This is a genomic window from Kitasatospora sp. NPDC048239 (assembly GCF_043202015.1).
Classification (GTDB): domain Bacteria; phylum Actinomycetota; class Actinomycetes; order Streptomycetales; family Streptomycetaceae; genus Kitasatospora.
The window spans coordinates 1-113117 of sequence record NZ_JBICZP010000008.1; the positions used below are offsets into that span (position 1 = coordinate 1).

Below are 113117 nucleotides of genomic sequence, written 5' to 3' on the forward strand. Positions count from 1 at the left end.
GATGGTACTGCAGGGGGGACCCTGTGGGAGAGTAGGACGCCGCCGAACAATCATTCCAAAGAAGCCCTGACCGGTCACCGGTCAGGGCTTCTTTGCGTTGTCCCCGGATTTGCCGGTTTACCGGTTTACAGCGCGAGCTTGAATCCGAAGTGCGACTGGACGAAACCGAGGCGCTCGTAGAAGCGGTGGGCGTCGGTGCGGGTCGCGTCGGAGGTGAGCTGGACGAGGTCGGCGCCGAGTTCGCGGGAGCGGTCGATCGCCCAGGTGATCAGCTCGCTGCCGAGGCCCGTACCGCGTTCGTCGGCGTGGATGCGGACGCCCTCGATGATGGTCCGGGTCGAGCCCTTCCGGGAGAGGCCGGGGACGACGGTCAGCTGGAGGGTGCCGATGGTCCGGCCGGCGCGTTCGGCGACGACCAGGTGCTGGTGCGGGTCGCCGTCGATGCGGGCGAAGGCGGTCAGGTACGGGGTGAGGTCGTCGGGGCTCTCGCGGGTGGCGCCCAGCGGGTCGTCGGCGAGCATGGCCACTATCGCGGACAGGTCGTCGGAGGTGGCGCGGCGGATCGTCAGGTCGTTCATGATCACAGCGTAAGCCGCGGCCCGCAGGGCCCCGAGACGGCCCTCGGCCCACCTTCCCCTTCCCCACCTGGCCCCACCTGCCCCGGAAGAGCGGGGGCGGCCGTCCAGCGGCCGTCCCCGCCCCTCTGACGGGGTGATCCGGCGTCACCCGCCCGACGTCGCGCTGGTGATGACGGCGAAGACCGCGCCGTGCGGGTCGATCAGCTGGGCGAGGCGGCCGACGCCGTGGACGTCCATCGCCGAGATCCGGGCGGTGGCGCCGAGCCGTTCGGCGGTGGCGAGGCTCGCGTCGACGTCGGACACCTCGAAGTAGGGGAGCCAGTGCGAGCCGGTGCCGGCGGCGGTCTGCTCGGGGCCGAGCTGCATGATGCCGCCCAGGGCGTCGGCGGTGCCGCCGCCGGCCGGGGTGAGCACGGTGTACATGAGGCCGTCGATCGGGACGTCCTGCTCCTGCCAGCCGAAGACCGACCGGTAGAACGCCTTCGCGGTCTCGGCGTCGACGCTGTAGCACTCGGCCCAGCAGAAGGTGCCCTGCTCCGTGACGGCGTCCAGGCCGACGGTGTCGTGCGGCTGCCAGACGGCGAACCCGGCCCCGGTGGGGTCGGTGTAGCCGCCCATCCGGCCGGCGCCGAGGACGTCGAACGGGCGGAACCGGACCCGGCCGCCGGCCTGCTCGACGAGCTCGGTGGTGCGGTCGGCGTCGACGGTGCAGAAGTAGACCGTCCAGGCGGGTGGGGCGCCCTCCTCGGCGGGCGGGCCGAGCGCCGCGACCGTCCGGCCCTCCTGCCGGAGGAAGCCGTAGCCGCCCGCCTCGGGGCCGGCGGAGACGAAGGTCCAGCCGAACAGGGCGGTGTAGAAGTCGGCGGAGGCCCGGATGTCCGGGCTGCCGAGGTCGAGCCAGTTGGGGGAGCCGGGGACGAAGGCGGTGGTGAGCATGTCGGCACTGCTCCTTGGGCGGGCCCGCCGGTGGCACGGGCGCAGGCGGTGCCCCCCTCTGCCACTCCCCAGGGTGGCACCGGGAGAGGGTCTGTCGCACCCGGGCGGTACGGTGCGTAGCGGATGGTGCACCCGTACCGGCAGAGGGGGCCCCGGTGGCCAGGCAGACACAGGACGGCCAGGCGAGCCCGCCGCGCCAGCTCGCCCAGGTGGAGGGCGTGCTGGAGCGGATCACGTACGCCAACGAGGAGACGGGCTACACCGTGGCCCGGGTGGACACCGGGCGTGGCGGGAACGACCTGCTGACGGTGGTGGGCGCGCTGCTGGGGGCGCAGCCGGGGGAGTCGCTGCGGCTGCACGGGCGGTGGGGGTCGCACCCGCAGTACGGCAAGCAGTTCGTGGTGGAGAACTACACGACGGTGCTGCCGGCCACCGTCCAGGGCATCCAGCGCTACCTCGGCTCGGGGTTGATCAAGGGCATCGGGCCGCGGTTCGCCGAGCGGATCGTGGAGCGGTTCGGGGTGGACACCCTGGAGGTGATCGAGACCGAGCCGGGGCGGCTGATCGAGGTGCCCGGGCTGGGGCCGAAGCGGACGAAGAAGATCGCGGCGGCCTGGGAGGAGCAGAAGTCCATCAAGGAGGTGATGGTCTTCCTGCAGGGGGTCGGGGTGTCGACCTCCCTGGCGGTGCGGATCTTCAAGCAGTACGGGGACGGCTCGATCGGGGTGGTGAAGAACGAGCCGTACCGGCTGGCCTCGGACGTGTGGGGCATCGGGTTCCTGACGGCCGACCGGATCGCGCAGGCGGTGGGCATTCCGCACGACAGCCCGGAGCGGGTGAAGGCGGGGCTGCAGTACGCGCTGTCGCAGAGCACCGATCAGGGGCACTGCTACCTGCCGGAGGAGCGGCTGATCGCGGACGGGGTGAAGCTGCTCCAGGTGGATGTCGGGCTGGTGATCGACTCCCTGGCGGAGCTGGTGGCGGCGGAGGGCGTGGTGCGGGAGTCGGTGCCGGGGGACGGCGGTGAGTCGATCACCGCGGTGTACCTGGTGCCGTTCCACCGGGCGGAGATCTCGCTCGCCAACCAGCTGCTGCGGCTGCTGCGGGCGGACTCGGACCGGATGCCGTGGTTCGCGGACGTGGACTGGCCGGCGGCGCTGGGCTGGCTGGCCAAGCGGACGGGAGCGGATCTGGCGCCGGAGCAGGAGCAGTCGGTGCGGCTGGCGCTGACCGAGAAGGTCGCGGTGCTGACGGGCGGTCCGGGCTGCGGCAAGTCGTTCACGGTGAAGTCGATCGTGACGCTGGCGCTGGCGAAGCGGGCGAAGGTGGTGCTGGCGGCGCCGACGGGCCGGGCGGCGAAGCGGCTCTCGGAGCTGACCGGGGTGGAGGCGTCGACGGTGCACCGGCTGCTGGAGCTGCGGCCCGGCGGTGACGCGGCCTACGACCGGGACCGTCCGCTGGACGCCGATCTGGTGGTGGTGGACGAGGCCTCGATGCTGGACCTGATCCTGGCGAACAAGCTGGTCAAGGCGGTGGCGCCGGGCGCGCACCTGCTGTTCGTGGGGGATGTGGACCAGCTGCCGTCGGTCGGCGCCGGCGAGGTGCTGCGGGATCTGCTGGCGCAGGGCGGCCCGATCCCGTCGGTCCGGTTGACCAGGATCTTCCGGCAGGCGCAGCAGTCGGGGGTGGTGACCAACGCGCACCGGATCAACGAGGGGCTGCCGCCGCTGACCGAGGGCCTGACGGACTTCTTCCTGTTCGTGGAGGACGACGCCGAGCGGGCGGCCGGGCTGACGGTGGACGTGGTGGCGCGGCGGATCCCGCAGCGGTTCGGCTTCGACGCGCGGCGGGAGGTGCAGGTGCTGGCGCCGATGCACCGGGGGCCGGCGGGGGCGGGCAACCTGAACACGCTGCTGCAGGCGGCGGTGACGCCGGCCCGGGAGGGGCTGGCGGAGCGCCGGTTCGGCGGCCGGACCTTCCGGGTGGGGGACAAGGTCACGCAGATCAGGAACAACTACGACAAGGGGCGGAACGGCGTCTTCAACGGCACCGTGGGAGTGGTGACGTCGCTCAGCGTGGACGACCAGCGCCTGACGGTGCTCACCGACGAGGACGAGGAGGTGCCGTACGACTTCGACGAGCTGGACGAGCTGGCGCACGCGTACGCGGTGACGATCCATCGCTCGCAGGGAAGCGAGTACCCCGTGGTGGTGATTCCGGTCACCACGTCCGCGTGGACGATGCTCCAGCGGAACCTGCTGTACACCGCTGTGACCAGGGCGCGGAAACTCGTTGTGCTGGTGGGGTCACGCAAGGCGATCGCTCAGGCCGTTCGGGCCGTCAGCGCAGGTCGGAGGCATGCTGCGCTGGACCATCGGCTGGCGGCTGGATGATTCTCCAACGGATGGTTGCCTCTAGTGTTCTCTTGACGTGAAGAGATTTACGGCAGAGCCTAGTGTGGTGCCGATCTTGTCCGGTTCGTACCGGCTGCGGCGGCAGGTTTTGTAGGGGCGGCTCCTTTCGGGCCACCCCGGGTGCGCGACTGTCCTCCAGATGGGGGATGGTAGAGACAGTCAGGGCACCTTGGAAGAGGATTCATTTCGTCGGTGAGGAAGACGTGAGCGACAACTCGGTAGTACTGCGGTACCAGGACGGCGAGTACGAGTACCCCGTCGTCGAGAGCACTGCGGGCAACGCCGGCTTCGACATCTCGAAGCTGCTCCCGCAGACCGGCCTGGTCACCCTGGACAACGGCTTCGGTAACACCGCCGCGTACAAGTCCGCGATCACCTTCGTGGACGGCGACAACGGCATCCTGCGGTACCGCGGCTACCCGATCGAGCAGCTCGCCGAGCAGGCCAGCTTCATCGAGACCGCGTACCTCCTGATCAACGGTGAGCTGCCGACGGCCGACCAGCTGGCGGAGTTCAACACCGAGATCACCCAGCACACCCTGCTGCACGAGGACGTCAAGCGCTTCTACCAGGGCTTCCCGCGCGATGCCCACCCGATGGCGATGCTGTCCTCGGTGGTCGGTGCGCTGTCCACCTTCTACCAGGACAGCCACAACCCGTTCGACGCCGCCCAGCGCCACCTGTCGACGGTGCGCCTGCTGGCGAAGCTGCCGACGATCGCGGCCTACGCGTACAAGAAGTCGGTCGGCCAGCCGTTCGTCTACCCGCGCAACGACCTGAGCTACGTGGAGAACTTCCTCCGGATGACCTTCGCGGTCCCGGCTCAGGACTACGAGATCAACCCGGTCATCGTCAACGCGCTGGACAAGCTGCTGATCCTGCACGCGGACCACGAGCAGAACTGCTCGACCTCCACGGTCCGCCTGGTGGGCTCCAGCCACGCCAACCAGTTCGCCTCCATCTCGGCCGGCATCTCGGCGCTCTGGGGCCCGCTGCACGGTGGCGCCAACCAGGCCGTGCTGGAGATGCTGGAGAGCATCCAGCAGGACGGCGGCGACGTCGACTCGTTCATTCGCAAGGTGAAGAACCGCGAGGACGGCGTCAAGCTGATGGGCTTCGGCCACCGCGTGTACAAGGCGTTCGACCCGCGCGCCGCGCAGGTCAAGCTCCTGGCGCACGAGGTGCTCGGCCAGCTCGGCAAGTCCGACGAGCTGCTCGACATCGCGCTGAAGCTGGAGGAGCACGCGCTCAACGACGACTTCTTCATCTCGCGCAAGCTGTACCCGAACGTGGACTTCTACACCGGCCTGATCTACCGCGCCATGGGCTTCCCGACCAGCATGTTCACCGTGCTGTTCGCCCTCGGCCGGCTGCCGGGCTGGATCGCCCACTGGCACGAGATGATCAACGACCCGACCAGCCGGATCGGCCGTCCGCGGCAGATCTACACGGGCACCGCGATCCGTGACTACGTCGCCCTCGGCGACCGCTGACACCTGCACTGAAAGGGCCCGGCCGCACTGTGCGGCCGGGCCCTTGCGCGTCCGCCCGCGCGGGTGGCGGGGCGGAGCGGAAACGTACGGCGCACGACTCCGGGGCGGTGCAGCCCGGGACGGCCGCTCAAAGCGTCCCTGGCCCGCCACACCCCGGCGCCGTGCGCGAAGGCCGCCGAGTGCAGGCGACCGACCCGGGGCCCGCCGGAGCCCCGTCGGCGGCAGTGGTGTCCCGCGGTGGCGTGAAGCCGTTCGCCACGCCGCCGCCCACCGATAAAAACTGCCGCACTACCAACCTAAGACGTATCAGGGTGCGAGAAGTTACGCCCGGGGGGTGTGAGCTGCCTCTCGCCACGCTCCGTGTCCGACCGGTATCGCACCCATACCACATCATCCACCGCGGGCTACGTCACCCTCCCCGCAGTCACGGCAACCGAGCGTGATAGGAATCGTGGCATTCCGGTACGGACCGTCCCGCACCCTCGCAGCGTGGCGGCGGAACTGGGGAGGGAGTGCGCAGATGACCAGGAACGTCGTTGTCACCGGCGGTGGCACGGGGATCGGGTACGAGGTGGCGCGGCGGTTCGCCGAGGCGGGCGAACGGGTCGTGATCGTCGGCCGCCGGCGGGCGGTGCTCGAGAAGGCCGCCGCCGACCTGGGGTCGAACGTCACCACGCTGGTCTGCGACCTCGCCGACCCGGACGCGGTCGAGGCGGCGCTCGCCGAACTGCCCGAGCGGATCGACGTGCTGGTGAACAACGCCGGCAGCCGGGAGACGGTGATCGGCGCCGGGCCGCACGCCCTGCTGGCCCGCTGGCGCGGGGACTTCGAGCGCAACGTGCTGACCGTGGTGCTGCTCACCGAGTCCATCCGCGACCGGCTCACCCCCGGCTCCGGCCGGGTGGTCACCATCAGCTCGATCGCCGCGCTGCGCGGCGCCGGCTCCTTCGGGGCCGCCAAGGCCTCGCTGCACGCCTGGAACCACTTCCTGGCGGCCCAGCTCGGCACCTCGGGCATCACCGCCAACATCGTCGCCCCGGGCACGGTGGCGGGCACCGAGTTCTTCGGGCCGCGGCTGGACGAGGCCGAGGTCTCCCGCCGGGCGGCGCGGACGCTGCTGGGGCGGGTCGGCGAGACCGGCGAGGTCGCGGCGGCGGTCTACTTCCTGGCCTCCGCCGAGGCCGGGTTCATCACCGGCGAGATCCTGCACTGCAACGGCGGCGAGCTGCTCGGCCGCTGAGCCGCCGCCTGAGCCGGCCCGGGCCGGCAACTGCTCAGCCGGCTCAGGCAGTGCCGAGGGGCCCGTACCGCGTGGCGCGGTGCGGGCCCCTCGGTGCAGGCGGGGACGGGCGGGCCCGGGCGGGTTCAGGCGGCCTGGAAGCGCCGCAGCCGGAGGCTGTTGGTGACCACGAAGACCGAGGAGAAGGCCATCGTGGCACCGGCGATCATCGGGTTGAGCAGCCCGGCCGCGGCGAGCGGGATCGCCGCGACGTTGTAGCCGAAGGCCCAGAACAGGTTGCCCCTGATGGTGGCCAGGGTGCGCCGGGAGAGCCGGATCGCGTCGGCGGCCGAGCGGAGGTCGCCGCGGACCAGGGTGAGGTCGCCGGCCTCGATGGCGGCGTCCGTCCCGGTGCCCATGGCGAGGCCCAGGTCGGCCTGGGCGAGGGCGGCGGCGTCGTTGACCCCGTCACCGACCATCGCGACGGACCGGCCCTCGGCCTGCAGCCGCTTGACGGTCTCGACCTTCCCCTCCGGCAGCACCTCGGCGATCACGTCCTGCGCGGCGATGCCGACCTCGGCCGCGACGGCCTCGGCGACGAGCCGGTTGTCGCCGGTCAGCAGGACCGGCCGCAGCCCCAGCGCCCGCAGTGCGGCGATGGCCTCGGCGCTGGTCGGCTTGACCGCGTCGGCGACCTCCAGGACGGCCCGCGCCCTGCCGTCCCAGCCGACCGCGACGGCGGTGCGCCCGGCGGCCTCGGCGGCGGCCTTGGCGGCCTTCAGCGGCTCGGGCAGCCGCTGGGACCAGTCGGCCAGCAGCGCCTCGCGCCCGGCGACCACGGCGTGGCCCTCGACGACGCCCTGCACGCCGAGGCCGGGGACGTTCTCGAAGCCCTCGACGGCGGGCAGTTCACCCGTCCGCTCGGCGGCGGCCGCGGCGATCGCGGCGGCGATCGGGTGCTCGGAGGCGTGCTCCAGGGCGCCGGCCAGCCGCAGTGCCTCGGTCTCGGTGACGCCCTCGGCGGTGTGGACGGCGGCGAGCGCCATCCGGCCGGTGGTGACGGTGCCGGTCTTGTCGAGGACGATGGTGTCCACCTTGCGGGTGGTCTCCAGTACCTCGGGGCCCTTGATCAGGATGCCCAGCTGGGCGCCGCGCCCGGTGCCGACCATCAGCGCGGTCGGGGTGGCCAGGCCGAGGGCGCACGGGCAGGCGATGATCAGGACGGCGACGGCGGCGGTGAACGCCTCGGTGGGGCTGCTGGAGACCAGCAGCCAGCCGACCAGGGTGCCCAGCGCGATCAGGATGACGACCGGGACGAAGACGGCGGAGATCCGGTCGGCGAGCCGCTGGGCGGCGGCCTTGCCGTTCTGGGCCTCCTCGACCATCCGGGCCATCCGGGCCAGCTGGGTGTCGGCGCCGATCCGGGTGGCCTCGACCACCAGGCGGCCGCCGGCGTTGACGGTGGCGCCGGTGACGGGGTCGCCGACCGCGACCTCGACGGGTACGGACTCGCCGGTCAGCATCGAGGCGTCCACCGCGGAGGCGCCCTCGACGACGACGCCGTCGGTGGCGATCTTCTCGCCGGGGCGGACCACGAAGCGGGTGCCGACGGCCAGCTGGGAGACCGGGATCCGGATCTCGCGGCCCTGCTGGAGGACGGCCACGTCCTTGGCGCCGAGGTCGAGCAGGGCGTGCAGGGCGGCGCCGGCCCGGCGCTTGGAGCGGGCCTCCAGGTAGCGGCCGAGCAGGATCAGGACGGTGACGGCGGCGGCGGTCTCCAGGTAGAGGGTCGAGGAGGCGTCGCTGTCGCCGATCGCGAGGGAGAACTCGTGCCGCATCCCGGGCATGCCCGCGTGGCCCCAGAACAGCGCCCAGAAGGACCAGCCGAAGGCGGCCAGGGTGCCCAGCGAGACCAGGGTGTCCATGGTCGCGGCACCGTGCTTGAGGTTGGTCCAGGCCGCCCGGTGGAAGGGCAGCCCGCCGTAGACGACGACCGGGCCGGTGAGGGCGAAGGCCAGCCACTGCCAGTTGTTGAACTGCAGTGAGGGGATCATCGACAGCATGACCACCGGGACGCTGAGGACGGCGGAGATCAGCAGCCGGTCGAGCAGCGGGTCGGCGACCGGCTCGGCGGGCTCGGAGGCCTCGGCGGAGGGGGCGGCGGCCGGCGGCGGGGGCAGCTCGGCGGTGTACCCGGTGTTCTCGACGGTGGCGATGAGGTCGGCGACGCTCACCCCGGACCCGAAGTCGACCCGGGCCTTCTCGGTGGCGAAGTTGACGGTGGCCTCGACGCCGTCCATCCGGTTGAGCTTCTTCTCGATCCGGGCCGCGCACGAGGCGCAGGTCATCCCGCCGATCGACAGTTCGACGCGGTCCCGCACGGCCGCCTGGGCGCCCTCGGCGCTCTGGCCGCCTATGCCGGCGGCCGCACCCGGGGCGGTGGCGCCCGGTGTGGAGGTGCTCATGCTGATCAGCTCCTTGATGAGAGCGTACGGCGGGGGCGCCGGGTCCGTCCGGTTCGGCCCCCGCGGTACGGCTGCGGGATCAGGCGGACCGGCCGACCAGCTCGAAGCCGGCCTCGTCGACGGCGGCGCGGATCTGCTCGTCGTCCAGCGGGGCGGCGGAGGAGACCCGGACGGTGCCGGCCTTGGCGTCGGCGGCCACCTCGGTCACGCCGGTCAGGGAGGAGAGCTCCTTGCTGACCGAGTTCTCGCAGTGGCCGCAGCTCATGCCGGTCACGGTGTAGGTGATGGTGCTGGACATCGGGGCCTCCGGGAAGTCTGCGGCCGCGGGCCTTTCGCGCCCGGGCTCTGATTCTGACAACACCATACCCCCAAGGGGTATTCCTGAGGGTGGTGAATGGTGTGGCGTGGATCGCATCGGGATGCGATCCGAGTGCAGAGCGTATGCGCCCGAACACGCTGCGCCCGAATCCGCGCCGCGCGGGGCGGGCGGATTCGGGCGCAGCGGGTCCGCGGCCCGGCGCGGCCGGGAGTGCGGGTGGGGGTACAGGTGGGGGGCCGGGCCGGGCCGGGCCGGTTCGGGTTAGGCGGGCGCCGACGGCTGCTGGGCCGGGATCGGGGCGGCCTTCTCGCCGCGGACCAGCAGTCGCAGCCAGAGCAGCCCGCCGAGCGAGACCGCGATCAGGCCGGCGGTGTCGTAGAGGGTGAAGAGGTGGACCTGCCGGTCGGTCGGGTCCGGCATGTAGCCGAGGTCGAACAGGGCGCGCTGCCAGTCCGTGGTGGTGGTCTTGGCGACCAGCCAGACGGCGATGCCGCTCATGCTGTCCCAGAGCGCGTGCAGCAGGGCGACGCCCAGGTAGGTGGCCAGGACGGGGAGGGTGAGGCGGAAGTGGCCGCCGCGCCGCTCGCGGAAGAGGACGCCGCCGAGGATCGCGGTCCACAGGATGTGGCCGACCGGGGCCAGCACGCCGCGCAGGATCTCCGTCTCGACCAGGGCCTTGAGTGAGAGCCCCTGGATGCTCAGCACCGCGTTGAACGCGTACCCGGCGCTCTCGAAGGCGGCGAAGCCCGCGCCCACCGTGGCGCCGAGCACCAGCCCGTAGCGCAGTCCGCTCACCCGCAGCCGCCGGCACACCATGATCAGGGCGGCCAGCTTGACCGCCTCCTCGATCAGGCCGACGCCCAGGTACATCCAGACCGAGGGGGAGAGCAGGTAGCTCTCCAGGACGGAGGCGCCCAGGACGCCGATGATGCCGCCGATGCCGAAGCAGGCGAGGATCCGGTCCGCGCCCAGGTCGGCGGCGTAGCGCTCGTAGGCCCAGACCACCATCGTGGCCGGGACGAGGAAGCTGCCGAGCAGCACGATCGTCGGGACGAGGTTGCTGTTGTCGGTGAGGAAGGTGACGGCGACGGTGGCGGCCCAGAGCAGCAGGCCGGTCAGGAAGACCCTGAGCCACTGGTTGGGGCGTGCCGTCGTGCGGGTCGGTGGATCGGCGAGGTGTGAGGTGTTGCGGTATCCGGACACCGGGCAGGGCCTCCCTTGCATAGCCACTTTGTTCGCACTGTATGACAAATGGGACATTCAGGTACTGAATGGCCCGTTGTGTTGGGCGGGTCGGCCCGGTGGGGGAAAGGCGCGGGCGGTGCCCCCGGAGGTGGGCGGGTGGGGTTCGCGGGCGTCCGTTATGTTCGATATGTGTCACCGAACCGCGGACCCCAGTCGCCTGCGGCCCCGCCGTACTCCGGGCTGCCCGAGGGCAAGCGGCGCGGCGCCCTGCTGGCCGCCGACCTGCAGGACGTGCCGTTCTGGCGGCGGGCCGCGCCCGCGGGGATCTCCATCATGGCGGTGGCGCTCGCGGACCTGATCTCCGGCAAGGACCGCTACCTGGCGCCGCTGATGATCGTCGTCCCGACCATCGCCGCGCTCACCCTCAAGCCGCTCGAACTGCTGCTGGTCTGCTCGTTCGGCCTCTTCGCGGTCTTCGGGCTCAGCCACTTCGACCAGGTCGACACCGTCAACGACGAGCGCTTCCTCTACGGTGCGATGCTCAGCTACCTGCTGCTGACGGTGTTCTCCGCCTGGGTGGCCAAGATCAGGATGCGCCGGGCGGCGGCCTTCGCGGCGGTCAGCTCGGTGGCCGAGGCTGCCCAGCGCGCACTGCTGCGGCTGCCCGGACCGGTGGTCGGGCCGCTGCACCTGGCGGTGCGCTACGTCTCCGCCGCCGACGCCTCACGCATCGGCGGGGACCTCTACTCGGTGCTGGAGACCCCGCACGGCACCCGGGTGGTGGTCGGGGACGTCCGGGGCAAGGGGCTCGGCGCGGTGCAGACCGCCGCCGTGGTGCTCGGTGCCTTCCGGGAGGCCGCGTACGACGAGGGCGGGCTGCGCGGGGTGGCCCGACGGGTCGAGGCCAGCGTCGAGCGGCACGCGCCGGACGGCGAGTTCACCACCGCGCTGTTCGCCGAGTTCCGCACCCCGGAGGTGATGGAGCTGCTGCAGTACGGGCACGTGCCGCCGATCCGGGTGGAGCCGGACGGGGGCGTGCACGTGCTGCACGCCCCCGACCCCTGGGTACCGCTCGGTCTGGGCCGGCTGGCCGTGGGCGAGCCCACCACCTGGGGCCAGCCGTTCGGCGACCAGGACGTGCTGGTGCTCTGCACGGACGGGGTGATCGAGGCCCGGCACCGGCGCAACGGCGAGTTCTACCCGCTGGCGGAGCGGGTCGGCCCGCTGGTCCGGGACGCGGCCCGCTCCTCGGCGGAGCTGGAGGCGGCGGTCGGCCGGGTCTACGCCGACCTGCTGGAGCACGCCGGCGGGGAGCTGGGGGACGACGCGCTGCTGCTGCTGATCACCCGGACCGACCGGCTCCAGGGTGCGCCCGGCCCGCGGTGACCTCCGCGAGGGCGCGGAAGAGCAGGGCGGTGGAGGTCGCGCCCGGGTCCTGGTGGCCGACGCTGCGCGGGCCCAGGTAGGAGGCGCGGCCCTTGCGGGCCTGGAGCGGCACGGTGTCCCGCGCGCCCTGCTCGGCCGCATCGGCGGCCGCGCCGCAGGCCCGCGGCAGGCCTTCACCGGCCGCCACCGCCTGCCGGTAGGCGGCCAGCGCCGGGGTGTACGCGTCCACGATGGTCTTGTCGCCGGGCTCGGCCCTACCGAGGGCGCGGACCGCCGCCAGGCCCGCCGCCAGCGCCTCGCCGAGCGCGGCCGGATCGGCGGCCGGGCCGTCCAGGGCGGCGCCGAGCGCGCGGAAGGCCTTGCCGTACAGCGGGCCGGACGCGCCGCCGACCTTGGAGATCAGCGTGGTGCCGGTCCTGCTCAGCAGCGCACCCGGGCCGGCCGGCTCCAGGCCGTCCAGGGCGGTCAGCACGGCGGAGAAGCCGCGCTGGAGGTTGCTGCCGTGGTCGCCGTCGCCGATCGCCGAGTCCAGCTCGGTCAGCTCGCCCTGCCGCTGCTCGACGGCGGCGGCGACGGCGCGGACCCAGGCCTCGGCCAGGGCGGTGTCGAAGTCCATGGGGCTCCCGTTCCTCCGGTGCTCAGGCCCGCTTGAGGGCGGGGGTGTCGACGGGGGCGTCCCACAGCTCCAGCAGCCGGGTGTCCGCCTTCGTCAGGGTGAGTGAGAAGCCCGCCATGTCCAGGCTGGTCACGTAGTTGCCGACCAGGCTGCGGGCGATGGTGATGCCGCGCCCGGACAACCGGGCGGCGACCTCGCCGAAGACGATGTACAGCTCCAGCAGCGGCGTCCCGCCGAGGCCGTTCAGCAGGGCGATCACCTCGTCGCCCGCGCCCAGGTGGTGGTCCGCGAGCACGGTGTCGACCACCTCGGCCGCCAGCTCCCGGGCCGGGCGGAGCTTCTCGCGGCGCCGGCCGGGCTCGCCGTGGATGCCGACGCCGACCTCGATCTCGTCCTCCGGCAGGTCGAAGCCGGGTTTGCCGGCCGCCGGGACGGTCGCCGCGGTCAGCGCGACGGCGAAGGAGCGGGAGGCCGCGTCGACCTGCTCGCCCACCTCGGCCACCTCGGCCAGCGGCGCGCCGCGCTCGGCCAGCGCGCCGGCGATCTTCTCCACCATGACGGTGGCGCCGGTGCCCCGGCGGCCCGCCGTCCAGGTGGAGTCCTCGACCGCGACGTCGTCGTCGACCAGCACCGTGCGGACCTCGATGCCTTCCTCGGCGGCGAGCTCGGCGGCCAGCTCGAAGTTCATCACGTCGCCGGTGTAGTTCTTCACCACGAAGACCACCCCGGCGCCGCTGTCCACGGCCTTGGCGGCGGCCAGCATCTGGTCCGGGACGGGCGAGGTGAAGACCTCGCCCGGGCAGGCCGCGTCCAGCATGCCGGGGCCGACGAAGCCGCCGTGCAGCGGCTCGTGGCCCGACCCGCCGCCCGAGATCAGGGCGACCTTGGCGGCCGCCGGACGGACGGCGCGGGTGATCACCCGGTTCGCCAGGTCGACCACCAACTCCGGGTGGGCGGCGGCGACTCCGGCCAGCGCGTCCTCCAGGACGCTCTCCGGGGTGTTGATCAGCTTCTTCAAAGCGCTTCGCTCCCTCGGCAGACGGTGCTGCCCCGACGCTACGCCAGACGGGGGTGGTGGGCACGGGTCGCGACACGCGGCGGGGCGGGCCGCCCGGATCACCCGGTCGGAGTAGGGCGGGCGTCGTAGGGTCGACGGCATGAGCGACTACGTGGGCATCGTCCTGGTCTCGCACAGCGCGCAGTTGGCCGCCGGACTTCGTGAGCTGCTGCGGGAACTCGCCTCGGACGCGGTGCGGGTGGTGGTGGCGGCCGGGACGGAGGACGGCGGGCTCGGCACCAGCTACGACCTGATTGCCCGGGCCGTCGCGGAGGCGGACGGCGGTGCGGGCGTGGTGGTGCTGCCGGACCTCGGCAGCTCGGTGCTCACCGCCGTCACCGTGCTGGAGGACGCGCCGCGCCCCGGTGCGGTGCTGGTGGACGCGCCGTTCGTGGAGGGCGCCGTCGCGGCGGCCGTCACCGCCTCCGCCGGGGCGTCGCTGACGGAGGTGGTCGCGGCGGCCGAGGAGGCGCGGGCCTTCCGCAAGGTGTGACGGGCGCCGGCGGCTACTTGGCGTCGGCGTAGCAGTCGACCACCGCCGTGCTCAGCGGGAACCGCACCGGGGTGTCCCCGAACACCAGCAGCCGGGCCTCCTCGGCCGCCTCGGCGACGGCGGCGGCCACCTCGTCGGCCAGGTTCGCCGGGGTGTGCACCACCACCTCGTCGTGCTGGAAGAACACCAGGTGCGGCCGCTCGGCCGGGCCGGGTGCCGGAAGCGCGGACAGCCGTCGGCGCAGCGCGGCGAGCAGCGCCAGCGCCCAGTCGGCCGCACTGGCCTGGATGACGAAGTTGCGGGTGAAGCGGCCCCGGGCGCGGGCCGAACGGCCGCCCGCGTCCCCGGCGTTCTCCGGTGCCTCGGTGAGGTCGAGCCAGTCGGCGGAGGGCGGCGGGCAGGCCCGGCCCAGCCGGGAGACCACCACGCCGCCGTCCTCACCCGTGCGGGCCGCCGCCTCGACGTAGCCCATCGCGGCCGGGTAGCGGCGGCGCAGGGTGTTCAGCAGCGGCCCGATGTCGCCGCTGGTCTGCCCGTACATGGCGCCCAGCAGACCGAGCTTGGCCTTGTCGCGGTCCCCCTGGAAGGCGGAGGCGGCCAGCGCCTCGTACAGGTCGCCGCCGGCGGCGGTGCGGGCCAGGCCGGCGTCCTGGGAGAGGGCGGCCAGTACCCGCGGCTCCAGCTGGGCGGCGTCGGCGACGACCAGCAGCCAGCCCGGGTCGGCGACCACCGCCCGGCGCAGGATGCGCGGGATCTGCAGCGCGCCGCCGCCCCGGCTGGCCCAGCGCCCGGACACCACGCCGCCGACCACGTACTCGGGCCGGAACCGGCCGCCGCGCGCCCAGGCGTCCTGCCAGGCCCAGCCGTGTGCGGCGTGGATCCGGGACAGCTCCTTGTAGCGGATCATCAGCTGCGCGGCCGGGTGGTCCACCGCCTTCAGCTCCCAGGAGCGGGTGGAGCCCAGCTGGATGCCGCGGTCGGCGAACGCGCGCAGCACCTGGGCGTGCGAGTCCGGGTTGAACGGGCGCCCGCCGAGGGACTGCTGGAGCTCGACGGCGAGCTCGGCGAGCAGTCTCGGCTGGGTGCCGGGGACGGTCGGACGGGGGCCGAGCAGCTCGGTGAGCAGCCGGTCGTGGATGTCGGTGCGCCAGGGCAGGCCGTCCTCCGCCATCTCGGCGGCCACCAGGGCGCCGGCCGACTCGGCGGCGACCAGCAGCCGGAACCGGGCCCGGGCGCCCGGGTCGGCGATCGCGGCCAGTCGGCGCTGCTGCTCGGCGTGCACGGCCACCACGGCGGCCAGGGCGTCCGCCCCGGGCGGGAGTTGCAGGCGGTCGGGGGCGAACAGGGTGTCCTGGCCGTCCCCGGACTCGGTGGACCCGGGCTCGGGCAGATCGGCCGGGACGGGCAGGCCCTTCAGTCGGGCCCAGGCCGCGCCCAGCGAGCGGGGGGCGCCGAACCGGCCCTCGTGGGCCAGCAGCAGCGCCTCGACCAGCCGCAGGTCGTGGCAGCGGGCGAGCCGCTCCGGCAGCCGGGGCAGCAGCGGCGCGTACGCGCTGTCGGCGGACGCCCAGACCCAGCGCACCGCCCCCTGCTGCTCGGCGGCGGCGACGGCGGAGGCGAGGTCCGGTGCGGGCAGCGGCGGGCCGAGCGGTGCGCCCGCCTCGTCGAGCGGCTGGAGCCGGCCGCCGGGGCCGTGCGGGTCGGGAACGAGGGCGATCCGGGGTGCCATCGGGCTCCTCCTCTCGGGCGTACGGGCGTGCGACCTCGACGGTAACCGGTGGGTACGACAACCCGCGGCAGCCGCTCGGCGTGGTCGGCCGGGGGGCCGTAGGCAGCGCCGGTGACAGCGCGTAGGGTCGGCGAAATGACCGAGAATCCGTTCTTCAAGGCCAGCACCCTGGTCTATGAACTGCCGCCCTTCGCCGAGATCCGGGAGGAGCACTACCTGCCCGCGTTCGAGCGGGGGATGGCCGATCAGCTCGCCGAGATCGCCGAGATCACCGCCAACCGCGAGGCGCCGAGCTTCGACAACACGCTGATCGCGCTGGAGCGCTCCGGTGCGCTGCTGCGCCGGGTGGGCGCGGTCTTCTTCAACCAGGCCTCCTCCGACACGACCCCGGGCATCGACCTGGTCGACGCCGAGGTGAGCCCGAAGATCGCCGCGCACACCGACGCGATCCACCTGGACGCCGAGCTGTTCGCCCGGATCGAGGCGCTGTACGAGCGGCGCGGCGAACTGGGCCTGGACGCCGAGTCGCTGCGGCTGCTGGAGCGCCGGCACACCCGCTTCGTCCGGGCCGGCGCCCGGCTCGGGGCCGCCGAGCAGGCGCGGCTGCGCTCGCTGAACGCCGAACTCGCCACCGCCGCGACCGCGTTCCGGCAGAACATCTCGGCCGACGGCCACGCCCGCGCACTGGTCCTGGACTCCGCCGAGCAGCTCGACGGGCTGTCGCCGGACGCGATCGCCGCCGCGGCGGAGAACGGCCGGGCGCTCGGCCACGAGGGCGCGTACGTACTGAGCCTGAAGAACTTCTCCAACCAGAGCGAGCTGGCCTTCCTCACCGACCGCTCGGTGCGCGAGCGGCTGATGGAGGCCTCGCTCGGCCGCGCGATCGCGACCAACGGCCCGCTGGCGATCCGGATGTCCGCGCTGCGCGCCGAGCGCGCACAGCTGCTCGGCTACCCGACGCACGCCGCGTACGTGGTGGCGGACGAGACCGCGGGCAGCGTCGAGGCCGTGGACGCGCTGCTGCCGCGGCTGGTGGCGCCGGCCGTCGCCAACGCGGCCCGCGAGGCGGCGGAGCTGGCCAAGGCGGCCGCCGCCGACGGGGTCGAGGAGATCGCCGCGCACGACTGGGCGTACTACTCGGAGCAGGTGCGGCAGGCCGCCTACCAGGTGGACGCGGCCGCGCTGCGCCCGTACTTCGAGCTGGAGCGGGTGCTGCACGACGGCGTCTTCCACGCGGCGGGCCTGGTCTACGGGCTGACCTTCACCGAGCGGCCGGACCTCACCGCGTACCACCCGGACGTGCGGGTCTTCGAGGTGTTCGAGGAGGACGGCGGTTCGCTGGGCCTGTTCCTCGGGGACTTCCACGCCCGGGCGTCCAAGCGCGGCGGCGCCTGGATGGAGGAGCTGGTCACCCAGTCGACGCTGCTGGGCAAGCGGCCGGTGGTGATGAACAACCTGAACGTCGCCCGCCCGGCGCCCGGTGAGCCGGTGCTGCTCTCCTGGGACGAGGTGCGCACGCTGTTCCACGAGTTCGGGCACGCGCTGCACGGGCTCTTCTCCGACGTGCGCTACCCGTACTTCGCGGGCACCGAGGTGCCGCGGGACTTCGTCGAGTTCCCCTCGCAGGTCAACGAGATGTGGATGGTCTGGCCGGCCGTGCTGGCCAACTACGCCAAGCACCACGTGACCGGCGAGCCGCTGCCGGCCGAGCAGGTCGAGCGGATGGCGGCGGCCGAGGGCTTCGGGCAGGGCTTCCGCACGGTGGAGTACCTGGCGGCGGCGCTGCTGGACTGGGCCTGGCACACCGTGCCGGCGGGCCAGGAGATCGCGGACGCCGAGGAGTTCGAGGCGGCGGCGCTGGCGAAGGCCGGGCTGGCGGTGGCGGCGATCCCGCCGCGCTACCGGACGGCGTACTTCGCGCACATCTTCGCCGGCGGGTACAGCGCGGGCTACTACGCGTACATCTGGTCGGAGGTGCTGGACGCCGACACGGTGGACTGGTTCCAGGGCAACGGGCGCACGGTGCGGGAGAGCGGCGAGGTGTTCCGGACCGAGCTGCTGTCGCGCGGCGACAGCCGGGACGCGCTGGACTCGTTCCGCGCGGTGGTCGGCCGCGACCCGCGGACCGAGCCGCTGCTGGCGCGCCGGGGGCTGGCTTAGACATTCTGACGGCCGTTCCGTTGACGGGGCCCGCCTGGCGGGCCCCGTCGCCGTCGAACGGTTTGGCGCGGGGTCAGCGCGGGGTGATGGTGACGGTGACCGGGGTGCCGGGGCGGCCGTGGGGGAGGCGGATCCGGGCGGTGCCGGCCTGCTCGCCGCCCGGCTGGTCGAGCTCGACCCGGGCGGTGGCGGGGGTGGCGGTGATCCGTGCGCCGTTCGGGAACGCGGCCGCGGGCAGGGCGAGTTCGGTGGCGTGGCCGGTGCCGTCGGCGGTGTAGCGCAGGGTGTGGCCGGCGGCTGTCGCGGTGAGCGCGGGCGCGCGGCCGGCGAGGGCGGTCGGGTACGGGCCGAAGGCGGGCTCGTCGCCCGGGGCGGGCCGGCCGGCCGGGTCGAGCGCGCAGTAGCCGCCGTTGCCCCGGCACCAGTACCACATCGCCCAGCCGGCGGCGAAGCCGTCCATGGCCGCCACCTGGCCCCGGACCAGCCGGGTGTTGCCGGGGGTGCGGGAGTCGGGCGGACCCCACTCGCCGACCAGGACGGGCAGCCGGTGGGCGGCCGGGTACGCGGTGATCGCGGCGGTGTAGTGCTCGATGAACCCGCCGGACGGGTCCCAGTCGGCGCCGGACTCGACGGCGGTGTCGTAGAAGTGCGGCGCGTAGCCGAGCCGGGGGCCGCCGGGGCGGGGGTCGGCGAAGCCGGGCAGCCGGGTGGGCACGCCCTGGCCGACCAGGACGGTCGGTTCGACGAACAGCCAGGCGCGGGTGTCCACTTGGCGTACGGCCCGGATCAGGCGGCGGTACATGTCGGCGAGGCGGCCCTGTTCGAGGGCGGCGGAGGCGGCGGCGAGGACGGCCGGGTCGGTCGGGTCGCCGTCCACCGGGCCGAACGGCTCGTTGAACAGGTCGTAGCCCAGCAGTGAGCGGTGGCCGCGCAGTTCACGGGCGAGCCGGGTGTAGAAGTCGGCCTGCCAGCTGCGCAGGTCGGCGTCGTCGTAGAGGTGGCGGAAGGCGGCCTGGACGGCGGGCTGGAAGTAGCCGGCGAACCAGTCGTCCGGGTCGGGGGTGAACGGCAGGCCCTCGTCGCGGGTGGCCCAGAGCGGGATGCCGCGGTCGCCGCCGCCGAACTTCGGCCCGTAGACGTCCTGGTGGAAGTCGACCAGGGCGAGCACGCCGTACCGCTCGGCCCAGTCGAGCAGGCGGTGCAGGCGGCGCAGTTCGACCGGGTCGAGGCGGCCGCGGCCGGGTTCGAGGCGGTTCCAGGAGACGGCCACCCGGATCAGGGTGAAGCCCTGGGCGGCCAGTGACCTGATGTCCGCCTCGGTGGTCTCGGCGTACTTGTCGAGGTTGAAGCCGCGCAGTTGGAGCAGCCGGCCGTCGGCGTCGGCGAGGCCGGTGCGGCCGTCCGCGCCGGTGGCCGCGGCGACCGGGAACCCGGCCCGGGGGGAGGCGGGTCGGGCGTCGGCCGGGGTGGTGGCCAGGGCTGCGGCGGCGGCGAGCAGGAGGGCAACGGCGGTGCGGTGCAAGCGCATCGGGACCTCGCGGGATCTCGCGGAGGGAGGGTGGGGCCCGATGATGCCGGGTCTGGCATGCGCCGCACAAGGGTTCAGTCGGCCGCCGGTGCCTCGGCGGGGATGGTCGGCAGGGCGGCGGTGGGCAGGTCGGCCGCGGCGGCCAGCCGGCCCCAGAGCAGGTCGGCGAGGGCCTGGACCATCCGGGTGCGCGAGCAGGGTCTGCTCTCCAGCCACCAGTCGCCGGCCGCCAGCACCATGCCGGTGATGCCCCGGCCCCAGGCCTCGGCGAGCAGCTCCCGCTCGGCGCCGAGGTCGACCTGGCTCTGCACGGCCCGGGTGATCTCCTCCGCGATCTGCCGCAGGGCGGGGGCGAGCGCGTTGCCCGCGCCGCTCGGGTCGCCCGGCTCGGGGTGGGTGAGCAGCCGGTAGACCTGCGGGCGGGCCTCGATGCCGGCGAGGTAGGTGTCCAGGACGTGCTCGACCCGGTCGCGGCGCTCCAGCGGTTCGCTGAGCGCGGCCCGCACGGCGGCCAGCAGGCCGCTGGTGTGGCGTTCGGTCAGGGCGCCGATCAGGCCGTTCCGGTCGCCGAAGTGGCGGTAGAGGATCGGCTTGGTGATGCCCGCCTCGGCGGCGATGGCGTTCATGCTGGCGCCCGGCCCGTCCCGCTGGACCACCCGGTCGGCGGCGTTGAGCAGCTGCTCGCGGCGCGGCTCGCCGGGGCTGGTGGGTGCGGCGGGGGGCATGGGGGTGGCTCCTCCTGGCTGGTCCGGCCGGTGGGGCTCAGGCCAGAGGGCGGGCGTTGACATTTCCTACCTATGAGTAGCAGACTCCCGACGATGTTACCGCCGGTAACACCTGTCCGACACCGGCCCCCCACCCCACATCGACCGGAGGCATCATGAGCACGTTCTCGCTGGACCCGGGCGCGGACCAGCTCGCCGTACGCGACTGGCTGCACGGCTTCGCCGCCGAGGTGATGCGCCCCGCCGCCGCCGAGTGGGACGAGCGCGAGGAGACCCCCTGGCCGGTCATCCAGGAGGCCGCCAAACTCGGCATCTACTCGCCGGACTTCTACGCCCAGCAGTACTTCGACCCCTCCGGCGTGGGCATCCCGATCGCCATGGAGGAGCTGTTCTGGGGCGACGCCGGCATCGGCCTGGCCATCGTCGGCACCACGCTGGCCGCCGTCGCGGTGCTCGCCAACGGCACCGACGAGCAGATCGGCACCTGGGCGCCGCAGATGTTCGGCACCCCGGACGACGTCAAGGTCGCCGCGTTCTGCTCCTCCGAGCCGGACGCCGGATCCGACGTCTCCGCGCTGCGCACCAGGGCGGTCTACGACGAGGCCAAGGACGAGTGGGTGCTGAACGGCACCAAGACCTGGGCCACCAACGGCGGGATCGCCGCCGTCCACGTCGTGGTGGCCACCGTCGACTCGGCGCTCGGCGCGCGCGGGCAGGCCTCCTTCGTGGTGCCGCCGGGCACGCCCGGGCTGAGCCAGGGCCAGAAGTTCAAGAAGCACGGCATCCGCGCCTCGCACACCGCCGAGGTGGTCCTGGACGGCGTCCGGGTGCCCGGCAGCTGCCTGCTCGGCGGCAAGGAGAAGCTGGACGAGCGGCTGGCCCGGGCCCGCGAGGGGGCCAAGCGCGCCGGGGGGAGGGGCAACGCCGCGATGGCGACCTTCGAGGCCTCGCGCCCGGCCGTCGGCGCGCAGGCGATCGGCATCGCACGGGCCGCGTACGAGGTGGCGCTGGACTACGCCAAGACCCGGGTGCAGTTCGGCCGCCCGATCATCGACAACCAGGGCGTGGCCTTCCAGCTGGCCGACATGAAGACCCGGATCGACGCCTCGCGGCTGCTGGTCTGGCGGGCCTCCTGGATGGCGGCCAACAACCTGCCGTTCACCTCGGCCGAGGGCTCGATGTCCAAGCTGTACGCGGGCGAGACGGCGAAGTGGGTCACCGCGCAGGCGATGCAGATCCTCGGCGGCAACGGGTTCACCCGGGAGTACCCGGTGGAGCGGATGCACCGGGACAGCGCGATCTACTCGATCTTCGAGGGCACCAGCGAGATCCAGCGGCTGGTGATCGCCCGGGCGATCTCGGGGATGCCGATCCGGTAGGTCCGTGTGTGCGCGGGCCTACCGGGCGGACCAGAAGGTCAGCCCGGCGGCGAGGGCGCCCACCACCGCGCCCACGAGGGTCTGCGCGGTGGTGTGGTCCCGCAGCACCACACGGGACCAGCCGATCACCGCGACCAGCGGGCTCAGGAGCAGCCACCACGGGCCGAGCGCGATGGCCAGGCAGACCACGGCGCCGCCGGCGACCGCGGTGTGGATGGAGACCTTCCACCAGACGGTGATCACCAGGATCGGGATCAGCGAGGCGAACATGGCCAGCACCATCGCGACCATGTCCGTCGGGGCGTCCAGCCGGAGCATGGCCACGAGGCTGGTCAGCACCGAGAGCATGACGAACGGGATCACCACCAGCCGCCGCTGACGCCGGCCGACGTGGCGGTCCTCCCAACTGCCCCGGCGGACCCCGCGCCGGATGAACCAGGTCGGGATGACGGCCGCGAACAGTGCGGCGAAGGCCGCCCAGCCCACGCCCGGCCAGCCGTAGCGCAGCCCGCCCACCAGCGGCAGTACCGCGATGATCACGTTCTTCGGCTCGACGCCGTCGGTGATCCGCCGGGCCCAGCCGGTCGCGGCCGAGGGCTCGGCGCCGGTGGTCGGCGCGGCCGGGGGCCCGGTGGTCGGCGCGGCCGGGGAGCCGGTCGTCGGCGTGGTGGTCGGCTCGGCCATCGGGTGGGTGCTCCAGGCGGGTCGGTCGGCGGACGGTGGCGGTCGGTCGGCGGTTGTCGGACGGACGTCGGACGTCGGACGTTGATCGTCGGATGATCGTATGGGCGGGGCGCGGGCGGCTCAGAACCGCGGTTCGCGGCCCTCCAGGAAGGCGGCCAGGCCCTCGCGGACGTCCGGGGCCTCGCGGGAGCGGCGCTCCCAGGGCGCCAGGGCGGCGGCCGTCTCCTCGGGCGGGACGGCCAGCGCGGCCTTGACGGCGCCGATGGTCTGCGGCGACCGCCTGGTCAGCAGCCGGGCGAACTCCAGCGCGCTCCCGTCCAGTTGCCCGCCCGGCACGACCCGGTCGGCGAGGCCGATCACGGTGTTGCGCAGGCCCGTCACCAACTCGCCGGAGAACAGCAGGTACTTGGCCTGGGCGGGGCCCACCAGCCGGGCCAGCCGCAGGGTGGGCACGGCCGGGTAGACCACACCCAGCTTGGCCGGGGTGATGCCCATCCGCGCGTCGTCCGCGATGAACCGCAGGTCGCAGGCGACGGCCAACTGGCAGCCGCCGCCGACGCAGGCGCCGTGCACCACCGCGATGGTCGGGTGCGGGAAGGCCGCCAGCGCCTCCTCGGCGGCGACGTTGACCGCGTGGTAGTCGTCGGCGCGGTCCGGGTCGCCGTAGACCTCGGCCAGCTCGGCGATGTCCGCCCCCGCACTGAAGGTGCCCCCGGCCCCGGTGACCAGCAGGGCGCGGACGCCCGGCTGTTCGGCGAGCCGGACCAGGACCTTGGGCAGCGCCTGCCAGATCGCCAGCGTGATGGCGTTGCGCCGGTGCGGCCGGGCGAACTCCAGCACCGCCACGCCGTCCTCGCCGACGTAGGCGTGCAGGCCGTCGACGTGGGTGGGCAGCGGGGAGCGGTCCTGCGTGAGCAGCGGCTGGGCCATGCGCACCTCCGGGGGTCTCGTGGGTGCGGCCACTCTCTCAGGAGGCGGCGGCGGGGTAGTCGCCGAGCCCCCGTTCGACCAGCGCGAAGGCCTGCCGGGCGTTGTCGAGGGCCTCGGGCAGCACGGTCGCGGCCCGCTCGCCGGCCATCATCCGGCGCTGGTTCTCCTGGGTCAGGGCCAGTCGCACGCTGAGCAGTTGGGCCGCGGCGACCCGGGCGGTGAGCGGGTCGTGCGCCGGGTCCTCGGCGAGGAGCTCCGCGGACAGCAGGGCGTTCGCCCGCGCGCCGAAGACGGCGGTGGCACGCAGGGCGAGGACCGGGGTCCGGTGGATCAGCCGGACCACGTCGAGGACCGCCGGATCGTCGCTCAGGCCGGTCGCCGGGTCGAACTCGGCCAGTGCGGCCGTGAAGCCGGTGCGCAGCGCGGTCACGGCGGAGGCGCCGGGGGCGCGGCTCCGCAGGACCCGGACCGGCTCGTCCAGGTGCTGCTCCATCGGGCCCATGACCAGGTCTTCCTTGCTGGCGTAGTAGTTGAAGACGGTCATCTTGGACACCTCGGCGGCGCCGGCGATCTCGGCGACCGAGACCTGGTCGAAGCCGCGCTCGATGAACAGCAGGATCGCGGTCCGCCAGATCCGGCGGGCCGTCTCGCGCTTCTTGCGCTCGCGCAGTCCCAGGGCCTCAGGGTCGGTGCTCTTCGCCATAGCAGGACTGTACCAGGATCAAGTATTGACCTGGCTAAAGAATTGACCACGCTCAAGAATTGACCGAGTCAAAAAATGCTGCGATGGTGAGGGAGCGCCATCCGGACCGGGCCGCCGGACCGCCGCACTCCGTGACTCGTGACTCCGTGACCCCTGGGGGACCTCTCATGACCGCCGCCGCACCCGAACGGGCTCCGATGACACCGGGCCAACGCAAACTGGGCATGCTGCTCTGCCTGATCACGATCGTCCTGGCGGTGCTCGACATGAACATCGTGTCGGCCGCCACCGTGCCGATCGTGCGGGACCTCGACCCGGTGCACGGGATCGACCGACTGCCGTGGCTGGTCAGCGCGTTCGCGCTGGCCGCGACGGCGCTGCTGCCGCTCTACGGCAAGCTCTGCGACCTGTACGGCGCCAAGCGGGTGCTGCTCGCCGCGGTCGGGGTGTTCCTGGTGGGCTCGGCCCTGTGCGGTGCGGCGCAGTCGATGGAGCAGCTGATCGCCTTCCGCGCCGTCCAGGGCGTCGGCGGCGGCGGGCTGATGAGCGTGACGATGGTGGTGATCGCCCAGCTCAAGGGCCCGGAGGACGAGGAGGGGGGCGGCGGCGGAAGCACCGGGGGCATCGTCGCGGGCGCCGGCATGGCGGTCGGACCGCTGGTCGGGGCGCTGTTCGCGGACCACCTGGACTGGCGCTGGATCTTCTACCTCAACCTGCCGCTGGGCCTGGCCGTCCTGGTCGGCACGGCCGTGGTGATCAGGCTCCCCGAGACGGCGGGCGGGCGGCGCCTCGACTTCGCCGGGGCCGCGCTGGCCGCGGCCTTCGCCACCGGACTGCTGCTGCTGACCGAGTGGGGCGGCAAGGACTACGCCTGGACCTCCACGACGATCCTCGCGCTGGCCGCGGGCACCCTGGGCGCGCTCCTGCTGTTCGTCTGGCGCCAGGCCACCGCCGCCGAGCCGGTGCTGCCGCTGTCGCTCTTCCGGATCCGGACCATCCGTCTGGGCTTCGCGGTGCAGGGCCTGGTCGGGATGGGCCTGATGGGCGCGATCATGTACGTGATGCTCTACCTCCAGGTCGGCCGCGGGATCGCCGCGACCTCGGCCAGCCTCTACCTGATCCCGATGGCGGCCGGGATGACGGCGGCCGGACTGGTGACCGGTCGGCTCACCGCGCGGGGCTGGTCGCCGCAGACCTTTCTGGTGGCGGGTGCCGGCTGTGCGGCGATGGCCCTGGGCCTGCTCGGTCTCGGCGGTCCGGACACCGGCCTCTGGATGGTCCGTGCCGAACTGGTGCTGCTCGGCTGCGGCCTGGGGCAGCTGGTCGGCCAGCTGGTGCAGGTCGTCCAGAACGCCGCCCCGGCCCGGCATCTCGGGGTCGCCACCACCGGCATCCGGTTCTTCCAGACCCTCGGCAGCGCGCTCGGCGCCGCGCTGTTCGGCACGGTGCTGGTCCGGGCCTTCGCCGCGGCGGAGCCCGGTGCGACGCTCGGCTCGGTCCGGACGCTCGGCGGGGCGGCCCACGAGCACGCGGTGCGCAGCTTCACGGACTCGGTGGATGTGGTGTTCCTGCTGGCGGGCGGGCTGATGGTGCTGGTCCTGGTGCTCGCGCTGCGGCTGCGGGTGGCGGTGCGCGGCCCGGAGGTGGAGCGGGTGCTCGCCGCCTGACGGGGAGGGCCGATCGCGCGGAGCCCGGCGGTGCGCCGACCGGGCTCCGCGCAGCGGTGTGTCAGGCGGTGGTGGAGCTGCGGGCGGTGGCGCGTCAGGCGGCGGAGGGGCTCTGGGCGGTGGTGGGCTTCCACTCGTGGGACAGCAGCGACCAGAGCTCCATGTCCTGGCGGACGCCGTTGTACAGGGAGTACTCCCGCAGGGTGCCGTCCAGCGTCATGCCCATCCGCTGGGCGACGGCCCGGCTGCGGGTGTGGCCCACGGCGTTGTACCACTCGATGCGGTGCAGGCCGCGGGTGGTGAAGGCGTAGTCGATCAGGTGCCGGACGGCGGCGCTGATCAGGCCCCGGCCCTCGCCCGCGGGTTCGGTCCAGACGCCGAGCTCGCAGCTCTCCGCGGTCGTGCTGAACTGCACGAACATCACCCCGCCGATCAGCGTGCCGTCCAGCCAGATCCCGTACAGTCGGCCGGTGTCGGAGGCCTGCTTGTCGGCGAAGCCCTGGAGGGTGGCGCGGGCGGACTCCAGGTCGGTGGAGCGGGTGGCCCAGGGGATCCAGACGCCGGTGTGCTCGCGGGCGCGGTCGATGTGGGCCAGGAACTCGGGGGCCTGCCAGGGTTCGAGCGGGCGCATCTCGGCGTTGTCGGCGAGCGGGACGGCGTACATGGGCGGGCCTTTCGGGGGAGCCTGGGAGAGCCGGCGATGGTGTTCGCAGTCATACATAACAAACGTTTGGTATGTACGATAGCCCCATGACGCCGGCCCGTGGAGACCATGACGCCCGACGTGTGGCGGTTTCCGAGGCGGTCTGGCGGGTGCTGTCCACCCGCGGCTTCGGGGGACTGACGCTCCGGGCGGTGGCCGCCGAGATGAGCGCCTCCACCGGGCTGTTGACGCACTACTTCCCCAACAAGCGGGCTCTGGTGGCGTACGCGCTGGACGTGCTGGACCGGCGGTCCGGCGAGCGGCCGAGGCGGGCCGCACCCGCGGACGGCAGCGCGGCGCCCGCCGCGGGGCTGGCCCGGCTGCGGGCGGCGCTGCTGGACATCCTCCCGCTGGACGAGACGAGCGCGGCGGGCAACCGGATCTGGGTCGGCTCCTGGGACGTGGCGCTGGCCGATTCCGAGCTGGCGGCCGCGCACGCCGGCCGGTACGGGCGGGCCCGGGAGGCGCTGGCCGGGCACGTCGCGGATGCGCAGCGGCTCGGCGAGCTGCCGGACGCGGTGGCGGCCGGGCAGCTCGCGGCGGGGGTGCAGGCCTTCGTCCTCGGGCTGGTGGTGCAGGCGCTGTTCGCCCCGGAGGAGTTTCCGCCCGAGCGGCAGGTCGCGCTGGTGGACGGCTATCTGGCGGGGCTGGCGGGGTCGACGGGCTGACCGGCTCGGGTCTCGGCACGGCCGACGGGCTTCGGGCGGGCTCTGGCGGGCTTCGGGCGGCGGGCTCTGGCGGGCGGGCGGGCTTCGGCTGGCCCGTGGGCGGGCCCGTGGGCGGGCCGGGATGGCGGGTGCCGGCGGGGCGGGTGATTCGCCGGTGGTTTCCGGTCGACCTGTTCGCCGTGCGCGGCCGGGTCGGCCCGTCCGGTGAGTTCGGCCCGGGCGGTCCGTTCGTGCCGGTGTTTCCCGCGCGGCCGTTTCCGACCCGGCCATGACACGCATTGTCACGGGTTATGCGCGGTCGGTGCCCGGAATATTCGGGCGGATGGGTGGCCCAAAGGCCCCGCCGCCGTTCTGGCCTGCGGGAATTGGGCGTGGCGCCCCCAGCAGGATTCGAACCTGCGACCTACCGCTTAGAAGGCGGGTGCTCTATCCGCTGAGCTATGGGGGCGGGACGGCCGGCGCCCGGGTGGGCGTGACCGTTGCCGGGATCGGGTGACGGGCGCGTGCGGCGCCCGCTGCCCGTCCCCGTACCTGAGGGTGGGGGTGGGGGTTGGCGGACCCTCGCCCTGTCGGGGACAGGATAAGGGTGTCCAGTTCCTCGGCCGGGTGTTACAACACCGTCGCGGGTGTGTCGGCCTCGGTGGAGCGGTCCGATAATCGCAGGTGAAGGCCGTGAGTGCAGCGGTCTGGCGGTCTTCGGCGCCGGACGTTGTGCAGTCGTTACGGGGCTGCCGCCTCACCCGTTATGGATTCGGCACGGAGAAAGCGCCGTCCCCGACGCGGGTGGGGGGCCGTATTCGGGTTCCTTCGGTCGGATGACGTGGGCGGACGGCCGGGCGGCCACCCCCGGGGGGCCGGGGGCGCGGCGGGAAGCGGCTTGATTGTTGTCATGGCCTTGCAGAGTTGGGCGCAAAGTAGGCGTGAAAGGGCTGAAATTCACCCCTGTGAGTGACGTCGGTTTTCCACAAGCCGGACTTGTCCACAGGATTTCGGATCTGCCTGGTGCGGATTTCCCGGGAAGTCCACTCTCAACTCACACCGGTTGATTCCGTACGGTGCATCGGAGAGAACGGAGAGTGTTCTGTGAACGAGACCGTGGTGACGATGATCGGCAATGTCGCAACGGAGGTGAGCTACTCGGAGACGACCGGCGGGGTGCCGATGGCGAGCTTCCGGCTGGCCTCGACGGAGCGCCGCTACGACCGGGCCGCGGGCGCGTGGGTCGAGGGCGACACCCACTGGGTCTCGGTGACGGCCTGGCGGGCGCTGGCGGTCCATGTGATCGGGTCGCTGGGCAAGGGTGATCCGGTCATGGTGAGCGGTCGGCTCAGGGTGCGGGAGTGGGGCGAGGGGGAGGCCCGGCGGAGCAGGGTCGAGATCGACGCCCGATCGGTCGGACACGATCTCAGTCGCGGCACCACGACCTTCAGGCGGGCGTCCCCGGGGGCGGGGGAGTCCGCGGGGGCGGTCGCGGGGTTGGCCGAGGGGTCGGTCGGCGGCGCCGTGCCGGGGTGGATCGTGGACGCCCTGGCGTTGCGCAAGGCCGCTGCGGCGGCCGCCAGGCCGGAGCCGGCGGCGTCCGGAGGGGTGCCTGACGGAGTGCCCGACGAGGTGTCCGCGGGGGTGACTGGAGGTGACGAGCAGGGGGTCTTGATCTGACCGGCGGGTGATCTCACTGTCGACAAATATGTTGATCGAGACGGTTGTTGTGCCCGAACGCGCAATCTCGGAACGGTTATGTGAAAGATCTGGAGTTTCTGGCTGATCGTCAGCTTGTGTGGATGATGGGAGGGTTGATAACGATACAGATACGGAATCGTCCTGATTCAGCATGGGGGTTTGCGCGCCTCCGTGGCTCAATAGGATTCGTCTGGTTCACACACGTGCAGCGGCGCCACAGGGGGCGCGCGCAATGCAAGGCGGGCTGCCATCGGCAGGGCCCGGCCCGGAGGGATCACGGATGTTCCAGACGCAGGCGCGGAGTCTCCCCCGCATAGCAACTGTCATGCTCACGACCAGCCTGGTGCTGGGCGGGGGCCTGCTCGCAGCCGGTGCGGCGGCTGCGGCTGACGAGCCGGGTGCGGGCGTCACGGCGGTGATCCAGCCGACCATGCAGAGCGAGGAGATCTCCATCGAGGGCGGCCACTCCGTCCAGGGCGGTCTGTTCACCCTCAAGACGAAGAACGGCGAGCTCCGGACGTACTGCATCGACATCGACCACCCGGTCAACATCAAGAGCGGTGTCGAGTACCAGGAGTCGGACTGGAAGTCGAGCTCGCTCGGCCGCAAGGAGAAGGCCGAGGACGCCGCCAAGATCCGCTGGATCCTGGAGAACTCCTACCCGCAGGTCACCGACCTGACGAAGCTGGCGGCCGCGGCCGGGGTCAAGGGCGAGCTCACCGCCGACGACGCCGCCGCCGGCACCCAGGCCGCGATCTGGAAGTTCTCGGACGGCAAGAACGCCACCCCGATCGACGCCGAGGCCAAGCAGCTGCGGGACTACCTGGTCAGCGACAAGAACAAGGGCATCGCCGCCGAGCCCAGGCCCTCGCTGAGCATGACCCCGGACTCGGTGTCGGGTAAGTCGGGCGCCAAGCTCGGCCCGTTCACCATCAACTCCAGTGCCGCCGAGGTGAAGCTGGCGGTCGCCGGCGACGCCACCGACAAGGTGAAGCTGGTCGACAAGGACGGCAAGCCGGTGGCCGGCCTGACCGGCCCGGTCGCCAAGGACACCCAGCTGTTCCTGGACGTGCCGGCCGGCACCGCGGACGGCTCCGCCACCGTGACGGCCTCGGCCGAGACGGTCGTGCCCAGCGGCCGCGTCTTCCTGAGCAAGGGCTACACCCCCGAGAAGCACAGCCAGACCATGATCCTGGCCGGCTCGACCAAGCTCAGCGTGGTCGACGAGGCCAAGGCCACCTGGAAGCAGGGCAAGGGCGCGCTGCTGGACAGCAACGCCCAGGTCGAGTGCGACGCCAACGGCGTCCGGGTCAACGTCGCCAACGGCGGCGACGAGGCGGCCAACGTCACGGTGAAGCCGGGCAAGACGATCACCGTCCAGCCGGGCAAGATCGAGACCCTGGTGGTTCCGGTCGCCGAGGACACCGCCTACGACATCACCGTCACCGGCCCGAACGGCTTCAGCAAGGAGTTCAAGGGCATCCTGGACTGCAAGGTCGCCAGCGTGACCACGCCGACCGCCAGCCCGTCGGCGAGCACCCCGGCCCCGACCGGCACCCCGTCGGCCACGCCGACCGCCACGGCCACGCCGTCCGCGACCGCCACCACCACGGCCGCCCACCCGGCTCCGGTCGCGAGCAGCCCGGCCCCCGGCACCACGGGCGGCCTGGCCGCCACCGGTGGTAACGACGCCACCCCGATGATCGCCGCCGTCGCCGGTGGCCTGGTCGTGGCCGGTGGCGCCGCGGTCTTCATCCTGCGCCGCCGTGGCCGCCACGGTCGCACCACCGCCTGAGACCCACGGGTCTGAAGCAGTGAGGTGCTGAAGCGCAGAGCTGCTGAAGCACCGAGCTGCTGAAGTACCGGCCCGGCCCCCCGCACCCGTTGCGGGGGGCCGGGCCGTTGCACGTCCTGGCCCCCGACCGCGCTGCCACCCTGGTCCGGCCGCTGCCGCTGCCGCAGCCCTGCCCCCGAGGCCCCGGTCCGCCGCCCGCAGCGCCGCCCGCAGCGCCGGTGCGGCGGGCCCGGTGGCTCAGCCGCCCGCCGCAGCGGCCCGGCCGGATACCCCGCTGGGGCAACCGCGCCGTTCGGGACTCATGGCCGGGTGCGGCACAATGGAAGGCTGCAAGCCGAATTACTCCCGACGACGCCGGAGCGATCTCACGTGGCGGAATACATCTACACGATGCGCAAGGTGCGCAAGGCGCATGGCGACAAGGTCATCCTTGACGACGTGACGCTCAGCTTCCTCCCCGGGGCGAAGATCGGCGTCGTGGGCCCCAACGGCGCGGGCAAGTCCACCGTGCTGAAGATGATGGCCGGCCTGGAGCAGCCCTCCAACGGCGACGCCTTCCTCTCGCCCGGGTTCACCGTCGGCATGCTCCTCCAGGAGCCGCCGCTCGACGAGACCAAGACCGTTCTGGAGAACGTCGAGGACGGCGTCAAGGAGATCAAGGGGAAGCTCAACCGCTTCAACGAGATCGCCGAGCTGATGGCCACCGACTACTCGGACGCGCTGCTCGACGAGATGGGCAAGCTCCAGGAGGACCTGGACCACGCCAACGCCTGGGACCTCGAGGCCCAGCTGGAGCAGGCCATGGACGCGCTGGGCTGCCCGCCCGGCGACTGGCCGGTCACCAAGCTCTCCGGTGGCGAGAAGCGCCGCGTGGCGCTCTGCAAGCTGCTGCTGGAGGCCCCCGACCTGCTGCTCCTCGACGAGCCCACCAACCACCTGGACGCCGAGTCGGTGAACTGGCTGGAGCAGCACCTGGCCAAGTACGCCGGCACCGTTGTCGCCGTCACCCACGACCGGTACTTCCTGGACAACGTGGCCGGCTGGATCCTGGAGCTCGACCGCGGCCGCGCGATCGGCTACGAGGGCAACTACTCCACCTACCTTGAGAGCAAGCAGTCCCGCCTCAAGGTCGAGGGCCAGAAGGACGCCAAGCGCGCCAAGCGGCTCCGCGAGGAGCTGGAGTGGGTCCGCTCCAACGCCAAGGGCCGTCAGGCGAAGTCCAAGGCGCGTCTGGCCCGCTACGAGGAGATGGCGGCCGAGGCCGACAAGATGCGGAAGCTGGACTTCGAGGAGATCCAGATCCCGCCGGGCCCGCGTCTGGGCAGCATCGTCATCGAGGTCGAGAACCTCAACAAGGCCTTCGGCGAGAAGGTCCTGATCGACGACCTGAGCTTCACCCTGCCGCGCAACGGCATCGTCGGCATCATCGGCCCGAACGGCGCCGGCAAGACCACGCTGTTCAAGATGCTGCAGGACATGGAGACCCCGGACTCCGGCAGCGTCAAGGTCGGCGACACGGTCAAGATCAGCTACGTCGACCAGAGCCGGGCCAACATCGACCCGAAGAAGACGCTCTGGGAGGTCGTCTCCGACGGTCTGGACTGGATCAACGTCGGCCAGGTCGAGATGCCGTCCCGCGCCTACGTCTCGGCGTTCGGCTTCAAGGGCCCGGACCAGCAGAAGCCGGCCGGCGTGCTCTCCGGTGGTGAGCGCAACCGCCTGAACCTGGCGCTCACCCTCAAGCAGGGCGGCAACCTGCTGCTCCTCGACGAGCCCACCAACGACCTCGACGTCGAGACCCTCTCCTCGCTGGAGAACGCGCTGCTGGAGTTCCCCGGCTGCGCCGTGGTCATCTCCCACGACCGCTGGTTCCTGGACCGGGTGGCCACCCACATCCTCGCCTACGAGGGCGAGAGCAAGTGGTTCTGGTTCGAGGGCAACTTCGAGTCGTACGAGAAGAACAAGATCGAGCGGCTGGGCGCGGACGCCGCCCGTCCGCACCGGGCCACCTACAAGAAGCTGACCCGGGGCTGAGCATCGGCGACAGCCCGAAGCGTCCGGGACACCCGGGCGTCACAACGGCCCGGCAGACTGCCCTCCGGGGGCGGCCTGCCGGGCCGAGGCCCGTCGCCCGTAGGCTACTGACGGGTCAACAAGGTTGAGGAGAACACCCGTGGCACGCCACATCTACGCCTGCCCGCTGCGCTGGTCCGACATGGACGCGTTCGGGCACGTCAACAACGTGGTCTTCCTGCGCTACCTGGAGGAGGCCCGGATCGACTTCATGTTCACCCAGGCCGCCGCCGCCGGGGCGGGGGAGTTCGCGGGTGGCTCGGTGGTGGCCCGCCACGAGATCGACTACAAGCGCCCGCTGGTGCACCGGCCCGAGCCGGTCACCATCGAGACCTGGGTGACCAAGATCGGCGGGGCCTCGCTGACGGTCTCCTACGAGATCAAGGACACCGCCGAGGACGGCACCGAGACGGTGTACGTCCGGGCGTCCACCGTGGTCGTCCCCTACGACCTGGCCGAGGGCCGACCGCGCCGGATCAGCCCGGTGGAGCGGGAGTTCCTCAGCCGCTTCATGGACGGGGCCGGCCTCGACCAGGAGCCGGCCGTAGTCGCCGCCTGAGTCCCCGACAGCCCCACGGATGCGAGCTGAAGCGCGTTGATGACCAGTACCGCCCCCCTTGCCCTCGCCGACGCCGGTGAGGCCGCCGACCTGGCCGCCTTCCTGGTGCGCCTGCTGCGCTTCGACCGGGCGGCCGCGGTGCGGCTGCAGGCCGTGCCCGCGGAGCAGGGGGCCGGGGTGCTGGCGGTCTTCGGGCGCCTGCCGCTGGGCGGTTCGGGCGCGCTGGCGGTCCGCACCGTGCGGCTGGCCGGACTCGACGCCGCGGCCGACCTCACCGTCTCGGCGGGCCAACTCCTCGACGGCGTCGACGCCGCGGCCGACACCGTCACCCTGCCCGCACCGGTGACCGGCCCGGCCTGGGCCGGCCTGCTGCCGCCGCGGACCGGCTGGCGGCTGCTCGGAGAACCGTCCGTCCTCCAGGTGTACCCCGAACTGATGGCCGGGGTGGGGGAGTTCCGCGAGCGCAGCGAGGCCGTCCCGGAGCACCACCGGACCCGCGCCGTGCTGGACGCGCTCGCCGACGAGATCTGGTCCCGGCCGCTGACGGCCATGCCCGAACTGCCGCTGCGCGCCGCGCACGCCGCCTACGTGATCGGCTTCCTCAAGCCGGGCGTGCCGCTGACCGTGCACCGGGTGGGCGGCTGGCTGCGGTTGAGCGCCCCGACCGGGTCGGTGGCCATCCGGACGGCGGCGGCGCCCGGCGCGGGGCTGGGCCTCAGCCCGATCCGTTAGGGACGGGCCCGGGCTCCAGCCCCCGGAGGGCCGCTCAGCCCTCGGTGTTGACCATCGAGGCGGCGGCGTACGTCAGGTAGTCCCAGAGCTGGCGCTCGGTGTCGGTCGGCAGCGCCAGCTCGTCCACCGCCGCGCGCATGTGCTTCAGCCAGGCGTCGTGCGCCGCGCGGTCCACCTTGAACGGCACGTGCCGCATCCGCAGCCGCGGGTGGCCGCGCTGCTCGCTGTAGGTGCGCGGGCCGCCCCAGTACTGCATCAGGAACAGCACGAGGCGCTCCTCGGCGGGCCCGAGGTCCTCCTCGGGGTACATCGGCCGCAGCAACTCGTCGCCGGCCACGCCCTGGTAGAACCGGTGCACCAGCCGCCGGAAGGTCGGCTCCCCGCCGACCTGGTCGAAGAAGGTCTCCTCGCTGAGCGTGCCACGCCGGATCTCTTTCACCCGACCATGGTCGCAGACGCCGACGGGGCCGTACACCGGGACTTTCGGTGTACGACCCCGCGCGGGTTCAGGCGGTGCCGGCCGCGGTGCGGCAGGCGGTGCCGACCGCTGAGCGACCGGCGGTGCCGACCGCTACGCGTCCTCCCAGCGGAAGAGCCGCGAGGAGATGGCGGTCATCACGACGGCGAACCCCAGCAGCACACCCATGGCCGGCAGCGCGTCCGTCACGCCGCCGCCGCGGGAGAGGACCGACTGGGCGGCGCTCACCAGGTGCTTCAGCGGCAACACCTCGGAGAAGGTCTTGAGCCAGCCGGGCATGCCGTCGGACGGGAAGAACGCGCCGGACAGGAACGACATCGGCAGCACGATGATCTGCGAGATGCCGTTGGCCGCCTCCTCGGTCTTGGCCAGCGACCCGGCCAGCAGGCCGATCGACATGAAGGCGAGGGTCGCGCAGACCACCAACGGGATGATCAGCCACCAGTCGCCGCTGAGTTTCAGGCCGAAGAACGGTGTGGTGGCGACCGCCAGGAAGACGGCCGTCTGGACCAGCGCCGTCAGGACGGACACGGCGATCCGGGAGGCCACGATCGACCCTGCGCTGACCGGGGCCAGCCGCAGGCGCCGCAGCACCTTCTTCTGCCGCCAGGAGACCAGGGTCAGCGAGGCGCTGAACACCGCGCCGGTGGCGACCGCCCAGCCGAGCAGGCCGGGGGTGAGGAACTGGATCGGCTTGAGCGACTTGTCCTCGACCTGGGCGGAGTCCAGCACGAAGGCCGGCGGCTTGCCGGTCGCGGCCTGGTTGGCCTGCTGGACCACCGAGTTGACGATGCCCTGGACGGAGCCGGCCCGGACCTGGTCGGCGGCGCTGAAGCGCAGCTCCACCCTGCCGTCCGGACCCTCCTTGATCATCGCGTCCAGGTCGCCCTTGCGGACCTTCTCCAGCGCGGCGGCCTCGTTGTCGACCCTGCTGATCTCCAGGACCTTCTCCAGCTGGGCCCGGCCGTCGCCCTGCACCGCGTCCAGGATCTGGACCGCGCCGACCTGGGCGACCTTGGCGTGCGGGCTGCTGGCGCCCTTGAGCAGGGTCCCGAGCAGCAGCAGGAACATCAGCGGGAACAGGATGACGAAGAAGACGGCGGCGCGGTCGCGGAGGAACGCGACCACCATCACCCGGGAGAGGCTCGCGAAGGCGCTGACCCGCTCGCGCTCCGGCTGCCCGTCGGGCGCGGCGGGGGCGCCGGGCTTGCGCTGGGCCGGGACGCCCGCGGTCTGCTTGGTGCGCTCGGCGGTCATGCGCGGTACTCCCGTCCGGTGAGCTGGAGGAAGACGTCCTCCAGGGTGGCGCCGCGCACTTCGAGCCCGCGCAGCGCGTTGTGCTCGGCCAGGACGGCGAGCACCGGCCCCGGGAGCCGGGTGGAGACGGAGAGCGAGACGCCGTCGTCCTCGATCGAGGCGGTTTCGGCGCCGGCCGCGGCGAGCAGCTCGCGGGCGCTCTCAAGGGTCAGCAGACCGGACTCCACGCTGACCCGGACGGTGTCGTCGATCTCCCGGACGAGTGCCGCCGGGGCGCCCGTCCGCAGGATCCGGCCGTGGTCCATCACCGAGACGCGGTCGCAGAGCACCTCCGCCTCGTCCAGGTAGTGGGTGGTCAGGACGACCGTGCGGCCCTCGGCGTTGATGTCCCGCAGCAGGTCCCAGAGGTTGCGGCGGGCCTGCGGGTCGAGGCCGGTGGTGGGCTCGTCGAGGAAGACGAGCTCCGGGTCGTGGGCCAGGGCGCAGGCGATGGACAGGCGCTGGGCCTGTCCGCCCGACATCTTCTCGGTCATCACGCCGGCCGACTCGGCCAGGCCGACCCGCTCCAGCATCGCGTCGGCGCGCTTGGGGCCGACGCCGTAGAAGGAGGCGAAGGTGCGGATGGTCTCCCGCGCCGTCAGCTTGTTGAAGAAGGCCGAGGCCTGGAACTGGACGCCGATGCGCGGCAGCAGCTTCGCATTGCGCGGCCAGGGAGCCATCCCCAGCAGCTCGATGCGGCCCTCGTCGGGCTTGCGGATCCCTTCCAGGATCTCCAGTGTGGTGGTCTTCCCGGCGCCGTTGGGCCCCAGGATCCCGTAAAATTCGCCGGCCTCGACGGTGAGTGAAACACCGTCAACGGCCTGTACATCCCCGTACCGCTGACGGATTCCGTCGGCGGATATAGCTGCAGTCATGTGCCGTGAGCCTACGGGTCCGCCGAGCTCACCGGCAGGCTCCGTGCACATGTTTTGAAGATCATTTTACTTCCGGGCGGGAATATCAGGGGAGTTGTGGGGACCGGGTCGGCCGGTCCCCACAACTCCCCTGGTCGGACCGGATCAGGCGCGGTGCAGGGTGATGGTGGTCCACGCGCCGACGTGGATCCGGTCGCCGTCGTTCAGCGGGATCGCGGTGTGCGGGGTGATCGGCTCGGCGCCGCCGTTCACCGTGGTGCCGTTGGTGGAGTCCTGGTCGACCAGCACCCAGCTGCCGTCGGCCTGTTCGGCGAGCAGCGCGTGCTGGTGCGAGGCGCCCGGGTCCTCCGGAGCCACCGACAGGTCGATCTCCGGCACGGTGCCCCGGTGCTGGCTGCGCCGGCCGATCCGCAGCTGGCCGCGCCCGGTGATCGGGATGCGCCGCTCGGGGCAGTACGGCGGGAAGAACAGGCCCGCCGCCTCCGGGCCGCTGCGGGCCATCATGTCGGTGAAGTAGTCGCGGTCGGCCGAGACCACCGCGATCCAGTTGGTGCGGACCGGCTCCGGCGGGGCCTGCTGGCCGGGCTGCTGGCCCGGCTGCGGGACCGGCGGGGCCAGGTTGAACGAGGTGCCGAACTCCTCACCGCGCCCGGTCGGACCGGGCTGGGCGTAGACCGGGCCGGAGTCGTCGCGCTGCGGCTGCTGCGGCTGCTGCTCCGGGTACCCCGGGCCGGGCGCCGGGTTCGGCGCGGGCGGCGGGTAGCCGTAGCCGGACGGCGCGCCGCCGTGCCCGGCCTGCTGCTGCTGGTGCGGCTGCTGCGGGTGCGCCTGCGGGTGCGGCTGCGGTGCGGCCTGCGGGTGCGGCTGCTGCGGGTGGCCCTGCTGCGGGTGCGCCTGCGGCGGGGCCGACTGGGGGCCGCCGTACGCCGCCGGGATGTTGAGCGGTGCCGGCGCCTGCGGCGGCGCGTGGCCGGCCGCGGGGGCCGGGTGCTGGCGGCGCGAGGGCGCGGACAGCTCGTAGTCGTACCCGCACTCCTCGCAGAACCGTCCGGTCTGCGGGCTGCGGCAGATCGGGCAGACCACCAGGCCCTCGGTGAGGTCCGGGAACCCCTGCGGCGCCTGCGGGGCGGCGGCGGGCGCGACCGGGCCGGGCGTCACCGGCCCGCCGAACGGGTCGCCGCCGTGCCCGGGGTGGCCGTGCTGCCCGGGGTACCCGGGTTGGCCGCCGTGCCCCTCGGGCGCGCCGGGCACGCCGTACGCCCCCGGGGCGCCGGGAGCGCCGTGGGTACCGGGCCCGCCCTGGCCGCCCGGAACCCCCGGGAGCGTGCCGGGCGGCGGCGGGATCGGCGACGGCGGTGTCATCGGGAAGCCGCAGAAGTCGCACCAGTCCTCGGCCTGCGACTCATGGCCCCTCGGGCAGATCGGCATCAGGTCCCCCCTCTATTCCAGCCAGCTTGGGGCAGCGTCCGGCCGGGCACGGCAGACGTCCTGGGCCCGGTCACTTCTTCACACGTACGGTCTTGGTCGACCGGGTCTCGAGGGTCATCGAGTCGGCCTCGCTCACGTTCCTACGGAACCGAACCGTACCCTCCTTCGGGTCGACCACGTCGACCACCTTCTGCAGCAGCTTGAACGTGCCCTCGTTGCCGGTCGCGTGGGCGATCCGGACGGCGGCGCCGAGCTTCGCGGTGGCGCGGTCCACGTCCCCCGCCCGGTGCGCCTCCAGGCCCTCCTGGATGGACGAGGCCAGCTCCGCCTGCCCGGTGTAGTGGGCGACCTGCGGGCTGATCCGGGTGGAGGAGGCCAGGTCGTCCGTCCAGACCGCCTTGACCAGGCCCTGGGTCAGCACCTCGGGCGCCCCTCCGGCGGTGGCGACGGGCAGTACCAGGCTGATCCGGGCGGCGAGCATCTCGTTGCCGACGGCGGCGGCCGGGACCTCCACGCAGACGTGGTAGTCGCGGCTCTCGTCGCCCCAGGAGCCGGTGGGGTAGTCGCCGGCCCGCGGACCGGCCTCGGCGCGGCGGCCGGTGAGGTCCTCCACCGCGGGGGCGACCTGCTTGACGAACCTGACCACCGCGTTGGCCGGCGTCCAGATCCGCAGTGCGACGTCGGCCACCTGCTTGCCCATCGCGCCGGCCATCATCGTGCGGAAGTCCTCGGCCAGGCCGGACGGTTCGGCGACGATGTCGACGGTGCCGAGCAGCGCGGAGGAGATCTTGCGCAGCTCGTCCACCTTCCAGTCGGTGCCCACGCCCCGGCAGTCGGCGGTGAAGTGGCCGGAGGCCCGCTCGACGGCGCGGTCCAGCTCGACGGCAGACTCGTGCTCGTTGTTGCCGTCGGTGAGCAGGATGGCGTGCCGGATGGCGATGTCGCGGCGGGTCAGGAAGAGCTTGTCGGCCTTGGCCAGCCAGGTGCCCATGGCGGTGCCGCCGGCCGCGCTCAGGCGGCGCAGCGACTCCTTGGCCTGGCTGCGGGTGGCGTCCGAGGCGACCGCGAGGGTGCCGTCGCCGGGGTAGATGTCCCGGGCCTCGTGGGTGCCGGCCACCACGGCGAAGGCGACCCCGTCGCGGACGGTGTCGATCGCGGCGGCGGTGGCCTCCCGGGCGCCGCGCATCTTGCTGGCCGGGTAGTCCATCGAGCCGGAGCAGTCGACCATGATCACCACGGCGGCGTCCTGGGCGCCCGCGTCCCGCGCGGAGTCGGACACCCCCAGCGGACGGCCGCCGGACGTGCCGCCGCCCGTCGCGGTGACGGTGACGATGGCGTTCACCTCGCGGGCGCCGTCCGCGAGGAACTCGTTCTGGAAGATGTCCACGTCGAACCTGGGCAGGTTCGGCTTCGCCAGTGTTGCCATGGGCCGGTGGCTCCCGTCGGGTGTCGGTAGGTGCGAGCGGTCGGTGGGTTGGCGCGGTTCGGTCGGGCGATCGGTCGGCAGACCGGTCGGCCAGTCAGGGGTTCGGCCGGTCAGCGGGCCGGCGGGTGCGGCGGCTGGGGCGGCAGCGGGGGTACCGGGGGCGCCGCGGGCGGGGCCGGGGGCAGCGGCGCGGCGGCCGAGCCGATCACCGGCAGGTCCGGCAGGGTCGGCGCGTGGTCCTCGTCCTCGTCCTCGTACCCGGCGGCCCGGACCACCGGGAGGTCGAGCGCGGTCGCCGTCCGGGCCTCGTCGGCCCCGGCCGCCCCGCCCGGCGCGGCCGGCGGGTCGATCGGCAGCACGGCGACGGTGATGTTGTCGTGCCCGCCTGCCGCGACCGCGAACTTCACCAGGGTCTGCGCCGCCGCGAGCGGTTCGGTCCTGGCGTCGGCGCGCACGTAGTACGCCAGGTCGGTGGCGGCCTCGGCGTAGTTCCACAGGCCGTCGGTGCAGACCAGCAGGACCCCGGGGACGTGCGGGGTGAAGTCCAGGGTGTGCGGGACGACCTCCTCGGCGTCCGCGCCGAGCCAGCCGGTGATGGCGTGGGCGCGCGGGTCCGCGTACGCCTCGGCCTCGCCCATCAGTCCGGCCTCGACCATCCGGGCGGCCCAGGAGTCGTCCTGGGTGAGCCGGAACGGCTCGGCGGAGACCCGGTCGTCCGGGATCCAGTACGCCCGGGTGTCGCCGACCCAGCCGATGGTGACCCGGCCGCCGGAGGCGATGGCGCTGACGAAGGTGCAGGCGGGCGCGTTGAGGTCGGGCCGGGCGGGGCCTGCGCCGGCCCCGGCCAGCCGGGCCACCGCGAGGGCGGCGTCGGCGACCGCCTGGCGCATCGCCAGGTCGGGGTCGCGGCCCGCCTCCAGGGCGGTCAGCAGGGACTCGGACGCGGCGTCGACCGCGGTCTCGGAGGCCTGGTCGGGCCGGTCCGAGGAGGAGACGCCGTCGCAGACCACGGCCACCACGACCGGCTCGCCGCCGGGCAGCGAGGTGGCGGCGACGGTGAAGAAGTCCTCGTTGCGGTGGTGGCGCACACCGCGGTCGCTGACCCCGGCGACGTCCGCGAGGGACTTCTCCATGTGGTCGCGGGGCCGCGGCTGGGCGTGGCCGCAGGCCTCGCAGTAGCCGTCGGCGGTGACCAGCGGCACCCCGCAGTGGAAGCAGCCGGGCCCGCCCTGGGCCGTTCCGGCCGGTACCCCGGCGGACTGGGCGGGCACGGTGGCCGGGTGGCCCGCGCCGGGTCCGGCGGGGCCCTGGGCCGTGGAGCCCTGGCCGGCCGGCCCCTGGGCGGCGGACCAGCTCGCGGGCATCGCGCCCGGGGCCGGTCGGCCGTCCCGGCTCGACCCGCAGAAGCCGCAGTACACGTCCTCCGGGTCCAGCGGCTTGGAACAGCTCGGGCACACGGTCTGCTGCGGCATTGCTACACCCACGTCCTGGGGCGGGCACGGTTGGCCCGCTCCACCATCTCGATCCTGGTCTCGGCCCGGTCGGCCAACCGGGCGAGTACCCGGTAGGACTGCTCCAACGCGAGCCGTAGTTCCCGCTCGACGGCCGGCCGTCCGAGCACGCTGACCGTGCCGGTAGCGCGGGCCAGGCCGGTCTCGCCGGGCGAGCCGGCCGTCACCCAGCCGAGCGCCGCGCCGAGCACCTCGACGGAGAGCTCCTCGCGGCGGCGGTCGTCCAGGCGCAGCGCGGTGAGCTGCTCGGATCCGGCGCCGAGGTCGGTGCCGAGCGGGTCTGTGGAGGGCCGCTCGCGCAGCCGGGCCCGGATGGCGGCGATCCGGGCGGCGGTGAACTGGCTGGAGGTGGCGGGCACCGACTCCAGGACCCGGACGGCTCCGGACCGGTCGCCGTCGGCGAGGAGCACCCGGGCCAGGCCGAAGGCCGCGCTGAGGTACGCGTGGTCGGTGGTCCACACCAGGCGGTAGAACTCGGTCGCGTCGCCGCCGTCGCCGAGCAGTTCGGCGCAGATGGCGAGGGCGAGCTTCGGGGCGCTCTCGCCGGGGAAGGCGTCGTAGACGGCGTCGAAGGCCTCGGCGGCGGCGCGCAGCCGCTCCTCGGCGGGGCCCTCGCCCCCGGACTCGGCGGCCCTGTCGGCCTGGGGCCTGCCGGGGGAGTCGACCAGGGCGGTGAGGCCGCGGTACCAGACCACCCGCCAGTCGTCCGGGTGGTCCTTCTCCAGGGCGCTCAACGTCCGGTCGGCGTCGGCGCGGGCACGGAGTTCGAGGTGGGCGCGCAGTTCGCGCAGCCGGCGCTCGATGGAGTCGGTCGGCGCGCCGGCCAGCGCGGTGAGCGCCTCCGCCGGGTCGGCGGCGAGCAGGGTGGCCAGGAAGCCCGCGTTCGGGTCGGCCGGGTCGACCCGGGGGACGGGCAGGGCCAGGGCGGCGGCCACCGGGTCCAGGCCGGCCACCCGCAGCTCGCCGCGGCGGACCGTCGGGAGGACCAGCTCGGTGTCGACCACCCGCAGTTCCGGGCCGAAGAGGGTGGAGAGGGCGGGGCGGGGCTGGCGGTCCTGCAGTGCCAGCACCTCGCGCAGCACGCCGGTGAGCTGGTCGGCCATCTCCTCGGCGGAGCCGAAGCGGCGGGCCGGGTCCGGGTCGGTGGCGCGGACCAGGAAGCGGTAGTACGACTCGAACTCGGCGAAGGCCTGCACCGACTCCGGTCCGGGCAGGGTGTCGCGGTAGGTGGTGCTGTAGCCCTGGAAGTCGAAGGTGAGCACCGCCAGGGTGCGGGCCACGGTGTAGAGGTCGGAGGCCGGGGAGGGCCCGTCGGTGGCGATCTCCGGGGCCTGGTAGCCGATGGTGCCGTAGATCGGCCCGTCGTCGTCGAGGTGGCGGACGGCGCCCATGTCGATGACCTTGAGCGCGTCCCCGCTCTGGATCACGTTGTCGATCTTGAAGTCGCAGTAGACCAGGCCCCGGCTGTGCAGGTACCCGAGGGCGGGCAGCGCCTCCAGCGCGTACGCGATCGCCTGCTCGACCGGCAGCGGCTCGCGCCGGCCGTCCGGGGTGCGGCGCTCGTTGGCGATGTCCTTGAGCGACTTGCCGCCGACGTACTCCATCACGATGTAGCCGTCGGTGGCGCCCGTGCGCAGGTCCGGGTGCTCGGCGAAGTTGATGATGCGGACGATGTTCGGGTGGTCCACCTCGGCGAGGAAGCGGCGCTCGGCGACGGCGACCGCGAGCGCGTCCTCGTCCCCGGTGTCCAGCAGGCCCTTCAGCACCACCCACTTGTCGTTGACCCGCCGGTCCACCGCCAGGTAGATCCAGCCGAGCCCGCCGTGCGCCAGGCAGCCCACCACCTCGTACTGCCCGCCGACCAGGTCCCCCCGGCGCAGCTTGGGCGTGAACGAGTACGGCGTGCCGCACTTGGTGCAGAAGCCGTCCGGGCGCCCGGGCTGGTCGTTCTTCGACCGGCCCACCGGGGCTTCGCACTTGGAGCAGTACCGCTTGCGCTCCGGCACCTCCGGGTTGGCCAGGACGGCCGCCGCCGGATCCGCCGCCGGGACGGTCGGGACGGTCACCAGGCCGGCTCCGATGCGGTTGCGGGCGCCCGCGGTGGCACTGGCCCGGCTGCTGCGCACGGACACCGAACGGCCGCTGCCGGTCCGGGTGGAGCGGTGCGAGCGGGAGCGGCCGGACATCGAGCGGGCGGAGCCGGTGCGGGTCGAGCGCGCCGAGTCCGGGGCGACCCGGGCGGAGGGCACGTACGGCTGGGTGATGCCGGTGTCGCCACCGGGAGCGGTGAGGCCGCACTCGTCGCAGTAGCCGTCCGCGTCGATCGTGCCGGTGCAGTCGCGCGGGCACGGCGAGCCGGGGCCCGCGGCGACCGCCACGGCCTTGCCGGAGCCGGTGGCCTTACTGGAGGTGGTGGCCCTGCCGGACCCGGTGGTCCTGCCCGAGCCGGTGGTCTTGCCGGAGGTGGTGGCAGCGGCCGGCGCCGAACCCGCCGGTGCCAGCCCGCAGTCGGTGCAGTAGCCGTCCGCGTCGATCGTCCCGCCGGTGCAGTCCGGCTGTACGCATGCCTCGCCCATGAACCTCAGCCCCCCAGTCCGTGTTCCAGTGCCTGACCGTCCACCGGCCCGCCGCCGGGCGGCCCGCTCTGCGCGGGCCGCAGCGACTGCTGGAAGCGGGCCACCGCGCCGGCCGCCGCCCGCAGGTCGCAGGGCGCGCTCCAGAGAAGCCAGCGGGCCTTCTCGTACCGTTCGAGTACTTCCGGGTCCTCGGCCACCCGCAGCCGGGCGGCCATCGCCTTGTACGCGTCCAGCCGCCCGCGCAGTTCGGCCCGGACGGCCAGCGGCTGGGTCACCTCGGTCAGCGCCTGCCGGGCCCGGGCCAGCTCCTTGGCGGCCGCGTCCTCCAGCGCGTCCAGCAGCGGCGCCAGCCGGTACCACTGGCCGCTCTGGCGCAACTCCAGTGCCACCACGATCCGTTCGCGCAGCGCCGAGGCGGGCCCGGGTACCGCGGGCACCTCGGTCGCGGCTATCTTCGCCAGCACCTCGCCGCGCGCCCGGCGGGCCTCCGCCAGGGTGGCATCGGCCCGTTGCAGCAGATCGCCGACGCCCTGCAGCCGCTCCTCGGCGTCGTCGCGCAGCCGCAGCATGCTCTCCAGCTCCAGCCGGATGCCGTCCAGCGCCCGCCCGGCCCGGTTGAAGCGCTCGGTGTCGACCACCCCGGAGGGCGTGGCCAGCGCGGTGCCGTCCGGGCGGGTGCCGCGCTGGGCGGGTACCCGGGCCGGGCGCCAGAGGGCCAGCGGGTCGCTGCGCACCTCGGCCCGCAGGTCGCTCAGTTCGGCGTCCAGTCCGACCAGGTCGTCGCCGAGCGGGTGGGCGCCCTCGCGCACGCCCAGCGATCCGGCCAGGGTCTGCACCCGGCGCAGCTCGGCCAGCAGCAGGTCGATCCGGGCGGGCAGCGCCGACCAGACGGCGTCGGCGGCGCTCACCACCTCCAGCACGGTGGCGTACCAGGCGTTCATCCGGGCCATCAGGTCGTCCAGGCTGACCCGTTCGACCAGCTTGGCGGGCGCGCCGAGCAGTTGCGGGCCGTCCGGCAGGGCGCCGCCGGGCACGGTGACGGCGGGGCCGGTCAGCAGCTCGCTCAGCTCGGCGAGTTCGGGGCCGCCGGGCTTGGTCTTGCGGGCGCGGACGGCCCGGGCCGAGGCCAGCGCCTCCGAGTAGCGGTCGAAGAGCGCCCAGAGCAGCGGCAGGCCCTGCCCGGCGACGGTCCAGCGCTCCTCGGTGCGGCCGGTCAGCCCGGCGCCGTCGAGCAGCCGCAGCCCGGGGTGGTCCTGGAGCGAGAGCAGCGCGGACTCGACCGCGTCGCGCTCCGCGCCGAGGCGCGCCAACGCGCGGTCCACCTCCTCCCGGCTCAGTACCGGGCCCGCAGATGCCGCCAACGCCGTCTCCCTCTCCCTGTTCCGCTGTCCTGCCGTCGTCCTGCCGTCGTCCTGCGTCGACTGCCGCCGTCCGGGTCGACCCGCCCCGACCCTAGCGGGTGCCCGGCGGCCCGGTCCGGGCCCGGCCGTCAGGGGCCGGTCATGGGTGCGCGCCGGTCGGGGGCGCGCACCGCGGCGCGGGCCTGCCGACCGGTCAGGGCTGCACCGGCCAGTAGTGGTCGGCGTCGTTCAGCATGTACGGCTTGAGCCAGCGGTCGTAGCCGGCCCGCCAGGCGCCGCTCGCGTAGTAGTCGGCGAGCACCTTGTTCACCCGGGCCGTCAGATCGGTGTCGTTCTTGCGCATCGCGATGCCGATGACGGCCGGCCGGACCTCGCCGTCCACCACCCGGACGGTCTGGTCCTGGGCGGCCTGACTGGCCGCGAGCCCGTCGTCGGTCATGGTCGCGTCGATCTTGCCGAGCTGCATCAGCACCAGGCAGTCCAGGTGGTTCTCCACCGTGACGATCTTCCCGACCTTCGGCCGGAGCTTCAGCTCGTCCTCCGCCGAGGAGCTCGACGCGGCGCAGACGGTCTTGCCGTCCACCGCCTCGTCGATGGTCGTGGCGGGGGAGGACCTCGGCACCACCACCCGCTGACTGGTGGTGAAGTACGGCTTGGAGAAGGCGACCTGCTCCAGCCGGTCGCAGGTGATGGTCATGGTCCGGACGATCAGGTCGACCCGGCCCTCCTGGATGAACTTGATCCGCTCGGCGGTCGGCACCGCCTTGAGGGTCACCTTCTCCGGGTCGCCCATGATCGCGGTGCCGATCGCCTTGGCGAGGTCGATGTCGAAGCCCTCGATGGCGCCGGTGTTCGGGTTGCGCGCCCCCCAGCGGAAGCTGTTCTGGTCCACGCCGATCACCAGGCTGCGCTTGGCCTTGATCGCCTTGACGGCCGGGCCGTCCTCGGTGCTCGGCGGCACGCTCCGGTACACGTCGCAGTCGGTGGCGGCCTGCTCCTGCCGCGGCGCCTGCAGTGCCTGCGCGGCCTGTCCGGGCGCGGCCGCGGGCAGGACGGCGCCCTGCGGGCCGCCCGCGCCGAGCACCGCAGCGCAGGACGCCAGCAGTGCCACGGCGGCCACCGAACGGGTCCGTACGGTCCCCTTGCGCATCATGCTGCCTCCCCCTCTACCGGTACTCGGCCAGGCGCCGGCCGAGGCCGCGCACCGCCGCGGCGGCCGCCGCCAGGGCCAGCACCGCGACCGCCACGGCGGCGGTGCGCAAGTCCCCGTGGGTGCCCTTCGCCGCTTCCTGGAACTTCTTCAGCTCGATGTCGGCGGCCTTCGCCAACTGCTGGTCGGTCGCGTTGAAGGAGGCGTCGGCGGTCGTCGGAACGTTCGCCTCCTTGACCGTCACGGTGGCGTCCAGCGCGCCCTGGTAGTCCGCCTCGACGTTCTCCAGCCTGCTCGCGGCCGCGTGCCGGTCGCGCCACTGCTGGTACTGCCGCTGGGCGTCCTCGATCCGGGGCTGCGCCTCGGGCGGCGCCAGCAGCAGGGCCTCCGGCAGCGTGCCGCCGCTGCTGCGGTCCACCGGTGCGTCGGTGCGGGACAGGTGCTCGGTGGTCTTCGCCCACAGGTCCGCGTACTTGGTGCTGGACCCTCGGGCGACGAAGTGCAGGTTCTCCGCGAGGCGGGCGGTCAGGACGTCCACCCGGGCCTGGTTGAGGGCCCGCAGCGGGGCGGCGCCCCGGTTCTCGCTGTCCTGCAGCGCGCCGCGGGCGCCGAGCCCGGCCACGGTCAGCCAGAGCACCCCGGCCAGTACCGCGGCCGTCGCGCCCAGCAGCCCGATGTTGAACACCCGGTTGGTGCGCCGGAACAGGCCCAGCTGGACCCAGACCAGCGCGCCCAGGGTCAGCAGGCCCAACCCGTAGGCCGCCCACGGCACCGCCTCGGCCGCGGCGTAGTCGTCCGCCAGCTGCCGGTTCTCGGCGGCGGTCAGTGCGGCGGCGGCCGGCAGCAGCACGGTGCGCATCTGCTCGGAGGCGTACCGCAGGTAGGCGCCGCCGAGCGGGTAGCCCTGCCGGTTGTCCGCCCGCGCGCTCTCCACCAGCCCGGCGTAGACCGGCACCTGCTGGTTGAGGGTGGCGAGCCAGCCCTGGGCGGGGGAGGAGGCGGTGGTGCGCGCGGCGGCCTCGGCGATCAGCCGGGAGGCCGTCGCGAGGTCCGTCTCATACCGCTGCCGGACGGCCTTCGGTTCGGCGCCCGCGAGCAGGAATCCGGTGGCCGCGGTGGTGTCCGCGTCGGCGAGGGAGCGGTGGATCTCGGCGGCCGCCTGGCTCAGCGGCTGGCTGTACTCGACCACCTGCCGGGCCGCCTGCGCCCGGGATTCGACCTGCCAGGCGGTGAGCGCGCCGAATGCCACGGTGAGCACCGCGAGCAGCGCCCCGGCCAGCCGCAGCCGCCCGGGCGCGGTCCGCGCGGCCCGGCCCAGGCGGGCGCGCAGGCCGGCCGCCCCGGCGACCGCCGCGGCGCCGTGCCGGACCGCGGCCGGGCCGCCCGGCCGCACCGGCACCGCCGTGCCCGACCCCTCCGTACGTACTGGTGTCGCCACCCGCCCCACCCTCCCCTGTGGCCGCCCCGTCATCCGGGCCCGGCCGTTGCCAGCAGTATGGCCGTCACTCCCCGCGGCCACACCCGAGTTGCGCCGATCTTGAGCATTCGTGAGCGGGGCCGGTGCCGGTCCGTGCGGTGCCCGGGCCGTCCCCGTCGTCCCCGTCGTGCGTGCCGCGCTGGTCCGTGCCGTGCCGCCGTGCCGTGCCGTGCCGCCGTGCCGTGCCGTGCCGCCGTGCCGTGCCGCGCCGTTCCGCAGTGCCGAGCCGGGCCCCCCGCCGGGCCGTCCCGCCGACCGCCGCGGTGAACGCCGTCGCGGTCCGTTGCCCGGCCGTTGCGCGCGGGCGACGACCGGGTCGACGCGGGATGCACCCTATGCGGTTCCCCCGACAGGTCGGAGCCGCGGGGTCCGCTTGTGTGCATCCCGGGCATCCGGGGCGTGCTCCGTACCATGAGCGGTATGCGACTGCTTGGAACGATCTCCGCCGACCGCCCGCTGCTCGTCGTCGCCGTCCGGGAGGAGGCGGCGTACCTCGGCGAGGAACTGCCGGTCCTGCTCACCGGCATCGGCAAGATCAACGCCGCGGCCGCGCTGGCCACCGTGCTGGCCGGCGGCCGGCACCCGTCCGAGGTGGTCAACCTCGGCACCGCCGGCGCCCTGCGCCCGGGCTGGGCCGGCACCCACACCGTCACCCAGGTGATCCAGCACGACATCGACACCCCCGCGCTGTTCGCGCTCACCGGCCGCACCTACGGCGCGCCGCTGGTCGTCGGCAAGGGCGACGGACCGGTGCTGGCCACCGGCGACCTCTTCGTCTCCGACGCGGCCGCCCGCGACCGCCTCGCCGAGCACGCCGACCTGGTCGACATGGAGGGCTACGCCGTCGCCACCGTCGCCCACCGGGCCGGGCTGCCCGTCCGCCTGGTCAAGCACGTCAGCGACGAGGCCGGCGACGGGGCCGGGCACACCTGGCGCGAGTCGGTCGACGACTGCGCCCGCCACCTCGCCGACTGGCTCCGCGACCAGAAGTGGTGACACCCCGCCAGATGTCCGCCGCCTGACCGGATCCGCCGGAGTTCCGCGGGGGCGGTCGGGCGCACGGCGCACGGCCTAGGCTGGCGCGCATGACCGACAGCACCGAAGCGCGCAAGCGCAGTGACGTCCGCCCGCCCGGGATCAACGCCGACGAGCAGACCACCCTGCTGACCTTCCTCGACTACCTGCGCGAGGCCGTCATCGGCAAGGTCGCCGGCCTCTCCGACGAGGAGGCCGGGCGGCCGGGCGTCGCCTCCGGTACCAGCCTGCTCTGGCTGGTCCGCCACCTCACCGCCGTCGAGCTCAACTGGTTCCTCTGGGCCTACCGGGGCGAGGACGTCGACCTTTGGGACGACGACGCGCCCGCGACCGGCGACGAGACGGTCGAGGAGTCGATCGCCGCCTACCGCGCGGCGATCGCCCGCGCCAACGAGGTCGCCGCCGCCGCGGCCGGCGCTCTCGACCGCCCGGGCGTCCGCTCGCTGCGCCCCAACGCCGAAGCGCCGTCGATGCGTTGGCTACTGGTCCACATGATCGAGGAGACCGGCAGGCACGCCGGTCACGCCGACATCATCCGCGAGCAGTTGGACGGCGCCGTCGGCCGTTAGCAGGCCCTGCCGACCGGGCCGCTGACGGTGGATGGAATACTCCCCCGCGCAGAACCCGACGCCGTCACGACGGAGTCGGGTGTTCATTTCACAGGGGGAACCACACGTTCATGTCTACGTCGCGTAGAACCAAGCGCCGTGTCCACGCCGTCCTCGGGGCGTCCGCGCTCGCGCTGACCATGCTCGCCACCACCTCGGCCTGTGGGCCGGACAACAGCGCGGGCGATGCCGCCGACGCCGTCGGCGCCGCGGCCGGCGCGCTGCCGACCAACCTCGACGACCTGAAGAAGTGGAGCTTCGAGGACTGGGAGAAGTGGGCGAAGGACTACGCCATCCCGGCCGCCGCCAAGGGCTACTGGGACTTGGAGAAGCTCCTCAGCGCCAAGCCGGTCGAGGTCGCCGCGCCGCCGCAGAAGCCGGGCGGCGGCCAGCCGCCGGCCTCCCAGGCCCCGGCCTCGCAGCCGCCCGCCACCCAGGCCCCGGCGAGCAAGCCGCCGGCCGGGCAGCCGTCGGCGCCCGTCAAGCCGTCGAACACCCAGCAGCCGGCCTCCCAGGCCCCGCACCAGCCGACGCAGGCCCCGGCCTCGCAGCCGCCCGCCACCCAGCCGCCCGCCACCCAGGCGCCGGCGAGCCAGGCCCCGGCCACGCAGGCTCCGGCGACCCAGGCCCCGGCTCCGGCGACCCAGGCCCCCAAGCAGCCCGGCGACAACGGCAACGACCCGCTGCCGAGCACCATCAACGCGCAGGCCGTGCCGCACCCGTACACCAAGTTCGCCTGGGAGGGGAAGCTCTTCTTCGACGACCCGGGCACCCAGCCCGGCAAGACCGGCGGCTCGCGCCACGTGTGCTCCGGCACCGTGGTGTCCGACCCCGCGCACCCCGGTAAGAGCAACCTGGTCTGGACGGCCGGCCACTGCGTCCACCAGGGCAAGGGCGGCAACTTCTACGCCAACTTCGAGTTCATCCCGAACTTCAACAGCAACGGCTCGGTGAGCGGCCGCAAGCAGGCCGAGCAGGCGCAGTACGCGCCGTTCGGCCAGTGGAACGGCGTGCAGGCCTTCACCTCGCCGGTCTGGAAGGCCGAGGGCGGCGAGACGGGCTCGCCCGCCACGCACTACGACTTCGCCCTGCTGCGGGTGAAGCCGGAGACCGACGGCGGCAAGTCGCTGGAGGAGACGGTCGGCGGTTCGATCCAGCCCTGGTTCAACGCCCCGCGCGAGCAGCTGAGCATCACCGAGTACGGCTACCCGGCGGCGCCCCCGTTCGACGGCATGGAGCTGAACCGCTGCGAGAGCGGCAAGCCGACCCGGCTCTCCTTCGAGCCGACCCGGCCGTCGATGCTCGCCATCGGCTGCACCATGACGGGCGGTTCCAGCGGCGGCGGTTGGCTGACCACCAAGGACGGCAAGCCCGCCCTGGTCAGCAACGTCTCGATCGGCCAGCACGACCAGGAGCCGCGCTTCCAGGCCGGCCCGTACCTGGACGACGTGGCCGCCGGCATGTACAACTTCGCGACCAAGAAGGGCTGACCTCCCCTCGCCCGACGGCGGCCCCGCACCCGTTCACCGGGTGCGGGGCCGCCGTGCGTCGGGCGGCCCCGCCTCGGCTGGAATGCTGAGGATCGGTCATCTCGCCCTGGTGGCACTCGTGTTGCGTCGAAGTGCACGGCTCACCCGGTTCGGGTCGAAGTCGGGTTCTAGAATAGATTTTCAGTTATCGGTAGCGCTACGATCTGCCGCCATGACGTCGACGAAGCGACCGGTCCATGTCCGCTAAGCAGCAGCGGGGCGAAGCCACCGTGGAGCGCCTGCTGACCGCCGCCCTGCAGGTGTACGCCGAGTCGGGCCGACCGGGGTTCACCGTCAGCGCGGTCGGCAAGGCCAGCGGGGTCAGCCTCGGCAGCCTGTACCACCACTTCGGCAGCTTCGACGGCCTCGCCGCCGCCCTCTACACCCGGTGCCTGGAGCAGCTCTTCGACGAGATGATCACCTCGGTGCGCCGGACCAGGACCGCCCGCACCGCCGTGCGCGCCCTCGTCCAGGCCTATCTGCGCTTCACCCGGGAGCAGCACGACGCCGCGCTCTTCCTGCACGCCTCCACCAACTCCGGCTACCTCGCCACCCACACCGAGGAGATCCGGGACGCCAGGGCGGCCAAACTGGGCAGCCTGGCGGCCCTGTTGCGTCCGCGGATCGAGTCCGGGGAGATCGCGCCGGTGCCGGAGCCGATGCTGGAGGTCCTGCTGCTCGGGCCGGTCGCCGAGACGGCCCGCCGCTGGCTGTCCGGCGGGTACGACATCGACCTCGCCGAGGCCTCGCGGGTGCTGCCCGAGCGGATCTGGCGGGCCCTGCGACCGGACGGCGACCACGGCGGCCCGCCGCGTTGACGCCCGGGCCCGCACACCCCTAGAGCGCGCTGACCACCGCCGGCTGCCCGGCCCGCGCGCCGGCCACCACGTCCCCGGTGGTGACGACCTTCGCGAAGCGCATCGCGTGCAGCACCGCGGCCGTGGCCCGGGCGAGTTCGGCGGCCGGTACGGTCACCCCGTCGGGGCCGGTCATGTCGAAGGTGTGCATCGCATCGACCGGGAACACCGCGTCGTACCCGAGGTTGCCGGCCATTCGCGCGGTGGTCTCGTTGCACACGTTGGTCATGATCCCGACGATCACCACCTGCCGTGCGCCGCGCTGCTGCAGCCAGGCGTGCAGGTCGGGCGTGCCGTAGAAGGCGCTGTTCACCGGCTTGGTGATGTGCAGGTCCGCGGGGACGGCCGCCACCGCGTCCTTCAGCTCGAACCCCGCCGTCCCCGGCACCAGCGGCCCGACCTGGGAGGCGTGCTGCACCACCACGATCGGCCGCCCGGTGGCCTGCCACACGTCGGTCAGCTCCGCGATCCGCAGCTCGGCTTCGGGGTTGTCCCGGGTGCCCCAGAACTCGTAGTCCTCGAAGCCCTTCTGGACGTCGATCACGACGAGGACGGCGTCGGCGTCGATGGTCAGCGGGGCGTCGAATGCACTGGTGTTGGTCATGGATCCATCCTGCGGCGGGCCGCGGTGAGCCGGTGATGGGCCTCGGCGCCACCCATCGATAGATTTCCGCCATGCGGACTGTGGGATGCCTGATCTTCGACGGGGTACGGCCGTTCGACTACGCCGTGATCGGCGAGGTGTGGGCGAACCGGGTCATACGGCCCGGCGTACCGCGGTTCGAGCTGCGGGTCTGCGGGCCGCAGGGCGCCCGGGTGCGGCTCGGCGGCGGCCTGGAGCGGACGCCGGACTTCGGACTGGACGGACTGCTGGAGTGCGACCTGGTCGTGGTGCCGGGCGTGGAGAACCCCGGTGAGCCGCGCGATCCAGGCGTCCTGGCGGCGCTGCGGGCCGTGCACGAGCAGGGGGTGCCGATCGCCTCGCTCTGCGCGGGCGCATTCGTGCTCGCCGAGGCGGGCCTGCTGGACGGCCGGACGGCCACCACCCACTGGGCGGTCGCCGACGAACTCGCCCGCCGCCACCCGGCGGTGGACGTCCACCCGGAGGTGCTGTTCACCGGCGGGGGAGACCTCTGGACCTCCGCCGGGGTGGCCGCCGGGATCGACCTCTGCCTGCACCTGGTGCGCCTCGCCCACGGCCAGCACGCCGCCGCCACGATCGCCCGCGCCATGGTCACCGCGCCCTTCCGGGCCGGCGGCCAGGCCCAGTTCATCCCGTCCCCCGTCCCGGAGGACACCGGCGGCGGGGACGACCCGCTGGCCCGCGCCCGGGCCGGGATCCTGGCCGCCCTGGACACCCCCTGGACGGTCCGCCGGATGGCCGCTCTGGCCCTGATGTCCGAGCGTTCCTTCGCCCGCCGCTTCGCCGCCGCCACCGGCACCACCCCGCTGCGCTGGCTGCTGGAGCAGCGCGTCCTCGCCGCCCAGCGGCTGCTGGAGGAGACCGACCTCCCGGTCGACGCCGTCGCCGTCCGCTGCGGCTTCGGCTCGGCGGTCTCGCTGCGCCCCGCCTTCACGGCCCGGGTGGGGGTGGCTCCGCGCGAGTACCGCCGGACCTTCCGCGGCCGGGAGCCTTCGGACTTGGTCCCATAGGGACCCCAAAGGGGCTCAGAACCAGGTGCCGAGCCACAGCCTGGCGCGCCAGTCCGCGTACGGGATGGTCTGCCCGGTGTAGATCGGAAGGAAGTGGACGAAGTTCCAGCCGATCAGCAGGACGAGCACCGCTGCCACCACCACGCCCCGGACGCGGCGCCGGTCGCCCGCCCCCGGCGGCCCCGCCAGCGCTCCCAGCATCATCGTCACGGCCAGGCTCAGGTACGGCACGAAGACGACCGCGTAGAAGGAGAAGATCGTGCGGTCCTGGTACAGGAACCAGGGCAGGTAGCCGGCCCCCACCCCGCACAGCACGGCGCCGGAGCGCCAGTCGCGCCGCAGCGCCCACCGGTAGAGCAGGTACCCGAGCGCGCAGCAGGCCGACCACCACAGGAGCGGGGTCCCCAGGGCGAGGATCGTCTGCGAGCAGGGGGCCGTGGTGTGGCAGCCGGCCGTGCCGGGCTCCGCCTGCGTGTAGTGGAACAGCACGGGACGGCCGAGGACCAGCCAGCTCCACGGGTTCGACTCGTACGCGTGGGGTGACTGCAGCCCCACGTTGAACTGGTACACCCCGTACTCGTAGTGCCAGAGGCTGCGGAGCGGCGCCGGAATCCACGACCAGGTGCCGCCGCGGCCGTCCGCCCAGTGCCGCCCGTACGCCTGGTCGGACAGGAACCAGCCGGTCCAGGTCACCAGATACGCCAGGGCGGCGGCCACGGCGAGGGCCAGTGCCGACCAGCCGTCCCTGCGCAGGACCGCGCGGTAGGGGCGGTGCGCGCCCGCGGTGCGGCGGGCGCCGGCGTCCCACAGCAGGGTGAGCACGAGGAAGAAGGCCAGGAAGTACAGTCCGTTCCACTTGACCGAGGCCGACAGCCCGAGGAAGAGCCCGGCCGCGAGCCGCCAGGGCCGCAGACCCGTCCCGGCGCGGTCGCCGGGGTGCCCGCCCGGGTGGGCCCGGCCGGCCGCGTCCACCGGCAGGGCGGCCGCGAGCCGGGCCCGGGTGCGGTCCCGGTCGAGGAGCAGCGAACCGAACGCCGCCAGCGCGAAGACCATCACGAAGAGGTCGAGCAGCGCGGTGCGGCTCATCACGAAGTGCAGGCCGTCCACCGCCATCAGCGCCCCGGCCAGGCAGCCCAGCAGGGTGGAACGGAACAGGCGGCGCCCGATGCGGCACAGCATCAGCACCGACAGGGTGCCCAGCGCCGCCGTCATGAAGCGCCAGCCGAACGGGGTCAGGCCGAACATCCACTCGCCGAGGGCGATCACCCACTTGCCCGTCGGCGGGTGCGCGACGAAGGCCCCGGTCTCGGACAGCGGGATCACCTGGGGGCTGCCGAGGATCTGCGGGTCGGAGGCCAGGTGGTCCGGCCAGTTGCCCTCGTAGCCGAGCCGCAGCATCGACCAGGCGTCCTTGGCGTAGTACGTCTCGTCGAACACGACCGCCCGCGGGCTGCCCAGGTGCCGGAAGCGCAGCAGCCCGGCGAGGAGGGTGACCAGCAGCGGCCCGCCCCAGCCGGACCAGCGCGCCAGCCGGTGCACCGCCGCGGGGGACAGCCCGAAGGCGTACCGCAGCCGCGAGCCGGGTTCGGGGAACGGCGTCACCAGGAGCTCGTGCACGGAGGGCTGCGGGCGCGTGGCGTACCCGGCGCGCTGCAGCTGCCGCGCCCAGGGGGTCGGCCGGGGGTCGGCCTCCTTCGGCGGCGGGCAGGCGGTGGCGGTCGGGTTCTCGGGTATCACGAAGTGGGCCTTCTCCTCGTGGAGGGCGGGACGAGCGGTGATCGGGTGCCCGGCGGGGCGTCCGGCCGGCGGGGTGTTCGGCCGGCCGGGGCGGTCCTCAGCGGCCGGGACCGCCGGTGCCCGTCCGGGTGGCCGAGATCCGGCCCGGCCCGGTGACCTGCCCGGTGACCTGCCCGGTGACCTGCCCGGTGACCGGCCCGGGCGTCGACAGGCGGTGCGGCGCCGGCGCCCCCACCGGCGCCCCCTCGGCGGGGGAGGCCGGGCGGCCCGGGGACGTCATCGTCACCGACTCGGCGGAGACGAGGGGGCGGGGCTGGGGGCCGGGGGGCCCGCCCCGGGAGTACGAGCCCGCCAGGACCAGCAGCGCGGCACAGAGCCCGGCGGTCAGCACCGACCCGGCGACCGTCCACGCCGTCCGGACCCGCTGCCGGGCGCGCACACCGGCGCGCAGCCGCTCCCGGTGGCGGTCCTCGTAGGCCGCGTCCTCCAGCCCGTCGCGCATCATGCGCACCAGCTCCTGCTCGAAGCGGTCCATGGCTCCCCTCCTCACTCGACCGGGCTGACCGTCTGGGCCAGCAACTGCCGCAACCGTGCGACGCCGCGGGCCGTGAGCGACCGGGCGGTACCCAGCGGGCACCCCAGCACCTCCGCGACCTGCCCCTCGGGCAGGTCCTGGTAGTAGCGCAGCACCACCGCGGCCCGCTGCCGCGCCGGAAGCAGCGCCAGCACGGCCTCCAGGCTGGTCCGTTCGTCCACGGCGGCGGCCTCGTCCGCCGACCCGGGCGGCTCGGGCATCCGGCCGACGGGCTGCTCGCCCCACCAGCGGCGCTGCGCCGAGCGGGCCGCGGCCCGGGCCAGGACCTTGCGCACATACGCCTCGGGCGCCTGCCCGGCCACCCGCGGCCAGGCGAACCACAGCTTGACGAGCGCCTCCTGCAGCAGGTCCTCGGCCCGGTGGCGGTCCCCGCCGGTGAGCAGCCGTGCCAGGTGGAGCAGCGCCGACCAGCGAGCCGCCACGAAGCGGTCGAACTCGTCGGCCCGCAACTGCCCCGTCAACCTCGGTCCCTTGCCTCCCCGCCGAGCATGCCGGCCCCTTGCGCGGAGCCGAGGGCGGCGCACGCGTCATCAACCGCGCGCGCCGCCGCACGACCGCGTCCCTGTACCCCTGACTAAGACGCTGGACCCCGCGCCGCTATGCACCCGACCCATGTGGCCTGGGTCACATCGGGTCGGGGGGTCCCGCCCGGCGGAGTCGGACTGGGCTGGTGCCGCGCGGGCCCGGGGCGGCCCGATGCGGCATCGCGGCACAACGGCTCCTCGCCCGAACGGTGTTGACGGATTATCGGCATGTCCGCCGGGCGTGCGGAGTATCGTCGCGACTCCTTCGCCACAGGTGGGAGACCAGGATGTTCCAAGAACCCCGCAGACCCGACCGTGCCGTCCAGCTCGCCAGGAGCCTGGACGCCGTCCTCCGCGGCCTGACCGCCGAACAGCGCGCCTTCGCGCAACGCCCGAAGCACGTGGGGCCCGCGCCGGTCCTGGACGACGACCAGAGCCGCGCCGAGCTGATGCTCATCTCCGGGCTCGCCGAACGCGCGATCGTCGAGCTCCAGCAGGGGAACCCGCTCAACGACGACGACCTCCCCGACCGCCAGCGCGTCGCCCTCACGGCCCTGGTCGCGGAGATCCGCCGACTGACCGCCGGGCACGAACGCCGGGAGGGCCGGGACGCCATGCGGCTCGTCCTCGCCTGGCTCGGCGGTGAAGGCGGCGAATCGGGGGAGGCGCTCCGCGACCTGCGCGAGCGGCTGCGGGCCCGGCTCAAGGAGCAGGCCTCGGCCGACGTCGCCGCCCAACCGGCCCCGGCGCAGCAGCAGGCGCAGGCGCCCGCCACCAACCAGGAGGTGCTCAGCGGGCTCCTGCGCGACATCATCGGGCATCAGGCCCCCGGCGGTGACCAGGCGAAGGTCAAGTCGGTCCTGGTGATCGACGGTGTGGCCTACCGGGGCAAGAACGGCGGGGCGGTGTCGGCCGTCACCGACGCTCTCATCAGGAGGCTGGTGACGTCGGTGGAGGACTGGACCCTCACCGGCTGCGCCGAGGTCCACGCCCTGGACGCCTTCGTGACGAGTCGGAACTACACCTCCGCCAGCGACGTGGTGAAGGACTTCACCGGGGTGAACCGCGTCACCGTCCCGCCGGCCCCCGCGCAGCAGATGGTCAAGGGCGCGGTGATCGCCGCGATGGACGCGCGCGGCTACCCGACCCGGGTCTGGGAGAAGCGGCTGCCCTGCGAGCACTGCCGGCAGTGGCTCGCCACGCTGCGCATCACCCCCGACACCAGGGGGGTCCTCAGCTAGTACCGCATCGGCCCCTGGGTCCTGTCCGGCGGATCATGCGACGGTCAGGGGATCCCGCCGTGCAGGACCTGGTGCCGCATCAGGCAGCGTTCGCCCTGTTCAGAAGACGACATCGTGATCTCGTCTCGGATACGGGCTTCGGTGTCGACGGCCACGAACTCCTGGATGAACGACTTCGGCGAGGTCCGCCGCGGCTTCCGGCGCACCGTGTCACGACGGAGTTCTTCCTCCACCTCGCCGCCACGTTCGTCGCCGTCCGCTGCCTCATCCGCGAGGCCCGCACCCGTTACCGCTGGACGGGCCGCCCCACCGCCCGACGCCTCCGGTGGTCCGTTCCTCGGTCGCTCTAAACTGTCGGCTCGGCCGCGGTGGGCGGCGAGGCTGACGGGGGTTCATGACGCATGTGGTCAACGCTGTCCAATGCCGCCCTGCCAGCGGCAGACCGGTTCGAATGGTTCGCCGACATGGTCGCCCGCGACCTGGTGCCGGTGGCGGTCACCAGCCCGCACGCCGCCGACTTCCGGGCGGATGCCGCCGTGTTGGACCTCGGCCCGGTACGGATGTCGGCCCACACCCACGCACCGCTGCGCTCACGTCGGCCACCGGCCCTGACCCGGCGCAGCGACCCGGAGCAGTACCAGCTGGCACTGGTCGAGGGAGAGAACCCCATGTGGATCTCCCAGCACGGCAACAGCTCCGGACCGGTCACCCGCGAGTTGGTGCTCTGGGACACCTCCCGGCCGTTCGAGGCCGGAACGCGGGACGAGTACGGGCTCACTCGCGTCCTCATCCTGCACATCCCCCGCGCGGCGCTGCCGATCCACGCCGACAAGGTCGACCGCCTGCTCGCCCGCCGCATCCCCACCCACAGCGGAACGGGCGCCATCCTGGCCCGCTTCCTCACCTCCCTGGGCGTTCACGGCGCCGGGTGCGGGCCCGAGGAGCTGGTCCGGCTGGGGGAGATGGCGCGGGACCTGGCCACCGTCTGCCTGGCCCAGCACGCCGATGCCGCGCGCGAGGTCGACGCCTCCACCCGGGCCCGGGCCCTGCTGGAGCAGGTCAAGGCGTTCATCGAGCACAACCTCGACGATCCCGGCCTGGCACCCGATGTGATCGCCGAGCACCACCACATCTCCGTCCGGTCCCTGCACCTGCTGTTCCAGGGCGAGGAGGAGAGCGTTGGCAGACTGATCCGCCGGCGCCGCCTCGAACGCTGCCGCGCCGACCTCGCCCGGCCGGAGCTGGCCCACCAGCCTGTCCACGCCATCGCCGCCCGCTGGGGCTTCGGCAGCGCGGCCGTCTTCAGCCGGGCCTTTCGCGAGGCGTACGGGCTGACGCCCCGCGAGCACCGCCGCCAAACCTCGCAAGGCCCTTCCTGCACCGATCATCAAGCAAGCCTGCACTCCGGGCAAACTCCGCCGGACGGTTCGCTCCTAACGTGGCTGACCGGGTGATCCACCGTCGCCCTTTCGTCGTCCCACGGGGGAAACCGCATGAAGAAACTCCTCACCACCGCCGCGGCAGCGGGCCTCGCGCTGACCGGTGCCACCATCGCCGCGCCCACCCCGGCCCAGGCGTTCTCGGAGGTCCCGATCCGGATCTTCCGGATCGCGAACTACGAGGGCCGGTGCCTGGAAGTCGAGAACTCCTCGACGGAGAACGGCGCCAGGGTGCAGCTGTGGGACTGCCACAACCAGCCCGGCTCGTACTGGCGCTGGATGAGCGTCCCCGGCACGAACTACAGCTACCTCGTCAACGATCACAGCCGCAAGTGCCTGGAGATCGAGAACTCCTCGCTGGCAAACGGTGGCCGCGCCCAGCTGTGGGACTGCGCCGGGCAGACCGGTGCCATGTGGGTCGCCACGGGAGAGCTGTACGACCGGGACCGGGCGATCGAGCACTACACGATCCTCAACACCAGCGACCGGGCCCTGGAGGTCGAGAACTCCGCGAGCTTCAACGGAGCCCGGGTGCAGCAGTGGAGCTACGGGGGCCAGACCGGGGCACTGTGGCGGTTCATCTGACCGCGGGCCCGGCGGGCTGACCGCCGCCGCCCGGTCAGCGGGCCGGGAGCAGGCACAGCGGGTGCCCGGCCGGGTCGGCGTAGATCCGCCGGCCGCCGGCGTCGGACAGCCGGGTGGCGCCGAGCGCGAGCGCCTCGCGCTCGGCGCCGTCGAGGTCCGGAACGTCGAGGTCCAGGTGCGTCTGCTTCGGGTGCTCCGCATCGGGCCACTGCGGTGGGCGGCCGGCTGCTCGCGCCTGATGCGCGCCCTAGTAGTCGGTCGGCTGCCGGAGGACGAGGTCGGCCACCACCGGCCACAGGGCGTCCGTGGTGGCGATGGTCAGGAATCCGCTGCCGCAGGGGATCTGGGCGCCGACGCAGCCGTCCGAGGTGAGCGCCTCGACGGTGGTGACCGCCCCGGCCACGCAGATGTCGACCCTGCGGTGGCCAGGCGTGAAGGCGTCCCGGAACGGATCCGGGTCCCGGCGGCCCGAGTTGGAGAGGAAGACGCGGAGTTCGCCCTCGGCGGTGGAGGAACCCCGCACGTGGTGGCTCTCCGGACCGGACCGGGAGGTCTGCACGACGGCGACGAGCTCCCGGTCGGCGTGGTAGTTGAGGTCGAGGCAGCGCAGGAACCCGTCCGAGCGCTGTTGTCCGAACAGGGTGAGCCAGTGGGCCGGCGTGTCCCGCACCTCGGCGACCGGCTCCCCGTACTCCTCGGCCAGCTCGCGCGGGGTCGGGATCCGGAACCCGCTCGGGCCGTTGCTGCGGAACATTGGTACCCCCAAGTGTCGTCCGTACGAACGGTCTTGGTGCAGTACACCATGGACACGCGGGCCGCGCCCGGGGCGGCAGGGCCGCGTGGCCCTGCCGCCCCGGGCGGGGATCAGCAGCTGCAGTGCCACTGGTAGTCGGCCGGGGGAGTCGGACCGGTCCGGCCGACGGCGCTGCGCGCGGCGGTCGGCGGGTGGATCGTCCGGCCGGCCTTGATGGTCTCGGCGACCGTGATGTGCCGGATCTCCTCCGGGTCGGCGAGCGTCACGGGGTTGGCGCTGAGGACCACCAGGTCGGCCAGCTTGCCGACCTCGATGCTGCCCTTGCGGTCCTGCTCGAAGTACTGGTGGGCGGCGTTGATGGTGATCGAGCGGACGGCGTCGAGCGCGGACACGCACTGCTCCGGGCCGAGGACGACCTTGTCCTTGCGGGTGCGCCGGGTGACCTGGCTGGACAGGATGGCGATCGAGTTGGGCAGCGCCACCGGGGCGTCGTGGTGCGAGGTGTAGGCCATCCGGCGGTCGAGCGCCCAGCGTGCGGGGGAGATGTTCGCCGCCCGCTCCTCACCGAGGACGGTCTTCCGGTACCAGTCGCCCCAGTAGAAGGTGTGCATGGAGAAGAACGACGGGATGATCCGGAGCAGCGCGAACTCGTTGATCTGGTCCTCGCGGGCGGTCTGCGCGTGGATCGCGACCGTCCGCCGGTCGCCGGGCCCGGCCGCTGCGGCGGCGGCCTTGACCGCGCCGATGAACTGGTCGATCGAGGCGTCCCCGTTGACGTGTGCGAGCACCTGCCAGCCCTGCTCGTAGGCCGTGCGCACCTGCCTCAGGACGATCTCGTCGTGCGGGATGGTCGGGTAGCCGCAGTAGTCGTCCGGTTGGTCCGCCGGCGGCGTCTCGTACGGCTTGGTCAGCCAGGCCGTCCGGCCCTGCGGGGAGCCGTCGAGGTACATCTTCACGCCCGCCGCCCGCACGCCGTTCACGTACTCCGGGCTCGCCCCGACCGGGTCCCCGTCCGCGTCGCGGTCCAGCACCGCCGCGGTGGCCTGGTCGGCGCGCGCGTAGGCGACGACGTCGATCTCGAAGGGGAGCGCGGCGGCGATCTCCCGCAGGGCGGCGAGGTTGGCCAGGGTGGCGCCGCCCTCCTGGACGGTGGTGAAGCCGAACGAGGCGGCCGACTGCGCGCCCTTGGCGAACAGCCCGAACTGCACCGCCTGCGGCAGGCCGCCCATGGCCGCTGCCGAGGCGGGGTTGAAGGCCGTCTCCTCCAGGACCCCGTTCGGCTCGCCGTGCGGCGGGGCCTCGACGCCCTCGCGGCGGCGGATGACGCCGCCCTCCGGGTCGGCGGTGTCCGAGCTGTAGCCCAGGGCCGCGAGTCCCAGCGTGTTCACCGCTCCCAGGTGGAAGGACTGGTGGATGGCCAGCACCGGCCGGGTGGTGGACACCTCGTCCAGGTCGTCCCGGGTGGGGTGCCGCTCGTTGGTGAGGACCGCGTCGTCGTAGCCGAAGCCGATGATCCACTCCGACTCCCGGCCGACCTCCGTCTCCGCCCACTCCCGCAGCTTCCGCTTGACCGAGGCGATGTCGGTGACGTCGCCGTCCGGATCCGCCAGCAGATTGGCGATAGTGGCCTGGAGGCCGATCCCGCCGAGGTGGCCGTGCGCGTCGATGAACCCCGGGAGCAGCGCCCGGCCTTCGAGGTCGCGCACCTTCGTCCGGGGGCCGTGCCAGCGGGCGACCGCCTCGGCGTGGCCGCCGACGAAGACGATGACGCCGTCCTTGACCGCGACGGCCTCCGGCCGCTCGGTGGAGCCGGCCGCGACCGTCTCGATCTCGCCGCCGTGGAGGAGGAGGTCGGCCTCCTCGTACGGTGCTGCTGCGGCCTGCTGCTGATCGTCCATGGAGGTCCTCACATCAGGGGCGGATACGTTCGGTGCGCCGTGTGCTACCCAAGGTGACCGCGCTCCGAACCTCGCCGAGGGGCGAACGCGGTTCGGGTCGCCCCTCAGACCGCGAGGAGGCCTTCGGCCCGGCCGAAGGCGAGCTCGGTGTAGCCGGCGGCGGGGGCGATCAGCACCCAGACGAACTTGCCGATCCCGCCCGCCCGGGGGCAGCAACCCCAGCGCTCGGCCAGCTGGTCGACGAGGAAGAGGCCGCGGCCGCCCTCGTCCTCGGGGGAGGAGGTGCGGACGGAGGGCCGCCCGCTGCCCGCGTCGTGGACCTCGATCCGGAGACGGTCGCCGACGAGCATGAAGCGGACCTCCACCAGCCGGTCCGGCGGGGTGTCGGCGTGCTGGACGGCGTTCGCGAAAAGCTCGCCCAGCAGCAACTCACCGATGTCCGAGTAGCGTTCACCGCGCGGCAGACCGGTGAGGTAGGCCCGCAGCATCAGCCGGGCGAGCGGAGTGGACTCGCACCGCCGGTCGAGCCTGGCGGCGAACTCGCGGGGGCGCCGGGAGAGGCGGGAGGGGAGCGGGGTGGCGCAGTTCTGGGGCATGGCGAGGCAACCTCCGGTGCTGGTGGGGGAGTGGAAGCGGCTCACGGCAGGGGCGCACGGCCTCACGCTGCGCAAGCAAACGATCGCGTTCCGGTCTCAATCATCGGGCCTGCGGGTTACGGTGACGGCCGATTCGAGGTGCAGCGATGCGCGACACATGAGGGGGCAGGACGTGTCACATCGGAAAGCGGATGCCGGGCCCACGTCGAGCCCGGCGGTGATGTTCGGTGAAGCCCTGCGATTCGCGAGGGAGCGGGCCGGCTACACGCAGGCCGAGCTGGGCAAGCTGGTCCACTGCGACCGCACGGTGGTCACCCGCGCCGAGGGCGGGCAGCGGCCGATGCAGGCCGAGACGGTGGAGAGTTGTGACGAGCTGCTGCAGATGGGGGGTCTGCTGATCAGGCTGTTCGAGCGGGTGGACTGGCATGCGGACATCGAGCACCCGGACTGGTTCCAGAAGTACGTCGACCTGGAGGCCGAGGCGGTGGCTGTGAGGGCGTTCCAGTACAACAGGGTCAACGGCTTGCTCCAGTGCGAGGACTACGCGCACGCCCTGTTCTCTCTCGGCGATGCCTGTGACAGCCCGGCCCTCGTCAAGGAGAGGGTGGTGGCCCGGCTGAGCAGGCAGGAGCGCTATCTCCAGTCCGGTGGTCCGCTGCTGCTCGTGGTTCTCCACGAGGGCATCATTCGGAGTGTCGTCGGCGGGCCCGGGGTTATGCGACGGCAGATGGAGCATCTGCTGTCGGTAGGTGAGTTGTCCAACATCAGCATCCAGGTGGCGCCCTTCGACCGTTCCTCGACGAGGCTGCCCGCGACGTCGATGTTCCTGTTGGTGATGCCTGATGGAAAGGAGTGGATCTACTCAGAGAGCCTCTATCGGGGGCACTTCAGCGATGCGCCGACGATCATTGCGGAGCATCGCTGCGACTTCGACCTCATGCGCGGCGCTGTACTCTCGGTCAGCGACTCTCGTGTGCTGATCGCCGAGGCGATGGAGGAGTACGAGTATGCCGAACGTCGAGCTCAACTTGGCGGCCTGGCTGAAGAGCAGCCACAGCGGCGGCAACGGCGGCAACTGTATCGAGGTGGCCCCAGGCTTCCCCGGCCTCGTCCCCGTGCGTGACTCGAAGGATCCCGACGGCCCTGCTCTCGTCTTCGCCGCTTTCGCGTGGCATTCGTTCATCGCCGCCGCCTCGGCTGGTGACTTTCCTGCAAAGGATGAATCATGATCGATCTCAACGGAGCTGCCTGGTTCAAGAGCAGCTACAGCGCGGACCACGGCGGCGAGTGCGTCGAGGTGGCCCCCGGATTCCCCGGCGTCGTTCCGGTGCGTGACTCCAAGGACCCCGACGGTCCCGCCCTCGTCTTTGCCTCTGCCGCCTGGTCCGCCTTCCTCGCCTCCCTCCGGGCCGGCGAGTTCCCCGCCTGACCGATCACCTTCGATCGCCCCGCCACCCGGTTCGGACAATTCCGATCACTCTGCGTGTTTCGCTGGTGCGGTACGTAACCGCACGGTTACGGTCACTCACTGTGCACGGATGATCCCTGTTCGACTCGACCGAGGCGGTAGGCATGGCACAGGAACCCCGTATCGACGTTGCGCTCACCCTCCGGGAGGGCGGTGCGGAGCCCACCCGGGACGAACTCGCGGAGCTCGCAGGCTCCCTCAAGCCCGAGGTCTGGTTCTCCACCCCGCTGTCCAGCGCCGAGCCGGCCGCGGCCGGGCGCGAGCCCGACTTCACCTGGGACCTCGTCGGCGCGCCCTACAAGGGCCAGGCCGCCACCGGCAAGGCGGCGGTCTACCTCGCCAACTCGAAGTTCGGCATCAAGCGGCCCTTCATCTTCGCCGACGGCTTCAACTACGGGGAGAGCGACCTCCCCGGTCTGTTCGCCTACTTCAACCAGCCCTACATCCTGGGCAAGGCCGGATTCTTCGACCAGCTGCTCAGCCAGGGCATCGACGTGATCGTGCTCGGCTTCACCGAGCGCCACACCCACATCCAGGCCAACGCCGAGGTCGCGATCTCCGCGATCCAGCGGACGATCGCGGAGCGAGTGAGCCGCGACCCGCTGACCGTCGGCGGGGTGAGCATGGGCGGCATCATCACCCGCTACGCGCTCGCCAAGATGGAGAGCGACAACGCCGACCACGAGACGGCCACCTACCTCTCCTACGACTCCCCGCACAACGGCGCCTGGATCCCGCTGATCCTCCAGCAGATGGCCTACTTCTTCGAGGACTTCACCCCGGCCGGGCCCGACGGCGTCAAGCAGGCCGACCTGATCCGCAGCCCCGCCGCGCAGCAGCTGCTCTGGGCGTGGGTGGAGAACTCCAAGTACTCCGGCCCGGTGGCCACCGCCAGCGAGCTGCGCAAGGAGTTCCTGGCGGACCTGGCGCGCCTCGGCAACTTCCCGCGGCGCCCGCGCCTGCTCGGCGTCTCCAACGGCCGGCGCGACGGCGTCGGACGTCCGCTGCCAGCCGGTGAGGTGGCCTTCGACTGGCAGGCCCTGGTGGCCAGTGCCACCGCCCGGTTCCAGGCGGACAAGGGCGAGAAGAAGGCGATCGGCGGCATGCACCTCGGCCTGGCGATGCGCCGCAGCACCACGACGGAGGTCCCGGCGCTGGACGGTGCGCCCGGCGGCACCCTGGACTCCTTCGGCAAGGTCGCGGACGCGCTGAAGGCCAAGATCGCCGAGGAGTACCGCAGCGGCGCCTTCGTGCCGTCCGTCAGCGCGGCGGCGCTGGCCTTCGACCCGGTGAAGTGGGACGTCAACCTGAACCTCTCCATCACCGACGCCGATCTTGAGCGCGGCCACCTGGACGAGGTCGCGTTCGACGACGACAACACCGAGCACAGCCACATCTCCGTCGGGCTGATCGACTGGATCGTGGAGCGCATCACGGGCTGACCTGGCCCGTCCCCGCTCCGTTGGTCCGGAGCACCCCCGCGCATGGGCTACGATTTACCTCATCACCCAGATGCGCGGGTGGCGGAATAGGCAGACGCGCTGGATTCAGGTTCCAGTGCCCGAAAGGGCGTGGGGGTTCAACTCCCCCCTCGCGCACATTGGTCAACCGACCCATTGAGGCCGGTCGACCCGACACCACGTCGGGTCGACCGGCCTCTTTGCTGTCCGGACACGCACCCGGACAGCGGTCGTTCAGCCGAGGAAGTCGACGCGGTCGATGAGGCCGTCCCGCACGCGGTAGGCCACCAGGACGCGGACCGGCTCGTCGGCCAGGCCGTGGGCGATCTCCTGGTCGACCACCCAGTCGCCCTCGGTGAGCCGCCCCACGATCTCCGCCCGGCACCGGCCTTCGGCGAACTGCCCGGCGTACCTGTCCCGCAGGGCCGGCCTGCCATGCAGGAGGCTGCCGTCGGCCCGGTGGACCGTGACGTCCTCGGCGTAGGTGGCGGTGAAGGCGTCGATGTCGTGGCTGTTGTAGGCGGCGAGCTGCCGCTCGACCACGTCGCGTGGTTCGGTCATGTGCTTGATCGTTCCTTCTTCGGTGGGCGGGTTCAGGCCGCGAGGCGGCGGGCGGCGAGCTCGGCGTAGAGCGCGGCTCCGTCGGGGAGCACCGCGTCGTCGAACTCGGCGTGGGGCGAGTGGTTGGACGGCAGACCGTCGGGGTCGCTCCCCTTCGGGGCGGCGCCGAGCCAGGCGAACGAGCCCGGAACGGCGGCGAGTATCCGGGAGAAGTCCTCCGACCCGGGGATCGGGTTCGGCAGCGTGCGGAAGCGCTCCTCGCCGAAGACGTCCCGGACGGTGTCCGCGAGGAAGTCGGTCTCGGGCCCGTCGGTCACGGTCACCGGGTACTCGGGGAGGTACTCGATCTCCGCCCGCAGGCCGTGGGCGGCCGCGATGGCCCTGACCAGCTCCACCGAGGCGTCGGCGACCCTGGACTGCGCCTCGGCGGAGAAGGTGCGCACGGTCGCCTCGAAGCGGGCGGTGTCGGGGATGATGTTGCGCCGGGTGCCGGCCTGGAGGATCCCGACGGTGATCACCACCGGATCGAACACGTCGAAGCGGCGGGTCACCATGGTCTGCAGGGCGGTGACCATCTCGCAGGCCGCCGGTACGGGGTCCTTGGCCCGGTGCGGCACCGCGCCGTGGCCGCCGGCACCGTGGAGGGTGACGTTCAGCGCGGCGGACGCGGCGAGGATCGGCCCGCGCCGGGAGCTGAACTCCCCGTGCGGCATGGTCGACGACACGTGCAGGGCGTACGCGGCGACCGGGCGCCGGCCCGCCGCGTCGAGCACGCCCTCGGCCAGCATGGCGCCGGCGCCGTCGAAGCCTTCCTCGCCGGGCTGGAACATGAAGACCACGTCGCCGTGGAGCTCCTCCCGCCGTGCGGCCAGCAGGTGCGCGGCGCCCGCGAGCATGGTGGTGTGCAGGTCGTGGCCACAGGCGTGCATCGCGCCGTTCTCGGCCGCGAACGGTACCGGGGTCTTCTCCACGACCGGCAGGCCGTCCATGTCACCGCGCAGCAGCACGGCCGGTCCCGGCCGGCCTCCGCGCAGCACCGCGGTGACCGAACTCAGGCCGGCGCCCAGGCTCACCTCCAGCGGCAGCCCGTCCAGGGCCTGCAGCACCCGCTCCTGGGTACGCGGGAGATCGAGGCCCAACTCGGGGAAGCGGTGCAGGTCCTGGCGGATCCGGACCAGATCCGGGGCCAGTGCGAGAGCATCGTCGTGCAGGGACACAGGTACCTCCATCGGACCCGCGTGCGGCGGGATTTGTGCGGAGCGGTCTCGTTCCGAGATTCTGGGTCTCGCGGCGGGAGTCTCCCGCGATTTCGCAGGATCACGCCACGAAGAGGCCCTCCCATGAACGAATCGACCGGGATCCGACGGTGACCGGCACGGATGTGACGGTCGACGAGCTGGACCTCGCCCTGGTGAACGCGATGCAGCTGCGCCCCCGGGCGCCCTGGTCGCTGCTCGGCCAGACCCTCGGAATCAGCCCGGTCACCGCCGCCCGCCGCTGGCGCCGGCTCTCGGAGGCCGGGATCGCCTGGGTGACCGCCTACGGCCTGCCCCACCCCGAGGACCGCGGGTGCGTCGCCCACCTCGACCTCGACTGCGCTCCCGACCGGCTCCGGCAGATCGCCGACGAACTGGCCGAGGACCCGCACGTGATGAGCATCGAACACCTCTCCCAAGGCTGTTCCCTCGCCGTCACCGCGGCCTTCACCGACCTGGCGTGGGTCTCCCGGTACACCACCGAACGGCTCGGCCGCCTCCCCGGGGTCAACGCCGTCCGCGTCCACCTGACGGTCGCCTACTACGCCGAGGGGATCCGCTGGCGACTGGACTCCCTGGACCCCGCCCAGCGCGAGGAACTGCATGGCGATCACCCGGCGGGCAACGGTCAACCGTCCGGAGCGCGAGCCGAAGTCCGTGAGGAGGACCGGGAGCTGCTCATCCGGCTGGGCGTCGACGGCCGCCTCGACCAGGCCGAGCTGGCCGCCGCCACCGGCCTCAGCCCGTCCACGCTGCGCCGCCGCCTCGACCGGCTGGCCGCCTCCGACGCGATCCGCTTCCGCTGCGAGATCGCCGCCCGCGACGCCGGCCGACCGGTCCTGACGACCTTCCACGCCGACCTCCCCCCGGACCGGCTCGACGAGGTCGGCCCCCAACTCGCCAGACTCCCCGAGGTCCGGCTGTGCGTGTCCGCCACCGGCACGCACAACCTCATCCTCTCCGTCTGGCAGCGCTCCCTCGCCGACGTTCAACGGCTGGAAGCCGCTCTCGCCCGCAGGTTCCCCGACCTGCGGGTGGCCGAGCGCCGCGTGTCGCTGCGCAGCGTGAAACGAATGGGCCGGATCCTCGACGCGGACGGACGCGCGGTCCGCGCCGTTCCGATGGACATCTGGCGAGACCCGGTCCCGGCTTCCTGACGGCCGCTCGGGCGGCACGGGCGCCGACGGTGCGTGCGGGGCCGGATGCGTGCGGGAGGGCGAACCGTCCTCGGGGCGCGACCGGTCAGGAATCGAGAAGCCCCGGCCGGGGCGCGGCCCCTAGCGTGATGGTCATGGCAACCACCGCTTCCACCGCAGCCCGCACCTCCCTCGCCTCCGTCACCCTCGAGGTGGCCGACCCCGAGGCCGCCCTCCGCTTCTACACCGCCTTCGGCGTGGACGCCCACGTCCGCCTGCGGGCGTCCGAGGCGCACTCCACCGGATTCCGCGGCTTCACCCTGGCTCTCACCGTCTCCGGCCCGGCCACCGTCGACGGCTTCGTCAACGCCGCCGTGGGCGCCGGAGCCACGGTGCTGAAGCCCGCCGCGAAGTCGCTGTGGGGCTACAGCGGCGTCGTCCAGGCCCCGGACGGGACGATCTGGAAGATCGCGACCTCCGCGAAGAAGGACACCGGTCCCGACACCCGCGAGATCGACGATCTGGTCCTGCTGATCGGCGTCGAGGACGTCAAGGCCACCAGGCAGTTCTACGTCGACCGCGGCCTGACCGTGGCGAAGAGCTTCGGCGGCAAGTACGCCGAGTTCGCACCCGGCGAGGCCGGCCCGGTCAAGCTGGCCCTGTACAAGCGCCGCGCCCTGGCCAAGGACCTCGGCGTCCCCGTGGACGGCACCGGCTCGCACCGCATCGTCCTCGGCGGCACCGCCGACACCTTCACCGACCCGGACGGCTTCGCCTGGGAGACCGCCGCGTAGTTCGAGCCCACCCGCGAAAACCCGTGGACGGGCCCGCGGAAGATCACGTACCGTGTGGCCCACGCCCTGAGACGGATGGAAGGAGGCGAGTGCCGTGCAGTTCACAGCAACCCAGCGCTCCCTCCTCTGCCGTCCCGGCGTGGTTCGCCAGTTCTGACCGGGAGCGCTCCAAGCAGCCTTTATCCCGGAGGAATCCATGACCGGTCCGGTCATCCGCGCGCTCTCCGCGAGCGACGCCCAGCTCTTCGACGCACTCCCCGACCCCCTTGGCGCCCGTGAGGGCCACCGGCGTACCCGGTTCCGCCCCGACTGGAAGCGCGTCGCCCTGCGTGACGGCGAGGTCGTCGCCCGCGGCGCGTGGTGGGGCGGCCCCGACGACGCGGAGCCCGTCAACATCAACTGGTTCGACGTGGCCGAGGGGGAGGAGGAGGCCGGGGCCGAACTCCTGCGCTCCGCCCCCTGGAACGTCGAGCTGGAGATCAACCTGCCCGGCGGCTGGCGGGAGGAGGGCCACCTGCGCGCCGCCGCGGAGGCCCGCTTCGCCGCCGCACGAGCCGCGGGGTACGAACCCCTGGTGGAACGCCTCCTGTACCACTGGACGGCGGAGCAGGGCCTGCCCGAGCGGCCCGGACGCCTGCGCTTCAGCGCCGAACCCGACGACGCGGTCTTCTTCGACGCGCTGCGCCGAATCCACTCCGCCACCCTGGACGCCCACGCGCTCAGGGCCGTCGAGGAGGGCGGCCTCGACCAGGCGGCCCAGGAGGAGATCGACTTCTTCCACTGGTGCCCCTCCCCGCGGGAGTGGTGGCAGCTCGCGCACACGCCGGAGGGCGACCTGGCCGGCATCCACATCCCGGCGCACAACCCCTCCGGCCCGGTGATCGGCTTCATCGGCGTCCTCCCGGAACACCGCGGCCGTGGCTACGCCTACGACCTCCTCGCGGAGTGCACCCACTTCCTCGTCGAGCAGGGCGCGGAGTCCGTCAACGGGGCGACGGACCGGTCCAACACCCCCATGGCCGCCAACTTCGCCAAGGCGGGCTTCCCCGTCACCCGTGAACGCATCAACTTCCTCCCGCCGAGCCCGCCGAGCCCGTCGGCCTGACGGTCCCGCGGGGAACAGCACGCGGTGAGCGGTCCGGGTCCGAGGCCAGGCCCGGACCGCTCACCGCGTGCCCGGCGGCGTCACGCCGGGTGGATGAGCCGGCTCTCGTAGGCGAAGACCACGGCCTGGATCCGGTCGCGGAGTTCGAGCTTCTGCAGGATCCGCCCCAGGTGGGACTTCACGGTCGCCTCCGCGAGGTAGAGGGCGGCCGCGATCTCGGTGTTGGACAGGCCGTGGCCCACCTGGACGAGCACCTCGCGTTCGCGGGGGGTGAGCCGGCGCAGCCGCTCGTCGTGGCCGGCGTTGCGGCCGCCGGGGATGTGCGGCCGGAACCTCTCCAGCAGGAGGCGGGTGATCCGCGGGGAGACCACCGCGTTGCCCGCGGCCACGCTGCGGATCGCCGTGAGCAGCTCCTCGGGCCTGGTGTTCTTCAGCAGGAAGCCCGAGGCCCCGGCGGTGAGTCCGGCGAAGGCGTACTCGTCGAGGTCGAAGGTGGTGAGGATCAGCACCCTGCTCTGCGGGGAGGTCCGGATGACCCGCCTGGTCGCCTCGATCCCGTCCGTCCCGGGCATCCGGACGTCCATCAGGACGACGTCGGGGCGCAGCTCCCCGGCGAGGCGGACGGCCTCGGCGCCGTCCGCGGCCTCGCCGACCGGTGCCATGTCGGGCTGGGCCTCCAGGACGGTGCTGAAGGCCATCCGGAGCAGGGCCTCGTCGTCGGCGATCAGGATGCGGATCGTCATGCGGACGCCTCCGCGACGCTGTCGAGGTCGAGGCGGGTGCGGACTCCCCAGCCGCCGCCCGGGAGCGGCCCGGCGTGCAGCCTCCCCCCGTAGGCGGCCGCGCGCTCGCGCATGCCGGGGATGCCGTGGCCGGACTGCGTGGCGCCGGGCAGCGGCGGGCGCGGGCCGCTGTCGGTGACGTCCACCGTGACCGTCCCGGCCGAGCACTCCACCCGGACCAGGGCGTCGGTACCGGGCGGCGTGTGCTTGAGGGCGTTGGTCAGGGCCTCCTGGACCAGGCGGTAGACGGTCAGTTGGGCGGTGGCGGGGATGCGGTCGTGGCCGCCCTGGACGTCGAGGCGGGTCGGCAGCCCGGCGGCGCACATCTGGTCGGCGAGGGCCTGCAGTTGGGCGATTCCGGGCAGCGGGTGGCGCTCCGCGTCCGGCTCGTCGGTGCGCAGGACGCCCAGGGAGCGCCGCATGTCGGTCAGGGCCTGCCGGCCGGTCTCGGAGATCTGGAGCATCGCGGCGGTCGCCCTGTCGGGCGAGCGCTGCTGTGCGTAGACGGCGGCGTCGGTGAGCGCGACCATCACGGACAGGTTGTGGGTGACGATGTCGTGCATCTCGCGGGTGATCCGGGCCCGCTCCTCGGCGACGGCCAGCCGTGCCTGCTGCTCCTGCTGCTGCTCCAGGCGGGCGGCCCGTTCCTCCACGGCCGCGAGGTAGGCGCGGGTGGTCCGCACGTTCACACCGAGGACGGCGGCGGCCACGGCCATCGCGGTGGCCGCGACGAAGAGCGTCAGGAACGCGCCCTCGGCCGCCCAGCGCAGACAGGCCAGCAGGGCTCCCGCCTCCACGGTGACGGCGGCGGCGAGCGTGCCGCGCCGCCCCGAGTTCGCGGCCACCGTGTAGAGCGCCACCAGCAGGGCGATGTCCGCCGGGAGTTGGACGTCCATCAGCCACTGGACGAAGGCCGCGGCCACCACGATGGCGAACACGGTGAGCGGCGCCCGGCGCCGCCACACCAGGGGCAGCGCGAGGGCGGCCGTCAGGGCGACGGCCACCGGCAGGCCCTGCGGCGCGCTCGTGGTGACGATGTTGACCAGGAGCAGCGCCGGCAGCAGCGAGTCCCACACCGCGGGCGGCAGCCGGGAGCCCCAGCGCCGGGCGGCGCCCATCGACAGCCGCAGCCCTGCGGCCGTCCACGCCCGCTGTGCCCCGTCCGGGTGGTGCACCGGGCGGGCACCGCCGGCCTCCGCGGCCGCCTCGGTCATCACGTGTCCTGTCGATCGGGCGTCATGGCGGCCCCGGTCGGGGCCGCCACCGCGGACGGCTGGAGCCGGGTCGAGTGCGGGGGCGCAGGGACCCGCGCGTACCGCGGCCCTGTCACGGTAGGCCGGACTCCGGCGGAGCACATGAGCCCACCGTCGGATGGCACCGCGCCGGGGTACGACCGCAGGAGGAGGCCCGCTACCGCCCGTGGTAGCAGAGCGGCCGCCCGCCCGGCGCCTTCGACTGCGACTGCGGTGGCACGTCGCGCCCGCCCGGCCTGCGCCGCCGGGCGTATACGGCGGCGACCCGGGAGCGATGTGGCAGCACGCACCCCGCGCCGACGATGGCCGGGTGACCGAGATCATCGCGGGACCGCAGATGTCCCCCCTGGAAATCCTCGCCCTGCTGGGCGCCGTCGCGCTGGTGGTGGCCCGCTGGCTTCCCGCCGCCGCCCGCCCGCCCGTCACGATCGCGGCAGGATCGGGTTTCGTGCTGTCCGCGCTCGTGCTGGGCGTGGTGGGGATCCGCTGGCAGCTGCTGCCGGTCCTGGCCGGGGCCGCCCTCGCGCTGCCGTTCGCCGTCACCCCGCTGGTGCGACGGCGTACCGGCCGGCCGCCGAGGCGGGCCCGCTGGTGGGTGGCGCTGCCGGGATCGGTGGCCTGCGCCGTCCTGGTCGCCACCGGCCCGGCGGCCGCCTGGGCCTTTCCGGTGCCCGTGTTCCCCGAGCCGACCGGCCCGTTCGCGGTCGGCACCCGGGTGGTGCAGTGGACCGACCCGGACCGCCCCGAGACCGCCACTCCCGCACCCGAGGACCGGCGCACGGTCGTGGTCCAGCTCTGGTACCCCGCGCAGCAGAGCCCCGAAGGCACCCGGCGGGCCCGGTACCTCGGCCGCACGGAGCAGGAGGCGCGCACCGTCTCCGACGCCCTCGCGCGCTACGCCGGCCTCCCCGGCTTCCTGGTCGACGGCGCTCCGCAGGCCCGTACCCACGCGGTGCCCGACGCCCCGGCGGCCCCCGACGGCGGGCGCTTCCCGGTCGTGCTGTTCTCTCCCGGGCTCGGGGGCGTGCGCACCCAGAACACCGCCTGGGCGGAGGAGCTGGCCAGCAACGGCTATGTGGTCGCCGCCCTGGACCACCCGTACGACTCCGCGGCCGTCGTCCTCGCCGACGGCCGGACGGTCGACACCAAGATCGCCTCCACCGGCGACGACGCCGAGGACGACCGGCGGGCCGCCGAGACGGCGGGAATCCGGGCCGCGGACCTCTCCTTCGTCCTCACCCAGCTGGGCCGGCTGGACCGGGGTGAGATCGACGGCTCGCTGACCGGACGCCTGGACACCGGCCGGGCCGCGGTGACCGGTCACTCCCTGGGCGGCGCCGCCGCGCTGCGGGCGGCCCGTCAGGACGCCCGGTTCGCCGCCGTCGTCGACCTGGACGGCTACCCCCGCGACCCCGAGCCGCTCCCCGTCCACCAGCCGGCACTCGCGCTCACCCAGGCCATCACCCCGGCGACCGACCCGCGCTACCTACCCCGCCTCACCGAGGTCCTCACGCGCGGCACCGAGACGAACTACCGGCTCACCATCCCGGGCGCCGCCCACCTCACCTTCATGGACGCCCCCCTGTACCTGCCGCCGGTGCCCTCGATGGTCGGCTCGCTGGGCCGGGCCAGGAGCCCGCGCGTCGTCGCCGCGACCACGCTCGCCTTCCTGGACAGCACGCTGCGGCAGCAGCCCGGCGACCTGGCCGGCGCGCTGTCGGCCTACGGCGAGCTCACCGCCTACCGCCCGGGCGGCAGCCACTGACCTGCTGTCAGGCCTGGTCACTCCGGTCCGGTCCGTTCCGCCTGCGCGGCGCTCGGCCGATCTGGTGAAGCTCCGGAGCGACGCGTCGTGCCGGACGGGCCCGGACCATCCGGCGTCGTGTGATGAACGGGTCCGCAGTACCTGTCGGCCGGTGCCCCCCGCACCGGCCGACAGTGTTGACGCCGCGGCAGGCACCCCTCACGTGGGAGCGCCCTACCTGGCAGCCGCCCCCCCCGCGCAATTCGGCCGAATGGGTGAAATGCCGTCACCTTGACTTGTGCCGCAGAGGCTCCGGTCAAACGGTCGGATGAACTTCTGATCATGCGTATTCACTTCCGGACCGGGCGGATCGCCTCGGTTCTGGCCCTGGTGGCCGGCTCGCTGCTCAGCAGCAGCGTGCTGGCACCACCAGCCCAGGCCGCGATCTCCTTTACCAAATCCGTCGACAAAGCGACCGTCTCCCCGGGGGAGAACGTCACCTACACCCTCCGCTACACCTGCTCCATCACCGAGTGCACCAACGGGCAGATCCTCGACACCCTGCCGGCCAACATGCAGTTCGTCGGCTGGACGCCCGACCCCTCCTCGGTGGACCAGGCCGCCTCCACCGTGCCCGCCTCGGGAGCGATGGGCGGCACCATGGACATCAGGCTCAAGAGCCTCAGCCCGGGCACCACCGCCACCATCACGGTGACGATGAAGTACCCGAACTTCACCACCCCCAACGGTGCGGTCTCCACCAACTCGGCGACCATGAGCGCCACCGGGGAGACGTCACAGACGGCGACCGCCGACACCAAGGCCCAGGTGGAGCCGCAGTACACGGTGACCAAGGGCATCCAGACGTCCAGCAGCGACGGACGTACCGTCACCTACCAGTTCAGCGCCTGCGCGACCGACAACGTGCCCAACGTCGACCTGGACACCAGCCGCCTGCTGGACACCCTGCCGCCGGGCGCGGTGGTGGACACCGGCCGCTCGCCCGGCTGGTCCCAAGTCCCGCCCGGCCCCAACACCTGGGGCTTCGACATCGGGGAGTTCCGCTCCGGCAACGGCCGCGGCGGCTGCCGCCAGCCCGGCGCGCTGGTCGTCTACTACCCGGAGGCGGACTTCCCGAACGGGACGACCTCCGACAACACCGTGGACCTGCACGGCGACCCGATCGGCCCGGACGCCGAGCGGCAGCTCGACACGGCGAGCACCACCACCGGCCAGTTCCAGCCGCCGGCCACCGGCGTGGTGGTGACCGCCAGCAAGGTCTGGCGCGACAGCGTCACCTCGGGTGACCTCAACTCGTTCAGCCTGTCGGCCACCAACACCTCCGGGCCGGCCACCAGCCTGAGCATCACCGACCCCGGCGGCGGCAGCACCGACGGCGTGTACAACTGGATCTTCCCGCAGTCGATCCAGCTGGAGCCGTGGAACCCGACCAGCATCGTGCTGACCCTGCAGTACCGGCTCAACGGCGACCCCACCTGGCAGACCTTCACCCCGGGCAGCTCGTTCAACGGCTCCGGCAACCGCCGGATCACCTTCGCCCAGGGCGCCGGCGACCCGGCCAACGACGTGCTGGGCATCCCCGCTGGGCGCTGGCTGGACGGGCTGAAGTTCACCTGGAACGGCCCCATCCCCACCGGCTGGAGCCCGGGCAACGCCGTCCAGCTGGTCACCCAGGTCGCCACCCCCGGCCACGACGGCCGCCCGGCCCCGGACCCGCTGACCAACTGCGTGGACACCACCGCGAGCGACGGCACCAACAACGCCTCCGCCAACGCCTGCGCCAGCACCACCGTCAAGGCGGCGACCAACCTGGGCGCGGCCAAGACCACCGTCGCCGGCGAGCTGTCCGCCCCCGGCGGCAGGGCCACCTTCCAGGTCATCCCGTACAACCGCAGCGCGCACGACCTGGACCGCCCGCTCGTCCTGTTCGACGTGCTGCCCGCCGGCGTGGTCTACATCGAGGGCTCCGCCCGCCCGGACCCGAACTACCCGGACGCCAAGGCCCCCACCTCCGTCACCGTCACCCCCGGCCCGGACGGCCGCCAGGTGCTCAGGATGGAATGGCCGGCCGGCGCGCCCGACATGACGTACCTTCACGACCAGCTGGCCTACCGGATGCTCTTCGACGTCCAGGTCGCCAGCAGCATCCGCTCCGGTGAGCTCACCAACGACGTGTACGTCACCGTCGACAAGCCCACCAACCCGGTCGCCTGCATGTTCTCCGGCTCCGACAGCGGCAGCACCCCGGACGTGCTCGACCTCAACGGCAACGGCGACACCACCGAGCTGCTGTGCCACGCCTCCTCCAAGATCCAGGTCGACGTGCCGTCGGTGCTGCGCTCGTACAAGGAGGTCAAGGGGGACCTGGACGCCGACTACGTCAGCATCGGCACCGCCACCCCCGGCGGCCGGATCTCCTACCGGATGACGGTCCGCAACGACTCGCCGGACCCGGTCACCGACTTCCTCGCGTACGACCGGCTCCCCACCCCGGGCGACAACTACGTCCTCACCGAGGACGCGCCGCGCGGCAGCACCTGGACGCCGTCGCTGAGCCAGCCGATCACCAGCAGCGACCCGACCGTGGTGATCGAGTACACCACCGACCCCAACCCGTGCGTCGACGCCGTCCTGGTCAGCCGGACGGGCTGCAACACCGGCGCCGTCTGGAGCAGTACCTTCCCCGGTCCGGGCACGGCCACCTGGTTCCGGGTCCGCCGCCCCGGCAGCCTGGGCGCCGGCGAGGCCTTCACGCTGACCTGGCCGATGGTCGCCTCGGTGGACGCCCCCGACGGGGAGTACGCCTGGAACAGCTTCGCCTTCACGGCCACCGACGACAGCGGCCGCCAGCTGCTGCCCGCCGAGCCGGCCAAGGTCGGTGTCGCGGTCAAGCAGGTCGCGCCGTCCAACAACGCGCTCGGCGACTACGTCTGGCTGGACAAGGACGGCTCGGGCATCCAGAAGCCCGGTGACACCGGCATCCCCGGCGTCACGGTGAACCTGCTCGACGGCGACGGCCAGCCCGTCCGCGACAAGAACGGCACCCCGGTCACCACGGTGACCGACCAGAACGGCTACTACCTGTTCGACAACCTGCCCGACGGCGCCTACGCGGTCCGGTTCGACCTGTCGACCCTGCCCAAGGACGCCACCGTCACCAGGAAGGGCGCCGGCACCGACCCGACCAAGGACTCGGACGCGGACCAGGCCACCGGCCTCACCCAGACCGTCACCCTGAGCGGGGGGCAGCGCTACCTCGACCTCGACATGGGCGTGATCGTGCAGAACACCTCCCCGTCCCCGACCGCCTCGCCGTCGCCGACGACCTCGCCGTCCCCGACCTCGTCCCCGTCGCCGACGACCTCGCCGTCGCCGACCGCCTCACCCTCACCCACCGCGTCGCCGTCGCCGAGCGTCTCGCCGACCGTCACGCCGTCGCCGACCCACTCCGAGAGCACGACGCCGACCCACAGCCCGTCACACAGCGCGACGCACAGCCCGACCCATCGGCCGACCCACCGCCCGACCCACGGCGGGAGTTCCTCGGCGAGCGGCGGGGCACTGCCCAACACCGGCAGCTCCTCCCCGGACGCGCTGATCGCGGCCCTCGGAGCGCTCGCCGTCCTGGGCGGTGTGGGGCTGTGCGCGGTGGCCTACCGCCGACCCGGACGCCACAGCTGACCCGGAGCTGAACAACCGAACACCGTCCTGACCCCAGTGGCGCCGCCGACCAGCGGCGCCACTGGCATGTCGGCGCCGGTGGCATGTCGGCGCCGGTGCGGCCGGGCCTGGTGGAGGGGGCGCCGGCGGACTCGTCGGGCTTCCTCCTCCAGGCCATCGACTACTACCCCACGGTCTGGGGCGACGGCTGGACCGACCACTCGTGCGTCAGCACCGTCGAGCGCGAGAACCAGGGCACCGACGCCGTCCTGCACGACCCCAACGCGATCGTCCCCTACTCGGTGGGCCGCTACGTCGGCCAGGTCTACGGCGGCCACACCCGGCCGGGTGACGAGCCGGGCGCCCTGACCGTGCGCAACCTCAACGGGCTGGCGCCGGTGACCGCCGGCCTGCAGATCAACCCCGCGTACGCGGCCTCGCCGTACGGGCGGATCCTCTACAACACCGTCCGTGAGGCGGAGTGGACCGGCACGGACGCCCATGCCGTCGCCCTGCGCGCGGTGTTCGGCCGGGACGGGTGGATCTGCCGCATCGGTGGACCGCAGATCCGCAGCCACGGGTTCCTGCAGCTCCCCGGGGCGGCCTGCGGGTCGTCGACGCACGTCTGACCCGCCGCCCGGGCCCGCCGGACGCACCGGCGCCGGTCTCCGAGGACGGGCCTCGGAGACCGGCGCCGGTACCTCCGGCCCTGCGGTCAGTACCGCTCGACCGGTTCGGTCGGCTCCGCGGAGGAGGCCAGGGCGCGGCGGAGCGCGGCGAGACCGGCGGCGATCACCAGCAGGCCGGCCACGGCGGCGGCGTTGCGGCCGAGTTCGGCGAGGTCGCGCGGCGGCCGCCAGTAGTACGGCGGGGCGAGCATGACCGTCCAGGGGACGACGGCCAGGGCCACCCCGGCGGAGCGCAGCCGGTCCGGGTGGCGGGCGGCGAGGTGGACGAGGAAGGCGGTGGCCATGACCAGCGCGGGCCAGGCCGAGGAGATGTCGAGGAGCCGCTGGACGTCGGTCGAGAAGACCGGCTCGGAGTAGTCGTCCGCGCCGGGCCACGGCCAGAGCAGGACGAGGGCGCTCATCGGCAGGGCGATGGCGATCGCGGCGATCGCCGTCTCGGCGCGGCTGCGGGCGGAGCGGTCGACGCCGTCCGGCGGGGCGATCAGCATCGGCACCGCGAGCAGCAGCCAGAACGGGAAGAGGAAGAAGTACTGGGCGAACGCCGCTGCCGGGTGGACGAGGAAGCCGACGACGGCGCCGGTCCGGGCGAGGGTGCCGGCCAGCACCAGGAGGCGGGCGAGGCCCCAGCGCCCGAGGGCGGCGCAGAGCAGCGCGAGGATCCAGGGGACGGTCTGCACCGCGCCCACCGCGGTCACGGCGGTGGGGTTCGAGCCGCCCGGGTCGAAGCGGGCCGCCGTGACGAAGAAGCCCATCAGCAGCTGGACGGCGGCCAGGCCCGCCCCGCCGGCCAGCAGGAACGGCGCGGCGCCGGCGAGGATCCGGCCGGCGGGGTCGCGCGAGCTGAGCCGGGTGCGCAGCCGGATGGCGTGCGCGGCGAGGGCCGCCCACTCGCGCATCACGGTGGTGCGGTCGGTGCCCTCGACGGACTCGGCGAAGACGGCGGCGATCTCCTCGCCGTGCGAGGCCCGGTAGGCGGCGGGGTAGAGGCCGATCAGCGGGAGCCGACCGGACAGGCCCGCGCCCTGCGAGGACGCGCTCATGCCGTGCCCCCGATCAGCCGGGGCGTGCCGAGGCCCGGGCCGCGTCCGAGCGCGAGCCTGCGCTCGGCCTCGGCCACCCCGGCGCGCAGGCGCTCCGTCTCCTCGCCCAGCACCTCCCGGCCGTCCTCGGTGAGGGCGAAGGTGCGGCGCATCCGGCCGCCGACCACCTCCTCGTGGTCGATCCGGATCAGCCCCTGCTGGAGGAGGCGGTCCAGGGCGGTGTAGAGGGTGCCGGTGAGGAGCTTGGTCCGGCCGCCGGAGATGGCCAGCACCTCCTGGACGATCGCGTAGCCGTGCCGGGGGGCGTCGGCCAGCGCGGTGAGCACGAGCCGGGTCGGCTCCTGTAGTTGACGGTTAGCCATGGGCGTGAGCATAGGTCAATGATGAGAGTATGTCGATGGTTGATCTATCGGGAGCTCGATCGGACAGGACCCCGGACAGGACCCCGGACGGGGCCCCGGAGAGGGCCTAGCCGCGGGCCCGGATCTGCGGCATGGTGGCGTGGTTCGGAGAGCCTTGTGCTCACACCCAATTCCCGTAGGACGACGCCCGCCTGTGCGGTCGTGATCGAGGGGGTCGCCATGACCGTTGCAGTTCCCGCAGGCAGCAATCCCGTAGGTGGGGACCCGGCATCCGGGGCTCCGGTGGCCGACAGCCCCGAAGGCGCCGACCGGGCCGGGCTCGACGCGCTCCTCGCCGAGCTCGCCGACGGCGAACGCCGCTGGGCGGCAACCCCGTTGGCCGAGCGGGCCGGCCTGCTCGACCGCGTCCACGCCGCCGTCGCCGCCGAGGCCGAGGCCTGGGTGCGGACGGCGAGCCGGATCAAGCAGCTGCCGGCCGACTCCCCGTACACCGGCGAGGAGTGGATGTCCGGGCCCTACGCGCTGCTGACCTCGCTGGACGCGCTGGCCCGGACGCTGCGGGCGGTCGACGCGGGCCGGAGCCCGCTCGACGGCGCGCGCCTCGGGCAGGCGCCCGGCGGCCGGGTGAGCATCCCCGTCCTGCCGCTCACCGCCCACGACCGGCTGCTCCTCAACGGGTTCAGCGCCGAGGTGTGGATGCCGCCGCAGCTGGACGCGGCCACCGTGCGCCGCCAGGCCGGACTCGGCGCGCTGCACCCCGAGCGGACCGCGGGCGTCGGCCTGGTGCTGGGCGCCGGCAACATCACCGCCATCGCACCGCTCGACGTCCTGTACGAGCTGATCGCCCACAACCGGGTCGTCGTGCTGAAGCTCAACCCCACCCTGGGCGCGCTGGAGCCGGTCTACCGGCGGGCGCTCGCACCGCTGATCGAGCACGGCGTGCTGCGGATCGTCGCGGGCGGCGGCGAGGTCGGCGGCTACCTCGCCCACCACCCGGGCGTCGCGCACGTGCACATCACCGGCAGCCTCGCCACCCACGACGTGGTGGCCTTCGGCCCGGGCGAGGAGGGCCGGGCCCGCAAGGCGGCCGGCACCCCGCTCCTCGACAAGCCGATGACCAGCGAACTCGGCGGCGTCTCCCCGGTGATCGTCGTCCCCGGCGTCTGGAGCGAGGCCGACCTCCGCTACCAGGCCGAGCACATCGTCACCCAGCGGCTGCACAACAGCGGCCACAACTGCATCGCCTCGCAGCTGGTCGTGGTCAGCAGCGACTGGCCGCAGCGCGAGGCCTTCCTCGACCGGTTGCGGACGGCGCTGCGCCGCGCTCCGGCGCGCCCGGCCTGGTACCCGGGCAGCGCCCAGCGGCTGGCGGACGCGGCGGCGTCCCACCCGGGCGCCGAGTGGCAGGGTGCCGAGGGCTCGCGGCTGCTGGTCGACCTGGGCGACGGCACCGACGCGGCGACGCTGGAGACGACGGAGTACTTCGCGCCGGTGCTCGGCGTGCTGAGCCTGCCCGGTACGGGCTCCGACTTCCTCGACCGGGCCGTCGAGACCGCCAACCGGGACCTCGTCGGCACCCTCGGGGCGAACATCCTCGTCGACCCCGCGACCCTCAAGGGCCTCGGCCGGGCCTTCGACGACGCGCTGGCCGCCCTGCGCTACGGCACGATCGCCGTCAACGCCTGGACGGCGCTCGGGTTCCTGACCGCGACGGCTCCGTGGGGCGCCTTCCCCGGCCACACCGTGGACGACGCGCAGAGCGGGATCGGCGTGGTGCACAACGCCCTGCTGATCGACGGACCGGAGCGGACCATCGTGCGGGGGCCGTTCCGGCCCTGCCCGAGGTCGCTCGCGGGAGGCGAGTTCGCGCTGTTCCCGAAGCCGCCGTGGTTCGTCACGGCGCGCAGCGCGGCGCTGACGGGCCGGCGGATCACCCGGTTCGCGATGAAGCCGTCCTGGGCGCGGATGCCCGCGGTGTTCACCGCGGCCTACCGAGCCTAGGGCCATCGGGGTCGGCTGGGGCCGGGGCAGCCTGGTGGGCCGCTACGGCAGCTCCTGCTCGGCCCAGATGGTCTTGCCATGCCGGGTGTAGCGGCTGCCCCAGCGGCTGCTCAGCTGCGCGACCAGGTACAGGCCGCGGCCGCCCTCGTCGGTGAGCCGGGCCCGGCGCATCCGGGGCTGGGTCGCACTGGGGTCGGAGACCTCGCAGGTCAGCCGCTCGGCGAGGATCAGCCGCACCTCGACCGGGCCGCCGGCGTACCGGATGGCGTTGGTGACGAGTTCGCTCAGCACCAGTTCGGTGGTGAAGACCAGCTCCTCCAGCCCCCAGGCGCGCAGCCGCGCGGCCGCCGTTCCCCGGACCCGGGCGACGGCGGCCGGGTCGGCCTCCAGCGACCAGGTGGCGGTGGACCCGGCCGGCACCGCGCGGGTGCGGGCGAGCAGCAGCGTGACGTCGTCGGCGAGCCGGTGCGCGGGGAGTCCGGCGACGAGCTCCCGGCCGAGCTCCGGCAGCGGTGCGGCGGTGGCGCCGGGGCGGGACATCCGGCGGCGCAGCTCGGCCATGCCCTCGTCGAGGTCGCCGCCGCTGCCCTGGATCAGCCCGTCGGTGTAGAGCGCCAGGATGCTGCCGGGGGCGAGCTCGATCTCGGTCGCCTCGAACGGCAGGCCGTTGACGCCCAGCGGCGGGCCCGGGCGGACGGCGACGTACTCGACGCTGCCGTCGGGGGCTGCGACGGCGGGCGGCGGATGCCCTGCGGAGGCCATCGTGCAGCGCCGGGAGACCGGGTCGTAGACGGCGTACACGCAGGTGGCGCCGAACGGGTCGGAGCGGTGGCGGGCGGGCCACCCGTCCTCGTCCGGGCCGTCGCTGTTCCCGTCCTCGGCGAGCAGCTGGGAGACCAGGTCGTCCAGGTGCACCAGCAGCTCGTCCGGCTCCAGGTCGAGGTCGGCGAGGGTGCGGACGGCGGTGCGCAGCCGGCCCATGGTGGCGCTGGCCTCCAGGCCGTGGCCGACCACGTCCCCGGCGACCAGGGCGACGCGGGCCGAGGACAGCGGGATCACGTCGAACCAGTCGCCGCCGATGCCGCTGGCGCTGTCGGTGGGCAGGTAGACGCTGGCGGTGGCCACGGCGGCGGTCTCGGTCTGCGCGGGCGGCAGCAGGCTGCGCTGCAGGCTGACGGCGGCGCGGTGCTCACGGGTGTAGCGGCGGGCGTTGTCCACGGCCAGGGCCGCGCGGGCGGCGATCTCGTGCAGCAGGTCCAGGTCGGCGGGTTCGTAGTCGGGCCGGCCGGGGGCGCGCCGGACGGTCACCCGGCCGAGGAGGCTGCCGCGGGCCCGTAGCGGGGCGGTCATCGCGGCGGGGGAGTCGGTGGCGGGCGGGTCGTCGGCGTCCACCAGGACGGCCCGCGCCGGCGACCCGGGCTGGGCCGCCGTCCCGGGCTGGGCCGCCGTCCCGGGCTGGGCCGCGTTCGGGTGGGTCCCGTCCGGGTGGGCTTCGTCCGGTCCGTCCGGCACCGACCCCGCGACGGCGGTGCGGCGCAGCAGCAGGCGGCCGTCCTGCCCGGGGGCGGGCTCCTCGCCGGTGAACACCGGCTCGGCGATCTCCACCACCGCCTGGTCCGCCAGTCCGGGCGCCAGGACGGCGGCGAGCTCCTCGGCCGTGCCGGTGACGGAGAGCGACCCGCCGACGGCCGCGGTGGCGCGGTGCAGCACGGCCAGCCGCTCAGCGGAGCGGTGCAGCTCGGTGACGTCGTTGAACAGCGCGGTGACGCCGATGACCTGCCCGTCGGGGGCCTGCAGCCGGAACGCGGAGATCGCCATCACCACCCCGCCGCCCGGGTCCTGGAGCGTCCGGACCAGATCGCCCGCCCGGACGAGCGGTCGGCCCGTCCGCAGCACCTCCTGCAGCTGGCGCTCGACCGCCGCGGCGTCCTCGGCCGCGAGGAAGTCCCCCAGCCGGCGGCCGCGCAGGTCCGGCGGGAGGCCGGTGTACGGGAGCAGATGGGTGTTCGTCCGGATCAGCCGCAGCCGGTCGTCGAAGACGGCGAGGCCCACCCGGTCCTGGAGGAACAGCTCCCGGGTGAACGCCTGGTCCTGGCGCCACTGGGCGACCAGCCCGTCGGGGGCCGCGAGGACGAAGTACCGGGCCTCGCCGGTCGGCTTCCCGGCGGCGCCGGCGTCCGCGAGCGGGAGGACCTGGAAGACGATCCCCAGCTCCTCGCCCCGGCCGGACCGCAGCACCGCCCGGCCGGACCAGCCGCCCGCCGTCCGGTCCGCCAGCAGGCCCGTCCAGGCGCCCGGGTCCGCGAGCAGCTCGCTCGCCGGGTGGCCGCAGACCTGGTCGGCGCGCAGCGACAGCAGCCTCCCGGCCTCCGGCGTCCAGCGGATGATCCGGCCGTCCGCATCGAGCAGGGCCCCGGCCGCGCTGTCGGCGAACGGGAAGCGTCGGCTGTCCATGTGCGCACCTCGGATGAGTCGTGCTCCTCTCCGCCGGCCCGCCGCGAGCGCCCTCACGCACGTTCCCTGCGGCGCGGCCCGGGACCTCTCCATCATCTCTCCGGTGGGCGCGGCCGCCAGTCACGGGCAGCGACGGGCCGCCTCGCCACCCCGCGTCGGGCGCTCGCCGGCCGCCGACCGGCGCGCGCACTGTGCCGTTCACGCCCCCGTCGCCGCACGAGGGCTTCTCGCGGACCGGCCCTTATTGTACTGTCCGTCTAATAAGCGGGTGAGCGGGAACCCGCACCGGGCACGCACCTGGAGGCAGCCATGGCACGTACCGGCACGGCGGCGGGAACCCCACGCCACACGCGCCACACCCCGGCCGACGACGACGTCTCGAAGCGACTGCTCGACTCGGCCGCGACGCTCTCCTACGACCCGGCGGCCGAGATCGACTGGGACGCCCCGCTCCCCGAGGACGCCTATGGGCTCAACCCCGAGTGGAGCACGCTCTACGGCACCGCCCTGTGGGACGAGATGACGGTCGAGCAGCGGGTCACCCTCACCCGGCACGAGGTCTGCTCGATCATGAGCACCGGCATCTGGTTCGAGATGATCCTGCAGCAGATGGTGCTGCGCGATCAGTACCTGAAGGACACCGGGACGGCCGAGTTCAGGTTCGCGCTCACCGAGGTCGCCGACGAGTGCCGGCACTCGATCATGTTCGCGCGCGCCTGCGAGAAGATGGGCGCCCCGGCGTACCGCCCGGCCCGTTCGGTCGCCCACGCCGGCCGGGCCTTCAAGGCGCTCGCCACCGGTGAACTCGCCTACGGCGGAATCCTGGTGGCCGAGGAGGTGCTCGACGTCATGCAGCGCGACTGGATGCGCGGCGAGAACGTCCTGGAGATCGTCCGCGGGACGTCCCGGATCCACGTGGTCGAGGAGTCGCGCCACATGAAGTTCGCCCGCCAGGAGATCCGCGAACGGCTGCGCGGAGCCGGCCGGGCGCGTCGGCGGGCCGCCGCCACCGGCATCGCCGCGGCCGCGTTCGTCATCGTCAGCAGCATGGTCAACCACGGCGTGTACGCGGCGGCCGGCCTGGACACCCGGCGGGCGCTGGCCGAGGTCCGGGGCAACGAGCACCGCAAGGCGATGATGCGCACCAGCTCCCGGCACCTGATGGCCTTCCTCGCCGAGTCCGGCCTGCTGACCGGCCCCTCCACGGCGGTCTACCGCCGCATCCACATGCTCTGACCGGCAACCGGGCCGCGGGCCGCCCCACCACCGGCGGCCCGCGCACCGCACCGCTCCACACCGCTCCGCTCCGCACCGCCGCGACCGCACCGCCGCGACCGCACCGCCGCGACCGCACCGCCGCGCCCCGACCGCCCCCCACGCAGCGAGGACCCACCCCGGCCATGGCCTACGCGATCACCCAGACCTGCTGCAACGACGCCTCCTGCGTGTCCGTCTGCCCGGTCAACTGCATCCACCCCACCCCGGACGAACCGGAGTTCGGCCGCACCGAGATGCTGTTCATCGACCCGGCCGCCTGCATCGACTGCGGCGCCTGCGCCGACGCCTGCCCGGTGGACGCCGTCCGGCCCGTCGACCGGCTCACCGGGCCGGAGGCCGTCTTCGTCGAGCTCAACCGCGGCTACTACCGGGACCACCCCAGCGACCACGCCTGGAGCGCGCCCACCTTCCCCCGCAGCCTGCCCAACGGCCTGGGGACGCTGCGGATCGCCGTCGTCGGCACCGGCCCCTCCGCGGGATACACCGCGCAGTCGCTGCTGCGCGGCACCGGCGCCGAGATCACGATGATCGACCGGCTGCCGGTCGCCGGCGGCCTGCTGCGCCACGGCGTCGCCCCCGACCACCAGGCGACGAAGCGGATCGCCGAGGGCTTCGCGAGCGTCTTCCACGACCCCCGCCTGCGGGTCCACCTCAACGTCGAGGTCGGCCGGGACCTCAGCCACGCCGAACTGGCCGCCCACCACCACGCGGTCGTCTACGCCGTCGGGGCCGCCACCGACCGCCGGCTCGGCCTCCCCGGCGAGGACCTCGCCGGCAGCCTGCCCGCCACCACCTTCGTCGGCTGGTATAACGCCGAGCCCACCGTGCCGGCCGACGCCGTCGACCTCTCCGCCGAACGGGTCGTGGTGATCGGCAACGGCAACGTCGCCGTGGACATCGCCCGGATCCTGCTCTCCGACCCGGACCGGCTCGCCACCACCGACATCGCCGACCACGCCCTGGCGGCGCTGCGCACCAGCCGGGTGCGCGAGGTGGTGCTGCTCGCCCGGCGCGGGCCCGAACAGGCGGCCTGGACCAGGCCGGAGTTCCTGGCGCTGCGCCACCTGCCGGGCGTCGAGCTGGTCGTCGACGACCACCCGGAGGTCCGGGCCGCCGTCGCGGCCGCCGTGCCGGACTCCAAGGCCGCGCTGCTCGCCGGGCTCCCGCTGGAGAGCACCGACTGGTCCGCGCCGCCGCGCCCCGGCCGGCGGATCGTGCTGCGCTTCCTCGCCACGCCCACCGCCCTGCTCGGCGCCGACCGGGTCGAGGCGGTCGAGGTCGAGTCAGTCCGGGGCCCGGTCATCCGGGCCGGCGCCGTGGTGCGCTCCATAGGCCACCGGGGCGTGCCGGTACCGGGCTTGCCCTTCGACGATGCCGCCGGGACGGTCGCGCACCGCGGTGGCCGGATCGTCGACCCGGCCACCGGCCGGCCGCTGCCCGGCGCGTACGTGGTGGGCTGGGCCAAGCGCGGCCCCTCGGGCGGCATCGGCGCCAACCGGGCCTGCGCGCAGGAGACCGTGGACGCCCTGCTGGACGACGCCGCCGCAGGAGCCCTGCCCGCCCCGACCGGCACCCGACGGGAGCTGGACCGGCTGGTCCGCCGCCGCCGGCCGGACGCCGTCGGCCTGAAGGAGCTGCGGGCCGTCGACCGCACCGAACGCGCCCTCGGCGAGGCGGCCGGCCGCCCCCGCGTCAAGCTCGCCACCGTCCCCGACCTCCTCGCCGCCGGCCGCCGCTAGCTCCAGGGCCCTGCCCGGACAGGAGCCACCCGCCACCCCCGGTCAGTGTGGAAGCTGTGTGATCGCCTGTCATGAGCGCAGCGTTCCCCATAGCCTGTGAGGGCTCACGGGAGGGGGACCGCGATGGAGCAGCTCGGTGCCGACGATCCACGGCAGATCGGGCCCTACAGCCTCAGCGGCCGGCTGGGCGCCGGCGGGATGGGGGCGGTGTACCTCGGACGGTCGGCCGGCGGACGGACCGTCGCCGTGAAGGTCGTCCGGCCCGCGCTGGCGCAGGACGCCGACTTCCGCCACCGGTTCCGGCTGGAGGTGGCGGCGGCACGGCGGGTGTCGGGGGCGTTCACCGCCTCGGTGGTGGACGCCGACACCGAGGCCGGAACGCCGTGGATGGCGACGGCCTTCGTGGTCGGCGTCTCGCTCCAGGAGGCGGTGGCCCGGCACGGCCCGCTGCCCGAGGACACCGTGCGGACGCTGGCCGCCGGGCTGGCGGAGGCGCTGGTCGAGGTGCACCGCGCCGACCTGATCCACCGGGACCTCAAGCCGCCGAACGTGCTGCTGGCCCTGGACGGGCCGCACGTCATCGACTTCGGGATCTCCCGGGCGGCCGACGGCATCGGACTGACCACCACCGGGGCGGTCGTCGGCTCGGCGCCGTACATGTCGCCGGAGCAGGCGCTGGGGGAGCGGGTCACCCCGGCCGGGGACGTCTTCTCGCTGGGGTCGACACTCGCCTACGCCGCGCTCGGATCGCACCTGTTCGGCGAGGGCGCCGGAGCGGCCGTCCTGTTCCGGGTGGTGAACACCGAGCCCGACCTCGGCGCGATCCCGCCCGCGCTGCGCCCGCTGGTCGCGGCCTGTCTGGCCAAGGACCCGGCGAACCGGCCGACGCCGCGTCAGGTGGTCGAGTTCGTCGTGCGGGAGGGCCGTGCCGTCTCCCCGGCGGGGTGGCTTCCGCCGGCGGTCGCCGCGGACGTCCTCGCGGTGCGGGCCGTCCTGACCGGGCTGCCCCAGGCCCCACCGGGGCTGCCTCCGGGCGCGGTCCAGGCGAACGGCCACGACCCGGCCCACCAGGACCAAGGCCGCTACGAGCAGGGCGCCTTCCACGACCCGAGCCCCTCCTACGACCAGAGCGGCCCCTACGGCTCCTCCGACTCCTATGGCCAGACCGGCCACGGCCCGGCCCGGCAGGACCAGAAGGCCGTTCGCCGGGGCCCGGGACGCCGGACGCTGCTCCTCGGCCTGGGCGGCGCGGCGCTCGCCGCGGGCGCCGCCGGCGGCGTCCTCGCCCTCACCCGGCGCGGCTCCGGAAAGGCCGCCGCCCCCCGCCCGTCGGCGGAGGCCGTCCGCGAGGGGACGCGGTCCTGGCAGGTGGACCTGGACCAGGCCGGCCAGCAGGTGCTCTCGACGGAGGGTGTGGTCGCCGTCGTCTCCAACGGCTGGATCCGCGGCCTGGACGACCAGGGCCGCACCGCGTGGACGCTGGACGGCGCCGCCCTCGGCGCCCCCCAGACGGCCTTCGCCCTGGGCGGGGCCGTCCCGGCGACCGTCGCCGGAGTGGACGGCAACCGCCTGTACGCCGCGGCGGTGACCTGGCCCACGAGCGGACCGCCGACCGACATCCAGACCAGGAGCCTGCTGCTGAGCATCGACCCGGCCGGCGGGAAGCTCGACTGGCAGGCCACGCTGGACCAGCCGCACGCCGGCGGGGTGCTCCGCTTCTGCGGCTTCCTCGGCGGCCGGGCGTATGTGATCGGCATGGGCGACGGCCGCGACTACGGCCTGGTCTCCCAGGGCTACCACGTCTGGGCGGTGGCGCTGGCCACCCACCGGACCGCCTGGTTCCAGGGCGACGGCACGCTGATCCTCCAGTCGGCCCTGCCGCAGGGCGACGACCGCGCGCTGTTCGCCGGCCCCGACGAGGTCAAGGCGCTGGACGGGAAGGGCGACATCAGCTGGTCGAAGAAGATCGCGACGGTCGGCGTCGCCGCCGCCGGGCGGCACTTCCTCGTCACCGACAAGGACGGCAACCTCTCCGCCCTCGACCCGGCGACCGGGACAAGGTGTGGACGGTCTCCGGCACCGTCGTGGCGTCCCTGCGGGGAGGCGGCACCGAGTCCGGCGCGGACGGCGGCGTCCTGTACTGCCTCTGGAAGGACGCGGACGGCGGGTGCTCGCTGGGCACCCTGGACAGCTCGACCGGGCACTCGCTCTGGAAGGCCCCGCTGCCCCTCGACGCCGCCGACCCGAGGAGCTTCGGCGCCCGCCTGCTGCTCGCCGACGGAAGCCTGTACCGGATGGGACCGGACGCCGTGCTGTGGGCCTTCGACGCGTCGAACGGCACGGCCCGCTGGAAGTACAGCGGACTGAAGGGGGCGGACCCGGCGAACCTCGCCTGGTCGGCCGGCGGCGGCCGACTCTGCGTCGCCAATCCGAAGACCTCGACGGTCACCGCACTACCCGCGAACGGAGCATGAGCATGCGGCAGTTGGACCCCACGGACCCGCCCCGGATCGGCGGGTACACCTTGCTGGGCAAGCTGGGCGCCGGCGGCATGGGGGCGGTCTACCTCGGGCGGTCGGCCGGCGGGCGCACGGTCGCCGTCAAGCTGGTCCGGGCCGAGCTGGCCGACGACCCGAGGTTCCGCGCCCGGTTCCGGGCCGAGGTGGCGGCGGCCCGGGCGGCCTCCTCGGCCTTCACCGCGCCGGTGATCGACGCCGACCCGGACGCGCCGGTCCCGTGGATGGCGACCGCCTTCGTGCCGGGCGTCCCGCTGGACGAGGCGGTGAAGCTCGCCGGGCCGGTACCCGACGCGCCGTTGCGCGCCCTGGCGGTCGGCATCGCCGAGGAGTTGAAGAACATCCACGCGGCGCGTCTGACGCACCGCGACCTGAAGCCCAGCAACGTGCTGCTGGCCCTGGACGGGCCGCACGTCATCGACTTCGGGATCGCGCGGGCCGCCGACGGCACCGTGCTGACCGCCCCGGGCGCGCTCTTCGGGACGCCCGCCTACATGTCGCCGGAGCAGGCGCTGGGGCAGGAGGTCACACCGGCGAGCGACGTGTTCTCACTGGGCGCCACCCTGGCGTTCGCCGCCTCCGGGGAGGGGCCGTTCGGCTCGGGCCTGCCGCTGGAGATCCTGCAACGGGTGGTCGCCGGGGAGCCGGACCTCGCGGCGGTGCCGGACGGGCTGCGGGTCCTGGTGGCGGCGTGCCTGGCGAAGGCGCCGGGGGACCGGCCGACCCCGCAGCAGGTCGTCGACTTCGTCGTGCAGAAGGCGGCGCCCGTGTGGCACGGCCCCTGGCTGCCGCCGGTGCTGGTGGCGGTGATCGAGGGGGTGTCCGCCGTCATGGCACCCGTGCCGGTGTCGCCGACGGCGGTCACCGAGGAGCTGTACCCCCGGAGCCCGCGGATTCCGCTGGTCGCGCAGACCCTGGAGTTCCCGAACCCCCTGAGGGATCCGCAGACTCCGCCGACCGCGCGGACCGTGGAGCTTCCGAAGCCCCAACAGGCACCGCAGACTCCGCAGACCGCGCGCACCGTGGAGCTCCCGAAGCCCCAACAGGCACCGCAGACTCCGCCGACCGCGCGGACCGTGGAGCTTCCGAAGCCCCAACAGGCACCGCAGACCGCGCGCACCGTGGAGCTCCCGAAGCCCCCGCAGACCCCGCCCATGCCAGCACACACGGCCCACCAGACCATCCCGCTCGGCCGGGTGCAGCCGCAGCCCCCGCCCGAGCGGCCAGCCGCCGCAGACTGCTGATCGGCCTGGCCGGCGGGGCGGTCGCCCTGGCCGGAGGCGGCACCGCCGTCGTCCTCGGCCTGCCGGACGGCACCCCGAAGAACCCCAACCAGGCGGCCGGTGGCACCCCCGCGCCGGCCCCCACCGACACCTCCCGCCCGCTGGACACCACGGTCGAGGCGACCCCGCTCTGGACGGGGCCCGTCCCCGACCCGCTCGTCCAGGTGGTGGCGGAGGGCGAGACGGTGGTCGCCGTCGGCATGAAGAGCCTCTGGGCCTTCGACCGGACCGGCCGACCGCGCTGGGGCCCGCTCAGCAACGCCCTGGCCCCGTCGACGGTGGGGGGCGGAGGCACCGGCGTGACCGTCGGCGGCGGCGTGCTGTACGCCGTCGACCACGGCACCCCGATCGCCATGTCCGCCGTGGTCAGGGCCATCGACCTGACCAGCGGCTCGGTGGCCTGGAGCGTCGGTGCGTCGGGCCCGACGAAGCTGGTCGTGAGCGCCTCGCTGCTGCCCGGCATGCTGGACGGCGTCCTCTACGTCAGCGGCAACCTGTCGGGCGGCTGGCGGTCCTCGGCCGACCCGGCGGCGCCGATCGACTACTCCCAGGCCAACTTCGTCTGGGCGGTGGACCCGGCGACCCGCAAGATCCGCTGGGAGACGATGACCAAGCACTCGGGGGCGTCCTACGCCCGGCTCATGGTGCCGTCCTCCGGCAAGCACCTGCTGTGGGTGACCTCCAGCCCCCTGGGCGGCGGCGGTGCGGCGAAGATCGAGGCCCTGGACGTCACCGCGGACGGGAAGAGCATCTGGCAGCAGCCCGGTCCCGGCGCGGGCGCCACGGTCAAGAGCCTCAGCTACGTCGGCCGCTGGAACGACGGCCCGCACAGCTCGGCCGGCGGCCGGTTCCTCTACGCCTCCGACCGCCTGCACACGCTGGAGCCGGCGAGCGGCAAGGAGGCCTGGGCCTCGCCCGGCGACGTGGCCTTCCAGACCGCGACGGCGAGCCCGGACGAGTCCACCGTCTACGCCGTGGGGCCGGACTCCCAGAGCCGCGTCGTCGTGATGGCCCTGGACGCCGCGACCGGGGCCGTGCGCTGGGCCGGTTCGCTGCCCGTGACCGCGATCGGGGACATCGTGGTGCACTGCGCGGACGGCAACGTCTACGTCTGGGTCCGGGCGAAGGTGTGGGCCCTGGACCAGGCCACCGGGGCGCCCCGGTGGACGTACCAGTTCGCCGTCAGCGGCGACCTGATGGGACCGGCGCCGTTCTGGGCCGGCGGCGGACACGTCTACGGCCCGGGGGACAAGGGGGTGGTGGCCCTCAGCGCCACCGGCAAACCGGCCGGTGCCTAGGCCGTGCCCAGAACAGGCGAGCCGGCTGTCAGACGGCCGGCTCGGCTGCAGGCTTGACGGCGGTGTGGACGTACCAGGCGATGTACTGGCGGACCCCGTACATCTCCACCACCGAGCGCATGTTGAGCCACTTCTCGGCGGGCCCCCAGGAGCGCAGCAGGGCGTAGGGGACACGGAAGTACGCGTACAGCGCCTCCGCGGTGGGGGCGTAGTTCGCGCTGGCGTCGAGGGCCTCCTCGACCTGGAACCCGGCCTCGGTGAGGAGCCGTTCCAGGTTGCCGGCGTGGTAGCGCTTGGCGCCGGGGAACACCATGTCGTCCAGGTAGCGTTCGAGCACGGCCCGGTCGCCGGCCCGCATCTCCTCCAGCGGGACGGTGCTCATCGGGCCGAGCAGCACCAGCCGGCCGCCCGGGCGCAGCACCCGGTGGAACTCGGCCAGGGCCCGCTCAGGGGCGTAGGAGTGGACCAGGGTCTCCATCGAGTACGCGCCGTCGAAGGACGCGTCGGGGAACTCCAGCCGGTGGTAGTCGCCCCAGGAGAAGGCCGTCCGGCCCTCCAGCGCCGCCCGCGCGCTGAGCCGGCGGGCCTCGCGCACGTGGAAGTCCAGGACGTCGACCCCGGTGACCGCCAGCCCGAACCGGGCGGCCATCGCCCGTGCCACCACGCCCGCCCCGGAGCCGGCGTCCAGGACCCGCGAGCCCGCCGGCAGGGCGAGCTTGCGTCCCAGCACGTCCTCCAGCCGCCGTTGCGCCCGCCAGCAGCGCCACTTGGACTGTCCGGGCTCCGTCCACCCCCAGTGCCGGGCGTTCCTGGCCACCATCGTGTAGAACAGTCGGCTTCCCGGCCGGCCGTAGACCCGCCGCAGCCCGGTGAGATCGAGCTCCTCAGTGACCATGCGCACAAGCTAGCGCCACCGCCGGTACGGCTCGGCGCGCCACGCGACGCGGGTCATCTGATGGGACGCCACCAGGCGCCGGGGCCCGCCCGGCCCCGGGGGCGGGCTCAGAAGCGGATCTCGGGGGCCTGGAGGACGATGCGCAGGTTCTCGTCCGCGCGGTCCGCGTCGACCTCGTGGCGCAGCCAGACGTTCTGCACGGCGTCCTCCTGCGAGCCGTCGGACACCGTCACCCACATCAGCAGGCCCCAGAGCACCGTCGGGGCGTGCCCGGCCAGCTGGACGCCGAGGCCGACCGGTACCGCGACGCCGATCCGGGAGGGCGGGGCCTGCGCGAAGTCGGGCGGGGCGAAGTCCCCGGCGTCCTCGCCCGCGAGGCAGACCGGGGTCGCGGTGACCTTCAGCCAGTGCACCTCCACGCCGTCGGCGATCCGCCCGAGCGCGACCGACAGCCAGCCGCGCACCGTCGCCTCCGGGTCCGGCAGCCAGCTCATCGGCCCGTTCGGGTCGGTCGCGCGGGCGAGGTCGTCCTTCGGCGGGCCGAACAGCTCGTTCTCGACGGCCTCGCCGATCACGTTGCCGTCCCGGTCCACCTGCCACCAGCGCCGGATCGACTCGGGCGGCGCCCAGGTCTCGGAGGAGTACTCCCCGGCGACCTCGTAGATCCAGGAGCCGCCGCCCCCCGGCAGCGGCGGGTCCTGCGGCCCGACCGGGCGCATGGTGCCACGCGGCGGCGCGTCCTGCGGTGTGGCCGGCACCGCGTCCTGCGGCACGGCCGACCGGCGCCTGCGGTTGAAGATCCCCATCCCCGCCCCTTCCCCCTCTTCCCCTCGACTTCGGGGGATTCTGCCCCGCCGGGAGCACCGGCAGACCCGAGGTTCGGGTAATTCGCCGATCAGAAAGCAGATCTGACGTGGCGTCACATCAAGGGCTCGGCGGTGAGGGGCTTCCCGTACACCGAGGAGCTGCGCCGGACCGTCATCCCCACCCGCTCGTAGAGCGACAGCGCGCCGGTCTCCGAGTGCGTCCACAGGGTGCACGTCCGCCGCCCCCGCAGGTGGAAGGCGCGGAACGACTCCCGCAGCAGCACCCGGGCGATCCCCCGGTTGCGGTGGTCGCGCCGCACGGCGACCCGCTCGACGTACCCCTCGCCGCTGCCCGGAACGTCCAGCGCCAGCACCGCGCCGACCATCTCGCCGCCGGCGAACGCCACCGGTGACAGCGCCGGGACGAAGGTGTCCCGCCCGACGGTGTGCAGCGCCCACTCCGGGTAGGCCTTGCGCCGCGGCTGCCACTCGTCGAACGCGTCCTCGGTGAGCAGGTACGCGGCCTGCTCGTCGCCGGCCCGGAACGGCCGCACCGTGATGCCGGCCGGCGGGTCCGGCACCGCGGGTTCGACGGGCATGGCGAACTCCAGCTGCCACTCCGTGACGAACGGTCCGTAGCCGCGGGAGCGCAGCAGCCCGACGGCGGCCAGGTCGGCGTCCGGCACCGCCTGGGAGAGGCGTCGGCCGCCGGCCTCGCGGGCCCGCGCCTCGGCCCAGTCGAGCAGCCGCCCGCCCAGCCCCCGCCCCCGGTGGCCGGGGTGGACGTCGACCTTGCTGCGCCGCCCGTTGTGCACCCAGGCGCGGCCGGCCAGCCGGCCCGAGCCGTCCTGCACGAGCAGCGTGTCGAGGGCGGGGTCGAGGCCGGGCAGGGCGAGGTCGGCGGCGACGCCGTCGGCCCCGCTCTCGGCGTGCCCGAGCAGCTCGCGCTCGCAGGCGGCGACCAGGTGGTGGATCCCGGCGGCGTCGGCGGCGGTCGCCGGCCGGCTCCGGTACCGGTCCGGCAGGGGCGGGAGCAAGAGGTGGGCCATGGAGCGACTCTGCGCCATCCCCACCGGTCTGTCGACCCTCCCTGTCCCCCGCGGGGGAGGGTCACCCGGCAGCCGGGGCCTCCACGGCGTTGTTCTGGCCGGCCACGATCCGCCAGCCCTCCTCCTGCCGGGCGATCACGTACAGCGCGGCGCCGCGCGGGCCCTCGACGGGGTTGCCGTCGGCGTCGGTGGGCGTCTGCGCCACGTTGGCGGCGATCACCTCGGGCGCGATCTCCAGCAGCCTGACCACCTCGTACCGCGCGTAGGAGTCGCTCAGGAAGCCCTTCATCGCCGGGGCGCTGAACTCGGCGACCGCCGCACGGCTGTCCAGCCGGGTGCCCCTGGCGTTGGTCCAGGACGTCCGCTCGGCGAACCAACCGGCCAGCGCCACCGGGTCCTTGTCGTTGAACGCCTGCTCCAGCCCCTTGACGACACCGGTCACCTCGGCCTGCGTCCGTGTCGAGACCGCCCCCGCCGGCTGTGCGTCCTTCACCATGGCCGTTCCCCTCTCGGTACCGGATCCCCTCCGGAGTCGGCGGTGCTCGCCGATGACCCCATCCCACAACCTGAAGTCCGGTTGAGGTCAACCCCGGTCGGTGGCAGGAGATCCGGCCCGTCCTCCGTGCGGCGCACGGCCGCCTCCCGACCTCCCCCGCGCGGGTGAGCCGGTCCGGTCCGCCGGAGGACGCGGGGGTGGTGGCGGCGCTGCGACCTTGGGAGCGGAAGCAGTCGCACCGGCCCGAAGAGCGGGTCAGCTGTCGGGGAGGACGCATGAACGCCCGTACGAAGTCGAGGAGTCCGCACGGCCGGATCGCGGCGGGGGTGCCGCGCTGGGCGGTGCTCGCCGCGTACGCCACCACGCTGACGACGCTGCCGTCCTGTGTCTGGCGGATCGCCGCCATGATCTTCAACGTGCCGCTGCTGGAGCACCCTTCGGACGCCCATCCCTCCTCGGCCTTCTCGGCGGGGTGGTGGTACATCATCGCGCTGAGCGTGGTCAGCGAGGCGCTGGCCTTCCTCGCGGTCGGGCTGGTCGCCGAGTGGGGCGAGGTCTGGCCGCGCTGGATCCCGGGTCTGGCGGGCCGCCGGGTGCCGACGCTCGCCGCCGTCGTCCCGGCCGGGCTCGGGGCGGCCGCGCTGATGGTGTTCCCGTACGCGATGGTGATGTTCGCCTTCGGGCGCACGCTGACCGGGGAGGTGGGCGGCGCGGTCACCCACGGCTGGCAGACGGCGGTGTTCTGGGCCGCCTACCTGCCGCTGGCGGCCTGGGGGCCGCTGCTGGGCGTGCTGACCGTGCACTACTACCGCCGTCGCCGCGGTGCCGCCGGGCCGCTGCCGACCGGGCTCGCGAGGGCCGCCTGACGGCCGGCCGGGGCCGCCGGGCCGGGTCGGGGGCCAGGCAGCGGGCTCGGGCGGACCAGCAGACGGCCGCCCCCGACGGGCGTGCGGGCCGGTCGGGGGCGGAGCATCAAGGGGCGGCGCGCTGGCGGGGGCGGCTCAGCGCGGGCGCGGGTGCGCGGACCGCGGAGGCGTCACGCCGCGAGCCGTCGCGCCGGGTCGTAGGCCTCCCGCACCCGGGCCTGGGCGGCCTCGCCCGCGCCGAGGTGGTCGAGGCCGAGCAGCGCGGCGCCCAGCACCGGCGGCGCGACGACCACCCGCGGCTCGGCCAGCGGCGCGGCCTCGGCCAGCCGGGCCGTCACGTTGTCGAGCAGTAGCGGCTCCCGCGAGGCGAGCACGCCGCCGCCGAGTACGACCGGCGTCGACTCCTCCAGCAGCTCCAGCCGTCCGAGGGCGACGACGGCGAGCCGGGTGATCTCGTCGGCCTGCCGGTCGATCAGCTCCAATGCCACCGGGTCGCCCGTCCCGGCGACCGCGAACAGCACCCGGACGATCTCGTGCAGCCGCCCGTACGGCAGGTGCCCGAGGTGGACGGCCTCGGCGACCGCGCCGGTGCTGGGGAGGCCGAAGTGCTCGGCGATGGCCCGGGCCAGCGCGGTCGGGCCGCCGCGGCCGTCCTCGGCCCGGACGGCGTGCCACATGCTGTTCATGGCAAGTCCGCTGCCGCCGCCCCAGTCGCCGGTGAGCTCGCCGAGGGCGGGGAACCGGGCGGTGCGGCCGTCGGGGAGCAGGCCGACGCAGTTGATGCCGGCGCCGCAGACGACGGCGATGCCGCGCGGGCCGTCGGTGCCGGCCCGCAGCAGGCCGAAGGTGTCGTTGGCGACGGTGTTGGTGGCGCCCCAGGGGTGCGACTCCAGCGCGCTGCGCAGGGCCTCCTCCTCCACCGGGAGGTCGGCGTTGGCGAGGCAGGCGCTGACGTGGGTGGTCAGGACACCGCCGCGGAAGGAGAGTCCGGCCGCGGCGGCGGCCTCCTCGACGAGGGGGGCGAGGCCGGCTACCGCTGCCGCACCGCCGACCTTCTGCGGGGCGAAGCCGCCGCCGCGGGCGGAGCCGAGGACGGTGCCGTCGGCACCGATCAGGGCGACGTCGGTCTTGGAGTTGCCGGCGTCGATGGCGAGAACGCCGGGCAGGAGTGGTTCGGGCTGGTGGGTCATCTGGTCCCCGCGGCTCGTACGTGGCCCGGCCGTTGTCCCCGGCCGGGGGTGGTCGGTCTCCTCGCGGCCCGGCCCGCGGCTCCCCGGGACGAGGGCGCGGGCCGGACGCGGCGGGCGGGTCACGCCCAGGCGAGGTGCTCGCGGTTGTGGGCGAGCAGCCGGTCCGTCAGCTGGTCGGCGCGTTCGATCTGGCCGACCAGCGGGTGGGAGAGCAGGGCGTCGAAGACGCGGTCGCGCCCGCCGTGCAGCGCGGCGTCGAGGGCGAGGTGCTCGTACGCGGTGACGGCGGCGATCAGGCCGGCGTACAGCGGTTCGACCGGCCGCTGCGGCAGCGGGCGCACCCCGGCGGCGTCCACCTCGGCCGGGACCTCGATGACGGCGTCGTCCGGCAGGAACGGCAGGACTCCGTCGTTGCGGGTGTTCACGACCTGCACGGACGTCCCGCCGTCGGTGCCCAGCAGCGAGGCGATCAGCTGGACGGCGGCCTCGGAGTAGAACGCGCCGCCGCGCTTGGAGAGCAGCTCCGGCTTGGTGTCCAGGGTCGGGTCGGCGTACATCTCCAGCAGCTGCCGCTCGATCGCGGCGACCTCGGCGGCCCGGGAGCCCTTGGTCTTGAGCTCCTCCACCACCTGGTCGTGCTGGTAGAAGTAGCGCAGGTAGTAGGAGGGCACGACGCCGAGGCGCTCGATCACCGGCTGCGGCAGCAGCAGGTCCTGGGCGATCTCCTTGCCGAAGCCGGCCAGCAGCTCCGGCAGCACCTCGCGCCCGGTGGCCGAGCCCGGTGCGTCGAGCAGGGTGACGCCGCGCTCCCAGGTCAGGTGGTTGAGCCCGACGTGGTCCAGGCGGACCAGCTCCGGGGCCACGCCGAGGTGTTTGGCGAAGCGCCGCTGGAAGCCGATGGCGACGTTGCACAGGCCGACGGCCTTGTGGCCGGCGCTCTGCAGGGCGCGGGTCACGATGCCGACGGGGTTGGTGAAGTCGACGATCCAGGCGTCGGGGTTGGCGCGGCGGACCTTCTCGGCGATGTCCAGCACCACCGGGACGGTCCGCAGCGCCTTGGCCAGACCGCCCGCGCCGGTGGTCTCCTGGCCGACGCAGCCGCACTCCAGCGGCCAGGTCTCGTCCTGGTTGCGGGCCGCCTGCCCGCCGACCCGCAGCTGGAGCAGGACGGCGTCGGCGCCCTGGACGCCCGCCTCGACGTCGGTGGTGGTGGTGACGACGGCCCCGTGGCCCTGCCGGGCGAAGATCCGCCGGGCCAGCCCGCCGATCAGCTCCAGCCGGTCGGCGGCCGGGTCGACGAGCACCAGTTCGCCGATCGGCAGGGTGTCGCGCAGCCGGGCGAAGCCGTCGATCAGCTCGGGGGTGTACGTCGACCCGCCGCCGACGATTGCCAACTTCAGTGCGGACATCAGCCCTTGACCCCTGTCAGTGTCACGCCTTCGATGAAGGCCTTCTGTGCGAAGAAGAAGAGGATGATCACCGGCGCCATCACCAGCAGGGTGGCGGCCATGGTGAGGTTCCAGTTGGTGTGGTGGGCGCCCTTGAAGGACTCCAGGCCGTAGGAGAGGGTCCAGGCCCCGGGGTTCTCGCTGGCGTAGATCTGCGGGCCGAAGAAGTCGTTCCAGGCGTAGAAGAACTGGAACAGCGCGACGGCGGCGATGGCCGGCTTGGCCATCGGCAGGACGATCCTGAGCAGGGTGCGCAGCTCGCCGCAGCCGTCGATCCGGGCCGCCTCGATGTAGTCCTTGGGGATGGTCATCAGGAACTGGCGCAGCAGGAAGATCGAGAAGGCGTCGCCGAAGGCCATCGGGATGATCAGCGGCCAGAGCGAGCCGGTGAGGTGCATCTGCTTCGACCAGAACAGGTACATCGGGATGATGGTGACCTGCGGCGGCAGCATCATCATCGAGATGACGGCCATCAGGGCCAGGTTGCGGCCCCTGAAGCGGAACTTGGCGAGCGCGTACGCCACCGGGAGGCTGGAGACGACGGTCAGGACGGTGCCGGCGCCGGCGTACAGCAGGGTGTTGCGCCACCAGGTGAGGAAGCCGGGGGTGTTCCAGACCTTGGCGTAGTTGCCCCACTCCCAGGAGGCCGGCCAGTAGTCGGTGGTGAGCGCCTGGTTGTCCGTCATCACCGAGGTGAGGAAGGCGAAGACGAACGGCAGTAGGAAGAACAGGGTGGCGGCGATGGCCAGCGAGTGGACGGCCACCCAGTTGAGCGCGGCGCGCCGCCGGGCGGTCCGGTGGGCGGCACTGCGGGTGCCGCCGGACCGGGAGGCGCCGGGGGTGCCCGAGGGGGCCTTGGCGAGTGTGGTGCTGAGAGTCATGATCGTGTCCTCACTGGTCCGCTAGTCGTCGTTCGCCATGAAGCCGGACTTTCGGCGCAGCAGGATCGAGGTGACGGCCATCGAGATGGCGAACAGCACCAGGGCGACGACGCAGGCGGCGCCGTAGTTGAAGTGCTGGAAGCCGAGGTTGTAGACCATCTGCGGCAGGGTCCAGGTGGACCCCTGCGGGTAGCCGGGCTCGAACTGCTGCCCGGAGTTGCCCGCGTTGCCGCCGGCGACCTTCCCGGCGACGATCGCCTGGGTGTAGTACTGCATGGTCTGGATGACGCCGGTGACCACCGCGAACATGATGATCGGCGAGATGTTCGGCAGGGTGACGTACCGGAAGCGCTGGAACGGGCCGGCGCCGTCGAGCTCGGCGGCCTCGTACTGCTCCCTGGGCACGTCCAGCAGGGAGGCCATGAAGATGACCATCAGGTCGCCGATGCCCCACATGGCGAGCATGGTGAGCGCGGGCTTGGACCAGGCCGGGTCGGCGAACCAGCCGGGGGTCGGCAGGCCGAGCTCGCCGAGGTAGTGGTTCACCGGGCCGGTGCCGGGGTTGAGCAGGAAGGCGAAGGAGACGGTGGCGGCCACCGGCGGGGCCAGGTAGGGCAGGTAGAACGCGGTGCGGAAGAAGCCTGCACCGGTCTTGACCTTGGTGATCAGCATGCCGATGCCGAGGCCGAAGACCACCCGCAGCGACACCATGATGACGACCAGCCAGAGGGTGTTGCGCAGCCCCTGCCAGAAGGACGGGTAGTCGTTGAGGACGTAGTCCCAGTTCTGCAGGCCCTTGAAGGTGGGGGCCGACAGCCCGTTGTACTTCATGAACGAGAAGTAGATGGTGGAGATCAGCGGGTACAGGAAGAAGACGCTGAACCCGATCAGCCAGGGGGAGAGGAAGGCGAGGGTGCGGGCCGCCTCCCGGCGGCGCTTCCGGCGCAGCAGGTGCTGCGTGGAGGGCGCCGCCGGGTCGGTCGGTCCGGTGCCCTTGCGGGTGCCGAACGCGAGTGCCATGGGAGCTCCGTCTGCGCTTACTTCGCCTGGGCGATCGCGGCGTCGATCTCCTTGGCGGTGGCCGCGAGGCCGGCCTGGAGATCCTTCTGCTGACCGGACTCGTAGGCGTAGCCGAGGTTCTGCAGCGAGACGAGGTACGCGCCGCCGTTGAGGCTCGCCGGGGTGGTCCCGGAGTTCGCGTTCTTGGCGATGTCCAGGAAGGTCCTGAAGTTCGTGTCGCTGATCAGCTTCGGCGAGTTGAGCGCGTCGAAGGTGCTCGGCACGTTGTGGATCGCGTTGGCGAAGCTGACCACCGCGTCGGTGTCGGTGGTCAGGTACTTGACCAGCTCCCAGGCGGCGCTCTGCTTCTTGCTGCTGCTGGCGATGCCGACGATGGTGCCGGTCTGGTAGCCGCGGCCGTAGGTGCCGGCCTGGTCGTCCGGCACCGGGAACGGCGCGGTGGCCCACTCGAAGTCGGGCTTGTTCTCGGCGAGCGAGGCGGTGCGCCACTCACCGTCGATGGCCATCGCGACCTGGCCGGTGTGGAACGGGTTCTTGGCGCTGAACTCCTCGCCGAAGGTGGCGCGGTACTTGTCCAGCTTGTCGTAGCCGCCGAGCTTGTCGACCAGGCCCTTCTGCCAGTTCAGCATCGAGGCGATCTTGGGGTCGGAGGTGAGGTTCGACTTGCCGGAGCCGTCGAAGTAGCTCGGGCCGTACTGGCCGAGGAAGTGCTCGGTGGTGGACTCGTAGCCGTGGTACAGCGGCATGAAGCCCAGCTGCTTGTAGCCGTCGCCCTCGGCGATGGTCAGCTTGGCGGCGGCGTCGGCGAACTCGCTGAAGGTCTTCGGCGGCTCGGCGATGCCGGCGAGGGCGAAGGCGGCCTTGTTGTAGTAGAGGCCGAAGGCGTCGCCGAGCAGCGGCAGGGAGCACTGGTTGCCCTGGTACTGCGAGTAGTTGAGCATCGCGGCGGGGAAGGTCTTCGCGGCGTCGATCTTGTCCTTCTCCAGGAAGGGCTTGAGGTCCGCGAGGGCCTTGGTCGAGCAGAACATGCCGACGTTGTTGGTGGTGAAGGAGGAGACCACGTCCGGGGCGCTGTCGCCGCCGGCCCGCAGCGCCTGGTTGACCTTGTCGTCGGCGATGTTGCCGACGGCCTTGACGTGGATGTTCGGGTGGGCCTTCTCGAAGGCGGCGATGTTGGCGTCGATCGCCTTCACCTCGGAGTCCTGGCTCCAGCCGTGCCAGAAGGTGATGGTGACGTCCTTGCCGGAGGCCGAGTCGTCGTTGCCGCCGGCGTCGTTGCTGCCGGTGCAGGCGGTGGCGAGCAGGGCGAGGACGGCGCTGCCGGTGACGGCGGCGATCGTACGGCGGCCTCTGCGGGAGGTGCGGGAGGTGGTGGAGTGCACTTCGAGGTCCTCCTGGGGGTGCGCGGGCAGGCGTCATTGCCTCGGGTCCCGCGTTCGGGGGCTGTGGGAGAGGTGTCAGGTGCAGGGGGTGGTGCGGCGGTGGTGCGGGTGATGTCCGGTGCAGGTGGGAGCGTCTGTGGGTGGCGGACGTCAGTGGGTGGAGAAGACCGCCTCGCGGGCGGCCGCCAGCGCGCGTTGCAGTGCGCCGGTGAGGACGGGCGAACCGGGCAGGGCACTGCTGCGGACTTCCGGCCGGGCGATCGAGATCTTGGCCAGCTCCTCCTCGACGAGCGCGCGCAGCCGTTCGCCGCCCGCGCTCGGCACGCCCCCGGAGACCACCACCAGCTGGGGGTCGACGACGGCGACGATCACGGCCAGTCCGACGGCGAGCCGGTCGGCCAGGTCGGCGAGGAACTCGTCGCCGGCACCCGGGGTCTCCAGGGCCAGGGCGAGCGACTCCTCGGCGGTGGCGGCGGCGAGCCCGTGCCGGCGGGCCAGCGCCTTGACGGCGGGTGCGCCGACCAGCTCCTGGAAGCCGCCGGAGTTGCGGCGCCGCACGTCCCGCACGACCGGTGAGCCGGGCACCGGCATGTAGCCGACCTCCCCGGCGCCGCCGGTGAAGCCGCGGTGCAGCCGGCCGGCGATCACGATCGCGGCGCCGGTGCCCTCGCCGGCCCAGAGCAGGACGAAGTCCTCGAACCCGCGGGCCGCGCCGGAGGCCTGCTCGGCGACGGCGGCGAGGTTCACGTCGTTCTCGATCGACACCGGGGCGCCGACCGCCTCGGAGAGCTCCTGCACCAGCCGCGGCCCGTGCCAGCCCGGCAGGTGGGAGGCGTAGCGCAGCTTGCCGGTGACGGGGTCGGGCGCGCCGCCGACACCGATCACCACGTTGTGCAGGGCGTCCTCGGCGAGTCCGGCGGCGCGGACGGTCTCGGCCACCGCCGCGGCGACCCCGGGGACGGTGCCGGCGGCCGGCCAGCCCTTGGTCGGTACGACGTGCTCGGCGAGGGTGACGCCGGTGATGTCGGCCACCGCGACCCGCACCTGGCTGGTGGTGACGTCCAGTCCGGCGACGTGGCCGGCCGCGGGATTCACCTGGTACAGCTGCGCGTTCGGGCCCGGGCCGCCCGCGGTTGTGCCGACCGGCAGGACCAGCCCGGCGGCCTCCAGGCGGGCCAGCAGCTGGGAGGCGGTGGGCTTGGACAGGCCGGTCAGGGTGCCGATCTGGGTACGGGAGAGCGGGCCGTTCTCCAGCAGCAGTTCGAGGGCGGCTCGGTCGTTGATGGCGCGCAGCAGGCTGGGGGTGCCGGCGAGGGGGGCCTTGGCGGTGGTCTTGGTCACGCGCGGAATCCTCCTCTTCCGGCTGCTCCCGGTAGCCCCCGGGTGGGGTTCGGGCGAACTGTTAGGAAACTTTCCAGTCGCTTGAGACAGGACCGTACGGTCCCCGTCAGGAGGGTGTCAATGGTCCCTCCCGCGGTGGATGCCGAAGCGTTACCGGGCAGCACGAAGCCCCGCCCCCCGATGGGGAGGAGCGAGGCTTTCGTCCGTTTCGGGCGGGAATTCCGGCAGGTGTTCCGCCGGTCCGGGGGAGGCCCGGCAGGGTGCCGGGCCCGCCGTCAGGGCGTCTTGCCGCCGTCGTCGCCCGGCTTCACCGGTGCCGGTATCGGCGCCGTGGCCAGGTAGCGCGGCGAGGCCGGGTCGGCCAGCGCGGACGGCGGCGCCGCATCGGTCGGCGCCGGCACCGAGGCGGTGGCCAGCACCATCGCGGAGGTCGCCCCACCCGCGGCGGCGGCAGCCGCGGCCGCCGTCGGGACCTCCTCCTTGACCTTGATCCCGGCCAGGTCGAAGGCCGTCTTCAGCCGCTGCCGCAGCGCCCGGGCCACCGACAGCGACTTGCCCGGGGCGGTCCGGGCCTCGACCCGCAGCACCACCGAGTCGACCGCCACCGACTCCACGCCCAGGACCGTCACCGGCGCCCAGACCAGCTCGTCGAACGGCGCCTCCTTGGCCAGCGTCTCCGCGGTCTCCCGGATCAGCGCCTCGACCTGGAGCAGGTCCTCCTTGTACCCGACCTGGACGTCCACCGAGGCCGTCGACCAGCCCTGGCTCATGTTGGCGATCCGCTTCACCTCGCCGTTGCGGATGTACCAGATCTCACCGCCCGCGCCGCGCAGCTTGGTCACCCGCAGGCCGACCTCCAGCACCGTGCCGGTGGCCACCCCGGTGTCGATCTCGTCGCCGACGCCGTACTGGTCCTCCATGATCATGAAGACCCCGGACAGGAAGTCCGTGACCAGGTTGCGCGCGCCGAAACCGATCGCCACACCGGCCACACCGGCGCTCGCCAGCAGCGGTGCCAGGTTCACCCCGAGCGCGGCCAGCACCATCAGCGCGGCCGTCCCCAGGATGCTGAAGGAGGCCACGCTGCGCAGCACCGAGCCGATCGCCTCCGAGCGCTGCTGCCGGCGCTCCGGGTTGACCACGCCGGTGTTGGCCAGCAGACCGCCCAGCCGGCCGGGCTCGTCGTCGCCCTCGGCGGGCTTGGTCATCCGCCCTATCAGCTGGGTGATCAGCTTGCGGACCACGGCCCGCAGCACCAGCGCCAGCACGATGATGAAGACGATCCGCACACCGCCGGCCAGCCAGTCCTGCCAGTGCGAGTCGAACCAGCCCGCCGCCTGCCGGGTGGTCTCGCCGACCTCCTGCGCGCTGGTGGGGATTCTGAGGTCGAGCTGCGGCAGCGCCGGGGCCGTGGGGCTCGGGGAGGGGCTCGGCGTCGTGGACGCGTCGGCGAGGAGACCGGCGGCACCGGACCAGGACACGTGCGGGACCTTCCTGCAGGGAGCGTGGCGGGCCCGCCGCCGCGGAGGCATGCCGTGGCCTGCGGACCGTCCGCACCACCCTAACCGGCGCCGGACCACCCGCCGGACACGCCGAAGGGCGCGCGGACCTCTCCCGGACGCCCCGTCAACGCCCCGGCCCGCCCCTGCTCCGCTCCCCTGAGCGCCCCCCGGGACACCGCCCGGACCACCTTCCTGCGTGCTGCTCCGACCGGCCGAGCCGTCCCCCGGGCGGGCGGCGGCCCCCCGGGAGGGCACCCGGGTGCAACCCCTCCTTCGCCTGGGCATATCGGGTATGACAGCAACCGCATCCGGCGGTTCATGTCGGGTCCGTTACACGGGAGTGGTGGCGCCGTACAAAGGCGTAAGGCGACACTGGGGGAGATCACACACCCGTTGCGTGATCCAACCGCTCGTCCCGGCGCGAGCCACGCGCCGCAGGCGTCCAAGGAGGCATCCGTGCCGCATGTCCTGGTCCTCAACGCGTCCTACGAGCCACTCGGCGTCGTATCGATGCGCCGCGCACTCATCCTGGTCCTCAACCACAAGGCGGTCAGCCTGGAGGATTCGGGAGTCACTCTGCACAGCGCCACCAGCGCCCTTCCGGCGCCGTCCGTCGTCCGTCTGACCCGCTTCGTCCGGGTCCCGTTCTGCGGGCCCGTCCCGCTCACCCGCCGGGCGCTGTTCGCCCGCGACCACGGCCGCTGCGTCTACTGCGGGGCCGCCGCCACCAGCGTCGACCACGTCATCCCGCGCAGCCGGGGAGGCCAGCACCGGTGGGACAACGTGGTGGCAGCCTGCCGCCGCTGCAACCACACCAAGGCCGACCGCCACCTCACCGAACTCGGCTGGCGGATGAAGCGGCAGCCGGCCCCGCCCAGCGGCCTGGCCTGGCGCATCATCGGCACCGGGATCAAGGACCCGCGCTGGCGCCCCTACCTGGAGCCGTACGGCGGCGGCGACCAGCTGCACGCCTCGCAGTGGGGCGGGTACGAACACCACGACCATACCGAGGCCGCGCACACCGTGCCGCTCGGCCGGGCGCACTCCGCCCACTCCGCCCCGATCCGCCGCGGTGAGCAGCCCGAACCGCTCTCCGCCTGACCCCGCTTGACAAGGGCCTGCCCGTCACAGCTTCCGGTACGCCTCATGGGCCGCCGCGCACCCCGCAACCGGGGAGCGCGGCGGCCCGCCGTCTGACCGCCCTGCGCCTGCGCCCGGCCCCTACGGCTTGGCCGGCGGTGCGCCGGGCGCCGTCGTGGGCGCGACCGGCGGTGCCGTGGCGGCCGGCGGCGGGGTCGGCTGGCCGGTCGGCGCCGTGACCGGCGGTGCGACCGGCGGAGTGGTCACGGGCGGGGTGGTGACCGGCGGCGCGGTGGCCGCCGGGGTGACGGCGAACAGCTCGACGCCCCACAGCGAGTAGCCGTACTTGGTGGCCCGGGCCACGCCCTGCACCCGCAGGAACCTCGTGTCCGGCGCGTCGAAGCGGACCGTCTCGTTGCCGCCCTTGCCGTCGTCCACGGTGGCCACCGTCGTCCAGCTGACGCCGTCCGCCGAGGACTGGATCCTGTACGCGGAGGCGTACGCGGCCTGCCAGTGCAGTACCGCCGAGCCCAGGTGGGTGGCCTTCGGCAGCTCCAGCTGCACCCAGGCGTCGTCCTTGGCCGGTGAGGACCAGCGGCTCTTCGGGTCGCCGTCGGCCACCGCGGAGGCGGGGAAGGACGCCGTCTCGTCGCCCGAGGAGGTGGCCTGCGCGGTGGGCGCCAGGTCCGCCCCGCCGGTCGGCGGCACCACGTGCACCTGGAGCACCTGGCGCACGGTGGTGGGGCCGGCCACGAACAGCACCGGCACCTGGTACGTCCCGGAGGGCGTCTCCGGGGTGGCCGTGACCAGCAGCGGGACACCCACCCGGCCGCCGCGCGGCACGCTCACCCCGGCCGCCGGGGCGACGGTCAGGCCCTTGGCCACGACCGGCACCTCGGTGCGCAGCTCGCCGGCGGCGCCCTCCGGGCGGCCCGCCTCGACGATCGCGCGGGTCTGCGCGGGGGCGGCCGCGCCGGTCACCACGTCCAGTGCGGCGTCGGAGAGGCTGAGCCGGGCCGCGGGGACGTCGGCGTACCAGGGGATCACCTGGTTGACCACCGGCGGGTCGCCGCCCGGCTTCCAGGCCAGCCGGAACGCGTCGGCGACCTGACCGCCGGCCGCCAGCTCGTTGTAGCCCGGCTGGATGGTGCCGATCTCGCTCCAGCTGCCGTCCGGGTGGCGCAGCGAGACGGTGGCGCTGGCCCGCACGCCCGGGTCGGTGAGCACGGTGAGGCGGTCCAGCGGACGGGCCGCGCCCAGTTCGACGGTGAGCGGCTCGTCCGTGGCGGTCGGCGCGGTGGCCGCCCGGTAGGCGGTGTCCGGGTTGCCGTCCAGCACGGCGTCGGCGGCCGAGCCGGGCAGTGCGGCCGGTCCGCCGGTGACGCTGGCCGGGGCCTCGTCCGGCGCGGTGATGCTGAACTCGCGCACCGCGACCGCGGTCTTCTGGGCGGCGGTGGCGCGCAGCCGCACGGCCCGGACGACCACCCCGGCGGGCAGCTGCGCGGTGACGCTCTTCTGGTTCTTCACCTGGGCGAGCTGCTTCCAGCCGCCCTCGCCGGTCGAGTACTCCAGCACCCCGTCGCGGATGTAGTCGTCCACCGCGCTCGGGCCGTCCGGGCCGCCGCCCCACGAGCCCATCAGCACGGTGACGCTGCCGACCGGGCGGCCGCCGCCGAGGTCCAGGCCGATCGAGTCGCCGGGCTGCGCGGGCCCCGCGCTCCAGTAGAAGGTCTCGGCGACGCCGTCGGTCATCAGCGCGGGCAGGTGGTCGTGGGCGGTGCCCAGGGTGGTGGTCGGGGTGATGCCGCCGCCGACCACGCCGGCCCAGTTGTCGGCGGCGCGTACGGCGCGCTCCAGGAACGGGCCGAGCACTCCGGCGCCGATCGTCGCCGGGCTCCCGCCGAGCTGCTCGCGCAGCCGGTTCAGCTCGACCCGGGCCTTCCAGGCGGTCGCGCCGTCGCCGCCGCGCTGGGCGAGCAGCATGTCCAGCGCCGCCTGGCCGGCCAGGCCGTAGTCGTGCAGCGGGGCCAGCCAGGGCCCGGACTCGGCGGCCAGCTGGGCGGTGGCCTGGGAGGCGGACAAGGTCCGCTGGGCGCCGGCCATCGCGGTGAAGGCGTCCCGCAGCGGGGCGGCCGCCTCTATCAGCTTGGTGACGTCCGGGGCGGTGCCGGCGTTCGGCTCGGCGGTGGCCCAGAACCGCTCCAGCAGCGGGGCGAGGTAGCCGGACTCCTGCTTGGACAGCGGCGAGGAGGAGCTGTTGCCGGCCAGCGCGGTGACGGCGCCGAGCACCTCGCCGACGGGCGTGGCGGTGGCGCCGGTCGGCCCGGCCAGCGAGCGCAGCGCGGCCTGCCAGGACTCCTCGGGCTTGTAGCCGCCGGGGTTCCAGGCGAAGTCGCCGGCCGTGGCGAGCGCGATCCGGGAGGCCACCGGCTGCTGCATCGCGCCGGTGAGCATGACGGCGGACTTGGTCGCCACCTCGGTGTCGCGCCCGGTGTAGGCGCCGAGGAAGAGCCGGTCCGGGCTGGAGTCGTTGACCGGGTAGTTGTCCATGGTGACCAGCGGGTGGCCGTAGAGGGCGCCGGTGTCCGCGGCCTGAGCGCCGGTGATCTTCTCCGGGATCACCCCGACCCCGCTCCAGGCGACCTGCACCCCGCTCGGCAGCGCCGCCGCCAGCGCCTTGCGGTACGGCGTGGCGCCCTGCTGGTGGTACTCGGTCGGGACGACGGACAGCGGCGCCAGCCAGCTGTTGCGCGCGATCAGCCGGTCCTGCACCTTGGCGATCAGCTCGGCCTGCGCCTTGGCGGCGGCGGCCGGACCGGTGCCGTACCGGGACCGGTCGTCGCCGCAGTGCCACTCGTCGTAGGAGACGTCCAGGAACTGCAGCTGGAACGCGGTGAAGCCGAGCTTGCGCAGCCCGTCCAGCTTGGCCACCAGCGCGTCGGCGTCCTTGCCGGAGCTGTAGCAGAACGACTGGCCGGGGTCGATCGCGTACCCGAGGGTGACGTGGTTCTGCGCGGCCCGGGCGGCCAGCGCGCGCAGCTCCTCGGCACGCTCCTGCGGGTAGGCGTCGCGCCAGCGGGAGAGCCGGTACGCGTCGTCACCCGGGGCGTAGAGGTAGAAGTTCTGCTTGGAGCGGCCGAGGAAGTCGATCTGGTCGAGGCGCTGCTGCTGGCTCCACGGCGTGCCGTAGAACGCCTCGGCGGTGCCGCGCACCGGCGCACCGGAGGGCCAGTCCCGCAGGGTGATCCCCGGCAGGCCGAGGCCCGCCGCGCCCGGCGCCTGCCCCTGCCCGGCCGGCACGGCCGCGAGCAGCTGACGCAGGCTCTGCGCCGCGTAGAACGTCCCGGCCGCGTCGGTGCCGGCCAGCACCACCGCGCCGTAGGTGCCGCCGCCCTGGGCGGGCAGCTGACCGGCCGACAGCACGTACCCGCCGGCCGCCAGCCCGCCGGGCGAGGGCGCCGAGCCCTCCTTGCCCCCGGCCGCCGCGGTCAGCTCCCGCAGCACCCGGTCCACCTCGCCGCCGGCGTCCTCGGCGGGCCCGCCGACGTACACCACCAGCGACCCGGCGGCCGGGGCCCCGGCGTCCTCCTGCGGCGTCACCGAGGTCGCCCCGGCGATGCCCAGCACCTCGCGGACGGCGTCCACCGCACCGTGGTCGGCCTTCGGCGCGGTCACCAGCGTCACCGCGGCCGGCACGGCCACCGGCTTGCCCGCCACGCTCTGCTCCTGCGGCCGCGGGAACACCTGGGGGTTGCTCACACTGCCCAGCGGGGTCTGCGGCGCACTGCTCACCACGTCCGGCCCCGGGCTGTACGCGTACGCGCCCGACGCCGGCGCGACCGCCAGCAGCCCGCCGACCACGGCCGCCGCCGACAGCGTCGCCGCGATCTGCAGCGTCCGCCGGCTCGGCGCCCCGGCCCGCCCGCCACCGGCCCGCTCGGCCCGCACCGAGGCGAGCAGCGGCTCCGTCCCCTTGAGATCGGCGATCAGCCGGTCCGCCGCCCTGGGCGCCAACTGACGGCACGTCCGCGCCGTGGCCCGCCGCGCGGCCAGCGCCGCCGGGTGCTGCAGCACGTCCCGCAGCGCAGGGCTCTGTTCCAACTGCTGCCTCAGCCGCCGTCCGGCTGCGATGGACACTCGGGCTTGCACAGGAGCCTCCTCGCCAGGCTGGGACCACATCGCGCCAAAGCCCACCAGTTGGCCCAGCCGGTGTCAACGCCGCCGACTGGTATGGATGGTTTGTCCGAATTGATCACTGCTTGGGCCGTCCACGAAGCTCTTTCGGCACCCCTTACCCGTCGGCCCCGGGCCGCCGCCCCGGCCCCGCACCGGGTATCGCACCGTGTGTCGCGCCGGGTCACCGGGGCGTTACGCGGGTAGGACTGTGGCTGTCCCGTTGGGCGTTGCCGAGAGCCGCAGGAGCCGCGAGTGGCCGCTTACCTCGATCGTGACGGAGCCGACAGCCGACAGGTGCCGGCGCAGGATGCGCCGCCGCCTCCGGCGGAGCTGGTGGCGCTGGCACAGGCGTACGGGGTGGAGAGCAGTTACGACCCGGGCAGTGGTCCGGTGCCGGTGGGGGCCCGGACGCTGGTGGCGGTGCTGGCCGCGCTCGGGGTCGAGGCGGGGACACCGGAGGCGGTGCGGGAGGCGCTGGAGCGTCACCGGGCCGGGCAGCGGGCCCGGTTGCTGCCGCCGACCGTGGTCGTGCGGGCGGGCCGGCGCACCGCGCTGAACGTCCCGGCGGACGCCCGGCTCAGCGTCGAGCTGGAGGGCGGCGGGGTCTGGGAGCTGCCGCGCGGGCACTCGCACTGGCTGCCGGCGGACCTCCCGCTCGGGCGGCACACCCTGAAGGCGGTGGCCGGCGGGCAGGAGCAGCACGCCCACCTGGTCGTCGCCCCCGACCGGCTGCCGCAGCCGACCGGCCGCAGCTGGGGCTTCCTGGCGCAGCTGTACTCCGTCCTGTCCGAGCGCTCCTGGGGGATGGGCGACCTGGGCGACCTCGCGGAGCTCGCCCAGTGGGCCGGGGCCGGCCTCGGCGCGGGCTTCGTCCAGATCAACCCGCTGCACGCCGGCCTGCCCGGGGCGCCCTCCGACCCGTCCCCGTACCGGCCGTCCTCCCGCCGCTTCGCCGACCCGGTGCACCTGCGGATCGAGGCGGTGCCCGAGTACGGCTACCTGACGGGCGAGCAGCGCGCCGAGGCCGAGGAGCTGGGCCGGCGCGCGGCCCGGCTGCGCGACGAGGTGCTGAGCCACGACGGCCTGATCGACCGCGACGCCGTCTGGGCGCTCAAGCGCAAGGCGCTGGAGCTGCTGTACGAGGTGCCGCGCGGGGCCGGCCGGGAGGCGGCCTACCGGGCGTTCCTGCAGCGCGAGGGCGGGTGGCTGGAGCGCCACGCGCTCTGGAACGCGCTCGCCGAGGTGCACGGCGCCGACTGGCACGCCTGGCCCAAGGGCCTGCGCCACCCCGACAGCCCGCACGTCACGCTCGCCGCCGAGGAGCTGGTGGAGCGGGTCGACCTCCACCGCTGGCTGGCCTGGCAGCTCGACGACCAGCTCGCCCACGCCCGGCAGGCGGCGGACGGCGCCGGCATGGCCGTCGGCCTGATCCACGACCTCGCCGTCGGCGCCCACCCGGACGGCGCCGACGCCTGGGCGCTGCAGGACGTGCTGGCCACCGGCATCTCGGTGGGCGCCCCGCCGGACGCCTTCAACGCGCACGGCCAGGACTGGGGCCTGCCGCCCTGGCGCCCGGACGCGCTGGCCGCGGGCGGCTACGCCCCGTACGCGGAGCTGCTGCGCTCCGCCGCCCGGCATGCCGGGGCGGTCCGGATCGACCACGTGATGGGCCTGTTCCGGCTCTGGTGGGTGCCGGCCGGACACCCGCCGACCGAGGGCGCGTACGTCCGCTACGACGCCGAGGCGATGCTCGGGGTGCTCGCCCTGGAGGCGCACCGGGCGGGCACCACCGTGATCGGCGAGGACCTCGGCACGGTCGAGCCGGGCGTACGGGAGGAGCTGGCCGCGCGCGGCATCCTCGGCACCTCGGTGCTCTGGTTCGAGCGGGACTGGCAGGCCAAGGGCGAGATCCTGGCTCCGGAGCGCTGGCGGCCGGGCAGTCTGGCCACCCTGACCACCCATGACCTGCCGAGCACCGCGGCCCGGCTGTCCGGCGAGCACGTCGAGCTGCGCCACCGGCTGGGCCTGCTGGCCCGCGCGCTGGGCGAGGAGCAGGCGGAGGCGGCGGCCGAGCTGGCCGACTGGCGGGCGGAGCTGGCCCGGCTGGGTCTGCTGGCGCCGGACGAGCCGCTGTCGGCGCGGGCGCTGTACCGCTTCCTGGCGGCCACCCCGGCCCGGCTGGTCGGCGTCTGGCTGCCGGATCTGGTGGGGGACCCGCGCCCGCAGAACCTGCCCGGGACGTGGGACCAGTACCCGAACTGGCGCCTGCCGGTGGCCGACGCCGAGGGCCATCCGGTGACGCTGGACGCGCTGGCCGCGGTACCGGCGGCCCGGTCGCTGGCCGAGGTGCTGCGCGAACAGTCCGAGGACGCCGGGCAGCCCGAAGGAGGCAGGCCCGAAAGGCCGACCCCGCCGCGCGGGGCCGCGTAAGAGGCGGGTAAGTTGAACAACGTGGACAAGAGGAACGCTTTGCGAGCCGGCGCGGTCAGCGCAACGGTCACGCTGATGATGCTGCTGTCGTCGCCCGCCATGGCCCTCACCCGGGACGACGGCGACGACCCGGGTACCGGCCTGACCGTC

General features: G+C 73.6%; 93 protein-coding genes, 2 tRNA genes and 1 pseudogene (1 of these 96 running past the window's edge). 43 read left to right on the forward strand and 53 right to left on the reverse strand.

What is annotated here, in order from left to right:
* Window positions 1-125: 125 nt before the first annotated feature.
* The gene (locus ACGFZP_RS22085; RefSeq protein WP_392935564.1) at window positions 126-578 is read right to left on the reverse strand and encodes a GNAT family N-acetyltransferase; all 453 of its coding nucleotides are present in this window, start codon (window positions 576-578) and stop codon (window positions 126-128) included.
* A 144-nt stretch (window positions 579-722) separates the two neighbouring features.
* Entirely contained in the window at window positions 723-1514 is a 792-nt protein-coding gene (locus tag ACGFZP_RS22090) for a VOC family protein (RefSeq protein WP_392935566.1), read from the reverse strand.
* A gap of 155 nt (window positions 1515-1669) precedes the next feature.
* Between ACGFZP_RS22090 and ACGFZP_RS22095 the strand changes: the two genes are divergently transcribed.
* The 3 genes from ACGFZP_RS22095 to ACGFZP_RS22105 all read left to right on the forward strand — a co-directional run bounded on the left by ACGFZP_RS22095 (window position 1670) and on the right by ACGFZP_RS22105 (window position 6661).
* The gene (locus ACGFZP_RS22095) at window positions 1670-3907 is read left to right on the forward strand and encodes an ATP-dependent RecD-like DNA helicase (protein ID WP_392935567.1); all 2238 of its coding nucleotides are present in this window, start codon (window positions 1670-1672) and stop codon (window positions 3905-3907) included.
* A gap of 224 nt (window positions 3908-4131) precedes the next feature.
* Window positions 4132-5421 (forward strand): citrate synthase, encoded by a 1290-nt coding sequence (locus tag ACGFZP_RS22100; protein ID WP_387941896.1) that lies wholly within the window; start codon window positions 4132-4134, stop codon window positions 5419-5421.
* 520 nt (window positions 5422-5941) lie between these two features.
* The gene (locus tag ACGFZP_RS22105) at window positions 5942-6661 is read left to right on the forward strand and encodes an SDR family NAD(P)-dependent oxidoreductase (protein ID WP_392935569.1); all 720 of its coding nucleotides are present in this window, start codon (window positions 5942-5944) and stop codon (window positions 6659-6661) included.
* Window positions 6662-6786: 125 nt separating this feature from the next.
* Here the strand turns inward: ACGFZP_RS22105 and ACGFZP_RS22110 are convergent, their stop codons facing one another.
* The 3 genes from ACGFZP_RS22110 to ACGFZP_RS22120 form a co-directional block, all read right to left on the reverse strand.
* Window positions 6787-9105: a heavy metal translocating P-type ATPase gene (locus ACGFZP_RS22110; protein ID WP_392935571.1), complete on the reverse strand. Its 2319-nt coding sequence runs from the start codon at window positions 9103-9105 to the stop codon at window positions 6787-6789.
* A gap of 79 nt (window positions 9106-9184) precedes the next feature.
* Window positions 9185-9403, reverse strand: coding sequence for a heavy-metal-associated domain-containing protein (locus tag ACGFZP_RS22115; protein WP_392935573.1), 219 nt, complete (start codon window positions 9401-9403; stop codon window positions 9185-9187).
* 282 nt (window positions 9404-9685) lie between these two features.
* Window positions 9686-10627, reverse strand: coding sequence for a PrsW family intramembrane metalloprotease (locus tag ACGFZP_RS22120; protein WP_392935576.1), 942 nt, complete (start codon window positions 10625-10627; stop codon window positions 9686-9688).
* A 171-nt stretch (window positions 10628-10798) separates the two neighbouring features.
* Between ACGFZP_RS22120 and ACGFZP_RS22125 the strand changes: the two genes are divergently transcribed.
* Window positions 10799-11995: a PP2C family protein-serine/threonine phosphatase gene (locus ACGFZP_RS22125; protein ID WP_392935578.1), complete on the forward strand. Its 1197-nt coding sequence runs from the start codon at window positions 10799-10801 to the stop codon at window positions 11993-11995.
* On the opposite strand, the gene dhaL is transcribed toward ACGFZP_RS22125, so the two are convergent.
* Together dhaL and dhaK are read right to left on the reverse strand one after the other, a co-directional pair.
* Window positions 11952-12611 carry a dihydroxyacetone kinase subunit DhaL gene (gene dhaL, locus ACGFZP_RS22130; RefSeq protein ID WP_392935580.1) on the reverse strand — a complete coding sequence of 220 codons (660 nt, stop codon included), beginning with the start codon at window positions 12609-12611 and terminating at the stop codon, window positions 11952-11954. The two genes, ACGFZP_RS22125 and dhaL, sit on opposite strands and share 44 nt — an antisense overlap.
* A 22-nt stretch (window positions 12612-12633) precedes the next feature.
* Window positions 12634-13629 carry a dihydroxyacetone kinase subunit DhaK gene (dhaK, locus tag ACGFZP_RS22135; RefSeq protein WP_392935582.1) on the reverse strand — a complete coding sequence of 332 codons (996 nt, stop codon included), beginning with the start codon at window positions 13627-13629 and terminating at the stop codon, window positions 12634-12636.
* Between the two features lie 139 nt (window positions 13630-13768).
* Between dhaK and dhaM the strand changes: the two genes are divergently transcribed.
* Window positions 13769-14161 (forward strand): dihydroxyacetone kinase phosphoryl donor subunit DhaM, encoded by a 393-nt coding sequence (gene dhaM / locus ACGFZP_RS22140; RefSeq protein ID WP_392935584.1) that lies wholly within the window; start codon window positions 13769-13771, stop codon window positions 14159-14161.
* Window positions 14162-14174: 13 nt separating this feature from the next.
* On the opposite strand, the gene ACGFZP_RS22145 is transcribed toward dhaM, so the two are convergent.
* Window positions 14175-15890: a bifunctional 3'-5' exonuclease/DNA polymerase gene (locus ACGFZP_RS22145; protein ID WP_392935586.1), complete on the reverse strand. Its 1716-nt coding sequence runs from the start codon at window positions 15888-15890 to the stop codon at window positions 14175-14177.
* Between the two features lie 135 nt (window positions 15891-16025).
* Here ACGFZP_RS22145 and ACGFZP_RS22150 point away from each other — a divergent pair, with 135 nt between their 5' ends.
* Window positions 16026-18050: a M3 family metallopeptidase gene (locus ACGFZP_RS22150; RefSeq protein ID WP_392935588.1), complete on the forward strand. Its 2025-nt coding sequence runs from the start codon at window positions 16026-16028 to the stop codon at window positions 18048-18050.
* A 73-nt stretch (window positions 18051-18123) separates the two neighbouring features.
* On the opposite strand, the gene ACGFZP_RS22155 is transcribed toward ACGFZP_RS22150, so the two are convergent.
* Window positions 18124-19578 carry a cellulase family glycosylhydrolase gene (locus tag ACGFZP_RS22155; RefSeq protein WP_392935591.1) on the reverse strand — a complete coding sequence of 485 codons (1455 nt, stop codon included), beginning with the start codon at window positions 19576-19578 and terminating at the stop codon, window positions 18124-18126.
* Window positions 19579-19652: 74 nt separating this feature from the next.
* The gene (locus ACGFZP_RS22160) at window positions 19653-20303 is read right to left on the reverse strand and encodes a TetR family transcriptional regulator (protein WP_392935593.1); all 651 of its coding nucleotides are present in this window, start codon (window positions 20301-20303) and stop codon (window positions 19653-19655) included.
* A 155-nt stretch (window positions 20304-20458) separates the two neighbouring features.
* Here ACGFZP_RS22160 and ACGFZP_RS22165 point away from each other — a divergent pair, with 155 nt between their 5' ends.
* Window positions 20459-21682: an acyl-CoA dehydrogenase family protein gene (locus ACGFZP_RS22165; protein WP_392935595.1), complete on the forward strand. Its 1224-nt coding sequence runs from the start codon at window positions 20459-20461 to the stop codon at window positions 21680-21682.
* Between the two features lie 18 nt (window positions 21683-21700).
* Here the strand turns inward: ACGFZP_RS22165 and ACGFZP_RS22170 are convergent, their stop codons facing one another.
* From ACGFZP_RS22170 to ACGFZP_RS22180, 3 genes are all read right to left on the reverse strand, one after another.
* The gene (locus ACGFZP_RS22170; RefSeq protein WP_392935598.1) at window positions 21701-22366 is read right to left on the reverse strand and encodes a phosphatase PAP2 family protein; all 666 of its coding nucleotides are present in this window, start codon (window positions 22364-22366) and stop codon (window positions 21701-21703) included.
* A gap of 120 nt (window positions 22367-22486) precedes the next feature.
* Window positions 22487-23296, reverse strand: a complete 810-nt coding sequence (locus ACGFZP_RS22175) for an enoyl-CoA hydratase/isomerase family protein (RefSeq protein WP_392935600.1) — start codon at window positions 23294-23296, stop codon at window positions 22487-22489.
* A 37-nt stretch (window positions 23297-23333) separates the two neighbouring features.
* Window positions 23334-23999 (reverse strand): TetR/AcrR family transcriptional regulator, encoded by a 666-nt coding sequence (locus ACGFZP_RS22180; protein ID WP_392935603.1) that lies wholly within the window; start codon window positions 23997-23999, stop codon window positions 23334-23336.
* A gap of 167 nt (window positions 24000-24166) precedes the next feature.
* On the opposite strand from ACGFZP_RS22180, the gene ACGFZP_RS22185 reads away from it, so the two are divergent.
* Entirely contained in the window at window positions 24167-25666 is a 1500-nt protein-coding gene (locus ACGFZP_RS22185; RefSeq protein WP_392935606.1) for an MFS transporter, read from the forward strand.
* Between the two features lie 94 nt (window positions 25667-25760).
* On the opposite strand, the gene ACGFZP_RS22190 is transcribed toward ACGFZP_RS22185, so the two are convergent.
* Window positions 25761-26330: a GNAT family N-acetyltransferase gene (locus tag ACGFZP_RS22190; protein WP_392935608.1), complete on the reverse strand. Its 570-nt coding sequence runs from the start codon at window positions 26328-26330 to the stop codon at window positions 25761-25763.
* 86 nt (window positions 26331-26416) lie between these two features.
* On the opposite strand from ACGFZP_RS22190, the gene ACGFZP_RS22195 reads away from it, so the two are divergent.
* Window positions 26417-27037: a TetR/AcrR family transcriptional regulator gene (locus ACGFZP_RS22195; protein ID WP_392935610.1), complete on the forward strand. Its 621-nt coding sequence runs from the start codon at window positions 26417-26419 to the stop codon at window positions 27035-27037.
* A 372-nt stretch (window positions 27038-27409) separates the two neighbouring features.
* Here the strand turns inward: ACGFZP_RS22195 and ACGFZP_RS22200 are convergent.
* Window positions 27410-27485: transfer RNA gene (locus ACGFZP_RS22200), tRNA-Arg, on the reverse strand.
* A 500-nt stretch (window positions 27486-27985) separates the two neighbouring features.
* On the opposite strand from ACGFZP_RS22200, the gene ACGFZP_RS22205 reads away from it, so the two are divergent.
* The 5 genes from ACGFZP_RS22205 to ACGFZP_RS22225 all read left to right on the forward strand — a co-directional run bounded on the left by ACGFZP_RS22205 (window position 27986) and on the right by ACGFZP_RS22225 (window position 33876).
* Entirely contained in the window at window positions 27986-28696 is a 711-nt protein-coding gene (locus ACGFZP_RS22205; protein ID WP_392935611.1) for a single-stranded DNA-binding protein, read from the forward strand.
* Window positions 28697-29042: 346 nt separating this feature from the next.
* Window positions 29043-30512 carry a Cys-Gln thioester bond-forming surface protein gene (locus tag ACGFZP_RS22210; RefSeq protein ID WP_392935614.1) on the forward strand — a complete coding sequence of 490 codons (1470 nt, stop codon included), beginning with the start codon at window positions 29043-29045 and terminating at the stop codon, window positions 30510-30512.
* 369 nt (window positions 30513-30881) lie between these two features.
* Window positions 30882-32546: an energy-dependent translational throttle protein EttA gene (gene ettA / locus ACGFZP_RS22215; RefSeq protein WP_392935617.1), complete on the forward strand. Its 1665-nt coding sequence runs from the start codon at window positions 30882-30884 to the stop codon at window positions 32544-32546.
* Window positions 32547-32685: 139 nt separating this feature from the next.
* Complete coding sequence (locus ACGFZP_RS22220) at window positions 32686-33144, forward strand: acyl-CoA thioesterase (RefSeq protein ID WP_392935620.1); 459 nt, start codon at window positions 32686-32688, stop codon at window positions 33142-33144.
* A gap of 39 nt (window positions 33145-33183) precedes the next feature.
* Window positions 33184-33876, forward strand: coding sequence for a hypothetical protein (locus ACGFZP_RS22225; protein WP_392935621.1), 693 nt, complete (start codon window positions 33184-33186; stop codon window positions 33874-33876).
* Window positions 33877-33910: 34 nt separating this feature from the next.
* Here ACGFZP_RS22225 and ACGFZP_RS22230 read toward each other — a convergent pair whose 3' ends face one another.
* The 10 genes from ACGFZP_RS22230 to ACGFZP_RS22275 all read right to left on the reverse strand — a co-directional run bounded on the left by ACGFZP_RS22230 (window position 33911) and on the right by ACGFZP_RS22275 (window position 47415).
* Window positions 33911-34315, reverse strand: coding sequence for a globin (locus tag ACGFZP_RS22230; RefSeq protein WP_392935624.1), 405 nt, complete (start codon window positions 34313-34315; stop codon window positions 33911-33913).
* Between the two features lie 132 nt (window positions 34316-34447).
* The gene (locus ACGFZP_RS22235; protein ID WP_392935627.1) at window positions 34448-35611 is read right to left on the reverse strand and encodes an ABC transporter permease; all 1164 of its coding nucleotides are present in this window, start codon (window positions 35609-35611) and stop codon (window positions 34448-34450) included.
* Window positions 35608-36525, reverse strand: a complete 918-nt coding sequence (locus ACGFZP_RS22240) for an ABC transporter ATP-binding protein (protein WP_392935630.1) — start codon at window positions 36523-36525, stop codon at window positions 35608-35610. The genes ACGFZP_RS22235 and ACGFZP_RS22240 overlap by 4 nt, the downstream gene beginning before the upstream one ends.
* A gap of 144 nt (window positions 36526-36669) precedes the next feature.
* On the reverse strand, window positions 36670-37953 hold the full coding sequence (locus ACGFZP_RS22245; protein WP_392935632.1) for an FHA domain-containing protein: 1284 nt from the start codon (window positions 37951-37953) through the stop codon (window positions 36670-36672).
* A 70-nt stretch (window positions 37954-38023) separates the two neighbouring features.
* Window positions 38024-39379: a VWA domain-containing protein gene (locus ACGFZP_RS22250; RefSeq protein WP_392935635.1), complete on the reverse strand. Its 1356-nt coding sequence runs from the start codon at window positions 39377-39379 to the stop codon at window positions 38024-38026.
* Between the two features lie 110 nt (window positions 39380-39489).
* The gene (locus tag ACGFZP_RS22255) at window positions 39490-40851 is read right to left on the reverse strand and encodes a PP2C family protein-serine/threonine phosphatase (RefSeq protein ID WP_392935637.1); all 1362 of its coding nucleotides are present in this window, start codon (window positions 40849-40851) and stop codon (window positions 39490-39492) included.
* A 2-nt stretch (window positions 40852-40853) separates the two neighbouring features.
* Complete coding sequence (locus ACGFZP_RS22260; RefSeq protein ID WP_392935640.1) at window positions 40854-43466, reverse strand: tetratricopeptide repeat protein; 2613 nt, start codon at window positions 43464-43466, stop codon at window positions 40854-40856.
* A 5-nt stretch (window positions 43467-43471) separates the two neighbouring features.
* Complete coding sequence (locus tag ACGFZP_RS22265) at window positions 43472-44827, reverse strand: hypothetical protein (protein ID WP_392935642.1); 1356 nt, start codon at window positions 44825-44827, stop codon at window positions 43472-43474.
* Window positions 44828-45020: 193 nt separating this feature from the next.
* A complete protein-coding gene (locus ACGFZP_RS22270) occupies window positions 45021-45980 on the reverse strand; it encodes a glutamate ABC transporter substrate-binding protein (protein ID WP_392935644.1) in 960 nt (319 codons plus the stop codon).
* Between the two features lie 13 nt (window positions 45981-45993).
* Entirely contained in the window at window positions 45994-47415 is a 1422-nt protein-coding gene (locus tag ACGFZP_RS22275) for a hypothetical protein (RefSeq protein ID WP_392935647.1), read from the reverse strand.
* Between the two features lie 459 nt (window positions 47416-47874).
* Here ACGFZP_RS22275 and ACGFZP_RS22280 point away from each other — a divergent pair, with 459 nt between their 5' ends.
* The 4 genes from ACGFZP_RS22280 (at window position 47875) to ACGFZP_RS22295 (ending at window position 51444) form a co-directional block, all read left to right on the forward strand.
* Window positions 47875-48450 carry a nucleosidase gene (locus ACGFZP_RS22280; RefSeq protein ID WP_392935650.1) on the forward strand — a complete coding sequence of 192 codons (576 nt, stop codon included), beginning with the start codon at window positions 47875-47877 and terminating at the stop codon, window positions 48448-48450.
* An 89-nt stretch (window positions 48451-48539) separates the two neighbouring features.
* Complete coding sequence (locus tag ACGFZP_RS22285) at window positions 48540-49058, forward strand: DinB family protein (RefSeq protein ID WP_392935652.1); 519 nt, start codon at window positions 48540-48542, stop codon at window positions 49056-49058.
* 110 nt (window positions 49059-49168) lie between these two features.
* On the forward strand, window positions 49169-50587 hold the full coding sequence (locus ACGFZP_RS22290) for a hypothetical protein (RefSeq protein ID WP_392935655.1): 1419 nt from the start codon (window positions 49169-49171) through the stop codon (window positions 50585-50587).
* 236 nt (window positions 50588-50823) lie between these two features.
* Complete coding sequence (locus ACGFZP_RS22295; protein ID WP_392935657.1) at window positions 50824-51444, forward strand: TetR/AcrR family transcriptional regulator; 621 nt, start codon at window positions 50824-50826, stop codon at window positions 51442-51444.
* 19 nt (window positions 51445-51463) lie between these two features.
* Here the strand turns inward: ACGFZP_RS22295 and ACGFZP_RS22300 are convergent, their stop codons facing one another.
* On the reverse strand, window positions 51464-52087 hold the full coding sequence (locus tag ACGFZP_RS22300) for a cysteine hydrolase family protein (protein WP_392935659.1): 624 nt from the start codon (window positions 52085-52087) through the stop codon (window positions 51464-51466).
* A gap of 71 nt (window positions 52088-52158) precedes the next feature.
* Between ACGFZP_RS22300 and ACGFZP_RS22305 the strand changes: the two genes are divergently transcribed.
* Entirely contained in the window at window positions 52159-53136 is a 978-nt protein-coding gene (locus ACGFZP_RS22305) for a GlxA family transcriptional regulator (protein WP_392935662.1), read from the forward strand.
* Window positions 53137-53151: 15 nt separating this feature from the next.
* On the opposite strand, the gene ACGFZP_RS22310 is transcribed toward ACGFZP_RS22305, so the two are convergent.
* The 3 genes from ACGFZP_RS22310 to ACGFZP_RS22320 form a co-directional block, all read right to left on the reverse strand.
* Window positions 53152-54873 (reverse strand): dolichyl-phosphate-mannose--protein mannosyltransferase, encoded by a 1722-nt coding sequence (locus ACGFZP_RS22310; protein WP_392935664.1) that lies wholly within the window; start codon window positions 54871-54873, stop codon window positions 53152-53154.
* Between the two features lie 97 nt (window positions 54874-54970).
* Complete coding sequence (locus ACGFZP_RS22315) at window positions 54971-55408, reverse strand: hypothetical protein (RefSeq protein WP_392935665.1); 438 nt, start codon at window positions 55406-55408, stop codon at window positions 54971-54973.
* Between the two features lie 11 nt (window positions 55409-55419).
* Window positions 55420-55929: a SigE family RNA polymerase sigma factor gene (locus tag ACGFZP_RS22320; RefSeq protein ID WP_392935667.1), complete on the reverse strand. Its 510-nt coding sequence runs from the start codon at window positions 55927-55929 to the stop codon at window positions 55420-55422.
* 350 nt (window positions 55930-56279) lie between these two features.
* Here ACGFZP_RS22320 and ACGFZP_RS22325 point away from each other — a divergent pair, with 350 nt between their 5' ends.
* Window positions 56280-57233 carry a hypothetical protein gene (locus ACGFZP_RS22325; RefSeq protein ID WP_392935670.1) on the forward strand — a complete coding sequence of 318 codons (954 nt, stop codon included), beginning with the start codon at window positions 56280-56282 and terminating at the stop codon, window positions 57231-57233.
* 44 nt (window positions 57234-57277) lie between these two features.
* Here the strand turns inward: ACGFZP_RS22325 and ACGFZP_RS22330 are convergent, their stop codons facing one another.
* Entirely contained in the window at window positions 57278-57466 is a 189-nt protein-coding gene (locus ACGFZP_RS22330; protein WP_392935672.1) for a hypothetical protein, read from the reverse strand.
* A gap of 231 nt (window positions 57467-57697) precedes the next feature.
* Between ACGFZP_RS22330 and ACGFZP_RS22335 the strand changes: the two genes are divergently transcribed.
* Window positions 57698-58687, forward strand: coding sequence for a helix-turn-helix domain-containing protein (locus tag ACGFZP_RS22335; protein ID WP_392935675.1), 990 nt, complete (start codon window positions 57698-57700; stop codon window positions 58685-58687).
* A 39-nt stretch (window positions 58688-58726) separates the two neighbouring features.
* On the forward strand, window positions 58727-59257 hold the full coding sequence (locus ACGFZP_RS22340) for an RICIN domain-containing protein (protein ID WP_392935677.1): 531 nt from the start codon (window positions 58727-58729) through the stop codon (window positions 59255-59257).
* 34 nt (window positions 59258-59291) lie between these two features.
* Here ACGFZP_RS22340 and ACGFZP_RS22345 read toward each other — a convergent pair.
* From ACGFZP_RS22345 to ACGFZP_RS22360, 4 genes and pseudogenes are all read right to left on the reverse strand, one after another.
* A pseudogene (locus ACGFZP_RS22345) lies at window positions 59292-59444 on the reverse strand (VOC family protein); the annotation flags it as partial.
* A 60-nt stretch (window positions 59445-59504) separates the two neighbouring features.
* Entirely contained in the window at window positions 59505-60011 is a 507-nt protein-coding gene (locus tag ACGFZP_RS22350; RefSeq protein ID WP_392935680.1) for a hypothetical protein, read from the reverse strand.
* Between the two features lie 110 nt (window positions 60012-60121).
* The gene (locus ACGFZP_RS22355; RefSeq protein WP_392935682.1) at window positions 60122-61909 is read right to left on the reverse strand and encodes an amidohydrolase; all 1788 of its coding nucleotides are present in this window, start codon (window positions 61907-61909) and stop codon (window positions 60122-60124) included.
* A 104-nt stretch (window positions 61910-62013) separates the two neighbouring features.
* Window positions 62014-62505: an ATP-binding protein gene (locus ACGFZP_RS22360; protein WP_392935684.1), complete on the reverse strand. Its 492-nt coding sequence runs from the start codon at window positions 62503-62505 to the stop codon at window positions 62014-62016.
* Here ACGFZP_RS22360 and ACGFZP_RS22365 point away from each other — a divergent pair.
* The 5 genes from ACGFZP_RS22365 (at window position 62486) to ACGFZP_RS22385 (ending at window position 65571) form a co-directional block, all read left to right on the forward strand.
* Complete coding sequence (locus ACGFZP_RS22365; RefSeq protein WP_392935686.1) at window positions 62486-63628, forward strand: helix-turn-helix domain-containing protein; 1143 nt, start codon at window positions 62486-62488, stop codon at window positions 63626-63628. The genes ACGFZP_RS22360 and ACGFZP_RS22365 overlap by 20 nt on opposite strands.
* A complete protein-coding gene (locus ACGFZP_RS22370; protein WP_392935689.1) occupies window positions 63591-63734 on the forward strand; it encodes a DUF397 domain-containing protein in 144 nt (47 codons plus the stop codon). The genes ACGFZP_RS22365 and ACGFZP_RS22370 overlap by 38 nt, the downstream gene beginning before the upstream one ends.
* Window positions 63731-63934: a DUF397 domain-containing protein gene (locus ACGFZP_RS22375; protein ID WP_392935691.1), complete on the forward strand. Its 204-nt coding sequence runs from the start codon at window positions 63731-63733 to the stop codon at window positions 63932-63934. Before ACGFZP_RS22370 ends, ACGFZP_RS22375 begins: the two co-directional genes overlap by 4 nt.
* Before the next feature lie 143 nt (window positions 63935-64077).
* Window positions 64078-65415, forward strand: a complete 1338-nt coding sequence (locus ACGFZP_RS22380; RefSeq protein ID WP_392935692.1) for a hypothetical protein — start codon at window positions 64078-64080, stop codon at window positions 65413-65415.
* 72 nt (window positions 65416-65487) lie between these two features.
* A tRNA-Leu gene (locus ACGFZP_RS22385) sits at window positions 65488-65571 on the forward strand.
* Between the two features lie 96 nt (window positions 65572-65667).
* Here ACGFZP_RS22385 and ACGFZP_RS22390 read toward each other — a convergent pair.
* Window positions 65668-65994 carry a nuclear transport factor 2 family protein gene (locus tag ACGFZP_RS22390; protein WP_392935694.1) on the reverse strand — a complete coding sequence of 109 codons (327 nt, stop codon included), beginning with the start codon at window positions 65992-65994 and terminating at the stop codon, window positions 65668-65670.
* Window positions 65995-66026: 32 nt separating this feature from the next.
* Window positions 66027-67211, reverse strand: a complete 1185-nt coding sequence (locus ACGFZP_RS22395; RefSeq protein ID WP_392935697.1) for a M20 family metallopeptidase — start codon at window positions 67209-67211, stop codon at window positions 66027-66029.
* A 149-nt stretch (window positions 67212-67360) separates the two neighbouring features.
* Between ACGFZP_RS22395 and ACGFZP_RS22400 the strand changes: the two genes are divergently transcribed.
* The 3 genes from ACGFZP_RS22400 (at window position 67361) to ACGFZP_RS22410 (ending at window position 70285) form a co-directional block, all read left to right on the forward strand.
* On the forward strand, window positions 67361-68407 hold the full coding sequence (locus ACGFZP_RS22400; RefSeq protein ID WP_392935700.1) for an Lrp/AsnC family transcriptional regulator: 1047 nt from the start codon (window positions 67361-67363) through the stop codon (window positions 68405-68407).
* 128 nt (window positions 68408-68535) lie between these two features.
* Window positions 68536-69180 carry a glyoxalase gene (locus ACGFZP_RS22405; RefSeq protein ID WP_392935703.1) on the forward strand — a complete coding sequence of 215 codons (645 nt, stop codon included), beginning with the start codon at window positions 68536-68538 and terminating at the stop codon, window positions 69178-69180.
* 196 nt (window positions 69181-69376) lie between these two features.
* Window positions 69377-70285, forward strand: coding sequence for a GNAT family N-acetyltransferase (locus ACGFZP_RS22410; protein WP_392935704.1), 909 nt, complete (start codon window positions 69377-69379; stop codon window positions 70283-70285).
* Between the two features lie 80 nt (window positions 70286-70365).
* Here the strand turns inward: ACGFZP_RS22410 and ACGFZP_RS22415 are convergent, their stop codons facing one another.
* Both ACGFZP_RS22415 and ACGFZP_RS22420 read right to left on the reverse strand, forming a co-directional pair.
* Window positions 70366-71028, reverse strand: coding sequence for a response regulator (locus ACGFZP_RS22415; protein ID WP_392935707.1), 663 nt, complete (start codon window positions 71026-71028; stop codon window positions 70366-70368).
* Window positions 71025-72185: a sensor histidine kinase gene (locus ACGFZP_RS22420; protein WP_392936317.1), complete on the reverse strand. Its 1161-nt coding sequence runs from the start codon at window positions 72183-72185 to the stop codon at window positions 71025-71027. The genes ACGFZP_RS22415 and ACGFZP_RS22420 overlap by 4 nt, the downstream gene beginning before the upstream one ends.
* A 409-nt stretch (window positions 72186-72594) precedes the next feature.
* On the opposite strand from ACGFZP_RS22420, the gene ACGFZP_RS22425 reads away from it, so the two are divergent.
* The 3 genes from ACGFZP_RS22425 to ACGFZP_RS22435 all read left to right on the forward strand — a co-directional run bounded on the left by ACGFZP_RS22425 (window position 72595) and on the right by ACGFZP_RS22435 (window position 78374).
* Window positions 72595-74085, forward strand: a complete 1491-nt coding sequence (locus tag ACGFZP_RS22425) for an alpha/beta hydrolase family protein (protein WP_392935710.1) — start codon at window positions 72595-72597, stop codon at window positions 74083-74085.
* A gap of 321 nt (window positions 74086-74406) precedes the next feature.
* A complete protein-coding gene (locus ACGFZP_RS22430; protein WP_392935711.1) occupies window positions 74407-77766 on the forward strand; it encodes an SdrD B-like domain-containing protein in 3360 nt (1119 codons plus the stop codon).
* Between the two features lie 83 nt (window positions 77767-77849).
* Window positions 77850-78374, forward strand: coding sequence for a hypothetical protein (locus ACGFZP_RS22435; protein ID WP_392935714.1), 525 nt, complete (start codon window positions 77850-77852; stop codon window positions 78372-78374).
* 86 nt (window positions 78375-78460) lie between these two features.
* Here ACGFZP_RS22435 and ACGFZP_RS22440 read toward each other — a convergent pair whose 3' ends face one another.
* The gene (locus ACGFZP_RS22440; RefSeq protein ID WP_392935716.1) at window positions 78461-79474 is read right to left on the reverse strand and encodes a hypothetical protein; all 1014 of its coding nucleotides are present in this window, start codon (window positions 79472-79474) and stop codon (window positions 78461-78463) included.
* Complete coding sequence (locus ACGFZP_RS22445; protein WP_392935718.1) at window positions 79471-79836, reverse strand: PadR family transcriptional regulator; 366 nt, start codon at window positions 79834-79836, stop codon at window positions 79471-79473. Before ACGFZP_RS22445 ends, ACGFZP_RS22440 begins: the two co-directional genes overlap by 4 nt.
* Before the next feature lie 282 nt (window positions 79837-80118).
* Between ACGFZP_RS22445 and ACGFZP_RS22450 the strand changes: the two genes are divergently transcribed.
* Complete coding sequence (locus ACGFZP_RS22450; protein WP_392935720.1) at window positions 80119-81837, forward strand: aldehyde dehydrogenase family protein; 1719 nt, start codon at window positions 80119-80121, stop codon at window positions 81835-81837.
* Window positions 81838-81879: 42 nt separating this feature from the next.
* Here the strand turns inward: ACGFZP_RS22450 and ACGFZP_RS22455 are convergent, their stop codons facing one another.
* Window positions 81880-84291, reverse strand: a complete 2412-nt coding sequence (locus tag ACGFZP_RS22455; protein WP_392935723.1) for a SpoIIE family protein phosphatase — start codon at window positions 84289-84291, stop codon at window positions 81880-81882.
* 309 nt (window positions 84292-84600) lie between these two features.
* Here ACGFZP_RS22455 and ACGFZP_RS22460 point away from each other — a divergent pair, with 309 nt between their 5' ends.
* From ACGFZP_RS22460 to ACGFZP_RS22480, 5 genes are all read left to right on the forward strand, one after another.
* On the forward strand, window positions 84601-85527 hold the full coding sequence (locus ACGFZP_RS22460; protein ID WP_392935725.1) for a diiron oxygenase: 927 nt from the start codon (window positions 84601-84603) through the stop codon (window positions 85525-85527).
* A 164-nt stretch (window positions 85528-85691) separates the two neighbouring features.
* On the forward strand, window positions 85692-87308 hold the full coding sequence (locus ACGFZP_RS22465; protein WP_392935728.1) for an FAD-dependent oxidoreductase: 1617 nt from the start codon (window positions 85692-85694) through the stop codon (window positions 87306-87308).
* 123 nt (window positions 87309-87431) lie between these two features.
* Window positions 87432-89675, forward strand: coding sequence for a protein kinase (locus ACGFZP_RS22470; RefSeq protein WP_392935731.1), 2244 nt, complete (start codon window positions 87432-87434; stop codon window positions 89673-89675).
* Between the two features lie 109 nt (window positions 89676-89784).
* Entirely contained in the window at window positions 89785-91068 is a 1284-nt protein-coding gene (locus tag ACGFZP_RS22475) for a protein kinase (RefSeq protein ID WP_392935734.1), read from the forward strand.
* Window positions 91069-91271: 203 nt separating this feature from the next.
* Window positions 91272-92405, forward strand: coding sequence for a PQQ-binding-like beta-propeller repeat protein (locus ACGFZP_RS22480; RefSeq protein ID WP_392935736.1), 1134 nt, complete (start codon window positions 91272-91274; stop codon window positions 92403-92405).
* 28 nt (window positions 92406-92433) lie between these two features.
* Here ACGFZP_RS22480 and ACGFZP_RS22485 read toward each other — a convergent pair whose 3' ends face one another.
* The 4 genes from ACGFZP_RS22485 to ACGFZP_RS22500 form a co-directional block, all read right to left on the reverse strand.
* The gene (locus tag ACGFZP_RS22485) at window positions 92434-93300 is read right to left on the reverse strand and encodes a methyltransferase domain-containing protein (RefSeq protein WP_392935739.1); all 867 of its coding nucleotides are present in this window, start codon (window positions 93298-93300) and stop codon (window positions 92434-92436) included.
* Between the two features lie 107 nt (window positions 93301-93407).
* Entirely contained in the window at window positions 93408-94106 is a 699-nt protein-coding gene (locus ACGFZP_RS22490) for a hypothetical protein (RefSeq protein WP_392935741.1), read from the reverse strand.
* A 113-nt stretch (window positions 94107-94219) separates the two neighbouring features.
* Window positions 94220-95155, reverse strand: a complete 936-nt coding sequence (locus tag ACGFZP_RS22495; protein WP_392935744.1) for a GNAT family N-acetyltransferase — start codon at window positions 95153-95155, stop codon at window positions 94220-94222.
* A 61-nt stretch (window positions 95156-95216) separates the two neighbouring features.
* The gene (locus ACGFZP_RS22500; RefSeq protein WP_392935746.1) at window positions 95217-95651 is read right to left on the reverse strand and encodes an SgcJ/EcaC family oxidoreductase; all 435 of its coding nucleotides are present in this window, start codon (window positions 95649-95651) and stop codon (window positions 95217-95219) included.
* A gap of 275 nt (window positions 95652-95926) precedes the next feature.
* On the opposite strand from ACGFZP_RS22500, the gene ACGFZP_RS22505 reads away from it, so the two are divergent.
* Complete coding sequence (locus ACGFZP_RS22505; protein ID WP_392935749.1) at window positions 95927-96517, forward strand: hypothetical protein; 591 nt, start codon at window positions 95927-95929, stop codon at window positions 96515-96517.
* A gap of 170 nt (window positions 96518-96687) precedes the next feature.
* Here the strand turns inward: ACGFZP_RS22505 and ACGFZP_RS22510 are convergent, their stop codons facing one another.
* From ACGFZP_RS22510 to ACGFZP_RS22540, 7 genes are all read right to left on the reverse strand, one after another.
* Window positions 96688-97707, reverse strand: coding sequence for an N-acetylglucosamine kinase (locus tag ACGFZP_RS22510; RefSeq protein ID WP_392935752.1), 1020 nt, complete (start codon window positions 97705-97707; stop codon window positions 96688-96690).
* 119 nt (window positions 97708-97826) lie between these two features.
* Window positions 97827-99107, reverse strand: a complete 1281-nt coding sequence (locus tag ACGFZP_RS22515) for a 6-phospho-beta-glucosidase (protein ID WP_392936320.1) — start codon at window positions 99105-99107, stop codon at window positions 97827-97829.
* Between the two features lie 8 nt (window positions 99108-99115).
* Window positions 99116-100036, reverse strand: coding sequence for a carbohydrate ABC transporter permease (locus ACGFZP_RS22520; RefSeq protein ID WP_392935753.1), 921 nt, complete (start codon window positions 100034-100036; stop codon window positions 99116-99118).
* 21 nt (window positions 100037-100057) lie between these two features.
* Window positions 100058-101056, reverse strand: coding sequence for a carbohydrate ABC transporter permease (locus ACGFZP_RS22525; RefSeq protein WP_392935756.1), 999 nt, complete (start codon window positions 101054-101056; stop codon window positions 100058-100060).
* 17 nt (window positions 101057-101073) lie between these two features.
* Entirely contained in the window at window positions 101074-102438 is a 1365-nt protein-coding gene (locus ACGFZP_RS22530) for an ABC transporter substrate-binding protein (protein WP_392935758.1), read from the reverse strand.
* A 150-nt stretch (window positions 102439-102588) separates the two neighbouring features.
* On the reverse strand, window positions 102589-103779 hold the full coding sequence (locus ACGFZP_RS22535) for an ROK family protein (RefSeq protein WP_392935761.1): 1191 nt from the start codon (window positions 103777-103779) through the stop codon (window positions 102589-102591).
* A gap of 275 nt (window positions 103780-104054) precedes the next feature.
* Entirely contained in the window at window positions 104055-105260 is a 1206-nt protein-coding gene (locus ACGFZP_RS22540; RefSeq protein ID WP_392935763.1) for a mechanosensitive ion channel family protein, read from the reverse strand.
* Window positions 105261-105737: 477 nt separating this feature from the next.
* Between ACGFZP_RS22540 and ACGFZP_RS22545 the strand changes: the two genes are divergently transcribed.
* Entirely contained in the window at window positions 105738-106382 is a 645-nt protein-coding gene (locus tag ACGFZP_RS22545) for an HNH endonuclease (protein WP_392935765.1), read from the forward strand.
* 120 nt (window positions 106383-106502) lie between these two features.
* Here ACGFZP_RS22545 and ACGFZP_RS22550 read toward each other — a convergent pair whose 3' ends face one another.
* Entirely contained in the window at window positions 106503-110510 is a 4008-nt protein-coding gene (locus tag ACGFZP_RS22550; protein ID WP_392935768.1) for a beta-N-acetylglucosaminidase domain-containing protein, read from the reverse strand.
* Between the two features lie 321 nt (window positions 110511-110831).
* On the opposite strand from ACGFZP_RS22550, the gene malQ reads away from it, so the two are divergent.
* Window positions 110832-112967 carry a 4-alpha-glucanotransferase gene (malQ, locus tag ACGFZP_RS22555; RefSeq protein ID WP_392936323.1) on the forward strand — a complete coding sequence of 712 codons (2136 nt, stop codon included), beginning with the start codon at window positions 110832-110834 and terminating at the stop codon, window positions 112965-112967.
* A 21-nt stretch (window positions 112968-112988) separates the two neighbouring features.
* Window positions 112989-113117, forward strand: partial view of a hypothetical protein gene (locus ACGFZP_RS22560; RefSeq protein ID WP_392935769.1) — the 5' portion only. Its footprint extends 105 nt past the window's final position; the window shows 129 of its 234 coding nt (coding positions 1-129); its start codon is at window positions 112989-112991; its stop codon lies off the right edge, out of view.

What these genes read in the sequence shown, in the direction of transcription:
- ACGFZP_RS22085 (WP_392935564.1), bottom strand. Translation starts at nt 578, where the DNA reads ATGAACGACCTGACGATCCGCCGCGCCACCTCCGACGACCTGTCCGCG.
- ACGFZP_RS22090 (WP_392935566.1), bottom strand. Translation starts at nt 1,514, where the DNA reads ATGCTCACCACCGCCTTCGTCCCCGGCTCCCCCAACTGGCTCGACCTC.
- ACGFZP_RS22105 (WP_392935569.1), top strand. Translation starts at nt 5,942, where the DNA reads ATGACCAGGAACGTCGTTGTCACCGGCGGTGGCACGGGGATCGGGTAC.
- ACGFZP_RS22110 (WP_392935571.1), bottom strand. Translation starts at nt 9,105, where the DNA reads ATGAGCACCTCCACACCGGGCGCCACCGCCCCGGGTGCGGCCGCCGGC.
- ACGFZP_RS22115 (WP_392935573.1), bottom strand. Translation starts at nt 9,403, where the DNA reads ATGTCCAGCACCATCACCTACACCGTGACCGGCATGAGCTGCGGCCAC.
- dhaL (WP_392935580.1), bottom strand. Translation starts at nt 12,611, where the DNA reads ATGGACTTCGACACCGCCCTGGCCGAGGCCTGGGTCCGCGCCGTCGCC.
- dhaM (WP_392935584.1), top strand. Translation starts at nt 13,769, where the DNA reads ATGAGCGACTACGTGGGCATCGTCCTGGTCTCGCACAGCGCGCAGTTG.
- ACGFZP_RS22145 (WP_392935586.1), bottom strand. Translation starts at nt 15,890, where the DNA reads ATGGCACCCCGGATCGCCCTCGTTCCCGACCCGCACGGCCCCGGCGGC.
- ACGFZP_RS22150 (WP_392935588.1), top strand. Translation starts at nt 16,026, where the DNA reads ATGACCGAGAATCCGTTCTTCAAGGCCAGCACCCTGGTCTATGAACTG.
- ACGFZP_RS22155 (WP_392935591.1), bottom strand. Translation starts at nt 19,578, where the DNA reads ATGCGCTTGCACCGCACCGCCGTTGCCCTCCTGCTCGCCGCCGCCGCA.
- ACGFZP_RS22160 (WP_392935593.1), bottom strand. Translation starts at nt 20,303, where the DNA reads ATGCCCCCCGCCGCACCCACCAGCCCCGGCGAGCCGCGCCGCGAGCAG.
- ACGFZP_RS22165 (WP_392935595.1), top strand. Translation starts at nt 20,459, where the DNA reads ATGAGCACGTTCTCGCTGGACCCGGGCGCGGACCAGCTCGCCGTACGC.
- ACGFZP_RS22170 (WP_392935598.1), bottom strand. Translation starts at nt 22,366, where the DNA reads ATGGCCGAGCCGACCACCACGCCGACGACCGGCTCCCCGGCCGCGCCG.
- ACGFZP_RS22175 (WP_392935600.1), bottom strand. Translation starts at nt 23,296, where the DNA reads ATGGCCCAGCCGCTGCTCACGCAGGACCGCTCCCCGCTGCCCACCCAC.
- ACGFZP_RS22180 (WP_392935603.1), bottom strand. Translation starts at nt 23,999, where the DNA reads ATGGCGAAGAGCACCGACCCTGAGGCCCTGGGACTGCGCGAGCGCAAG.
- ACGFZP_RS22185 (WP_392935606.1), top strand. Translation starts at nt 24,167, where the DNA reads ATGACCGCCGCCGCACCCGAACGGGCTCCGATGACACCGGGCCAACGC.
- ACGFZP_RS22190 (WP_392935608.1), bottom strand. Translation starts at nt 26,330, where the DNA reads ATGTACGCCGTCCCGCTCGCCGACAACGCCGAGATGCGCCCGCTCGAA.
- ACGFZP_RS22195 (WP_392935610.1), top strand. Translation starts at nt 26,417, where the DNA reads ATGACGCCGGCCCGTGGAGACCATGACGCCCGACGTGTGGCGGTTTCC.
- ACGFZP_RS22210 (WP_392935614.1), top strand. Translation starts at nt 29,043, where the DNA reads ATGCTCACGACCAGCCTGGTGCTGGGCGGGGGCCTGCTCGCAGCCGGT.
- ACGFZP_RS22225 (WP_392935621.1), top strand. Translation starts at nt 33,184, where the DNA reads ATGACCAGTACCGCCCCCCTTGCCCTCGCCGACGCCGGTGAGGCCGCC.
- ACGFZP_RS22235 (WP_392935627.1), bottom strand. Translation starts at nt 35,611, where the DNA reads ATGACCGCCGAGCGCACCAAGCAGACCGCGGGCGTCCCGGCCCAGCGC.
- ACGFZP_RS22240 (WP_392935630.1), bottom strand. Translation starts at nt 36,525, where the DNA reads ATGACTGCAGCTATATCCGCCGACGGAATCCGTCAGCGGTACGGGGAT.
- ACGFZP_RS22245 (WP_392935632.1), bottom strand. Translation starts at nt 37,953, where the DNA reads ATGCCGATCTGCCCGAGGGGCCATGAGTCGCAGGCCGAGGACTGGTGC.
- ACGFZP_RS22250 (WP_392935635.1), bottom strand. Translation starts at nt 39,379, where the DNA reads ATGGCAACACTGGCGAAGCCGAACCTGCCCAGGTTCGACGTGGACATC.
- ACGFZP_RS22255 (WP_392935637.1), bottom strand. Translation starts at nt 40,851, where the DNA reads ATGCCGCAGCAGACCGTGTGCCCGAGCTGTTCCAAGCCGCTGGACCCG.
- ACGFZP_RS22260 (WP_392935640.1), bottom strand. Translation starts at nt 43,466, where the DNA reads ATGGGCGAGGCATGCGTACAGCCGGACTGCACCGGCGGGACGATCGAC.
- ACGFZP_RS22270 (WP_392935644.1), bottom strand. Translation starts at nt 45,980, where the DNA reads ATGATGCGCAAGGGGACCGTACGGACCCGTTCGGTGGCCGCCGTGGCA.
- ACGFZP_RS22280 (WP_392935650.1), top strand. Translation starts at nt 47,875, where the DNA reads ATGCGACTGCTTGGAACGATCTCCGCCGACCGCCCGCTGCTCGTCGTC.
- ACGFZP_RS22285 (WP_392935652.1), top strand. Translation starts at nt 48,540, where the DNA reads ATGACCGACAGCACCGAAGCGCGCAAGCGCAGTGACGTCCGCCCGCCC.
- ACGFZP_RS22290 (WP_392935655.1), top strand. Translation starts at nt 49,169, where the DNA reads ATGTCTACGTCGCGTAGAACCAAGCGCCGTGTCCACGCCGTCCTCGGG.
- ACGFZP_RS22295 (WP_392935657.1), top strand. Translation starts at nt 50,824, where the DNA reads ATGTCCGCTAAGCAGCAGCGGGGCGAAGCCACCGTGGAGCGCCTGCTG.
- ACGFZP_RS22300 (WP_392935659.1), bottom strand. Translation starts at nt 52,087, where the DNA reads ATGACCAACACCAGTGCATTCGACGCCCCGCTGACCATCGACGCCGAC.
- ACGFZP_RS22305 (WP_392935662.1), top strand. Translation starts at nt 52,159, where the DNA reads ATGCGGACTGTGGGATGCCTGATCTTCGACGGGGTACGGCCGTTCGAC.
- ACGFZP_RS22315 (WP_392935665.1), bottom strand. Translation starts at nt 55,408, where the DNA reads ATGGACCGCTTCGAGCAGGAGCTGGTGCGCATGATGCGCGACGGGCTG.
- ACGFZP_RS22325 (WP_392935670.1), top strand. Translation starts at nt 56,280, where the DNA reads ATGTTCCAAGAACCCCGCAGACCCGACCGTGCCGTCCAGCTCGCCAGG.
- ACGFZP_RS22335 (WP_392935675.1), top strand. Translation starts at nt 57,698, where the DNA reads ATGGTCGCCCGCGACCTGGTGCCGGTGGCGGTCACCAGCCCGCACGCC.
- ACGFZP_RS22340 (WP_392935677.1), top strand. Translation starts at nt 58,727, where the DNA reads ATGAAGAAACTCCTCACCACCGCCGCGGCAGCGGGCCTCGCGCTGACC.
- ACGFZP_RS22350 (WP_392935680.1), bottom strand. Translation starts at nt 60,011, where the DNA reads ATGTTCCGCAGCAACGGCCCGAGCGGGTTCCGGATCCCGACCCCGCGC.
- ACGFZP_RS22355 (WP_392935682.1), bottom strand. Translation starts at nt 61,909, where the DNA reads ATGGACGATCAGCAGCAGGCCGCAGCAGCACCGTACGAGGAGGCCGAC.
- ACGFZP_RS22360 (WP_392935684.1), bottom strand. Translation starts at nt 62,505, where the DNA reads ATGCCCCAGAACTGCGCCACCCCGCTCCCCTCCCGCCTCTCCCGGCGC.
- ACGFZP_RS22375 (WP_392935691.1), top strand. Translation starts at nt 63,731, where the DNA reads ATGATCGATCTCAACGGAGCTGCCTGGTTCAAGAGCAGCTACAGCGCG.
- ACGFZP_RS22380 (WP_392935692.1), top strand. Translation starts at nt 64,078, where the DNA reads ATGGCACAGGAACCCCGTATCGACGTTGCGCTCACCCTCCGGGAGGGC.
- ACGFZP_RS22390 (WP_392935694.1), bottom strand. Translation starts at nt 65,994, where the DNA reads ATGACCGAACCACGCGACGTGGTCGAGCGGCAGCTCGCCGCCTACAAC.
- ACGFZP_RS22405 (WP_392935703.1), top strand. Translation starts at nt 68,536, where the DNA reads ATGGTCATGGCAACCACCGCTTCCACCGCAGCCCGCACCTCCCTCGCC.
- ACGFZP_RS22410 (WP_392935704.1), top strand. Translation starts at nt 69,377, where the DNA reads ATGACCGGTCCGGTCATCCGCGCGCTCTCCGCGAGCGACGCCCAGCTC.
- ACGFZP_RS22415 (WP_392935707.1), bottom strand. Translation starts at nt 71,028, where the DNA reads ATGACGATCCGCATCCTGATCGCCGACGACGAGGCCCTGCTCCGGATG.
- ACGFZP_RS22420 (WP_392936317.1), bottom strand. Translation starts at nt 72,185, where the DNA reads ATGGGCGCCGCCCGGCGCTGGGGCTCCCGGCTGCCGCCCGCGGTGTGG.
- ACGFZP_RS22425 (WP_392935710.1), top strand. Translation starts at nt 72,595, where the DNA reads ATGTGGCAGCACGCACCCCGCGCCGACGATGGCCGGGTGACCGAGATC.
- ACGFZP_RS22430 (WP_392935711.1), top strand. Translation starts at nt 74,407, where the DNA reads ATGCGTATTCACTTCCGGACCGGGCGGATCGCCTCGGTTCTGGCCCTG.
- ACGFZP_RS22435 (WP_392935714.1), top strand. Translation starts at nt 77,850, where the DNA reads ATGTCGGCGCCGGTGCGGCCGGGCCTGGTGGAGGGGGCGCCGGCGGAC.
- ACGFZP_RS22440 (WP_392935716.1), bottom strand. Translation starts at nt 79,474, where the DNA reads ATGAGCGCGTCCTCGCAGGGCGCGGGCCTGTCCGGTCGGCTCCCGCTG.
- ACGFZP_RS22445 (WP_392935718.1), bottom strand. Translation starts at nt 79,836, where the DNA reads ATGGCTAACCGTCAACTACAGGAGCCGACCCGGCTCGTGCTCACCGCG.
- ACGFZP_RS22455 (WP_392935723.1), bottom strand. Translation starts at nt 84,291, where the DNA reads ATGGACAGCCGACGCTTCCCGTTCGCCGACAGCGCGGCCGGGGCCCTG.
- ACGFZP_RS22460 (WP_392935725.1), top strand. Translation starts at nt 84,601, where the DNA reads ATGGCACGTACCGGCACGGCGGCGGGAACCCCACGCCACACGCGCCAC.
- ACGFZP_RS22465 (WP_392935728.1), top strand. Translation starts at nt 85,692, where the DNA reads ATGGCCTACGCGATCACCCAGACCTGCTGCAACGACGCCTCCTGCGTG.
- ACGFZP_RS22470 (WP_392935731.1), top strand. Translation starts at nt 87,432, where the DNA reads ATGGAGCAGCTCGGTGCCGACGATCCACGGCAGATCGGGCCCTACAGC.
- ACGFZP_RS22475 (WP_392935734.1), top strand. Translation starts at nt 89,785, where the DNA reads ATGCGGCAGTTGGACCCCACGGACCCGCCCCGGATCGGCGGGTACACC.
- ACGFZP_RS22485 (WP_392935739.1), bottom strand. Translation starts at nt 93,300, where the DNA reads ATGGTCACTGAGGAGCTCGATCTCACCGGGCTGCGGCGGGTCTACGGC.
- ACGFZP_RS22490 (WP_392935741.1), bottom strand. Translation starts at nt 94,106, where the DNA reads ATGGGGATCTTCAACCGCAGGCGCCGGTCGGCCGTGCCGCAGGACGCG.
- ACGFZP_RS22495 (WP_392935744.1), bottom strand. Translation starts at nt 95,155, where the DNA reads ATGGCCCACCTCTTGCTCCCGCCCCTGCCGGACCGGTACCGGAGCCGG.
- ACGFZP_RS22500 (WP_392935746.1), bottom strand. Translation starts at nt 95,651, where the DNA reads ATGGTGAAGGACGCACAGCCGGCGGGGGCGGTCTCGACACGGACGCAG.
- ACGFZP_RS22505 (WP_392935749.1), top strand. Translation starts at nt 95,927, where the DNA reads ATGAACGCCCGTACGAAGTCGAGGAGTCCGCACGGCCGGATCGCGGCG.
- ACGFZP_RS22510 (WP_392935752.1), bottom strand. Translation starts at nt 97,707, where the DNA reads ATGACCCACCAGCCCGAACCACTCCTGCCCGGCGTTCTCGCCATCGAC.
- ACGFZP_RS22520 (WP_392935753.1), bottom strand. Translation starts at nt 100,036, where the DNA reads ATGACTCTCAGCACCACACTCGCCAAGGCCCCCTCGGGCACCCCCGGC.
- ACGFZP_RS22525 (WP_392935756.1), bottom strand. Translation starts at nt 101,056, where the DNA reads ATGGCACTCGCGTTCGGCACCCGCAAGGGCACCGGACCGACCGACCCG.